Genomic DNA, 114,143 nt, shown 5'->3' on the forward strand with positions numbered 1-114,143 from the left:
CCACAACGCACCCGCACCCGAAAACGGTCAACCGCCGGAGGCTTACGCAGCCTTGGCCTTGGTCGCATACATGTCCACGTACTCCTGCCCCGACAACCGCATGACCTCAGTCATCACAGAGTCGGTAACAGCCCGCAGCACATACCGATCCCGGTCCATCCCCTCGTACCGGGAGAACTCCATCGCCTCACCGAACCGAACGGTGACCCGCCCCGGGCGGGGAATCCCCGCACCCCCCGGCTGCAACTTGTCCGTACCGATCATCGCGAACGGAACAACCGGCGCACCCGTCATCATCGTGAGCCGGGCGATGCCGGTACGGCCGCGGTACAGCCGCCCGTCGGGCGACCGCGTGCCCTCGGGGTAGATCCCGAAGACCTTGCCCTCCTCCAGCACGCGCCGCCCGGTCATGAGCGCGGCGACGCCGCCGTTGGCACCGTCCCGGTCCACCGGGATCATGCCGACGCCGGTGAAGAACCAGGCCATGAGGCGGCCCTTGAACCCCTTGCCGGTGACGTACTCGTCCTTGCCGATGAAGAGCACCTGGCGGTCGCAGACCAGCGGAAGGATCATCGAGTCGATGAACGTGAGGTGGTTGCCGGCCAGGATCACCGGGCCGTCACCGGGGATGTGCTCCGCGCCCTCCACACGTGTGCGGAACATCAGGCGCATGATCGGTCCGAGCACTGCCTTGATGAGCACGAAGCGGGACAACGGGCCCTCCGGTGTCAAGGGGTCGATATAAAACTGTGCAGGTGAGGACGATACTCGCGGTGCCCCGCGTATTGCACATCGGGTTCACCGAGGTCTTACGCAGTGTTGACGCACGTTTACCTGCGGTGTCGCTCCGGAGCCGCCCCGTAACCGGGCCGCCATGTTGTGACACATCTCGCGTTCCTTGCTGATGGCGTGTCAAACCTGTCCGTCCGTACGACATCCACCGTCACCGCCGTGTTCGGGCCGAGGTCTCCCTTTCGTCATGTACGCGCACCTACGATCGGCGCGCACCGACGGGGCGACGCCAGGAGGTTTCATGGACACGCAGGGAACGCAGGGGCCGAACGAGCGAGCCAACGGCACGGGACGACGGGCGCTCCTCGGCGCGGCCGTGCTCGGTGCGGGAGTGGCCGCACTGGGACCGGCGGGCACGGCGAGAGCCGCCGAGGCCTCGACGGCCCGTCACGGCGGTGGTCTGAAGGACCTGCCCAAGCCGACCATCGTCGGGCACCGGGGAACCAGCGGCTACCGTCCGGAGCACACCTTCGGCTCGTACAACCTGGCTCTCGACCTGGGCGCCGACATCGTCGAGGCCGGCGACCTCGTCCCCACCAAAGACGGTCACCTGGTCTGCCGGCACGAGCCGGAGATCGGCGGTACGACGAACGTCGCCGACCACCCCGAGTTCGCGAGCCGCAAGACCACCAAGCTCCTCGACGGCGTCTCCACGACCGGCTGGTTCACCGAGGACTTCACGCTCGCCGAGCTGAAGACCCTGCGCGCCATCGAGCGCATTCCGGCCAACCGCCCGCACAACACGCTTTACAACGGCCGCTGGGAGATCCCGACCTTCGAAGAGGTCCTCAAGTGGCAGGACGAGCAGACCCGTAAGCGCGGCAAGCAGGTCTGGATCTACCCCGAGATGAAGCACCCCACCTACTTCCGCAAGCGCGGATTCGAGATGGAGAAGCTGCTCTCGAGCGCCCTGCGCAAGCACGGCAAGGACAAGCGGAACTCGCCGGTCCTCATCCAGTCCTTCGAGCCGACCAGCATCCAGAAGATCAGCAAGCTCGTCCGCAACAACCTCGTCGTGCTGCTGTCCGGCACGGGCACCCGCCCCTTCGACTTCGTCGACCTGGGCGACCCGCGCACGGTCGACGACCTGGTCACCCCGAAGGGCCTCGCCGAGATCGCGACGTACGCGCAGGGTCTGGGCCCGACGCTCGACCTGATCATCACGAAGAACGCCGACGGGAGCCTGAACAAGGAGACCACCCTGGTCGCCGACGCGCACAAGGTGGGCCTGATCCTGCACCCCTACACCATGCGCAACGAGAACCCCTTCCTGCCGCTGGAGTACCGCAAGGGCACCGCCGTGGACGCCTACGGCGACGCGTTCGGCGCCTTCAAGCGCTACTTCGCCACCGGCATCGACGGTGTCTTCACCGACAACGCCGACACCGGTCTGCTGGCCCGCGCGGACTTCGTCAACGGCTGAGTCCCGCGCCCCGTTGGAGTGACAGACGGCCGCCCCGGCAACCTTCCGCCGGGGCGGCCACGTCGTGCCGCATATGACACACCAACTCGTCGCCACCCTGCGCCCACTGCTCGCGGCCGAGGCCTCCGCCGAGGCATATGCCTCCGGAACCGAGCCGGCCGACCTCGAACAGGCCGTCTGGCTCCGCCTCCTGGAACGCCTCGACGCCTCCGGCCCACCGGTCGACCCCCAGCGCTGGCTCCGCCGTGCGGTCCGCTCGGAGGCCCAGCGCACCCGCCGCACGGCCCGCCTCGAACAGTCGTACGGCGATGATCCCGTCGAGGACAGCGAGCGCGGCCCCGAGCAGTCCGCGATCACGGCGGCGCGGCATCGCGCGCTGCACGACGCGGTGCGCCGATTGCCCGGTCGCTGCCCGCGTCTGATGGAGGCGCTGCTGTCGCCCAAGGACCTCACCTACCGCGAGATCGCGGGGGAGTTGGGTATCTCACAGGGCAGTCTCGGCCCGGAACGTTCCAGATGTCTGGGATGTCTTCGCCGATTGCTGACGCCGGAGGTTGCGGCCCGCGAAGCGCGGGGATAGGAGTGAGAACCACATGGCGATCAGGTGAGCGGGAGGCGTGCGCACATGGGCATGAGTGTGACCATCTCGGTGGCGACCGAGCAGGACGCGGAGCAGATCTTCAGGCTGCAGTACCTGTGCTTCCAGAGCGAGGCGGCGCTGTACGGCAACTACCGCATCGACCCGCTCGTCCAGAGCCTCGACTCGGTCCGGGCCGAGCTCGGCTCCGACTGCGTCTTCGTGGCGCGGCTGGGCGAGGAGGTGGTCGGCTCGGTCCGCGGCACGGTGACGGAGGACGGCGCCGCCGCCATCGGCAAGCTCTGTGTCCACCCGCGCCTCCAGGGTCACGGCATCGGTGCCCGCCTCCTGCGCGCGGCCGAGTCGGCCCTCGCGGAGGAACGCGGCGCCAAGAAGTTCCGCCTCCACACCGGCCACCGCAGCGAGGGCAACCTCCGCCTGTACCGCCGCGTCGGCTACGAGACCGTAGGCACCTCCCAGGGCGACGACGGCGTACCGATGATCGTCCTGGAGAAGCCGGTCGAGGCGTACGTCGCTACGGCGTGACCGTGTCGGTGGTGTCGGCCGCGCGGTTCTTCCGGAGCCAGTAGAGCGCCGACAGCGGCAGCAGCACGGGGATGAAGATGTACCCCGCGCCGTAGTACGACCAGACCGTCGCGTCCGGGAAGGCCGAGCTGTCGATCACGGTCAGCGTGCCGACGATCAGGACACCCGCGAGTTCGGCGGCGCAGCACGCCTGTGCCGCCCTGCGGGCCCGTTCGCCGCCGCGGATCAGGGAGTACGTGATGAAGCCGTACACCACACCCGCGACGGCCGACAGCGAGTAGGCGAGCGGGGCCCGGTCGAACTCGGTGGCGATCTGGTAGACGGAGCGCGAGACCGCGCCGACGACCATCACGCCGTAGAACCAGACGAGCAGCATGCCGGGCCCGCTGATCAGCCGCTTCGGCTTCTCTTCCGCGGTGTTCTCTTCCACGGTGGTCATCTCAGCTTCCCCAGATGTCGTAGAGCCGGACTTCGAGCACGGCGAGGACCACGGCGCCGGCCGCGACCGTCGCCGTGCCCCAGCGGGTGCGCTCCGCCAGGGACATGAAGCCCGCCGCGGGCACCGCCGCGAACGCGCCCAGCAGATACGCCACGAAGATCGCCGTGCCCTGCTCCGCCTTCTCGCCGCGCGCCAACTGCACGATGCCGACCACCAGTTGGACCGTGGCCAGCAGGGTGACCACGGCCATGCCGATGAAGTGCCAGTCCTTCGTCGACTGGTCGCGGTAGGCCGCCCACCCGGTCCAGGCGGCGAGCAGCAGCGCGGCGACACCGATCGCCAGCGTCAGGGCATCAAGCATGCGGTGACCCTATTACGGGCCAAAAGACCCGGTGACCGTAGGGTCGGGAACATGAAGATCCATGCTGAGGCCCTCCTGTTCGACAACGACGGCACGCTTGTCTCCTCCCTCGAATCCGTGCGCAGGTGCTGGACGCGATGGGCGGCGGAGTTCGGGATCACCGCCGAGGACTTCGCCCGGGTCGAACTGCACGGGCGGACCGCCGTGGCGATAGCAGCCGACCTGCTGCCCGCCGACGTCGTCCCGGCGGCGGTCGCGCGGATCGAGGCGCTGGAGGTCGAGGACGTGCCCAACGGGGGTGCCGTGCTGCTGCCCGGCACGCGCGACTTCCTCGACTCGCTGCCCGCCGACAGCTGGGCCGTCGTCACCTCCGCCACCCGGCGCCTCGCCGAGGCGCGGCTCGCGCACGCCGGCATCCTCCCCAAGACCCTGGTGGTCGCCGAGGACGTCACGCGCGGCAAGCCCGACCCCGAGCCCTACCTCCTCGCCGCCCGCCAACTGGGCGTCGACCCGGCCCGCTGTGTCGTCTTCGAGGACGCCCCGGCGGGACTCCAGGCCGGCCGCGCGGCCGGAATGATCACCGTGGCATTGGCCACAACGCACGAGGCCCACGAGCTGGACGCCGACCTTGTTGTGAGTGACCTGTCAGCCTTGTCCGCGCTGGTCAGCGACGGGGGAGTGGAGATCTCCGTACGCGGTTGACGGGCGTCCGCCGCTGTCCGGCATACGGACAGCGGCCCTTTGTCAGGACCGTACGTCTGCTTTACTGATTCCATGACCACGACGAGCAGCCGCACCCTTGCGACCGAGGCGACCCTGACGCCCGGTGCTCGCTGTATGTGTCGAATGTGCGCCTTCTAGAGGGCCCCCGCACCACCCCCGGGCTTATGCGCCCCAGCCTCGCGCCCCGAAGCGAGCCGCCGTGGCACGTCCATGCGCCGAACGCCGTGTGACTCCGCCGCCCCACGCACATTTCCCCCCTCGTACCAGGGCACATCCACGCCCCTGTACTCGACAGTCATGGAACCCCAGTGATCACCACATCGGGCCTGACCAAGGTCTACCGCTCGCGCGGCCGTGAGGTCACCGCCCTCGACGGCGTCGACCTCCACGTCCGCGAAGGCGAGGTGTACGGCGTCATCGGCCAGTCCGGCGCCGGCAAGTCCTCGCTCATCCGCTGCGTCAACCTGCTGGAGAGGCCCACCGCCGGCACGGTCACCGTCGACGGACAGGACCTCACCGCACTCGCCGGGCGCGGACCGCGTGCCGGACGCGAACTCCGGCAGGCGCGCAGCCGTATCGGCATGGTCTTCCAGCACTTCAACCTGCTCTCCTCGCGGACCGTGCAGGACAACGTCGAGCTGCCGCTCGAAATCCTCGGCAAGTCGGGGAAGGAACGATCCGCCAAGGCCCTCGAACTCCTCGACCTCGTCGGGCTCGGCGACAAGGCCAAGGCCTACCCGGCCCAGCTCTCCGGCGGTCAGAAGCAGCGCGTCGGCATCGCCCGCGCCCTGGCCGGCGACCCCAAGGTCCTGCTCTCCGACGAGGCCACCAGCGCCCTCGACCCGGAGACCACCCGCTCGATCCTCCAGCTGCTGCGTGACCTGAACCGGCAACTGGGCCTGACCGTCCTGCTCATCACGCACGAGATGGACGTCGTGAAGTCGGTCTGCGACTCCGCCGCGCTCATGCAGCACGGGCGCATCGTCGAGTCCGGGACCGTCAGCGAACTGCTCGCCACCCCCGGCTCCGAGCTGGCCTCCGCACTCTTCCCGGTCAGCGGCGAGGCGGGCGGCGAGGACCGGACCGTCGTCGACGTCACCTTCCACGGCGAGGCCGCCACCCAGCCCGTCGTCTCGCAGCTCTCGCGCACCTACAACATCGACATCTCGATCCTCGGCGCCGCCATCGACACCGTCGGCGGACTCCAGGTCGGCCGCATGCGCATCGAACTGCCCGGCCGCTACGAGGACAACGTCGTGCCGATCGGCTTCCTGCGCGAACAGGGCCTGCAGATCGACGTGTTGGGCCAGGAGCCCGTACTGCTGAAGGAGGGTGCCAAGTGAGCTGGTCCGAGATGCAGCCCCTGCTGTCCCAGGCGTGTTGGGACACGCTCTACATGGTCGGCTGGTCCACGGTCATCGCCGTCGTCGGCGGACTCCCGCTCGGCATCCTGCTGGTCCTGACCGACCGCGGCGGACTCCTCCAGAACGTCGCCGCCAACAAGGTCATCGGGCAGATCGTGAACGTCGCCCGCTCGCTGCCGTTCATCATCCTCATGGTCGCGCTGATGAACTTCACCCGGACCATCACCGGGACGACGATCGGCCGCGAGGCCGCCATCGTGCCGCTCGCCATCGGAGCGATCCCCTTCTTCGCACGCCTGGTTGAGACGGCTGTCCGCGAAGTGGACGGCGGGCTCGTCGAGGCAGTGCAGTCGATGGGCGGCAACACCTGGACCATCGTGCGCAAGGTCCTCGTACCGGAGTCCCTGCCCTCGCTGATCTCCAGCACCACCACCACGATCGTCGCCCTCATCGGCTATTCGGCGATGGCGGGCACGGTCGGCGCGGGCGGCCTCGGCGACATCGCCATCCGCTACGGCTACCAGCGCTTCGAGACCCAGCTGATGTGGATCACCGTGGCGATCCTCGCGGTCGTCATCTCCCTCATCCAGTTCGCCGGCGACTACGCGGCCCGCTCGGTGCACCGGCGCGGCGGACGATCGGGTCCCGCGCCGAGGCTCCGGCTGCTGAAAGCCGCGTAGGCCCACACCCCACCCAGGCTCCCCGCCCCACCCAACGCGGGGTCGTAGTACGCGACACCCTTCAGGAAAGGCACTTTTCGTGCGTAACACCGCAAAGCTCACCACCGCCGTCCTCGCCGCCGGAGCGCTCACCTTCGCGCTCTCCGCGTGCGGCTCGGACAAGGGCTCCTCCTCGGCCTCCGACTACAGCGGACCGCTGGTCGTCGCCGCGAGCCCCACCCCGCACGCCGAGATCCTCGACTACGTCAAGGACCACCTGGCGAAGAAGGCCGGACTCGACCTGGAGGTCAAGGAGTTCACCGACTACGTCACGCCGAACACGGCGACCGAGGACGGCTCGGTGGGCGCCAACTACTTCCAGAACCAGCCGTACCTCGACGACTTCAACAAGAAGAACGGCACCCACATCGTGCCCGTCGTCACGGTCCACCTGGAGCCGCTCGGCCTCTACTCCCACAAGGTGAAGAGCGCCGACGCCCTGAAGAGCGGCGCGACGATCGCCGTCCCGAACGACAGCGTCAACGAGGCCCGCGCCCTCAAGCTGCTCGCGGCGAACAAGCTGATCACCCTCAAGGCAGGCGTGGGCAACGAGGCGACCCCCGCGGACATCACCGAGAACCCCAAGAAGCTCAAGTTCAAGGAGCTGGAGGCGGCCCAGACTCCGCGCTCCCTGGACGACGTCGACGCGGCCGTCATCAACGGCAACTACGCCATCTCCTCGGGCCTGAAGCCCGCCAAGGACGCCATCGTCCTGGAGTCCGCGACGAACAACCCCTACGGCAACTTCCTCGCGGTGAAGAAGGGCAATGAGAAGGACCCGCGCGTCAAGAAGCTCGCGAAGCTGCTGACCTCGCCCGAGGTGAAGAAGTTCATCGAGGACAAGTACGCCGGCTCCGTCATCCCGTCCTTCTGAGCCGACTCGGGGGAACCACCATGCGCAAGAGCATCGCCCTCACGGCGGCCGGACTCGCCGTGACCCTCTTCGGCCTCACGGCCTGCGGCTCGGGCTCGGACTCGGGCAAGAGCGGCGGCAAGGACGACGGCACCCTCGTCGTCGGTGCCACCGCCGTGCCTGCGGGCGAGGTCCTGACGTACATCAAGGACAACCTGGCCGCGAAGGCCGGACTCGACCTGGAGATCAAGGAGTTCACGGACTACGTCCTGCCGAACACCGCGCTCCAGGAGGGCTCGCTGGACGCGAACCTCTACCAGAACCAGCCCTTCCTGGACGAGTTCAACAAGTCCAAGGGCACCGACCTGGTCTCGGTCGTCAAGGCGTACCTGCCGCCGATGGGCGTGTACTCCAAGAAGATCGAGGACATCGCCAAGCTCGCCGACGGAGCCACCGTCGCCGTGCCCAACGAGACCACCAACGAGGGGCGCGCCCTCAAACTCCTCGCCGCCAAGGGGCTGATCACGCTCAAGGCGGGCGCGGGCACCGACGCGTCCCCGGCGGACGTCACGGCCAACCCGAAGCACCTGAAGTTCAAGGAGCTCGACCCGGCCCAACTCCCGCGCTCGCTCGACGACGTGGACGTGGCCGTCATCAACAACAACTACGCCCAGGACGCGGGCCTCAGCCCCGCCGAGGACGCGATCCTCCTGGAGTCGGCGAAGGACAACCCCTACGCCAACCTCCTGGCCGTCAAACGCGGCAACGAGGACGACCCCCGCGTCGAGAAGCTCGCGAAGCTGCTCGTCTCCGCCGACGTGAAGAAGTTCATAGCGGAGAAGTACAAGGGCTCCGTCCTGCCGGTCACTTCCGGCTGACGGGGGCGTATACGGCGTATCACCACGCACGGGGTCCACTCGCTCACCGCGGGTGGACCCCGTGGTGCGGTTCACTGCTTACATGCTGCATGCTGGGCAGTTCAGGTTGCCCTGAACATTTTCCAAAGGTTACGGAGTGGCGCATGACGAGCACCTTCCCCAACATCTCCATCAGCACGGAGCGGTTGGTGCTGCGGCCCCTCGACGAGGACGATGTGCAGGCCCTGGCCGAGATGATGAACGACGACCAGGTCGCGGCCTGGACCGATGTCCCCCAGCCGTTCACCGTCGCCGGCGCCCGCGAGTGGATCACCAACTACGCGCCCGCCGAACGGACTTCGGGCCGCGGCCTCGACCTCGCCGTCACCGAGTTCCTCACCCAACGTCTCGTCGGCATCGTCCAGTTGACCAAGACCGACTGGCATGTCCGGTCCACCGAACTGTCGTACATCATCGCCCCCTGGGCCCGCGGCGAGGGCTACGCCTCCGAAGCCGCCCTCGCCACCGCCCAATGGCTGTTCGGGGACCAGAAGTTGGAGCGCATCGAACTGCGCACCGCCGCCGACAACACCGCCTCCCAGCAGGTCGCCCAGAAGATCGGCTGCATCAGCGAGGGCGTCCTGAGGGGCGCCTGCATAGCGCACGTCCACGCCGACGACGGCACCTGGATCGACGTCCGCACCGACTTCATCGTGTGGAGCCTCCTCCCGGAGGACCTGGAGGGCACGGCGGAGCAGCTCGCCGACGTCGACGGTTTCACGTCACTCGCCGACTGGAACTGAATCCGGCGGGTACGACCACGGAAGCACCGCCCGGCCGCACCAGGTACCCTCACGGTGCCCGCGTACGGGCCGCTTCCCCCGACGACCTGCGATGTACCCCTGGAGACTGACGACGATGGCCGACCGCGTCACGGTGATCGGCTGGGACGGCTCTCCGCTGACAGCTGCGGCACGCTCCGCCCTGAGCGCCGCCACCCTGGTGGCCGGCGCGCCCCACCACCTGGAGCTGCCCGAGGTGCCGGCGCGCGCCGAACGCATCCGCCTCGGCAGCGTGGCCCTGGCCGCCCGCCGTATCGCAGGCGTTCGCGGCACCGCGGTGGTGTTCGCCGACGGGGACCCGGGCTTCTTCGGAGTCGTACGGACCCTGCGCGCACCCGAGTTCGGCCTGGAGGTGGAGGTCGTCCCCGCCGTCTCCTCGGTGGCCGCCGCCTTCGCCCGCGCCGGGATGCCCTGGGACGACGCACAGGTGGTCGTCGCACACCGGCGCACCCTGCGACGCGCGGTGAACGTGTGCCGGGCCCACACGAAGGTCGCCGTCCTCACCTCACCGGGCGCGGGACCCGCCGAACTCGGCCTGCTGCTGGAGGGCGTCCACCGCACCTTCGTCATCTGCGAGGAACTGGGCACCGAGCACGAGCAGGTCACCGTCCTCACCTCCGACAAGGCCGCCGACCGCACCTGGCGCGACCCCAACGTCGTCATCGTCATGGGCGGCCCCGTCGGCCCGACGGTCACGGCGGGACCGGGCGAGGGCTGGATCGCCGGCCGTGACCCGGCCGCCGTCGCCCGCGGCTGGACCCTCCCCGCCGAGGCCTACGGCGGTGATCTCGGCGAGGGCGAGACGGATCTGCTCCGGGCCGCCCAACTCGCCCGCCTCGGCCCGCGCGTGGGAGACCTCGTGTGGGACATCGGCTGCGGCAGCGGCGCCTTCGCCATCGAGGCGGCCCGCGCCGGAGCCGCCGTCATCGCCGTCGACCGCGACGCCCAGGCCTGCGCCCGCACCGACTCCGCGGCCCGCAGCTTCGGCGTGCACCTCCAGATCGTGAAGGGCGACGCCCCGCACATCCTGGAGAACCTCCCCGAACCTGACGTAGTACGGGTCGGCGGCGGGGGAGTGGCCGTCGTCTCCGCGGTCGCCGACCGGCGCCCGCAGCGCATCGTGGCGCACGCGTCCACCCGCGACGAGGCCGAACTCGTCGGCCGCGACCTCACGGAGCACGGCTACCACGTCGAGTGCGCCCTCATCCAGTCCGTCGAACTCGACACCAGGGCCTGGACGGAGACCGAACGGAGCGTCGCGTTCCTGCTCAGCGGCCTCCTTCCGGAGCGCGTTTCCTGACCCCTCGAACCGTCCCCGTGATCCTGTTGTCGTACTGCGCGCGGTAGGCTGGCGGACCGTTGTACCGCACAGGGTGGACCGGCGCTTCGTTCGCCAATGTCCGGAAAACCCGCCCGTTTTGGGGTGTGTGTGGTACAGCGGAACCGGAGGACGCGCAACGTGGCGCAGTCCACAGCGGGCCGTCGCGGATCAAGCTGCCGTGACGGCGCAACGGCCGCGACAATGCCATTCAATGGCTTTGTCGTCTAAATGGCTTTGTCGCTTTTTGGCGTCGAGTCGTTCGTGCCGCTGGACAGGCACGCTCGTTCTCCACTGCGGGGCGGTCGGTGCGCCGTTCCCGGTGAGCGGGTCGTAGAAGCACTAACCGATGGGCGAGGGGTACGCATGACCGACACCGGCCAGGTCCCGGCCGAGGGGTTGCCGGAGAACGCAGGCATGGTGGAACAGCCGAGCGTTCCCGCACACGGCGCGTACACCTACCTCTCCGAGACCACCGCAGAGGACGAGGACCTGCTCCTCCTCCCGGGCGCCCAGGGCGCCTGGGGCAACGAGGTCCCGCCCCCCGCCCCCGAGCCGGTCGTCGAGACCGTCCAGGAGCCGGCTCCGGCCCCGCTCGAGCCCGCTCCACTCGAGTCGGCCGCGTACGAGCCGGGTCTGCACGAGCCGGGTCTGCACGAGTCGGCTCTGCACGGGCAGGTTTCGCAGGAGTCGGCTCCGAACGGGCAGGCTCCGATCGGGCAGCTTTCGCACGAGTCGGTTCTGCACGAGCAGGGTGCGCACGCGTCGGGCCTGCACGAGCAGGGTGCGCAGGAGTCGGTTCTGTACGGGCAGGGCTCGTACGAGTCGGGTCCGCACGAGACGGCTCCGCATGGGCAGGGTGCGCATGACTCGGCTCCGCACGAGCCCGGTCCGCACGAGACGGCGGGTCGGGACAGCGGCTCCGTCGACCTCGGTGCCGTCCGGCTCGCCGAACCGCCGCCCGCGCCGGTCACCCCGCGCCGCCCGCTGCACCTCGGCCCGCCGCTCCCCGACACCTCCGCGAGCCCGGTCCGCTCCCTCGCCGACCGCGGCCCCGCCGGTGCGCCGGTACGGCAGTCAGGGCCGCCGACGACCAGCCCCGAGTACCTCGACGCACCCCAACTCCGCGACCTGCCCCCGCAGGGCGCGGCCCCCTGGGGCGCCCACTCCTCGGTCGCCGCAGGGGTGCGAACCGCCGAAACGGTTGCTCCGGCACAGGCACCGGCGGCCGAACCGGCCCCGGAGCCCGCCGACGCGGCCCAGGCGGCGGTGGCGAGGCTCGCCACGGAAGCGGTGAACGGGGGAGTCGCCACGGCTGTGGACACCGCGCTCACCCCGGCTTCAGAGCCGGGCCCGGGCTTGGCGCAGGCCCCCGACGCGGGGGAGGCCTGGCAGGGCCACGGCCAGCTGTACGCGGTGGAGACGGCGACGGCGACGTCCGCTGCGGAGTCCTCGGCTTCCTCTGCTTCTTCGGTTCACGCGAGCACGGAGAGCTCTGAACCGGTTGGTGTGCCTGAGGTGGGTCAACTGCCGGAAGGCGCTGAGGGGTTGGGTGCCGAGCAGTTCCAGGACGGCGCTTCGGCCTCCGTTGCCGGGGTGGACCCCGATGCCATCCTCGTGCAGGACAGCAACCCCGTTTCCGAAGCCGCGCAGACCCCTGAGGGCGCGTTCGTCGTCTCCCCGACCCCGGAAGCCGTAGCCGCCGCGGAGCCGGGCCACGCGCAGGAAGACCAGGCTCTCGACGAGGCCGGCGAGGTCCAGGTGCAGGACGCCGGGACAACTCCCCCTGTTCCTACGGCAGTCGAGACCCCGCTCACCCCCGAGCCCCTCGCCCCCGCCTCGGACACCGAGCAACCCGCACCCGCGGCCGACGACTCGGCTCCTCTCGCCGAGGCACACCCCGACCCTGCGGTCACGCCCTTCGAGGAGGCCGTCCCCACTCCGGTCGTCGAAGAGTCACCCGTCGTCCTCGACGCGACCCCGGGCGACCCGGCTGTCCAGCCCACCGCCGCACCCGAAGCCGTACCGGACCAGCAGTTCGTGGCGGAAGCGGAGCCGGCGCTCGCGCCGCAGCCGACCACCGCCGAGACCCACGAAGCGGAGGCCGTCGACCTCCACGCCCCGCTCTCCGCCGAGCAGCCCCCCGTCGCGGAGCCCCTCGCTCAACCCGTCACCCCGGAAGCCGAGTTCGTGGAGTCCGCCGAGGAGCCGCAGGCCGCCCCGGCGGGCCCGAACCCCGACGACTCTCTCGGCCGCTTCGTGCCGGTGGAGGGCTCCGTGCCCACCACCCCGCACCTCGCACCGACCCCGCCGCACCCTCTCACCCTCCCCACGGAGGACCCGTCGGGCGGCGCGGAAGCCTTCGCCGCCGTCCCCGGCCCCCGAGAGGCCGACGGTGACGGTGAGCCCGAACTCGTACAGCACGCGGACGACCTGGACACCCGGGCCGCCGACCAGGAAGAAGAGAGCACGGCCGCAGTGGAAGAGGTACGAGAGTCCACCGGCCCTGCCGCACCCGCCTATGACGACGCCGAGCGCGAGGCCGTGCTGAAGGTGATGCGCGAGCGCCGTGACATCCGCAACGGCTTCCGCAGCGACCCGATCCCGCACGACGTGCTGCTGCGTGTGCTGGAGGCGGCGCACACGGCGCCGTCCGTCGGGCACTCCCAGCCGTGGGACTTCGTGGTCATCCGCTCCGCCGACACCCGCCGCAACATGCACGAACTGGCCCAGAGTCAGCGCGAGGCGTACGCGAAGTCGCTGCCCAAGGGCCGGGCGAAGCAGTTCAAGGAACTGAAGATCGAGGCGATCCTCGACACCCCGGTGAACATCGTCGTCACCGCCGACCCGACCCGCGGCGGCCGGCACACCCTCGGCCGCCACACGCAGCCGCAGATGGCGCCGTACTCCGCCGCCCTCGCGGTGGAGAACCTGTGGCTCGCGGCCCGTGCCGAGGGCCTCGGGGTCGGCTGGGTCAGCTTCTTCGACGAGCGCGAGATGGTCCGCGCGCTCGGTCTGCCGGAACACCTGGAGGTCATCGCGTACCTCTGCGTCGGCTACGTCGACGAGTTCCCGGAGGAGCCCGAGCTGATGCAGGCGGGCTGGTCCAAGCGCCGCCCGCTGTCGTGGGTCGTGCACGAGGAGACGTACGGCCGCCGTGCCCTGCCCGGCGAGGACCCGCACGACCTGCTCGCCGAGACCGTCGCCGGGATCCGCCCGCTGGACGCGAAGGCGCTCGGCGAGGCGTGGGAGCGGCAGAAGCGGATGACGAAGCCGCCGGGTTCGCTCGGCATGCTGGAGATCATCTCCGCGCAGCTGTCCGGTCTCTCCCGGCAGTGCCCGCCGCCGATCCCGGAGCCCGCGGCCGTCGCGATCTTCGCCGGCGACCACGGAGTGCACGCGCAGGGCGTCACCCCCTGGCCGCAGGAGGTGACGGCCCAGATGGTCGCCAACTTCCTTGGCGGCGGCGCCGTTTGCAACGCCTTCGCGAGCCAGGTGGGCGCCGAGGTGTGCGTGGTGGATGTGGGGGTGGCGTCCGAACTGCCCGCCACACCCGGCCTGTTGCCCCGCAAGGTCCGTGCCGGTACGTCCGACATGACGACCGGTCCGGCGATGTCCCGCGAGGAGGCCAAGCAGGCCATCGAGGTGGGCATCGAGACGGCCCGCGACCTGGTGGCGGCAGGCAACAGGGCTTTGCTCACGGGGGAGATGGGCATCGCGAACACCACCGCGTCCGCCGCCCTGATCTCGGTCTTCACGGACACCGACCCCGCCGATGTCACCGGCCGGGGCACCGGCATCAACGACGAGACCCTGGCCCGCAAGACGGAGGTCGTGCGCCGCGCGATCGAACTCCACCAACCGGACCCGGCCGACCCCATCGGCGTCCTCGCCGCGATCGGCGGCTTCGAGCACGCGGCCATGGTCGGCCTGCTGCTCGGCGGCGCGTCCCTGCGTACGCCGGTGATCCTGGACGGCGTCAGCGCCGGCGCCGCGGCTCTCGTGGCCCGTGCCATCGCCCCCGAGGTCCTCGCGGCCTGCATCGCGGGTCACCGCAGCGCCGAACCGGGTCACGTCGCCGCCCTCAACAAGCTCGGCCTCCGCCCCCTGGTCGACCTGGACCTCCGCCTCGGTGAGGGCACGGGCGCGCTGCTGGCCCTCCCCCTGGTGCAGAGCACGGCGCGGGCGATGCACGAGGTGGCGACGTTCGATTCGGCGGGGGTAACTGAGAAGTAGGCGTGGGAGGGGGTCCGGCACTACGGTTCCGGCCCCTTCTCAGCCGCTGCGGTCCGCGTAGCCTTCCCGCGCGCAGCGGTGTCGGGCCCGTATTCAGCCCGCCGCGGTGGTGGGCAGGCGTTCCGACCGGCGATGGGGGTCTCCCGCACGAGCGAAGCCGAGAGTGGGGGAGAGCGGGCACAGCCGCCCCACCGGCCTGCGCCCGACAGGAAAGCCCAGCCACTGGACCGCAGCGCCGCCCGACCCACCCGCACCGTAAAATTCCCACCTCAGGGCCACCGCACGCCGCAAAAGGGAGCCGCACCCTCATGGCCGAAAACCCCGCCTACCCCGTAGGCCTCCGCCTCACCGGCCGCAGGGTCGTCGTCCTGGGCGGCGGCCAGGTCGCCCAGCGCCGCCTGCCGGCGCTGATCGCGGCGGGCGCGGACATCACCCTCGTATCCCCCGAGGCGACCCCCTCCGTCGAAGCCATGGCGGACGCGGGCGAGATCACCTGGGAGCGACGCCCGTACGCGCAAGGCGATCTCGCGGACGCCTGGTACGCGCTCATCGCCACCACCGACCCCGAGGCCAACACGGCCGCCTCCGCCGAGGCGGAAGCCCACCGCGTCTGGTGCGTCCGCGCGGACGACGCCGACCAGGCCACCGCCTGGACCCCGGCGACCGGCCACAGCGAGGGCGTCACCGTCGCCGTCCTCACCACGGACGCGCGCGGCCGGGACCCCCGCCACACCGCCGCGATCCGCGACGCGGTAGTGGCAGGCCTTCGCGACGGCACCCTCGTGGCGCCCCACCACCGCACCCGAACCCCCGGCGTCGCCCTCGTCGGCGGCGGCCCCGGCGACCCGGACCTCATCACGGTCCGCGGCCGCCGCCTCCTCGCCGAGGCCGACGTCGTCATCGCCGACCGCCTAGGCCCCCGCGACCTCCTCGCCGAACTCCCCCCGCACGTCGAGGTGATCGACGCGGCGAAGATCCCGTACGGCCGTTACATGGCCCAGGAGGCCATCAACAACGCCCTGATCGAACACGCCAAGCAGGGCAAGTCGGTCGTACGACTCAAGGGTGGCGACCCGTACGTCTACGGCCGCGGCATGGAGGAGGTCCAGGCGCTCGCGGAGGCCGGTATCCCGTGCACGGTCGTGCCCGGCATCTCCAGCTCGATCTCGGTACCGGGCGCGGCCGGTATCCCGGTCACCCATCGCGGAGTCGCACACGAGTTCACGGTGGTCAGCGGCCATGTCGCCCCTGACGACGAACGCTCCCTGGTCGACTGGCCGTCCCTCGCGAAGCTCACCGGCACGCTGGTGGTCCTGATGGGCGTGGACAAGATCGGGAAGATCGCCGAGACCCTGATCGCGCACGGGAAACCGGCCGACACCCCGGTCGCCCTGGTCCAGGAGGGCACCACGGCCGCCCAGCGCCGCGTGGACGCGACCCTCGCGACGGTCGGCGAGACCGTCCGCGCACAGGACGTGAAGCCGCCGGCGGTGATCGTCATCGGCGCGGTCGCCACCGTAGGCCCGAAGGCCCTCGCGTAACCCCGGGTAACACAACCCGTTCCCAGCCGTTGGCACGACACCCAGGACAAGGCAGTATCACCCTGTGGCCGATCTCATCACCGTTGAGGATCCCGACGACCCGCGCCTGCGTGATTACACGGGCCTGACCGACGTAGAGCTGCGCCGCAAGCGCGAACCGGCCGAGGGCCTGTTCATCGCCGAGGGCGAGAAGGTCATCAGACGGGCCAAGGACGCGGGCTACGAGATGCGCTCGATGCTGCTGTCCGCGAAGTGGGTCGACGTCATGCGGGACGTCATCGACGAACTCCCGGCCCCCGTCTACGCGGTGAGCCCGGAGCTGGCCGAACGTGTCACGGGCTACCACGTACACAGGGGCGCCCTCGCCTCCATGCAACGCAAACCGCTCCCCACGGCCCACGAACTCCTCCAGACCACCCGCAGGGTGGTGGTGATGGAGTCGGTCAACGACCACACCAACATCGGCGCGATCTTCCGCTCGGCGGCGGCACTGGGCATGGACGCGGTCCTGCTCTCCCCAGACTGCGCGGACCCCCTCTACCGCCGCAGCGTGAAGGTCTCGATGGGCGCGGTCTTCTCGGTCCCCTACGCCCGGCTCGACAGCTGGCCCAAGGGCCTGGAGTCGGTCCGCGAGGCGGGCTTCACGCTCCTCGCGCTCACCCCCGACGAGAAGGCGAAGAGCCTCGACGAGGCGGCCCCGCACCGCATGAACAGAGTGGCCCTGATGCTGGGGGCAGAGGGCGACGGCCTCTCGACCCAGGCCCTGGTGGCGGCCGACGAATGGGTCCGCATCCCCATGGCCCACGGCGTCGACTCCCTCAACGTGGGCGCCGCCGCTGCCGTAGCCTTCTACGCGGTGGCCACCGGCCGCCCCGAACTCTAGGGAGCACGGCTTGGCGCAGCGCGAGGCGATCGTCGCAGTCCTCCGGCGCGCGGACCGCGTCCTGGTCATCCGCCGCGGCCCCGACTCCGCCCGCTCCGGCTACTGGGCCCCGCTCAGCGGCAAACTCGAACCGGGCGAGACCCAGGAACAAGCCCTGGTCAGAGAGGTCCACGAGGAGGTCGGCCTCACGGTCTCCCCCCTGGCCAAGGTCTGGCAGTCCGACACCGACGACGGCGTCTTCCGCCTCCACTGGTGGACCGCCACCGAAACAGGCAACGGCACGATCGTCCCCGACCCCGGCGAGGTCTCCGAGGTCCGCTGGGTCACCCCGGCCGAGTTCCTGACGATGACCCCACTCTTCGACGCGGACCGAGAGTTCTTCGAGCGGGTGCTGCCGGGGTTGTAAGCACGGCTGGATTTTCAGCCCGTCCGGCGTTTGAGGACGAGGCCGTTCAGGCCGAAGCGGGGGTCTGGGGGCGGCAGCCTCCAGGGACGGGACGGGCAGGGGCGGCGGGGGCGAAACAACCCCACGACCCGCACCACTCACTACCCGGCGAAACCACCCACAGCCCCGAACCGCCCGTCCGCCCCCACGACCCGCTGCACACCGTCCCCCGTACGCCCAAGCCCATGCGCCGGCCCCGAACACCCCTGAGCCACCGCGATCCCGAGCGCGACCAGCAGGGTCACCACGACGAACACGAACAACCGCTGCCGCAACAGCCGCGGATTGGCGGGCCGCCGCCCCGTACCCGTGGTCCGCGGCCCCGGCCGCCCGCCGCCATTACGCGGAGCGGGACGGCTACCACTGCCGTTACCGGAGGAGCGTGTGGTGTTACGCCCAGCCGGAGTCTGCCGCGCCTGACTCGGCCGGGAAGGAACGCCCCCACCCCCACGCGACGCACTGCCCCCACCCCGCGAAGGCGGAGCCGCACCGCGCGGCGCCGGAGTACCCTGCGGCCCCTGCGGCCGCCGCCCCCCTTGCGTCCGCTGCTGCTCCGGATAGCTCTCGGTGAGCCGCCCGGTGGGCCGATCGGCCTCGCTGCCACGCGGCGCGGGCGGCCGTACATCCGACAACCCCTGCGCCTCACGGGCGGCGATCTCCTTGAGCCGCAAGGACAGTTGGAGAGTGCTGGGCCGCTCCTCGGGGTCCTTCGCCAGACACGCCCGCACCAGCGGAGCAAGCGCGTCCGGTACGCCGTGCAGCTGCGCCTCCTCGTGCACCACGCGGTACAGCATCACCTCCGAACTACCGTGCCCGAAGGGCGAGTCGGAGGTGGAGGCATACGCGAGCGTGGCCCCGAGCGAGAACACATCCGTGGCCGGCGTGACCGCGGCCCCCCGCACCTGCTCGGGCGCGAGGAACCCCGGCGACCCCACCGCCGTACCGACGTGGGTGAGCGTCGACGCCCCGGTCGCCCAGGCGATCCCGAAGTCGATGATCCGCGGGCCCTTGGGGGAAAGCAGAATGTTGGACGGCTTGAGGTCCCGGTGGACGACCCCGGCCTCATGCACGGCGACGAGCCCCTCGGACAGGGCGGCCCCGATCGCGGCGACCTCGGCCGCACCGAGCGCCCCCTCGTCGGCGACCTTGTCGTGCAGGGAGGGCCCGGGAACGTACTGCGTCGCGAACCACGGCCGATCGGCCTCAAGATCCGCCGCGACGAGCCGGGCCGTGCACCCACCCCGGATCCGCCGCGCGGCCGACACCTCGCGCGCGAAACGCGAACGGAACTCCTGGTCCTCCGCCAGATCCGGCCGGATGACCTTCAGCGCGACCCGCTGGCCCTTGCGGTCGGAACCCAGATAGACGACGCCCATTCCGCCCGCGCCGAGCCGTCTGTGAAGCCTGAACGAGCCGACGACGCGCGGGTCCTCGCGCCTCAGGCGCATCATCGCCATGTTCATCCCCGCTGCCCGGTCCGTGTGACGAGCGACAGCTTACGTTTCCACAGCCGCCCGCGCGCAAAGGCCGCGCCCTCTCGGACCGACGGATTGTCAGTGCCGGGTGGGAAACTTTGAAGGGTGGTCAGAGGCCGTGCGAACAGCAGGACTTCATATCGCCCCCGACCCCAACCAACCATCACAGAAGGGGGATTGAGCGCGTGAAGGGTGATCGCGTCGAGATAGTGGTGGACGCCGGCGACACCACACGTACATACGAGGTGGTGGCGAGCAGGGCAGGCCGCAGGGTGGAGACGGCGGTACGACGAGGTGTCGTGGAAGTGAGCGAAGTCACCCGCAACGGCTCCGTCGTGCGCACCGCCCGTTTCATGGCGACCCGGGTCCTCGCCCTGGTCGAGCAGCCGGTCCCGCGTGAGGACAGCTCAGAGAAAGCGGGGCACACCGGACGCCCCCTCCGGGAAGACCCCGAGACCTAGGTCCCCGTCTCCACCCAGGGGAGTAGTTCGCAGGTCATTGCTCATCCTCCGGGAGGCCCGGCAATCGGTACGAGGGCATGACGACCCGCACCCGCCGCACGCCTAGATTTGAGGTCAAGCGGCGGGTGCAGCACTCGTCCCCCGAGGTCAGACACCCGCCGCTGCCAACGACAACTGAGTTCGGTCAACGGAGCACGGTCAGGAGAGGGACCATGGCCCATACGGCACCGCGGGCATTGATCCGCGAAGAGGGACGCAAGGCGTACAACGCGGCGTTCCGCACCCGCCGCACGGGCCGTCGCCACCCGCTGGTGGCGACCTTGATGGCACTTCCCCTGGCGGTCCTGCTCCTCGTCGTCTTCGACGGCTGGGAGACCGTGGCCACACAGGCGTCGTCCGTGGGAGTGATGCTGGGGCGCTGAGCGGCGACCCCAGGCCCGGAAGAGCGGTCCGGGCGGGGACATCAACCCATGAAACCCCGTGGGGACGGGGGTGCGGCGGACGGCAAAAAAAGCCGGCGCAGCTGGGGAGCTGCGCCGGCTTTGCTTTTTTTGTCTCGTCCGCTTCCATGCGGCCATCATTTACCAGCTGTACCGCTTTCGGTGTTTTGCGGCTCTGGCTCGCTCGGGCGGAGTCAGCTCGGGGTCGTCTGCCAGGCTGTCCAGGATGTAGGGGGCTCTGGGGTCCCGCAGCTTCATCAAGCCTTTACCAGCGTCCACGCGTGCGTGGTCCCAGTGTCCCGAGGTGGTCGCGATGTCTACCAGGGCGTCGCAGCAGCTGGAGACATCGTGGCGAGCGAGGAAGTCCGCTGCCACCACCCGGTGCTCGGCGAGCAGGTCTGGGTCGGACGACATGGCCAGATCCGTCAGTAGGCTCATGGCCCGGTCGTCCCCGAGCAGGCTCAGCGTGGCTGCCGCTTCTACCCGCACCATGCCACATACGTCTGCTCCGTAGTACGTCACGGCCATCTGCATGCGGTCGGGATGGTCGAAGACATAGGTGGCCATGATGTGTGCCACCTTGGCGCGGCGCCGGGTGCCCTTGGGGCTAGTGTCCACGGAGCCCGTGGCCATGTTCGCCAGCAAATCCCGGCCGCGTGAATCCCCCAGGATGGCGAGACGGCGGGCTGCCTCCACCCTGAGATCCCCTCTCAGCGTGAACCCTCCGGCCAGCTCGGCCAGGATGTTCGGGCCGTCCTCGTCGCCGAGCTCCGTCAGGCTCACTGCCGCGGATACTCGTTGCTCGTCGAACGGCTTGGAGCCGAGCGCCAAGGTGTGCAGTTTCCTGACGGCTGTGTCGACCACGGGGCTCGGCAGGGCCGTACCGAGCGCCTTCTGACCGACGATGAATGTCCAGCCGGCGAGCCCTCCGCGCTTTGCGAGCCGCTCTAACTGCCCGTCGACGTCCCTGCATCGAGCGCGCCACGCATCCAGAAGGAAGCCCAGGAAGGAGGTTTCTTCCGGGGGATGGTGCCATTTCCTGCGCGCCCATGGCATCGATCGCTGGGACCAGGCGTCGACGAACAGCTCGCGTACGACGAGGTCGCTCGCCTCGTCGTCATCCGCGATGTGCCGTGCGGCCAGATGCTCCATCAGCGTCTGGTGGAGGAAGACGAACTTGCCCGCATGCACGGTCAGCAGCCCGCTGCGGCGCAATGCCTCGCCCAAGAAGTCGTTCCAGGCGGCCGGCGGTACTCGGACCGGACGGTCGGCGCCAGGATGCGCGTCGACGATGGTCAGCACGTCGGCCGCGTTTCCCCGGTGCTGTTCGGCCGCCACGTGCGCAATGATGCCGACGAGGCAGTCGATGGCGCGGTGAGCACGTTCGAGTGCGTCGGGACCGTAGCGTCCCAGAGCGGCCTCGGTCTGCGTGGTGATGCCACCCCGCCCGCCCGAGTGCTGACGTTCATGCAGAAGATCGACGAAATGTTGGTACACAGCACCCCGGTTGAGCGGCAGCGGTCCTTCCGGAGCCTTCGCGCGCAACTGACACAGCATGGTGGCCATCAAGGGAGTGCAGGCCGGTTCGAGCAGCCCGGAGTCCGACACGGTGGCCACGAAAGAGCGCGCGAGCGTGGCGGGATCGGGTAACTCCAGGCAGCTGAACCATTGTTCGGCGAAGGCGGTGAGTTCTTCGGGCTCGAAGGGACGCAGCTCGTATTGAGGCACGGTTTTGTGGAGCGTGTCGAAGATGTCGCCCGGCAGCGGTCTGGTCGCCAATACGAACCGGTATGGCGAGGCCTCGGCGTCGCGCGCGATCGCCTCCAGCGTTTGTAGCACCCGTCTTCGCCCTGTGGGATCGGTAACCTCGTCCAGCCCGTCGACCAGGAGTCGCCACCGGGAGCCATGGCTGGGCGGGGCACGGAAAAAGTCTGGAGGGATGCGTTCCATCAAGCCGAAGCCGACGAGTTCCGAGGTCACGGATTCCACGATCGCCTCAGGCAAGGGGCGCGCTGTGGCGAGTTCGGCGGCTGGGAGAAGGATCGGCACCAAGGTATCCACGTCGCCGTGCATCCGGTGCTCCAGCGCGGCCGTCATACCGACGCGCAGCAGGCTGGTCTTGCCGCCGCCTGGCCCTCCAAGCACGAGACAGTTGCCGTCCCTGCTCAGGAGTTCCTCGCCGGACACCGACGACTCGGCACGCAGCGATGACGGTTGCGGCCCGCTCTCACGGACGTGCGCGCACTGGCGCAGGTAAACAGAGGCCAAAGGAGGCGTTTCCCCCGTCAGGACGCCTGCGTAAGGATGTTCACGGACGGCACGTCGCGCCGCCAGCAGATACAGCTCCAGCAGATCCGGCGAACGGGTCGCCAGCGTCCGCAGCGACTCAAGACGTTTCTCTTCCTTCGCTGTGGCTTGCAGAGCCTTCGCGATGTGCTTGAGCGACTTCGTGCCGGGTGCTGGATGGTCCGGGTCCAGCGCTTTGCTGATCGTCGCCTTCACCAGGCTAGTGCCCTGGAGTTCGAGTTGTCTGACGAGATCGGCCTGGCTCCAACCGCGACGCTCAAGGAGGTCGTTCAACAGGCGCTTCAATTCTTCGCGCGCCTGATAAGGGTCCCGAGACTCGCCAGCCGTCATCCGTACCGCCCCCGACGTGCAGTTTCTTTTGTTCATTTGAACCCGGTGAACTCCTTGTCGGCCTTTCCTGGTGCTCGACCGGCCGGTCGCCCGTAGTCGACCGACGACAAGGAGTACCCAGACTATGCTTCGCAAGTTCACGCGTCGCCCTCGCCGTTCCCGTGAGAGCCTCGGCAACGCTGCGGTGAGCGGCGTCCTATCGGGGATCGTGCGCGCCCTCCTGGACTGGCTGCGCGACCTGATTTAGAGCTCAGCGGCTCAGGGGTCCTGCTGTGGTCGGCAGGGCCCCTCGGGCGCCCGTCTTGAAGTTGGCCCGACCGCTCGATCCGGCTGGGCGAGGGGCACCGGCCTGGGAGACGTCACGGTCACTGGCTTCGAGACACGCGTAGGCTCGCGCCGTCTCGCACACCGAACCGAGGGACCACGTGCCTGCACTCATACCAGATCCGTCACTGCGGCTCAGCACCGAGATCAGTACGGCCACCCACCAGCTGCTGCCCGACCTGACAGCCCGAGCCATCACCGCAGCGCACACCCAAACTCCCGCCTGCCCCTGCACTCCCGGCAGAGCCACCCTCACGGACCGCCCCGACGGCACAGTCGTCCGCCACGCAGCCACCGTCGCCAAGGCGCACGCCCCGCACACGAACCCCACCGACCTCACCGCCCGCCTCACCGCAGCCACACACCTCCCCGGCATCCTCCTGCCCCCACTGGACCCCACCCCCGTCACCCTGCACGACCGCCAGGTGACCTTCTGGCCCTACGGCACCCCCGTAGACCCGGATGATCCGGACGCGGCCCCCTGGGAAGCCGCCGCCACCCTCCTCGCCCGCCTCCACCGGACCCCCGCCCCGACCCCGCTCCCACCCATGCGCGGCCCCCTCAAGGCGGTCCGGGCGATCACCCGCCTCAGGGAGACCGTCGGCGGCCACCCCGCCGCCGTCCCGGTCCTGCACGCCTGGACCCTGCTCCCGGCGTGGGCCCGCGCGGAGGCACCCCAGCCGGACACGACCACCCTCTGCCACGGCGACCTCCACCTCGGCCAGCTCGTCCGGCACCCGGCCCCCGACGGTCCTTGGCTGCTGATCGACGTCGACGACCTGGGTGTAGGAACCCCCGGATGGGACCTCGCGCGCCCCGCCGCCTGGTACGCCTGCGGCCTGCTCCCGCCCGACGAGTGGACTCGCTTCCTGGCCGCGTACCGCGCGGCGGGCGGCCCGGCCGTCCCCGCGGACGGCGACCCCTGGCCCGCCCTGGACGTCCCGGCCCGCGCCCTGACCGTGCAGACCGCGGCCCTGGCGATCGTCAAGGCGGTCGCGGCGGGCCGTCCACTGGACGAGGTGGAGGGAGCGGTTGTGGACGCCTGTGACCGAATGGGTTCCGTCCCGCCCGAGTTGACGCCCGGATTCGCGAAGTAGGGTGCAACCGACCGGGGTCGGACGGAGTCTGTCCTGGGGAAACACGAAGACGTACCAACGGCCGAGGAGTTGAGCCGAGCATGCAGTGTCCGAAGTGCCATGCGCCGATGCACCCGTACAACCGCAACGGTGTCCAGATCGAACAGTGCAGCAACTGCCGGGGGATCTTCCTCGACTACGGCGAGCTGGAGGCGCTGACCCGCGTGGAGTCGCAGTGGCAGCAGCCCGCCCCGCCGCCCCCGGGCCCGCAGGCCTACCCCGCCCCGCCCGCGCCCGCCTGGGGCGCCCCGCACGGCGGCGGTCACGGCGGTGGCCACTACGGCGGTCACGGCAGCCACCACCGCCACAAGAGCTTCGGTCACATGCTGTTCTCCAGCTGACCGGCACACGGAAGAACCCCCGGCCGTACGAGACGGCCGGGGGTTCCGGAGTGTGGACGATACTGGGATTGAACCAGTGACCTCTTCCGTGTCAGGGAAGCGCTCTCCCGCTGAGCTAATCGTCCTCGGGACCACGATCCGGGGATCATGGGCGGTGCGTGCGCGATACTGGGATTGAACCAGTGACCTCTTCCGTGTCAGGGAAGCGCTCTCCCGCTGAGCTAATCGCGCGGGGATCCTTGCGGACCAAGTCCTTACGGACCAGTGGACGATACTGGGATTGAACCAGTGACCTCTTCCGTGTCAGGGAAGCGCTCTCCCGCTGAGCTAATCGTCCTTGGAGGTGGAGACGGGATTTGAACCCGTGTAGACGGCTTTGCAGGCCGTTGCCTCGCCTCTCGGCCACTCCACCAGGAGCGTAGGGGTTCGGGAAGATCCCCCACTTCCTGCGAGCGGACGACCAGGTTCGAACTGGCGACCTCAACCTTGGCAAGGTTGCGCTCTACCAACTGAGCTACGTCCGCTTGTCGTTTCCGCTCGGCTTGCGCGTCGCGGCGACGAGTTGAACTCTAGCGGATTCCCCGGCCAGCACAAAAACGCGTTTGTGCAGCGTGCTGGCCTGCGACTACGGGAACACATGGCCAGGGCACCCGCGGTGACACGGCCGGGCAACCTGTGAGACACCCGCCATAGACTCGACGGCGTGCACGACCTCGCTCCTCTCGCCCGCTTCGGCGGCCGCGTCGCCACCGGCCTCCTCGATGTCACCAGCGATCCCGAAGCCCTGGACTCCACCGGCTTCTGGGCGGTCGCGGCCGACTTCGAGGGCCGTCTGACCTGCGCGCGCTTCAGCGACGTACGACCCGAACCGGTCCCGGCACCCGTCCCCGGCGCCTGGCGCGGCCCCGTGACCGACGCCTGGACCAGCTCGCTCGACCGGGCCGCCTACACCGCCGGCGTCCGCCGCATCCGGGAGCACATCGCGGCCGGCGAGGTCTACCAGGCCAACCTGTGCCGCGTCCTGTCGGCGCCGGTCGCCCCCGACGCCGACGTGGACGCCCTCACCGCGCTGCTCGCGCGCGGCAACCCGGCGCCGTACGCAGGAACGATCCGGCTGCCCGGGCACGGTGTCGAGATATCCACCGCGTCACCCGAACTGTTCCTGCGCCGCACCGGGCGGGTCGTCGAGTCCGGCCCGATCAAGGGAACCGGGCGGACGGAGGCGGACCTGTTGCAGAAGGACTACGCCGAGAACGTGATGATCGTGGACCTGGTCCGCAACGACCTCGGGCGCGTCTGCGGCACGGGGACCGTGACCGTGCCGGATCTGTGTGTCGTCGAGAAGCACCCCGGTCTCGTCCATCTCGTGTCGACGGTCCGGGGCGAGCTGCCCACGGACGCGGCCTGGCGGGAGCTGCTGGCCGCCGCCTTCCCGCCCGGGAGTGTCACCGGCGCCCCCAAGTCGAGTGCCCTGCGCATCATCGACGCCCTGGAGACCGTGCCCCGGGGCCCGTACTGCGGGGGGATCGGCTGGGTCGACGCCGACCGGGGCACCGGCGAACTGGCCGTCGGCATCCGCACCTTCTGGATCGACCGCGCCGACGGCGTGCTCCGCTTCGGCACCGGCGCCGGCATCACCTGGGGGTCGGACCCCGAGGGGGAGTGGCGGGAGACCGAGCTGAAGGCGTCACGACTGCTCGCGGTAGCGTCGGGCGCGTACGACGTGAGCGGAGGGGCTCTTTCATGAAGATCTGGCTCGACGGCGGGCTCCAGGACATCGAGTCCGCCCGTGTCTCCGTCTTCGACCACGGACTGACCGTGGGCGACGGCATTTTCGAGACGGTGAAGGCGACGGACGGGAAGACGTTCGCGCTGACCCGCCATCTCGACCGGCTGACCCGCTCCGCTCGCGGTCTCGGCCTGCCCGACCCCGACCTGGACGAGGTCCGCCGCGGCTGCGCGGCCGTCCTCGCCGCCAACCCGATGCCGTTCGGCAGGCTCCGCATCACCTACACCGGCGGCCACGGCCCCCTCGGCTCGGACCGTGGCGAACACGGGCCGACCCTTGTCGTCGCACTCGGCGAGGCCAGTCGTCGCCCGGACTCCACGGCCGTCGTCACAGTCCCCTGGACCCGCAACGAGCGCGGCGCCCTCGCGGGACTCAAGACCACGTCCTACGCCGAGAACGTCGTCGCCCTCGCACGCGCTCACCAACACGGCGCCTCCGAGGCCCTGTTCGCCAACACGGTCGGCCAACTCTGCGAGGGGACAGGGTCGAACGTCTTCGTCGTCCTGGACGGCGAGCTCCACACCCCGCCGGTCACCTCCGGCTGCCTCGCCGGCATCACCCGCGCCCTGACCGTCGAATGGACCGGCGCCAAGGAGACCGACCTGCCGCTGGACGTCCTGGAGCACGCCGACGAGGTCTTCCTGACGTCCTCGCTGCGGGACGTACAGGCCGTCCATCTGCTCGACGACCGCCAACTCCCGGGCGCGGCAGGGCCGGTGACCGCCAAGGCGATGCGCGTCTTCGACGAGCGGTCGGCCGACGATCTTGATCCGTAAACGCCCGATTTAATGGGCTGACCTGGTGCTCCGGGTCGGGTAGAACACAACTGATGACCACGACCCTGCGGCCGACCGAGCCGCTTCAGCACGAGGCCGACGGGACGCGTTCACGCCGCTACCAGGTGTGTGTGAACAGCCGTCCCGTCGGCGCGATTCGCCTCGGCACGAGTCCGTTCTTCGGTGACTCGGTGGCCCAGATCCTGGACCTGAGCATCGAGGAACCGGACCGTCGACGCGGCCGGGGCACAGTGGCCGCGCTCGCCGCCGAGGAGGTCGTAAGGGGCTGGGGCTGCGACCGGATGGAGGCCTCCGTGCCCGCGGAGGCGGAGGCGGCGCTCAAGGTGGCGACCGCCCTCGGATACGTCGTCCGCAACCGCCACATGGAGAAGCCGCTCGGCGACACCGCGCCCGAACTGCCCGCCGGGAGCCGGGGACGGCCCATGACCGAGGCGGAGTTCGGCCCGTGGAAGGACCGTGGGACGCAGGACTTCGCGAAGAGCTGGATCGAGCGCGGGGTGCCCGAGGAGGAGGCCCGGGCCAGGGCGGAGCAGACCAACACCGAACTGCTGCCCGACGGACTCGCCACCACGGACATGACCTTCAGCGTCCTGGAGCACGAAGGGACCGCGGTGGGCACGCTCTGGACGGGCCTCCTCGACGGCAAGACCTTCGTGTACAAGGTCGAGTCCGACGCCCGCCACCGGGGCAAGGGCCACGGCCGCACCCTGATGCTCCTGGCCGAGGCACAGGGCATCGAGGCCGGTCTGCCGGTCATCCGCTTGAACGTCTTCCAGGGCAACACCCCGGCCGAGCGGCTCTACGAGTCACTCGGCTACGAGACGGTCGTCTACCACCTGTACAAGAGCCTGCTCTGAGACCTTGCCGGTTGCTCACTCGGCCCCGGCGAGCAGCCGGTCGGCGATCTCCTCGATGCGGGCGCGCAGCCCCTCCTGGCTCTTGCTGCCGTCGAGGCGATCGCCGTCGATGACATACGTCGGGGTGCCGGTCACGCCGATGGCCTTGCCCTCGGCCTGGTCGGCGTCGACGATCAGGATGTGCCGGCCGTCGATCAGGGCCGTGTCGAACTCCTCGGCGTCCAGGCCGAGTTCGGCGGCCACCTCGACCAGGAAGGGTTCGCCCCTACGGTCCAGCTCCTCGACCCGGCCGAGCACGGCCTCGACGTAGTCCCAGCCCCGCCCCTGCTCCACGGCCTCCTCGACGGCCTGCGCGGCGGCGAAGGAGTGCTTGTGCTTCTCCATGGGGAAGTGCCGTAGCCGCAGTTCCAGCCGGTCGCCGTAGCGGGCCCGTAGGGCGCGCAGATCCTCCAGCGCGGTGCGGCAGTCCGTGCACTGGAGCTCGCACCAGACGTCGAGGACGGGGGTGCGCGCGGAGGAGAGGTCACTCATGGGACCAGTCTCCCAGCCCCGGATCCACCGCCCCAACCGGGACCACGGGTTCCAAGGGGCGCGGGCGTACGACGCCGACCGGGACCTGGGGAGGATGCGACCCGGAGATGTCCCTGATGTCCTGCCGGGGCATGGCATCCCGGGGACCGGACGGTGCAGGATGGAAGGGACGAAGTGCGACCTGCCGGGCCGGCGTGTCCGAGCGGACCGCCGACCTCGTCCGACCGAGAGTGCCCGAGAGTGCCCGACGGAACTGCCTGGAGGACCGGATGATTGCCGAGACCGTCTGTTCCGCCGCCTCCGCGGCAGGCCTGGGCATCGCGGCGGTCACCGCGTACCGCAAGCGATTTCTCTCCGCCGCCCGGATCGCCGCCTATTCGCTGGTGCCCGTCGGCCTGGTGATGACCGGGGTCGTCGGCTGGGTGGCCGACACCGCGTTCAGTCCCATGGCCTGGGCGGGCTTCGTCGTACTCGGCGGTGCCTGGCTGCTCTTCACCGGCACCCGCGCCGTGGAGCGCCGCCGTGGCGGCACCCGCAAGGAGCGCAGGGCGGCCCGGGCCTCGGCGCAGTCCGACGCCGTGGCGCCGACGGCCTCCGCGCCCTCCCTCGGCCCGGCCGTACGCCCGGCGACCCGGCCCGCCGCCGCGCCCCGCGCCAAGAGCGGGGACGACTTCAGCGACATCGAGGCCATCCTGAAGAAGCACGGCATATGACGGCCGCACAGCGACTGAAACGACACAGAGCGAGCCGGGTCCGCCGGTAAGTGTTCAGGACGCGACGCGACCCGAAACGGACATCACGGAATTCGGCGAACTCCCTCTCCTATCGGGCGTGTTGATCGCGTGAGGGGTCCTCGCTGCGTCATCATCGCGGCGAGATGCTGGACACGACACAGAGCGACGCCGCGCCGCCGAAGGACGAGCCGCGCGGCTGCCTTTTCGCCCTTTCCCAGCCACCGCTGATGATCTTCCTTGCGGTGATCGGGTGTCTGCTGCTCATGGCCTCGCTGCACGACCTGCTGATGCTGTGAGCCGTACTCGTGGTCCCCGACGTCACCCGCCGGGGGCCACGACCTCATCGAGAGACGCCACCCTCAGCCCGCGGCTTCCTTGCGCCGGGCCCGGTACGCGGCGACATGCAGCCGGTTTCCGCAGGTCCGGCTGTCGCAGTATCTGCGCGAGCGGTTCCGGGAGAGGTCGACGAAGGCGCGCCTGCAGTCGGGGGCCTCGCAGCGGCGCAGCCGTTCCTGCTCGCCGGCCACCACGAAGAACGCGAGCGCCATCCCGCAGTCGGCGGCGAGATGGTCGGCGACCGAGGCGCCGGGCGCGAAATAGTGCACGTGCCAGTCGTAGCCGTCGTGGTCCGTGAGGCGGGGCGTGGTGCCCGCGGCGGCGACCAGGTCGTTGATCAGTCCGGCGGCGGTCCGGGGGTCCGGCGCGGAGAAGACCGCCGTGAACCGGCCGCGGATCTTGCGCACGGCGGAGAGGTCGAACTCGGAGAGCACGCCGACATCGCTGATCTCGTGGTTTCGTACGAAATCCGCGAGCAGCGCGACGTCCGACAGTCCGTCCGGCGCCGCGGCGTCCTCCGGTGCGGTGTTCACCAGATCCACCACGGTGTCGAGGGCACACCGGGTGTCGTGGGTGATCAGCACGTTTAGCTCCCTGGCCTGGGGGTCGGGCGGGCGCCCGCCGATGCTGGCCGATGGTAGTGGCTTCCCGGAGGACGGCCCCTGCCTCTATGAACGCCTTCGTGTCCCGCACGGTTCCCCGGACTACGGAGAGTCGCCGGGAACGGGCACCGCACGCACCGGCGCCGCCCCCGCGACGAATCGCGGCGACGGCGCCGGTGTGTGCCCTATGCGGTTGTCCACGCCCGAGCCGTCTCCCCGAGTTCGGACGGCGCGGGTGGTTCGGGTCGGGGCCTTGCGCTAGCTCTCCGCCAGGATGTGCGACAGCTCCTGATCCAGGTCGAAGTGCCGGTGCTCCGTGCCGGGTGGCACGGCGGCGTCCGTCCGCTTCAGGAAGGACTCCAGGGCCCGTGCGGGAGCCTCCAGCAGGGCTTCGCCCTCGGGAGAGCTCAGTGCGATGCAGACGACGCCCTGGCCGTGACTACGGGATGGCCAGACACGGACGTCGCCGGTACCGGTGGGCCGGTGGAGGCCCTCCGCGAGAAGGTCGCGGGCGAACACCCACTCGACGGTCTCCTCGGCTCCGGTGTGGAAGGTGGCGTGCACGGCGTAGGGGTCGGCCGTGTCGTACCTCAGGCCTGCGGGGACAGGCAGGGATGACTCGCTCGACACAACGAGGCGCAGGTGCAGCTCGCAGCTGACCGTGGTGTTCATAAGCGCCAGGGCCTTTCGCTCAGTGTGCGCTCGGGGATTCGCACGTCGGCGAAATCGACATGCCACCTACGGTGCCGTTGTAAACCCCTCTGAGTGTTTTGCGTGCCTTTACGTAACTCTTCCGGCCGAGAGCCCGATCGCTCGGTGCGGCCATTCCGGTGACTGGTTTCCCTCGGGTAGGGTTTGTCCGTATGAATACGGGGAGTGACGGGCCGGGTGAGGTTGTCGTGGCGTCGGAAGGCACGGCGGACGAGACGCCGGACGGGACCAGTGCGGACGGGGCGCGGGACGAGCGGGGGCTCGGTTCCAAGGCGCCGGAATTCATCAAGGCACGCCGTGCGCTGCACGTGAGCTGGCAGGTCGGCGTGTTCGTCGTCGGCCTCGCGGTCGTGGCCGCCGGCATCGTCATGCTGCCACTGCCAGGACCCGGCTGGGTGGTGATCTTCGGCGGGATGGCGATCTGGGCGACCGAGTTCGTCTGGGCCCAGCTGGTGCTCCGCTGGACGAAGCGCAAGGTCACCGAGGCGGCACAGCGCGCGCTCGACCCCGCCGTGCGCCGCCGCAACATCGTCCTGACCTCGGTCGGCCTGGTGATCGTGGTCGCCCTTGTGGGCGTCTACATCTGGAAGTTCGGCGTCGTGATGCCCTGGAAGATCAAGGACCAGTAATCCGCAGGCGGGCGTCCGGGTGCCTTTCCGTGCTGGTCCGAGGCACCCGCTGACATGGGGTAATGTTCTCCGTGCGTCCGGGCGATTAGCTCAGTGGGAGAGCGCTTCGTTCACACCGAAGAGGTCACTGGTTCGAACCCAGTATCGCCCACCCGAACCGACGGCCCGTCTGCTGATCACGCAGGCGGGCCGTCGTCGTTCCCCCGTCGGTGACGAGAGGTCAACTCCCGGCCGCCAGGCCTTTTTCGGCCGGTCGTCGGCGAGTGCGGCAGACGGCTTTCTGTTCGGCCGGCCGACCGCGGGCGCCTCACCTGCGGTGTCCGCCCCGCCGCTCCCGCCGCGCGCCCGGCGGTGCCGTCGTAGCGCTCAGCCGGTCCACAAGAAATTCCTGTCCGAATCATTGACGCACCCCGAGGGCCTCCGTAACTTGTGCCAGCAAGCGCTTACTTGAAACGATTCATGCAGGTGGCAACGACGCTACGGGGAGGGCCCGTCATGGGAACCGGCACGAATGTGGAGAGGCGTACGGTCTTGAAGGCCGCCGGAGTCTCGGCGGTCACGCTGGGGCTGGCCGCGACGGCCTGCGGCGGCAACGGCGGCACGTCCGCGGACGGAACGGTGACGATCCGTTACTCGTGGTGGGGTGCCGAGGAGCGGGCGAAAAAGATCAATCAGTCCATCGCGCTCTTCGAGAAGAAGTATCCGAAGATCAAGGTGAAGACGGACTTTCAGACGTATCAGTCGTTCTGGGAGAAGTTCCAGACGCAGGCCGCGGGCGGAAATCCTCCGGACGTATTCCAGAACGCCGTCGGATTTCTTCGGAAGTACGACAGGAGAGGCATTCTTCTCGACCTCAACTCACAGGTAAAAGCAGGCAATCTGAGCCTGGATCACTTCCGTGCGGGCGTCACCAAGGTCGGCGAGGTCGACGGAAAGCAGCTCGGTGTTCCGGTCGGCTCCAACACCATGGCGCTGGTCATCGACAAGAAGGTGTTCGAGAGGGCGGGTGTCGACCCGGCCACGGGCTGGACCTGGGACGACTACTTCAAGGCCCTCAAGACGATCCACGACAAGACGAAAGTCCCGGGTGACACGGGCTACTTCGCCATCATGTACCTGTACGACCTCTACCTCCGGCAGAACGGCAAGGCGTTCTTCACGAAGGACGGACTAGGTTTCGACAAGTCCGATCTGACGGAGTGGTGGACGGACGGGTACGGCCGGGTGAAGGCCGGAATCGTCACCGACCCGAAGATCGTCGCCCAGGACCAGCCCAAGTCGTCGCTCTCGGCCGGGCACGGTGCCTCGGAGTTCACCTGGGACAACTTCACCGTCCGCTACTCGGCGGAGGGCAGCAGCACCTACGGCCTCGCCCCGATCCCCACCATGGACGGCAAGCACACCGGCCAGTACCTCGCCTCCCTGATGCTGAGCGCCTCCGCCCACACCTCGCACCCCAAGGAAGCCGCGCAGTTCATCGACTTCATGGTCCACGACCCGGCGGTCGGCACGATCATGGGCTACGACCGCGGCATCCTGGCGAGCACCGAGCAGTACGCGGCGTTCAAGCCCACCGACACGGTGAGCAAGGAGATCGCGCAGTACGAGGACACCACCGCCAAGTCCGGCGTCCTCGGCACGATCACCCCGCACCCCTCCGGCGCCGACACCGTCGAGGCCGCCTTCCTGCGCATCGGCGGTGACCTCGGCCAGGGCAAGACCAAGGTCACGGACGCGGTGAAACAGTTCTTCACCGAGTCCCAGGCCGCCTTCCAAGCCTGATGGGAACCGCCGTGACGCTCGTCAAGGACTCCGTGCCCACCACCCGGAAGGCACGCTCCGCCGCCCCCGTCACCAAGGGGCGGCGGGGCCGCCGGGAGAACCTCGCCGGCTATCTCTTCATGTCTCCCTGGATCGCGGGCTTCCTGCTGCTGACCGCGGGCCCCATGGTCGCCTCGCTCTACTTCGCGTTCACCGACTACAACCTCTTCAACAGCCCGAAGTGGGTCGGCTTCGACAACTTCACCGCGATGTTCGACGACCCGCGGTGGCGCAAGTCGGTCGAGGTGACGGCGAAGTACGTCGTCATCGGCACCCCGCTGAAGCTGCTGCTCGCGCTCGGCGTCGCCCTGCTGCTGGCCCAGAGCCGCCGCGGCCAGGCCTTCTACCGGGCCGCGTTCTACGCCCCCTCGCTGATCGGCGCCAGCGTCTCGATCGGCTTCGTCTGGCGGTCGCTCTTCTCCGACGGCGCCGTGGTGGACCGTACGCAGTCCTTCCTCGGCTTCCATGTCGGCGGCTGGGTCGGCAACGCCGACTGGGTCCTCTACTGCCTGGTCGCGCTGACCGTCTGGCAGTTCGGAGCGCCCATGGTCATCTTCCTGGCCGGGCTCAAACAGGTGCCCCGCGAGCTGTACGAGGCCGCCGAGATGGACGGCGCCGGACCCTTCCGCCGCTTCTGGAGCATCACGCTGCCGATGATCTCCCCGGTGCTGTTCTTCAACGTGCTGCTGGAGACCATCCACTCGTTCCAGATCTTCGGCTCGGCCTACGTCGTCTCCAACACGTACTGCGGTCCCGCCGACGCCACCCTCGTCTACACCTGTTACCTCTACCAAAAGGGCTTCAAGGACGCCCAGATGGGCTTCGCCGCCGCGATGGCCTGGATGCTGCTGCTCGCCGTGGCACTGGTGACGGCCGTCCTCTTCTGGTCACAGAAGAAGTGGGTGCACTACGAGGAGGACGCCCGATGAGCGCCACCACCACGAAGCCCCCGGCTCTCGGCCGCAAGCACACCGGTTCCCTAGTCTGGCATCTCGGCGCGCTGCTGATCCTCGCGGTGATCCTCTATCCGGTGATCTGGGTCATCGGGGCTTCGTTCAAGCCCAGCAAGGACATCATCAACAGCCTCCAGCTGTTCCCGGGCCACCCCATCCTGTCCAACTTCAAGGGCCTCGCCGACGGCATAGCCGACATCAAGATCTGGACCTTCTTCGAGAACTCCCTTTTCTACGCCCTCGGTTCGGTCGTCGGCATCCTCGTCTCCTGCTCCCTGACGGCGTACGCCTTCGCCCGCATCCGCTTCGCCGGCCGCAATCTGCTCTTCTCCCTGATGATCGGCACGCTCCTGCTGCCCTACCACGTGCTGCTGATCCCGCAGTACGTGATGTTCCAGAAGCTCCAACTGGTCAACACCTACGTCCCGTTGCTCATCGGCAAATACCTGGCGACCGAGGCCTTCTTCGTCTTCCTGATGGTGCAGTTCATGCGGAACCTGCCGAAGGAGCTGGACGAGGCCGCCCGCCTCGACGGCTGCGGGCATCTGCGGATCTACTGGTCGATCGTGCTGCCGCTGTGCCGGCCCGCGCTCATCACCAGCGCGATCTTCACCTTCATCAACGCCTGGAACGACTTCATGGGCCCGCTGATCTACCTCAACGAACCGGGCAAGTACACCGTCTCGCTGGGCCTGATGATGTTCCGCGACTCGGACGGAGTGGCGGCCAACTACGGCGGCATGATCGCCATGTCGCTCGTCGCGCTGCTGCCGGTGCTGCTGTTCTTCCTCGCCTTCCAGCGGTACCTGATCGACGGTATGGCGACCTCCGGACTGAAGGGCTGAGGCGGTGGCCGGAGCACGTGTGAAGGCACGGAAGGAATCGGTCTTCGCCGAGCGGTTCGGGGTGTTCGCCGAATGTCTGCTCACCGGGGTGTGGATCGCCGTCGCGTCGGCGGGAGTTGTCACCTATCCCGCCGCCTTCGCCGCCGGGGCACGGCACTTGAGGCGCCGTACCGGTCATGTGGGCGGCGGCTGGCGGGAGTTCGTCGCGGACTTCCGTGCGGCGGTGCACGGCGGGTGGGTCGTCGGGCTCGCCGGGTGGGGCGCGGGGGCCGCGGTGTGGGTGGACGTCCACGCAGTGCGCGCCGGACTGCCGGGTGGGCCGCTCGTCGGTGCCGTCGGGGTGTTCGCGCTGCTCGGGCTCGTCGTCGCCGGGATGCGCGCCGCGGCGGTCTGGGCGCCGGGGGACACTTGGCGGGCCCTGCTCGCCGAGTCCGGCCGCCGGACCGTGCTCGACCCCGCAGGCTCCTTCCTGCTCGTCGGCGGACTGGTCCTCGTCGGCTGCTCCGCCCTGCTCATCGCACCGCTGGCGGTCCCCGTGCTGGGGGCCGTCGCCGCGGCGGCCGTCGCGGTGGAGGAGCGGTACCGGCACCGCTGACGGGCGGTTCTACGGCAGCGAGTCGCTGCCGTATCTCTATCTGTCATGCCCCTGACCAGACGGACGTGAAAAACGCTACCCGCACGGAAAGGACAGGCCATGTCTCCCATTCCCCGCAGGTCCCTCCTCAAGGCCGCCGCTGCCGCCGGAGCCGCCGCGCAGTTCAGCTGGGCGCTAGGGGCGAAGGACGCCCAGGCCGCGCCCAGAGCCGCCGCTGCCGACGACGATCCGGTGACCCTCGACTGGCTGGAGGACGGCGGTCTCGGCGCCGCGCCCGGTTCGACCGTCGGTGTGCCGTGGCCGATGGGCGCATACCAGGAGGACCAGACCTTCGCGCTGACGGACGCCGGGGGCACGGCCGTCCCCGTGCAGTCCTGGCCGCTCGCCTACTGGCCCGACGGATCCCTCAAGTGGACGGCCCACGCGGTGAGTTCGGGCTCAGGCAAGCTCACGCTCACCGCCGGGGACACGGCCGCCCCCGACAAGAAGGTCACCGTCGACAAGAGCGGCGGCACCATCGACGTGTCGACCGGGGTCATCACCGCGAAGCTCGGAAAGAACGGCTCCACCCTCATCAAGTCGGTCACCCGGGGCGGCACGGAGATCGCCAAGAACGGCCGGCTCGTCCTCATCCGTCAGCCCGAGATCGAGGACGAGGACCAGGGCGCGGTGAAGACCGAGCGCTTCGACGGGGTGATCGGCGAGGTCACCGTCGAACAAAGCGGCCCGGTAAGGGCGGTGGTCTGCATCGACGGCAAACACCGCAAGGGCGGCCGGAGTTGGCTGCCGTTCTCGATCCGTCTCTACTTCTACGCGGGCGCCGACTCCTTCCGTATGGTGCACACGATCACCTTCGACGGGACCGTGGAGCCCGGCAAGGCGAGCGGCGACTTCATCCGTGGCCTCGGTGTCCGCTTCACCGTGCCGATGCGGGACCAGGCCTACGACCGCCACATCCGCATCGGCGGCGAGGGAACAGGCCTGCTGCGCGAGGCAGTTCAGGGCATCACCGGGCTGCGCCGCGACCCGGGCGCGACCGTTCAGGCCGCCCAGTACGCGGGCCAGAAGCTCGCCGATCCCTCCACCTGGGACCAACGGGTCACGACCCGCCTCCAGTACATCCCCAAGTGGGGCGACTACACCCTCTCCCAGCTCTCCGCCGACGGCTTCACCCTGCGCAAGCGCACCACGAAGGGCTACGGCTGGATCCCGGCCGGCGGTGGCGGGCACGCGTCCGGCTTCGGGTACGTCGGCGGGGCGAGCGGCGGATTCTCCTTCGGGCTGCGGGACTTCTGGGAGAAGTTCCCCGCGCAGCTCGACATCCGCGACGCCCACACCGACGAGGCCGAGGTCACCCTCTGGCTCTGGTCGCCCGAGGCCCAGCCCATGGATCTGCGCTTCTATCACGACGGCATGGGCCAGGACACGTACGCCGAACAGCTCCAGGGCCTCGAAATCACCTACGAGGACTACGAACCCGAGTTCGGCACCCCGTACGGCATCGCCCGCACCTCCGAACTCCTCTTCTGGGCCAACGAGTCGACGCCGACCCCGGAGACCCTCGCCCAACAGGTCGAAGCGGTAAGGGTGTTGCCGCAACTCGCCGCCCCGCCCGCGCAGTTGATCAAGTCCAAGGTGTTCGGCCCCGGCCTCTACTCCGAGCCCGACCGCTCCACCGCCGCCAAGGCGAAGATCGAGGACCACCTCGACTTCCTCTTCACCTACTACAAGGACCAGGTGGCGCAACGCCGTTGGTACGGCTTCTGGGACTACGGCGACTTCATGCACTCGTACGACACCGTGCGCCACCAGTGGCGGTACGACGTCGGCGGCTACGCCTGGGACAACTCCGAGCTGTCGCCGGACATCTGGCTCTGGTTCGCGTACCTCCGCTCGGGCCGCTCGGACATCTTCCGCTTCGCCGAGGCGCTCACCCGGCACACCGGCGAGGTCGACGTCTACCACCTCGGCCAGTGGGCCGGGTTGGGCACCCGGCACGGTGTCCAGCACTACGCCGACAGCGCCAAGCAGCAGCGCATCGCCAACACCACCTACCGGCGCTACTACTACTTCCTCACCGCGGACGAACGCGTCGGCGACCTCATGGCGGCCAACGTCGACTCCGACGAGACGTTCCTCGTCCTCGACCCGATCCGCAAGATCCGCACCGCGCCGTACACGCCCGACCGGCACGCCCTGTCGATCGGATTCGGCACGGACTGGAGCGGGTTGGTGTCGGCGTGGCTGACCGAGTGGGAGCGCAAGGGACCCAAGTGGGAGAAGGCGAAAGCGCGCGTCCTGTCCACGATGGAGACAATCGCCGCGCAGCCCAACGGATTTGTGCAGGGGAGCGGGCTGTACGACCTGGACACCGGCAAGTTCGCCGTCGCCTCCGCGCCCGTGGTCTCCGTCTCGCACCTCTCGGCGGTCTTCGGCCTCAACGAGCTCTGCGCGGAGCTGATTTATCTCGTCGACATGCCCAGGTTCAAGGAGGTGTACATGGATTACTGCCGCTACTTCAACGCCTCCAAGACGGAACAGGCGGCACGCTACGGCTCCAACTTCGGCACCCTGCTGCTCTTCCAGGGCCACTCACGCCTCGACGCCTACGCCGCCGTACAACTCGACGACGCGACGCTCGCCAAGCGGGCCTGGACGAAGTTCTACAGCTCGGACGGCTACATGGAGACCTCGCCGTGGAAGACGGAGGCGCTGAACGGTCCGGTCACCCTCGTCCCGGGCAGCGAGGCCGCGTGGGTGTCCTCGAACGACACCGCGCTGTACGGCCTCGCCGCCATCGAGAACCTGGCGCTTCTCAGCGACAAGATGCCCTAGCCGAGGGCTAGTTCATCCTCCCCAGCACCTCCCGCACCCGTCGGGCGTCCCGGATCCGCTGCTCGTAGGTCGCGCCGAGTGCGAGCAGCAGGAGTCCGGCGAGGGCGGGAGGTGCCCAGCGGGGGAGGGCGCCGACGACCTGGGCGAGGTACGGGGCGAGTTCGTGCAGCGCGTCCAGTGCGAGGGTGGTGCCGCCGAGGACGAGGGGTGCCTGCAGGCGGTGCCGGGCGCCGAGCAGGGTGACCGCCAGGGCCGCCAGGCCCAGGAGCAGGGGGCGCGTCCAGTGCGGGTCCGTCCAGGCCGCCAGGAGGCTCGGCGCGAGCGTGACGGTGAGCCCGGGGCCGTAGGCCGTCCAGGACGTGGCGCTCGGGTCGCGGCGCCTGCGCAGCGCGCCGACGAACAGCGCGGGGACGGTCACCGGCAATGTGTACGCCTCGGGGTCGGTGACGTTCCACGCGCCCAGCCGCACCCAACTGGCGAGGACGAAGAGAGCGGCGGCCGCATAGCCGAGACTCCTGCGCTCGGGCCGTATCGCCGTACCCGCCACGATCACCCCGCACAGGGCCAATACCAGTGCCAGCACGGGCAGTTCGGCCGTCGCGAGGTCGATCGCGATCAGAGCCGACGCAGCCCCGGTGATCTCGATGGCCTTCGTGGTGGCCGGGTCGGTGACGCGTGCCGCGAGCAGTGCGGCGGTCGCCGGTACGAGCAGCACCAGCAGCGCGACGTGCTGTGGCTGCCAGTCGAGGGAGGCGCCCACCGCGCAGGCCAGGGCCGTCGCATAGCCGAGGGAGGCGGCGGCGGACGCCGGCGCGAGGCGCCCGCGCCAGGCGGCTGCCGCGAACACGGCGGTCAGTGACGCGAGGACGGAGAGGGTGGCCGGCTCTGCGGGCAGGGCGAGGCAGGCGAGGCTGAGAGAGGTGATCAGGGCGAGCGTGGTGGCCGCGCGGTGCCTGAGTACGAGCAGGGCCAGGACCGTGCCTCCGTGCACCAACAGGCCGACGTTGTACGGCAGTTGCAGCGCGGTCGGGAGGGTGAGCGCCGCTGCCCAGGTCAGGGTGAGGGCGGCGGTCAGGGCCTGGGGGCGCCACGCGGCGGCGCGGACCGTGAGGGCCAGCACTGCGGCAACCGCGAGCAGGATCAGGGGAGTTGTGGTCGCGTGCGCCGGCCAGAAGGTGTCCGTCGCCGCCGCTTCACGAGCGTCGCCGGGCGCGCCGGACCACGCGCGGGACAGCCACGCGGCCGGGCCGAGCAGGGTGACGCCGACGGCGGGCAACGTCCACAGCACCGCGCTCGCCTGCGTGATGCCGGAGGCCCAGCCGAGGCCGTGGCGCACGGGCTGGGGGAGTCCGCTCCGTACCAGTGCCAACAGGGCGATTCCGCACGCCAGATACCCGGGAACCGTCCAGTCGGCGGGCGTCGCCGCGCGCAGCATTCCGCCGAGCGCGGCGACCACGAACAGGCCACCCGCCGCGGCCGTACTCGTCCTCAGACCACGGCCCGGAGCGAGCCACGCGGCGCCGAACGCGCCCGCCGCCGCGAGAGCGAAGAGCGCCGCCGCACGGGCGGCGGCGCCCGGACCGGTCGCATCCAGGGAGATGAGGCCGGTCGCCAGCACGCCCCAGCCACCCATGCCGAACGCGCCGCCAGCGGCGACGAGACGAACGGCCTTCGGAGTGGCCCGGAGCGCGACAACCATGTCGATCGCGGCGGTCAGCAGCACCGCCGCCGTGATCGTACGAAGGCCCCCGCCGGCCGCGATCGCCCAGAGGATCAAGGGGAGTTGGGCGACCGCGAGCGCGGCGGGGAGGGGGAGGAGAAGGGTCGGTGAGGCGGGTGCGGTGGGCGGGGCGGTGCGGGTGACGGCCGGGCGGGGGAGCGCCGCCGTCCCGAGGCCGTACGCCGTCCACACCACCGCGAGCACCGCCGACGCGGCAGCCGCGAACGAGACGCCGTCCCCGCCCGGGAACGCGACCTCGTGCAGCGCGTAGGTGTCCAGCACCGTCAGGACGAGACCGATGCCCGCGATCGACTCGGCCGTGGAACGCAGGCCCCGCCGCAGCAGCGCCACCGGCGCGCCGAGCGCCGCCAGGGTCACCGCGCCGAGCACCAGCGCCCGGCCCGTGATCCCCATGCTCCCCCAGCTGACCAGCGTGAACGCCGTCGCGGCGAGGGCGAGCAGGATGCCGCCGAGCACGAGCAGCAGGTTCTGCACACCGGGTGCGGTGGCCTCGCGGCGGGGCTGCGCGGCCGGCGGCGGCGGCGGTACGGGCGCGGACCAGGCGGGCTGAAGCATGGTCAGCAGCCAGGCCCTGCGGTGCAGCAACTGCGCACGGCGGGCGTCCAGTTGGTGCAGCTCGGCATCGAGGATCTGCAACTCCACGGCCGGGGGCGGAATGGGCGTCATGACTCGGAGTGTGGCGCTCGTCACGTCGTACGACATGAGTACGCGTACTCAAACACCGCCGGTTGCCGGGAGACGGGCCGTCGAATGGGCAGACTCCCGCCATGGACTGGACCCATTACCGCTTCCGCGCCCGGTGGGAGCTGCCCGCGCCGCCCGCCGTCGTCTACCCGGTCCTGGAGCGGGCCGAGGAGTATCCGCGCTGGTGGCCGCAGGTGCGTGAGGTGAACCAGCTCGACGACACCACCGGCGTCATCCGCATCCGCGCGAGCCTGCCGTACGCGCTGACCTTCACCGCGCGCGAAGTGCGGCGCGATCCGGCCGCCGGGGTGCTGGAGATCGCGATGACCGGCGATCTGGAGGGCTGGGCGCGCTGGACGCTCACGGCCGACGGCTCCGGCACGCTCGCCCGCTACGACCAGGAGGTCGACCTGAACCGGCCGCTGCTCAGGTGGTTCGCCGTACCCGGGCGGCCGGTGTTCCGCCTCAACCACGCCCTGATGATGCGGGCCGGACGGCGCGGGCTGCTCGCACACCTGGAAGCGGTTTGAAGGAAACCGGCGCGGGCCTGTATTGTTCAGTCCGTTCCCGGGCGATTAGCTCAGTGGGAGAGCGCTTCGTTCACACCGAAGAGGTCACTGGTTCGAACCCAGTATCGCCCACCGGGGAAAGCCGGTCCGCATCAGCGGGCCGGTTTTTTCATGTCCCGGGCACGCCCCTGTGTCCGTTCCTGCGGCGGCGCCACCTACGGTCGTTGGCCGCGATCGTCTTCGTCCTCGTGGTCACCGGCGGTGTCCTGAACGGCCATCGCATCGCGGCCGGACTTCCCGTCCTGCTGGCCGCTGTCGTCGTCTCCGCGGCCAACGCGGCCTCCAGCTCGGGGAGTTCTGGCTCCGGCGGCGGCTCCTGGTGAGGTGTGGGGGCGTGCCCCCACACCGTCAGGCCGCTTCGGCCAGGCCCGGTCGGAGCGGCCAGTCCGTGCTCACCACCTCCGGTGTGCCGCTGCGCGTGAACCACGCCTGGAGTCCGCGGGCCTGCGCCGCGTGCCACGTCGACTGCAGGGTGTGCAGTTCGGCGGGGGTCAGGCGCTCCAGCCGGGTCGCGAAGCGGCGGCCCAGGGCCCGTACGACTTCCAGGGAGGCCAGCGCGTCCGCGCCCGCGTCGTGCGCGCCGTCCAGCGTGACGCCGTAGTGCGCGCACAGGTCGGTGAGGGTGCGGCGGCCCTTGCGGTAGCGGTCCAGGTGTTTGTCCAGGACCCGGGGATCCAGCACCCGCAGCGCCGCCGACTCGAACCAGCGGTCCAGCGAGGACGCGCGGTGGCGGCGCAGTTCGCGGTCCAGCAGGGTCAGGTCGAAGGGCGCGTTCATCACCACCAACGGGCGTCCCATAGCGGCCTGTTCGGCCAGCTCGTCGGCTATCTCGTGCATCACCGGCGCGGGCCAGCGGCCGTTGCGCTGAAGATGCTCGTCCGTCAGTCCATGGATCGCCGTCGCCCCGGCGGGCACCGGCACCCCCGGGTTCACCAGCCACCGGGAGACCCGGGGACGGGTGCCGGGGGCGTCCTGGACGACGACGGCGGCCGACACTATGCGGTCGGTCTCCACATCCACGCCCGTGGTCTCCGTGTCGAACGCGGCCAACGGGCCCTCGTACCAGCACGTCATACGTACACAACTCCTCGTTCACCCACGGCAGCTGACGTACCGTCTTCTGCCTGTTTGGTGATACCCGTGCTGTTTGCGCCGTACGCCGGAAGGACACAACAGGAGTACGGGTCTTTGCAGTTCAGCGGCCCGGTACGGGGAAACACTTGGCGTGGAAGGCGAATTGGTCATGGTGATAGCGCAGCCCGAGCGGGGCGGGCTGCTGCCCGAACGGACGGCACCCCATCGCGGATCGCTCGCCACCACCGCCTGCATGGAAACGTTGCAGGTGGGCTATCTGCACGCCGTCGCAGCGGCGGCCGGCTGCTCGCTGTCCCAGCCCTTTCCGGACAACGGCATCGACTGGCACGTCAGTCACGGCTCGCCCGGGCACACGGTGGACGACGAGGTCACCATCAAGGTGCAGCTCAAGTGCACGTACCAGGTCCCGCCGAACCCGCCCGGCCGCTCCTTCTCCTTCACGCTCGACAACGACCACCTGCGCAAGCTCGCCCGCACCCCGGTCTCGGTGCACAAGATCCTGGTCGTGATGCTCGTCCCGCGTTCCCAGGACGACTGGCTGCGCGCCAGCCACGACCGGCTCGACCTGCGGCACTGCTGCTACTGGGTCAACCTCGCCGGTCACGCGATCACCGGCCGGACCCGGACCACCGTGCGGATACCGACCGCACGCATCTTCGACGACCGGGCGCTGTGCGAGATCATGACGCGGGTCGGGACGGGAGGCAGGCCATGAGGGACCGCCCGGTCGAGGAACACCTGAGGCAGGTACGGCCGCACCCCGACGACCACGCCGTCACCGGCTGGGAGCGTCCCCCCGAGCCCGACCGGGTCGACCCCGCCGTCCTCGGCGCCCTGCTGCGCCGGCACGGCTGGCAGCGGCGCGGCGGCGCCCCCGGACGCTACGGCCGCTGGACCCCACCCGGGCCCGGCGGCTCGGGCACCAGCCTGCTGGTCCCCGAGAGCCGGGCCTTCCCCGACAGCGACGACCTCCTCGGCGAGGCGCTCGTCGCCCTCGCCCGCAGCAACACCCCCTCCGCCCGCGAGGTGCTCGTCGGCCTCGCCGTACCGAGCGACGAGATCCGCTGGTGGCGGGACATCCCCACCGGCCCGGCCGGCACCGCGCCCTGGACCATCGAGGAACAACTCCGCGCCGCCGCCCGCCAGATGCTGCTCGCCGCCGCCCTCGCCACCCGCGCGCGGGCCGGCTACTACGGCGCCCGCCACCGCCGCCCCGCCGCCGCGTCCCTGGACCACGTCCTCGTCGGATCCGCCCCCGGCGGCCGGCAGCTCACCGCGTTCGTCCCCGTCGACACCGGCCGCACCCTCGCGGTACGCCTGCACCAGGCCCTGTACGCCACCCGCGAGGCCATCGACTACGAGCGGGCCACCGGCGGCATGGACGCCTTCGACGGAGCCGTCGAGGCGGGCGTCAGCCGCGAGTTGACCGAGGCCGTCGTCGCGCTCGTGCGCGGCACCGAGGGCGCCCGGATCGCCGTCGAGTGGGCGCCCGCCGCAGGTGTCCCCGAGGGCTGTGCCGCCCCCGCCGAGGCCGTCGAGTTCTCGCCCGGCGACCTGCCCGTGCTGCGCGCGGCCGGGGCCCGCTATCTGCGCGAGGAACCCTCCATGCCCGTGCGCATCACCGGCTCGGTGGTGCGGATGCGCCGCTCGGGGCCGCGCGGCGAGGGCACCGTACGGATGCAGGTGATCGCCGGCGCCGAGGTCGGGCACGTCCGCATGACGCTGGACGAGGAGTCGTACCGGATAGCCGGTCACGCCCATCTCGTCGGGCTCCCGGTCCGGGTGCACGGGCGGCTGGAGAGCCGGGGCGGCTTCCGCAGGCTGACCGGCGCTTCCGGGGTCGTACCCGTGCAGGTGGACGAGGCGGAGCGGGACCGGCTGATGAAGTCCCTTCAGGAGAACCTCGACTTCTTCGAGGAGGCGTGCAGCGGGGAGGACTGAGGGAGGGGAGCCCAGGGGCAACCGTTTCGCGGTGGGGCCCTTAGGGTCGGTACGATCCCCTATTGCGCGCGCTCACGGTATGGCGCCGCATCCACCCCGCAGTCAGGAGAGACCGGTGTCAGACGTCCGCGTGATCATCCAACGCGATTCCGAGCGGGAAGAGCGCACGGTGACGACGGGCACGACGGCCGCCGAGCTCTTCGCCGGCGAGCGCTCGATCATCGCCGCGCGCGTGGCCGGAGAGCTCAAGGACCTGGCCTACGTCGTCTCCGAGGGGGACGAGGTCGAGGGTGTCGAGATCTCCTCCGCCGACGGCCTCAACATCCTGCGCCACTCCACCGCGCACGTCATGGCCCAGGCCGTGCAGGAGCTGTTCCCCGAGGCCAAGCTCGGCATCGGCCCGCCGGTCAAGGACGGCTTCTACTACGACTTCGACGTCGAGAGGCCGTTCACGCCCGAGGATCTCAAGGCCATCGAGAAGAAGATGCAGGAGATCCAGAAGCGCGGCCAGCGTTTCTCGCGCCGCGTGGTGACCGACGAGGACGCCCGCGCGGAGCTGGCGAACGAGCCGTACAAGCTCGAACTCATCGGCATCAAGGGTTCCGCGTCCACCGACGACGGCGCGGACGTCGAGGTCGGCGGCGGCGAGCTGACGATCTACGACAACCTCGACGCCAAGACCGGCGACCTGTGCTGGAAGGACCTCTGCCGGGGCCCCCACCTGCCCACCACGCGCAACATCCCGGCGTTCAAGCTGATGCGCAACGCCGCCGCGTACTGGCGTGGCAGCGAGAAGAACCCGATGCTCCAGCGCATCTACGGCACCGCGTGGCCCTCCAAGGAGGAGCTGAAGGCGCACCTCGACTTCCTGATCGAGGCCGAGAAGCGCGACCACCGCAAGCTGGGCAACGAGCTGGACCTCTTCTCCATCCCGGACCAGATCGGCTCCGGCCTCGCCGTCTTCCACCCCAAGGGCGGTGTCGTCCGCCGGGTCATGGAGGACTACTCGCGGCGCCGCCACGAGGAGGAGGGCTACGAGTTCGTCTACACCCCGCACGCGACGAAGGGGAAGCTCTTCGAGACGTCCGGGCACCTGGACTGGTACGCCGACGGCATGTACCCGCCCATGCAGCTCGACGAGGGCGTGGACTACTACCTCAAGCCCATGAACTGCCCGATGCACAACCTGATTTTCGACGCGCGCGGCCGCTCGTACCGTGAACTGCCGCTGCGGCTCTTCGAGTTCGGGACCGTGTACCGGTACGAGAAGTCGGGCGTCGTGCACGGCCTCACCCGCGCGCGGGGCTTCACGCAGGACGATGCGCACATCTACTGCACGCGCGAGCAGATGGCCGACGAGCTCGACAAGACGCTCACGTTCGTCCTGAACCTGCTGCGGGACTACGGTCTGACCGACTTCTACCTGGAGCTGTCCACCAAGGACCCGGAGAAGTTCGTCGGCTCGGACGAGGTCTGGGAAGAGGCCACGGAGACGCTGCGCCAGGTCGCCGAGAAGCAGGGGCTGCCGCTCGTGCCTGACCCGGGTGGCGCCGCCTTCTACGGGCCGAAGATCTCCGTCCAGACGAAGGACGCGATCGGCCGGACCTGGCAGATGTCGACGGTCCAGCTCGACTTCAACCTGCCGGAGCGGTTCGACCTGGAGTACACGGGTCCCGACGGCTCCAAGCAGCGGCCGGTCATGATCCACCGGGCGCTGTTCGGGTCCATCGAGCGGTTCTTCGCGGTGCTGCTCGAGCACTACGCGGGGGCGTTCCCGGCGTGGCTGGCGCCCGTGCAGGCGGTGGGCATCCCGATCGGGGACTCGCACGTCGAGTACCTGGAGAAGTTCGCCGCAGCGGCCAAGAAGAAGGGCCTGCGCGTCGAGGTCGACTCCTCCTCGGACCGGATGCAGAAGAAGATCCGCAACGCGCAGAAGCAGAAGGTGCCGTTCATGGTCATCGTCGGCGACGAGGACATGAACGCCGGCACGGTCTCCTTCCGCTACCGCGACGGCTCGCAGGAGAACGGCATCGCGTTCGACGCGGCCATCGCGAAGATCGAGCAGATCGTGGCCGACCGGGTGCAGGTCTGAGTCCCTCGGTTCGGTTGTGGGAGGCCCTCGGGGGAGTTCAGATCCCCGGGGGCCTCTCGTCGTCCTCCCTCGCGAAGACCTGGAGCAGCCAGGAGGCGAAGGTTCCGGTGACGGCGCCGAGCAGGGCCAGGCCGATGGCCATCATGCCGACCGCGATCAGCCGGCCGAGCGGGGTGATCGGCACGACGTCGCCGTAGCCGACGGTCGCGAAGGTGGCGCAGGTCCACCAGACGGCGTCGCCGAAGGTCTTGATCGTCGCGCCCGGTGCCGTGTGCTCGGTCTGGTACACGGACAGGGCGCCGGCGAATCCCAGCAGGGTGGTGGACAGCCCGGCGTAGACCATCACGCGCGCGTGCAGCGCGAGCCGGGGCTCGCCGTGCCGTCGCTGTACGGCCTCGTACGCCTTGACGACCCGCAGCGGGCGCAGCAGGGGCAGGATCAGGACCAGGGTGTCCAGCCAGTGCGTGCGGACGAAGCGCAGCCGCTGGCCGCTGAGGCGCCAGCGGACCGCGTAGTCGACGGCGAAGAGCGCCCACGCGGCGAACAGCACGGCGAGGCAGAGGTCCTGCCAGTCGCCGGACAGGCCGTGGGCCAGGATGCGGACCGCGTACGCGGCGAGGAAGACCATCGACGCCACGGCGAGCGGAACCTCCGTGCTGCGCTCCCAGCGGGCCTTGCGGGTGTCGTCGTCCATCGGACCAGCTTGGCGGCGGGCCCCCTTCGCGCAACCCCGGCGACACGCCGCGAACGGGCGAAGCCATATGCTGACTTGCATGACGAGTGAGCCGGAGCAGCAGATCGGAGTGGGGACGCCGGACGCGTTCCAGCGCCTGTGGACCCCGCACCGGATGGCCTACATCCAGGGCGAGAACAAGCCGACCGGCCCCGGTGCCGACGACGGTTGCCCCTTCTGCTCGATTCCGGCGAAATCGGACGAGGACGGGTTGATCGTCAGGCGCGGTGAGCTCGTGTACGGGGTGCTCAATCTGTACCCGTACAACGGCGGCCATCTGATGGTCGTGCCCTACCGCCATGTCGCCGACTACACCGACCTGACCGACGCGGAGACCGTGGAGCTTGCGGCGCTCACCAAGCAGGCGATGACGGCCCTGCGTACCGCGTCCGGTGCCCACGGCTTCAACATCGGCATGAACCAGGGCAGCGTGGCGGGCGCGGGCATCGCCGCCCATCTGCACCAGCACATCGTCCCGCGCTGGGGCGGCGACACCAACTTCATGCCGGTGGTCGGCCACACGAAGGTGCTGCCCCAACTCCTCGCGGACACAAGGAAGATGCTGGCGGACGCGTGGCCCACGGCGTGAGCCACGCGACGGGGGCCGGCTACGCGTCGTAGAGGTCGGCCTTCCGCGGGGACGCGTCCTGCACGTTCGTGCTGAGGAACGACGAGCGGTTGCCGAACTTCTCCGTGTCCACGCCGTTCTCGTCGAGGACGCGGATCGCCGCCGCGTGCACCACGCGCAGGACCGGTGTCGCGGCGCGCAGCGCGTCGTCCGCCATGAAGCGGTGGCGCCAGGGCTGGTCGGCCCAGGCGTGCCGCAGGCCGAACGGCTCGGGCAGGGATATGGAACCGCCGAGCCAGTTGAGCAGCGGCGGGTACCAGGTGATCGGGGCGCGGACCGCGAGCCGTACGACCTCGTCGGCGGGGACCAGCGGGAGCTTGACCTTGCGGGTCTCCCACGGCTTGAGGGTCTTCTGGACATCCTTCGTCGGGGCCTCGGGCTTGCCGGTGAACAGTGAGTTCACGGGACCCAGGGCGTGCCCGGTGATCTCGATGCGCAGTGTCTTGTGCAGCACGGTCACTGTGATCATCATCGTGATGATCAACTGCCCTTCCCAGAGCGTCCACTGCACGCCCAGGTAGTGTCGCTCGCCGCTGCCGAACTGCTGCTTGTTGCAGATGTCCTGTATCGCGTGCGACTTGACCTGGTACGCCTCCACGTCCGTGCCGTCGGGCCGGGACACCGCCTTGGCGCCCTCGCCGACCGGCGTGACGATCCAGTGCCGTACCGACGCCTTCGGGAAGCCGCCGGTGTTGATCGTGTTGCGCTCCAGCATGCGCAGGTCGTCGTGGATGTTGCGGATGACGTCCCAGCTGCGGAAGGGGTGGATCTCCCGGTCGGCGTCGCGTGCGATCAGGTCTTCGGCGAGCTGCCAGCTGCCCCAGCGGGTGCCCATGCCGAGGATGCCCTTGGGGCCGGCATAGAAGATCGAGTTGGACTGCTGCTCGGCGCTGAGCTTGGCCAGGGACTGGCGGAGCTGCTCGGCCTGGGTCTCGCCGGGGCTGGTCGGCACCGCCTCGGGGACCTTGGCGCCGACGCTGCTGCCGGACAGCAGGCTGTCCCAGCGCCCGCGCAGATCCTTCGCGGTGTTCTCGCAGACCTGCTTGGCCCACAGCCAGCCGACCACGGGGAGGACGACGCACGCGCGCGCGTACCAGGACCAGAAGCCCTCGAACGGCGCCTTGACCAGGAAGATCACGGCGACGGCGCCCACCGCGACGAGCAGGGTCGTGGCGATCGCGCCGGCCCGCTTGTTCGTCTGGGTGCGCTTGTCGATCAGGCTGCGCAGCTGGAAGACCAGCAGCCAGACGACGAGCCCGGGCAGGAACAGCAGGCCGCACAGCACCATGATCATGGACAGCCGGTTGTCCCGCGCGCGGCGGATGTTGTTGGCCGCCAGGGCGTGCTCCACGACGGCCTGCGGCTCGGTGCCGAACGACTGGATGAGCGGTTTGCGGCCGGGGCCGAGCATGCGGGCCACCACGGCTCCGGCGAACGCCTCACCGAGGTTGGGGCGGAAGATCGTCGCCCACTTGCGGCCCTCGTTGACGGTCGTCTGGTGCCATTCGTTGTCGGCCTTCTTGATGTCCGCGACCGGGTTGTCCCGGTAGGCCGCCGAGGCCAGCGCGAAGGTCGCCGTCTGGCCCTCGTCGCCCGTACGCGGCACCTGTGGTCCGAAGATGTCCGCATAACCGCTGTCAACGGTCATTCCCGCCCCCGATCGCCGCTGCTCCCGCTTCTGCGGCTTTCCCGACTTCCGTGCTCCGCACACCTGTTGATCAGGTCATCAGCGTATCGGCCATCACTGACATCCGTAGGCGGACGACCGAAGCCGCCCGCCTGCCCGGAACAGATCGTTCCATTTGAGCCACTTGTGGGTCGTCGCAAGCCACAAGTGAGCCACCCGGTATCAACTCCTATGCGTCGCCCGCCTGTTCGCGGATCCGTTCGGCGATCTGCGGAGGCATCGGTTCGTGGCGGACGTAGGCGCGGTTGAACCGGGCCGTGCCGTGGGAGAGGGAGCGGAGGTCGACGGCGTAGCGGCCGATCTCTATCTCGGGGACCTCGGCCCGGATCAGTGTGCGTCCGCCGGTCGTCTGCTCGGTGCCGAGCACCCGGCCGCGCCGCCCGGACAGGTCGCTCATCACCGCGCCCACGTAGTCGTCGCCGACCAGGACGGTCACCTCGGCCACCGGTTCCAGGAGATGGATCTTCGCGTCGGCCGCCGCCTCCCGCAGGGCCAGCGCGCCGGCCGTCTGGAACGCGGCGTCCGAGGAGTCCACCGAGTGCGCCTTGCCGTCCAGGAGCGTGATCCGTACGTCGAGCAGCGGATGCCCGGCCGCAACTCCCTTGGCGGCCTGGGCCCTTACGCCCTTCTCCACCGACGGGATGAACTGCCGGGGCACCGCGCCGCCGATGACCTTGTCCACGAACTCGATGCCCGTGCCGCCCGGCAGCGGTTCGACCTCGATCTCGCAGATCGCGAACTGCCCGTGCCCGCCGGACTGTTTGACGTGCCGGCCACGCCCCTGCGCCTTGGCGGCGAACGTCTCCCGCAGGGAGACCTTGTGCGGGACGACGTCGACCTGGACGCCGTAGCGGCTGCGCAGCCGTTCCAGGGCGACGTCCGCGTGGGCCTCGCCGAGGCACCACAGGACGACCTGGTGGGTGTCCTGGTTCTGTTCCAGGCGCATGGTGGGGTCCTCGGCGACGAGCCTGCTCAGGCCCTGCGAGAGCTTGTCCTCGTCCGCCTTGCTGTGCGCCTGGATGGCGAGCGGCAGCAGCGGGTCGGGCATCTCCCAGGGCTCCATCAGGAGCGGGTCGTCCTTGGCCGAGAGGGTGTCCCCGGTCTCCGCGCGGCCCAGCTTCGCCACACACGCGAGGTCGCCCGCGATGCAGTGCGTGAGCGCCCGCTGCTGCTTGCCGAAGGGCGCGGACAGGGCGCCGACGCGTTCGTCGACGTCGTGGTCCTCGTGCCCTCGGTCGGCGAGCCCGTGCCCGGAGACATGGATCGTCTCGTCGGGGCGCAGGGTGCCCGAGAAGACGCGCACCAGGGAGACCCGGCCGACGTACGGGTCGGAGGCGGTCTTCACGACCTCGGCGACCAGCGGCCCGTTCGGGTCGCACGCCTTCAGCTCCCGCGCCCTGCCGTCGACCGTGGTGACCCCGGGCGCCTCGCGCTCCAGCGGGGTCGGGAAACCGCGCGTGATCAGCTCAAGCAGCTCGACCGTGCCGAGACCCTGACGGGCGCCCTCGGCGGCGGGGGCGGCGGCCAGGACGGGGAAGAACACCCCGCGCGCGACGGCCCGCTCCAGGTCCGCGATCAGCGTCTTGACGTCGATGTCCTCGCCGCCGAGATAGCGGTCCATGAGGGTTTCGTCCTCGCTCTCCGAGATGATCCCCTCGATGAGCCGGTTGCGGGCCTCCTCGATCCCGGGCACCTGGTCGGGCCCGGGCTCGGACTCCTTGCGCTCTCCGGACGCGTAGTCGAACAGCTTCTGCGACAGCAGCCCGACCAGCCCGGTCACGGGCGCGTGCCCGTCGGGCCCCGGCGCGCCGTGCAGCGGCAGATACAGCGGGAGTACGGCGTCGGGGTCGTCCGCGCCGAACGCCTCCGCGCAGTACCGGGTCATCGACTCGAAGTCCGCGCGGGCGGACTCCAGGTGCGTGATGACGATGGCGCGCGGCATGCCGACCGCCGCGCACTCCTCCCACACCATCCGGGTCGAGCCGTCCACGCCGTCGGAGGCCGAGACGACGAAGAGGGCCGCGTCCGCCGCACGCAGACCGGCCCTCAACTCGCCGACGAAATCGGCGTATCCGGGGGTGTCGAGAAGATTGACCTTGTACCCGTCCCAGTCGACGGGCACCAGGGAGAGCTGCACCGAGCGCTGCTGGCGGTGCTCGATCTCGTCGTAGTCGGAGACGGTGCCGCCGTCCTCCACGCGGCCCGCCCGGTTCACCGCCCCCGCGGTCAGCGCGAGGGCCTCCACCAGAGTCGTCTTGCCCGATCCGGAGTGGCCGACCAGCACCACATTCCGTACGGACGCGGGGTGGTCGGCCGCCGTAGCCCTGCCGGCGGCTCCGGGGTGTGCGTTCGCCTTGTCGCCCATGGCCTTGCCTCCCGTGCACGGTGAGGTCACTGTGGGCGCGGACACACGGTGCCGCGTGCGGTGGCGGCTCCGATGACGCCCGCGGTGGTTCGAGCTTTCCACTCCCGTCACGGTGCGTCCATACGGCGGACGCGATCCGGACGTGACACCGATGGCATCCTCTCGTGACACGGGGGTGCGGGTGCCCGGCCGTCGCTCACGCGTGCGCGTGGCTACGATGGGCCAGCCGGTGGCCAGCAGGGGCCGCGCGGCGACACCGACCCTCGGGAAGGCCATGCTGAACAAGTACGCGCGTGCATTCTTCACGCGTGTCCTCACGCCGTTCGCCGCGTTTCTGATCCGCCGGGGCGTCAGCCCCGACACGGTCACCCTCCTCGGCACCGCCGGGGTGGTCGCGGGCGCGCTGGTCTTCTACCCCATGGGCGAGTTCTTCTGGGGCACGGTCGTGATCACGCTGTTCGTGTTCTCCGACCTCGTCGACGGCAACATGGCCCGCCAGCTGGGCCGCTCCAGCCGCTGGGGCGCCTTCCTCGACTCCACGCTCGACCGGGTGGCCGACAGCGCGGTCTTCGGCGGTCTGGCCCTCTGGTACGCGGGCGGCGGCGACAACATCGCCCTGTGCGCCGTCTCGATCTTCTGCCTGGCCAGCGGCCAGGTGGTGTCGTACACCAAGGCGCGCGGCGAGGCGATCGGGCTGCCCGTCGCCGTCAACGGTCTGGTCGAGCGGGCCGAGCGACTGGTGATCTCACTCGTCGCGTGCGGTCTCTCCGGCCTCCACAAGTTCGGCGTCCCGGGCATCCAGTGGCTGCTGCCGATCGCGCTGTGGATCGTCGCCGTGGGCAGCATCGTCACGCTGATCCAGCGGGTCGTCACGGTCCGCAGGGAGGCCGCCGAGGCCGACGCGGCGGCGGCTCAGGAAGCCGAGCAGCACAGCACCGGGGCGACCCCGTGAGCAGTGCCCAGGAGCGGCTGACCGACGCGCTCTACGGCCTCGGCTGGAGCACCGTCAAGAAGCTCCCCGAGCCGGTCGCCGTCCGGCTCGGCCGCACCATCGCCGACCTCGCCTGGAAGCGGCGCGGCAAGGGCGTACGACGGCTGGAGAGCAACTACGCGCGCGTGGTGCCCGACGCGAGCCCCGAGCGGCTCGCCGAGCTCTCGCGCGCGGGCATGCGGTCGTACCTGCGCTACTGGATGGAGTCCTTCCGGCTCCCCGCCTGGAGCCCCGAGCGCGTCAAGACGGGCTTCGACCCCAAGGACGTGCACCACCTGACCGACGGCATCGCCTCCGGCCGGGGCGTCGTCCTCGCGCTGCCGCACCTCGCCAACTGGGACCTCGCCGGCGCCTGGGTCACCACCAAGCTGGAGACGCCGTTCACCACGGTCGCCGAACGCCTCAAGCCGGAGACGCTCTACGACCGCTTCGTCGCCTACCGCGAGGGCCTCGGCATGGAGGTCCTGCCGCACAGCGGCGGCACCGCCTTCGGCACCCTGGCCCGGCGGCTGCGCGACGGGGGCCTGGTCTGTCTGGTCGCCGAGCGCGATCTGTCCGCCTCCGGGGTCGAGGTCGAGTTCTTCGGCGAGGCCACCCGGATGCCCGCAGGACCCGCCCTTCTCGCCCAGCAGACGGGCGCGCTGCTCCTCCCGGTGACGCTCTGGTACGACGACTCGCCGGTCATGCAGGGACGCGTCCATCCGCCCGTCGAGGTACCCGAGTCAGGTGACCGGGCCGAGAAGACGTCTGTCATGACACAGGCGCTGGCAGACGCCTTCGCCACCGGCATCGCCGACCACCCGGAGGACTGGCACATGCTGCAGCGCTTGTGGCTCGCGGATCTCGACCCCACGAAGGGGCCCTCGTGAGGATCGGCATCGTCTGCCCCTACGCCTGGGACGTGCCGGGCGGCGTCCAGTTCCACATCCGAGACCTCGCCGAGTACTTCATCCGGCTCGGCCACGAGGTGTCCGTCCTCGCTCCGGCCGACGACGACACCCCGCTCCCGCCGTACGTCGTCTCGGCCGGTCGTGCGGTCCCGGTGCCGTACAACGGCTCGGTGGCCCGGCTGAACTTCGGCTTCCTGTCCGCGGCCCGGGTCCGACGCTGGCTGCACGACGGCGAGTTCGACGTCATCCACATCCACGAGCCGACCTCGCCCTCGCTCGGTCTGCTGGCCTGCTGGGCGGCCTCGGGCCCGATCGTCGCCACCTTCCACACCTCCAACCCGCGCTCCCGGGCGATGATCGCCGCGTACGCGATCCTCCAGGCCGCGCTGGAGAAGATCAGCGCGCGGATCGCCGTGAGCGAGTACGCCCGCCGCACGCTCGTCGAACACCTCGGCGGGGACGCGGTCGTCATCCCGAACGGCGTCGACGTCGACTTCTTCGCCCGCGCCGAACCCAAGCCGGAGTGGCAGGGGGAGACGATCGGCTTCATAGGGCGCATCGACGAACCCCGCAAGGGCCTCCCGGTGCTGATGAAGGCCCTGCCGAGGATCCTCGCCGAGCGGCCGAACGCGCGGCTGCTGGTCGCCGGGCGCGGCGACGAGGAGGAGGCCGTCGAGACGCTCCCCGAGGAACTGCGCTCCCGCGTCGAGTTCCTCGGCATGATCAGCGACGACGACAAGGCCCGCTTCCTGCGCAGCATCGACCTCTACGTCGCCCCCAACACCGGCGGCGAGAGCTTCGGCATCATCCTCGTCGAGGCCATGTCGGCGGGCGCCCCGGTCCTCGCCTCCGACCTGCCCGCCTTCGCGCAGGTCCTCGACCAGGGCGCGGCCGGCGAGCTGTTCACCAACGAGGACGCGGACACCCTCGCCGAGGCGGCCGTACGGCTCCTGGGCGACCCCGAGCGGCTTGCGCAGCTGAGCCGGCAGGGGAGCGCCCATGTCCGGCGCTTCGACTGGTCCACCGTCGGGGCCGACATCCTGTCCGTGTACGAGACGGTGACCGCGGGCGCGGCGGCCGTCGCCACCGATGAACGCAGCGGTCTGCGGGCGCGGTTCGGGCTGGCCCGGGACTGAGGTGCGGGACGGCGACCGCGCGGGGGCGTGCTGCTCTCCCGCGCGCGGGGAGGTCGGTTCGGGTTTCCAACTCGGGGTGCCTGTCGGCCGATCCGGCGACGACACCCGCGCGATCGCCCTGCCAGGCGGTGAGTTCCGCATGGGCGACGCCTTCGACGAGGGCTACCCGGAGGACGCGGAGGGACCCGTCCGTACGGTGACCGTCGAGCCGTTCCGCGTCGACGCGACCGCCGTCTCCAACGCGCGCTTCGCCCGCTTCGTGGACGACACCGGGTACGTCACCGAGGCGGAGCGGTACGGCAGTTCGTTCGTGTTCCACCTGCTGCTGCACCCCCGCGCGCGGGACGCCGTGTTCGGCCAGGTCGAGGCGGCTCCCTGGTGGCTCGGAGTGGAAGGCGCGTCCTGGAGAGCACCGGAGGGCCCCGGTTCCGATGTCGTCGACCGCGCGGACCACCCCGTAGTGCACGTGTCCCACCACGACGCCCTCGCCTACTGCGCCTGGGCGGGCGCCCGGCTGCCCACCGAGGCCGAGTGGGAGTACGCGGCACGGGGTGGCCTCGACGGTCGGCGCTATCCCTGGGGCGACGATTTCGACCCCGAGCTGCTGAACACCTGGCAGGGCGACTTCCCCAGGACCAGCACCCGCACCGGCGGCACCACGGGCACGGTCCCCGTGGACGCGTACGAGCCCAATGCCTTCGGCCTGTTCAACATGTCCGGCAACGTGTGGGAGTGGTGCGCCGACAGCTTCGTACCCGGCGGCGAGGAACGCGTGATCCGCGGCGGCTCGTACCTCTGCCACGCCTCCTACTGCCACCGCTACCGGGTCGCCGCCCGCTCCAAGAACACCCCCGACTCCTCGACGGGGCACGGGGGTTTCCGGTGCGCGCGGGACCTGTCGGGAGCGTGACCACGGGCGGGTAGCCTTGCCGCCCGTGAGCGCAACTCTGATCTGGATCCTCGTCGCCCTGGTGGCGATCGGCCTGTACCTGAGCTGGACCGCGGGCCGGCTCGACCGGCTGCACGCCCGGATCGACGCGGCCCGCGCGGCGCTCGACGCCCAACTGCTGCGCCGTGCCTCGGTGACACAGGAGTTGGCCACCTCGGGCGTTCTCGACCCGGCCGCCTCGATCGTCCTCTACGAGGCCGCGCACGCCGCCCGGCAGGCCGAGGAGGAGCAACGGGAGGTCGCCGAGAGCGAGTTGAGCCAGGCCCTGCGCGCCGTCTTCGCCGAGCCTCCGCAGGTCGAGGGCGTCCGCGAGGCTCCCGGCGGAGAGGCGGCGGCCCGCGAACTCGCCGAGTCGGTACGCCGCGTCCCGATGGCCCGCCGCTTCCACAACGACACCGTGGGCGCCGCCCGCCGCCTCCGCGAACACCGCAAGGTCCGCTGGTTCCACCTGGCCGGACACGCCCCCTTCCCCATGGCCTTCGAAATGGACGACGAGCCACCGGCGGCACTGGTCGACCGGGCCGCGTAGAGATCACCCCGGGGCACACCGGTTCGAAAACGATCCACCGGCTACCCATTGGCCCTTGCTGTGGCCTGCATCTCTCGCGTTTCCTCGGTACTGCAGCAGCCCTCTTTCACCGAGTGAGGTCACCCCGTGTCCAGCACCCCCAGCTCCGCCCAGACTCCCGAGACCGGCACCGCGCGCGTGAAGCGCGGGATGGCCGAGCAGCTCAAGGGCGGTGTGATCATGGACGTGGTCAACGCCGAGCAGGCGAAGATAGCCGAGGACGCAGGCGCCGTCGCCGTCATGGCCCTGGAGCGGGTCCCCGCCGACATCCGCAAGGACGGCGGAGTGGCCCGGATGTCCGCCCCGAACATGATCGAGGAGATCATCGAGGCGGTCTCCATCCCGGTCATGGCCAAGTCCCGCATCGGCCACTTCGTCGAGGCCCAGGTCCTGCAGTCCCTCGGCGTCGACTACATCGACGAGTCCGAGGTCCTCACCCCGGCCGACGAGGTCAACCACAGCGACAAGTTCGCCTTCACCACCCCCTTCGTCTGCGGTGCCACCAACCTGGGCGAGGCTCTGCGCCGCATCGCCGAGGGCGCCGCGATGATCCGCTCCAAGGGCGAGGCCGGCACCGGCAACGTCGTCGAGGCGGTCCGTCACCTGCGCCAGATCAAGAACGAGATCGCCCGTCTGCGCGGCTTCGACAACAACGAGCTGTACGCCGCCGCCAAGGACCTGCGCGCCCCGTACGAGCTGGTCCGCGAGGTCGCCGAGCTGGGCAAGCTCCCGGTCGTGCTGTTCTCCGCCGGTGGCGTCGCCACCCCCGCCGACGCCGCGCTGATGCGCCAGCTCGGCGCCGAGGGTGTCTTCGTCGGCTCCGGCATCTTCAAGTCCGGCGACCCGGCCAAGCGCGCCGCCGCCATCGTCAAGGCCACCACGTTCTACGACGACCCGAAGATCATCGCGGACGCGTCCCGCAACCTCGGTGAGGCCATGGTCGGCATCAACTGCGACACCCTCCCCGAGGCCGAGCGTTACGCGAACCGGGGCTGGTGATGACCACTCCCGTAGTCGGAGTGCTCGCGCTCCAGGGCGACGTACGGGAACACCTGATCGCCCTGGCCGCGGCCGACGCCGTGGCCAGGCAGGTCAGGCGCCCCGAGGAACTCGCCGAGGTGGACGCCCTCGTCATCCCCGGGGGTGAGTCCACCACCATCTCCAAGCTGGCCGTCCTCTTCGGACTGATGGACCCCCTGCGCGCACGCGTGCGTGCCGGTATGCCCGTCTACGGCACCTGCGCCGGCCTGATCATGCTCGCCGACAAGATCCTCGACCCGCGCTCGGGCCAGGAGACGATCGGCGGCATCGACATGATCGTGCGCCGCAACGCCTTCGGGCGGCAGAACGAGTCCTTCGAAGCAGCTGTCGACGTCCGGGGCATTGAGGGCGATCCTGTGGAGGGCGTCTTCATCCGCGCCCCCTGGGTGGAGTCAGTCGGCGCCGAGACGGAGGTCCTCGCCGAACACGAGGGCCACATCGTCGCGGTCCGCCAGGGCAACGCGCTCGCCACGTCGTTCCACCCGGAACTGACCGGCGACCACCGCGTGCACTCGCTGTTCGTCGACATGGTGCGCGCGAACCTGGCTCCGGGGTCCTAGTAGGATCTCTGGGGTTCGTAAAGAGTTGGGTTACGCGAAGGAGACAGGCAGATGTCCGGCCACTCTAAATGGGCTACGACGAAGCACAAGAAGGCCGTGATCGACGCCAAGCGCGGCAAGCTCTTCGCGAAGATGATCAAGAACATCGAGGTCGCGGCCCGTACCGGTGGTGCCGATGTGTCCGGCAACCCGACGCTCTTCGACGCCATCCAGAAGGCCAAGAAGAGCTCGGTCCCGAACAAGAACATCGACTCCGCCGTCAAGCGCGGCGCCGGTCTCGAAGCCGGTGGCGCCGACTACGAGACGATCATGTACGAGGGTTACGGCCCCAATGGTGTCGCGGTGCTCATCGAGTGCCTCACCGACAACCGCAACCGCGCCGCCTCGGACGTTCGCGTCGCCATGACCCGCAACGGCGGGAACATGGCCGACCCCGGCTCCGTCTCGTACCTCTTCAACCGCAAGGGCGTCGTCGTCGTCCCCAAGGGGGAGCTGACCGAGGACGACGTCCTGGGTGCCGTGCTCGACGCGGGCGCCGAGGAGGTCAACGACCTCGGTGAGTCCTTCGAGGTCATCTCCGAGGCCACCGACCTGGTCGCGGTCCGCACCGCGCTCCAGGACGCCGGGATCGACTACGACTCCGCCGACGCCAACTTCGTCCCGACCATGCAGGTCGAGCTGGACGAAGAGGGCGCCCGCAAGATCTTCAAGCTGATCGACGCCCTGGAGGACAGCGACGACGTGCAGAACGTCTTCGCCAACTTCGACGTCAGCGACGAGGTCATGGAGAAGGTCGACGCCTGAGCCGCCGACAAGCCGAACGGGCCGACGGGACACACCCCGTCGGCCCGTCGCTTTGTCAGTGACACCCGATAGCCTGCACAAACAGGCGATCGAACGAGGGGGGTTGGTGTGCGGGTACTCGGGGTGGACCCCGGTCTCACGCGCTGCGGTGTCGGTGTCGTCGAAGGCGTCGCCGGCCGGCCGCTCACCATGGTCGGCGTCGGTGTCGTACGGACCCCGGCGGACGCCGAGTTGGGGCAGCGTCTGGTCGCCATCGAGCAGGGCATCGAGGCGTGGCTGGACGAGCACCGGCCCGAATTCGTCGCCGTGGAGCGGGTGTTCAGCCAGCACAACGTCCGTACGGTGATGGGCACCGCCCAGGCCAGCGCCGTAGCCATGCTGTGCGCCGCCCGCCGCGGCATCCCGGTCGCCCTGCACACCCCCAGCGAGGTCAAGGCCGCCGTCACCGGCAGCGGACGCGCCGACAAGGCCCAGGTCGGCGCCATGGTGACCCGGCTGCTCCGGCTCGACGCGCCCCCCAAGCCCGCCGACGCGGCCGACGCCCTCGCCCTCGCCATCTGCCACATCTGGCGGGCCCCCGCGCAGAACCGCCTCCAGCAGGCGGTCGCCCAGAACCGACTTCAGCAGGCCGTCGCCCTGCACGCAGCCAAGTCCCCGAACGCATCGAAAGGCCGTACCGCATGATCGCCTTCGTCAGTGGCACGGTCGCCGCACTCGCTCCCGACGCCGCGGTGGTGGAGGTCGGCGGTGTCGGCATGGCGATCCAGTGCACGCCGAACACGCTGTCCACGCTCCGCCTGGGCAAGCCGGCCAAGCTCGCCACCTCCCTCGTCGTCCGCGAGGACTCGCTCACTCTGTACGGCTTCGTGGACGACGACGAGCGCCAGATCTTCGAGCTGCTGCAGACCGCGACCGGCGTCGGACCCCGGCTCGCGCAGGCGATGCTGGCCGTGCACACCCCGGACGCCCTGCGCCGCGCGGTCGCCGCCGGTGACGAGAAGGCGCTGATGGCGGTGCCCGGCATCGGCAAGAAGGGCGCGCAGAAGCTGCTCCTCGAGTTCAAGGACCGGCTCGGCGCACCCGTGGGCAACGCCCCGGCGATCGGCGCCCCGGTCACCAGCGGCTGGCGCGACCAGCTGCACGCGGCCCTCATCGGCCTCGGGTACGCCACCCGCGAGGCCGACGAGGCCGTGGCCGCCGTAGCACCGCAGGCCGAGGCCGCCGAAGGGGCGCCGCAGGTGGGGCAGTTGCTCAAGGCCGCCCTGCAGACCCTGAACCGCGCCCGCTAGGAGACGTCAGTGAACTGGGACGACACGACCGACGAGACCGCCGCCGAGCGGCTGGTGGGCTCGGTCGCCGACCGCGAGGACCAGGCCGTCGAGGCCGCCCTGCGCCCCAAGGACCTGGGCGAGTTCATCGGCCAGGAGAAGGTCCGCGAACAGCTCGACCTGGTGCTGCGGGCCGCACGCGCGCGTGGCGCCACCGCCGACCACGTGCTGCTCTCCGGTGCTCCCGGCCTCGGCAAGACCACCCTGTCGATGATCATCGCGGCCGAGATGGGCGCCCCCATCCGCATCACCAGCGGCCCCGCGATCCAGCACGCCGGCGACCTCGCCGCGATCCTCTCCTCCCTCCAGGAGGGCGAGGTCCTCTTCCTCGACGAGATCCACCGCATGTCGAGGCCCGCCGAAGAGATGCTCTACATGGCGATGGAGGACTTCCGCGTCGACGTCATCGTCGGCAAGGGCCCCGGCGCCACCGCGATCCCGCTCGAACTCCCGCCGTTCACCCTGGTCGGCGCCACCACGCGCGCGGGACTGCTGCCGCCCCCGCTGCGCGACCGCTTCGGCTTCACCGCGCACATGGAGTTCTACGAACCCGCCGAGCTGGAGCGCGTCATCCACCGCTCGGCGAACCTCCTCGACGTGGAGATCGATCCGGACGGCGCCGCCGAGATCGCCGGCCGGTCCCGCGGCACCCCCCGTATCGCCAACCGGCTGCTGCGCCGCGTCCGGGACTACGCGCAGGTCAAGGCCGACGGCTTCATCACCCGGGACATCGCAGGGGCGGCCCTCAAGGTGTACGAGGTCGACGGCCGCGGCCTCGACCGGCTCGACCGCGGTGTCCTGGAGGCCCTGCTCAAGCTGTTCGGCGGCGGACCGGTCGGCCTCTCCACGCTCGCGGTCGCGGTGGGGGAGGAGCGCGAGACCGTCGAAGAGGTCGCCGAACCCTTCCTCGTCCGCGAAGGCCTGCTGGCCCGCACCCCCCGGGGACGCGTCGCCACCCCCGCCGCGTGGGCCCATCTCGGCCTCACCCCGCCCCGCTCGTCAACCGGGGGAAACGGACAAGGGGACCTGTTCGGGGCGTGACGGCGGGGGCACTGGCCGGGTCAGGAACCCCGGTGCCATGCTGTGCGTTGTTCCATCAGCGTGGACTCGCTTAGACTCCGCCGATGCCGCCTTTGTGGGCGGCGCCGACCACCCCCATCCACCAGGCCGCTCACCGCCGCGGTCGTGCGAAGGAAATTCCGTCCCGTGAATATCGTGACCCTCCTCCCGTTCATCGTGCTCATCGGGGCCATGTTCCTGATGACCCGCTCTGCCAAGCGCAAGCAGCAGGCGGCCGCGTCGATGCGTAATGACATGCAGCCCGGCACCGGCGTCCGCACGATCGGGGGCGTGTACGCGACGGTCAAGGAGGTCAACGAGGAGACGGTTCTCCTCGACGCCGGCCCCGGCGTCGAGCTCCTCTTCGCGAAGAACGCGATCGGCGCCGTCCTCACCGACGACGAGTACAACCGCATCGTCCACGGCATCGAGCACGACCTGAAGGACGACTCCGACGTCGTCCCGGACGACGCTTCCTCCCTCACCGAGACCGACGAGCCCGCCGCCGACTCTTCCGACGACAAGCCCATCGACCTCGGCAAGAAGGACGCGGCCGAAGAGCCCGCCGACGCCACCGAGGAGCCGGCCGAGGCCGCCGAGGCCAAGACGGACGAAGAGCCGAAGAAGACCGACGGCGACTCCGACGCGAAGTAGTCACGTCCCGGGAGCGCGGCGCGATCCGCTCGCGCCCCGCGCACCCCGGGTACGTGCGTCGCTCGCACGGGATCCCGACACCATGTCATGGCCGCAGGCGCGCTGACCCGGCGCGGAGCGGCCCGAGAGGGAGTACGAGAAGGTGGCAGCACCTAAGAGGGGCCGTAGCGCGAGCGCCCAGAGCAAGCCAGGGCGCTCGCTGGCCCTCATCCTGATCGCCATCGTGGCGCTCACGGGTGGCATGTTCGCATCCGGGCACACCACTCCGCGTCTCGGCATCGACCTGGCCGGCGGTACGAGCATCACTCTCCGGGCCGTCCCGGAGAAGGGCCAGGAATCCGCGATCAACAAGGCCAACATGGACACCGCGGTCGACATCATGAACCGCCGTGTCAATGGTCTTGGTGTCTCGGAGGCCGAGGTCCAGACGCAGGGCACCAGGAACATCATCGTCAACATCCCCAAGGGCACGAACTCGGAGGAAGCGCGCCAGCAGGTCGGTACCACCGCCAAGCTGTACTTCCGCCCGGTCCTGGCCACGGAGGCGTCGGTCGGCGCCGCGGCGAGCCCGTCCCCGAGCGCCTCGGGCAGTGCTTCCAGCAGCCCGTCGAGCTCGGCCAGCCCCAAGACGACGGCTTCCTCGTCCAAGACCGGCTCGGCGACCCCGACGGCCACCGCCACCTCGCAGGGACGTGCCGCGAGCGACGCCCTGAAGGCCGACTCCACCCCGTCCGCGAGCGCCAGCGCCTCGGCCTCGGCCAGCGCCAGCCCGTCGGCGTCCAGCAGCAGCGCCGCCAGCGCGGCGGCCACCAAGCTGGAGGCCCAGTACACCGCGCTCGACTGCTCCAAGAAGTCGACTCAGAACACCGCGGGCAAGGGCGCCAAGGCCACCGACGCGACCGTGGCCTGCGGCCAGGTCAACGGCGTCTGGTACAAGTACCTGCTCGGTCCCGCCGCCGTCGACGGCACGGACGTCAAGAAGGCCTCGGCCGTCTACAACACGACGACCGCCGCCGGCTGGCAGGTCACCATGGACTTCACCGGCAAGGGCGGCGACAAGTTCGCCAAGGTCACCGGTGAGCTGGCGAAGAACACCGCCCCGCAGAACGAGTTCGGCATCGTCCTCGACGGCCAGGTCGTCTCCAGCCCCTCCGTCAGCTCGTCGATCACCGGCGGCAGCGCGGAGATCTCCGGCAGCTTCACCCAGGAAGAGGCCCAGAGCCTCGCCAACATGCTGTCGTACGGCGCCCTGCCGCTGACCTTCAAGGAGGACAGCGTCACCACCGTGACCGCGGCCCTCGGCGGTGAGCAGCTGCACGCCGGTCTGGTCGCGGGCGCGATCGGCCTCGCGCTGGTCGTCATCTACCTGCTGATCTTCTATCGCGGCCTGTCGGTCATCGCGATCCCCTCGCTGCTGGTCTCCGCGATCCTCACGTACGTGATCATGACGCTGCTCGGCCCGGGCATCGGCTTCGCGCTGAACCTGCCGGCCGTGTGCGGTGCGATCGTCGCGATCGGTATCACCGCGGACTCGTTCATCGTGTTCTTCGAACGCATCCGGGACGAGATCCGCGAGGGCCGCTCGCTGCGTCCCTCCGTGGAGCGGGCCTGGCCCCGCGCCCGGCGCACCATCCTGGTCTCCGACTTCGTGTCGTTCCTCGCCGCCGCGGTGCTGTTCATCGTCACCGTCGGCAAGGTCCAGGGCTTCGCGTTCACGCTCGGTCTGACCACCGTGCTCGACGTGGTCGTCGTCTTCCTCTTCACCAAGCCGCTGATGACGATCCTCGCCCGCCGGAAGTTCTTCTCGACCGGCCACAAGTACTCCGGCCTCGACCCGAAGGCCCTCGGCGCCAAGGCGCCCCTGCGCCGCACCCGCCGTCCCTCCGCCCCCGTCGACCCGAAGGAGGCGTGAGATGTCGAAGCTCGGCAACCTCGGCGCCCGACTGCACCGTGGCGAGGTCGGGTACGACTTCGTCGGCAATCGCAAGATCTGGTACGGCATCTCGATCCTGATCACCATCACGGCCATCCTCGGCCTGACGGTGCGCGGCCTGAACATGGGCATCGAGTTCCAGGGCGGCGCCGCCTTCACCACGCCGAAGAAGATGAGCGCTTCGGTGAGCCAGGCGGAGAGGTACGCCGAGGACGCCTCCGGCCACGACGCGGTCGTCCAGAAGCTCGGTGACGGCAGCCTGCGCATCCAGATCGCCGGTATCGACACCGACAAGTCCGACGCCATCAAGACGAAGCTGGCGAAGGACCTGAACGTCAGCTCCGAGAGCATCGCCGCGGACCTGGTCGGCCCCAGCTGGGGTGACCAGGTCGCCAACAAGGCCTGGGAGGGCCTGGCGATCTTCATGGTGCTGGTCGTGATCTATCTGGCGATCGCCTTCGAGTGGCGCATGGCCCTGGCGGCGCTCGTCGCCCTGATCCACGACATCACGATCACCATCGGCATCTACGCCCTCGTCGGCTTCGAGGTCACGCCCGGCACGGTGATCGGTCTGCTGACCATTCTCGGTTACTCGCTCTACGACACGGTCGTCGTCTTCGACAGCCTCAAGGAGCAGACCAAGGACATCACCAAGCAGACCCGCTGGACCTACAGCGACGTCGCCAACCGGTCGATCAACGGCACCCTGGTGCGTTCCATCAACACCACGGTCGTCGCGCTGCTGCCGGTCGGGGCCCTGCTGTTCATCGGCGGTGGCTTCCTCGGCGCGGGTGTCCTCAACGACATCTCGCTGTCGCTGTTCGTCGGCCTCGCGGCCGGTGCCTACTCCTCGATCTTCATCGCCACGCCGCTCGTCGCCGACCTCAAGGAGGCCGAGCCGCAGATGAAGGCGCTCAAGAAGCGCGTCCTCGCCAAGCGCGCCCAGGCCGCCGCACAGGGCGAGCCGGCGGAGTCCCAGGTCACCGACCGCTCGGACGACGACTACGACGACGAGCCCGAGGACGCGGCAGCCGTCGTGGGCCCGCGCACCCAGCCGGCGTCCCGCAACCGCGGCCGTGGCCGCCCCTCGGGGAAGCGCCGATGACCGACGTCCAGGAGCTGCTGCTCAGCCGTATCCGCGATGTGGCCGACTACCCGGAGCCGGGCGTGATGTTCAAGGACATCACCCCGCTCCTGGCGGACCCGGCCGCGTTCACGGCCCTCACGGACGCGCTCGCCGAGGTCGTCGAGCGCACCGGCGCCACCAAGGTCGTCGGCTTGGAGGCCCGCGGCTTCATCCTCGGCGCCCCGGTGGCCGTCCGCGCGGGCGTCGGCTTCATCCCCGTACGCAAGGCGGGCAAGCTCCCCGGAGCCACCCTCAGCCAGGCGTACGAGCTGGAGTACGGCTCCGCAGAGATCGAGGTCCACGCGGAGGACCTGTCGGCCGACGACCGCATCCTGATCGTCGACGACGTCCTGGCCACGGGCGGCACGGCCGAGGCCGCGATCCAGCTGATCCGCCGGGCGGGCGCCGAGGTCGCCGGCCTCGCGGTCCTGATGGAACTGGGCTTCCTCGCGGGCCGCGCCCGCCTGGAGCCGGCACTGGGCGGGGCACCGCTGGAAGCACTGCTCGTAGTCTGACGTGATCGCGTGACACAACGGCCGTCCCCGGACCAGGGGGACGGCCGTTGCGATGCAACGGGCCCCGGTGCCACTCCCTCAGGGGCGCGGGGAACTGTGCGACCAGCCACGACGAACCTGCAGTCGGCAACGCACCGGGACCACCCCCACGCCATCCGCAGAGCACCCCCGAGCCACCCTGAATCCACTCCTGGAATGCCGGCGGCAGCCCCCCGCGTTTCACCGGTAGACGGCCCTCACATCGGCCTGAAGGCGATCCCCGAGCCCGGGATCGCTACCATGGGCACTCCGGAGCCTGACCGGGGGACCCGGATCGCGCACGAGGAGTCCTCTTGGCAGACGAGGCCCAGCCCCTGACCGCCGCCAAGCCCGAGCCCACCCCGGGCCCCGCGGCGGAGCCCGCGCCCGGCGCGACGACCGCGCAGAGCGAACCGCGCGGGACGGCGGAGCACGCCCAGACGGCGCCCGCCGACAAGGCGGCCGAGCCCTCGCGCCCCAAGCCCGACCAGCCCGAGCGCCCGGCCCCGGCCGTCGCGCCCCGGCCCGCCGCCGGTCAGCCCGCCCGCACCGGCGGCGGCTCCTCCAACCGTGTCCGCGCCCGTCTGGCCCGCCTCGGTGTGCAGCGCTCCAACCCGTACAACCCGGTCCTGGAGCCCCTGCTGCGGATAGTGCGCAGCAACGACCCGAAGATCGAGACCGCCACCCTCCGCCAGGTCGAGAGTGCCTACCAGGTCGCCGAGCGCTGGCACCGCGGCCAGAAGCGCAAGAGCGGCGACCCGTACATCACGCACCCGCTCGCCGTCACCACGATCCTCGCCGAACTCGGCATGGACCCGGCGACGCTGATGGCCGGCCTGCTGCACGACACCGTCGAGGACACCGAGTACGGCCTCGACCAGCTCCGCCGCGACTTCGGCGACTCCGTGGCCCTGCTCGTCGACGGCGTGACCAAGCTGGACAAGGTCAAGTTCGGCGAGGCGGCGCAGGCCGAGACCGTGCGCAAGATGGTCGTCGCGATGGCCAAGGACCCGCGCGTCCTGGTCATCAAGCTCGCCGACCGCCTGCACAACATGCGCACGATGCGCTATCTCAAGCGCGAGAAGCAGGAGAAGAAGGCGCGCGAGACCCTGGAGATCTACGCGCCGCTCGCCCACCGCCTGGGCATGAACACCATCAAGTGGGAACTGGAGGACCTCGCCTTCGCGATCCTCTACCCCAAGATGTACGACGAGATCGTCCGGCTGGTGGCCGAGCGGGCACCGAAGCGTGACGAGTACCTGGCCATAGTGACCGACGAGGTCCAGACCGACCTGCGCGCCGCCCGCATCAAGGCGACCGTCACCGGCCGCCCGAAGCACTACTACAGCGTCTACCAGAAGATGATCGTCCGCGGCCGCGACTTCGCGGAGATCTACGACCTGGTCGGCATCCGCGTCCTCGTGGACACCGTCCGCGACTGCTACGCGGCCCTCGGCACCGTGCACGCGCGATGGAATCCGGTCCCCGGCCGGTTCAAGGACTACATCGCGATGCCCAAGTTCAACATGTACCAGTCGCTGCACACGACCGTGATCGGCCCCAACGGCAAGCCGGTTGAGCTCCAGATCCGCACCTTCGACATGCACCGCCGTGCCGAGTACGGCATCGCCGCGCACTGGAAGTACAAGCAGGAGGCCGTCGCCGGCACCTCCAAGGTCCGCTCTGACCAGCCGAGGACCACCGGCAAGGACGACCACCTCAACGACATGGCGTGGCTGCGCCAGTTGCTCGACTGGCAGAAGGAGACCGAGGACCCGGGCGAGTTCCTGGAGTCGCTGCGCTTCGACCTGTCCCGCAACGAGGTCTTCGTCTTCACGCCCAAGGGCGACGTGATAGCGCTGCCGGCGGGCGCCACCCCGGTGGACTTCTCGTACGCGGTGCACACCGAGGTCGGCCACCGGACCATAGGAGCACGGGTCAACGGCCGCCTCGTACCGCTCGAATCCACCCTGGACAACGGCGACCTGGTGGAGGTCTTCACCTCCAAGGCACCCGGCGCGGGCCCCTCCCGCGACTGGCTCGGCTTCGTCAAGTCGCCGCGCGCCCGCAACAAGATCAGAGCCTGGTTCTCCAAGGAGCGCCGCGACGAGGCGATCGAGCAGGGCAAGGACGCCATCGCCCGCGCGATGCGCAAACAGAACCTGCCGATCCAGCGCATCCTGACCGGCGACTCCCTGGTCACCCTCGCGCACGAGATGCGCTACCCGGACATCTCCTCGCTGTACGCGGCGATCGGCGAGGGCCATGTCGCCGCGCAGAACGTCGTACAGAAGCTGGTGCAGGCGCTCGGCGGCGAGGAGGCGGCCACCGAGGAGATCGACGAGAGCGTGCCGCCGACGACCGGCCGGGGCCGCAAGCGCCGGTCGAACGCCGACCCGGGTGTCGTCGTCAAGGGCGTCGACGACGTGTGGGTCAAACTGGCCCGCTGCTGTACGCCCGTCCCCGGCGACCCCATCATCGGTTTCGTCACCCGGGGTAGCGGCGTATCGGTTCACCGCAGCGACTGCGTCAACGTGGAGTCACTGTCCCGCGAACCGGAGCGCATCCTCGAAGTCGAGTGGGCGCCCACCCAGTCCTCGGTCTTCCTGGTCGCCATCCAGGTGGAGGCCCTGGACCGCTCCCGGCTCCTCTCGGACGTCACCCGCGTCCTGTCCGACCAGCACGTCAACATCCTCTCCGCGGCCGTCCAGACCTCCCGCGACCGCGTCGCCACCTCCCGCTTCACCTTCGAGATGGGCGACCCCAAGCACCTGGGCCACGTCCTGAAGGCCGTCAGGGGCGTCGAGGGCGTCTACGACGTCTACCGCGTGACGTCGGCGCGCAACAAGTCGTAGAACGGGCGCAGAAGGGGCTCCCGTACGCGATGTACGGGAGCCCCTTCTCCATGTCTGCGACTGCTGTCAGCCGCCGAACTCCTGGAGGCCCTTCAGCGCCTGGTCCAGCAGGGCCTGGCGGCCCTCCAGCTCGCGCTCCAGCTTGTCGGCGCGGGAGTTGTTGCCCTGGGCGCGTGCCTGCTCGATCTGGCCCCTGAGCTTGTCCACCGCGGCCTGGAGCTGACCGGTCAGACCCTCGGCACGCGCGCGTGCCTCCGGGTTCGTCCGCCGCCACTCGGTCTCCTCGGACTCCTGGAGGGCCCGCTCGACCGCGTGCATCCGGCCCTCGACCTTCGGGCGGGAGTCACGCGGTACGTGGCCGATGGCCTCCCAGCGCTCGTTGATCGAGCGGAAGGCCGCGCGGGCCGCCTTGAGGTCGCCGATCGGCAGCAGCTTCTCGGCCTCCTCGGCGAGCTCCTCCTTGAGCTTCAGGTTCTCCGTCTGCTCCGCGTCCCGCTCGGCGAAGACCGAGCTGCGGGCGGCGAAGAAGACGTCCTGGGCGCCGCGGAAGCGGTTCCACAGATCGTCCTCGTGCTCGCGCTGGGCGCGGCCCGCCGCCTTCCAGTCGGACATCAGCTCGCGGTACCGCGCGGCCGTGGGACCCCAGTCCGTCGAGGCCGACAGACCCTCGGCCTCGGCGACCAGCTTCTCCTTGGTCTTGCGGGCCTCCTCGCGCTGCGCGTCCAGCGACGCGAAGTGCGCCTTGCGGCGCTTGGAGAAGGCCGACCGGGCGTGCGAGAAGCGGTGCCACAGTTCGTCGTCCGACTTGCGGTCCAGCCGCGGCAGACCCTTCCAGGTGTCCACCAGGGCGCGCAGCCGCTCACCGGCGGCCCGCCACTGGTCGGACTGCGCAAGCTCCTCCGCCTCGACGACCAGCGCCTCCTTGGCGTGCCTGGCCTCGTCGGACTGCTTGGCGCGCTGCTGCTTGCGCTCCTCGCGGCGCGCCTCGACGGTCTCCACGAGCTTGTCGAGCCGGACCCGCAGCGCGGCGAGGTCGCCGACCGCGTGGTGGGCGTCGACCTGCTCGCGCAGATGGTCGACGGCGGCCTGCGCGTCCTTCGCCGACAGGTCGGTGGTCTTCACGCGCTTTTCGAGGAGGCCGATCTCGACAACCAGGCCCTCGTACTTGCGTTCGAAGTAGGCCAGCGCCTCGTCAGGGGAGCCGGCCTGCCAGGAACCGACGACCTGCTCGCCGTCGGCCGTACGCACGTACACGGTCCCCGTCTCGTCGACGCGTCCCCACGGGTCGCTGCTCACAGCGCCTCCTCCACATGATGCCTGCACAGGGCCTCTGTGCCCCCGGGCATCGTCCACAGTTTCGTCACGGCCAACATAGGCGACCGGCGGGTTGCCTGTCCGCATCCCGCGCGACCGAAGTTTCCCTGTTGACGGTCAGGATTTGGTGACGGTCGCCTTGTTGATCACGACGGTCGCGTTCGGTGCGCCGTCGCCCTGCCCCGTGCTCTCACCGGCCGCCGCGATCTTGTTCAGAACCTTCATCCCGGAGGCCGAGATGGTACCGAACGGGGTGTAGCTCGCCGGGAGCGGACTGGCCTTGTAGACCAGGAAGAACTGGCTGCCGCCGGTGTGCTTCTGACCGGTGTTGGCCATCGCCACCGTGCCCGCCGGGTACGACCCGCCCTTGAGGCTGGTGTCCTTCAGGTTCTCGTCCGGGATCGTGTAGCCGGGACCGCCGCTGCCGGCGCCCGTCGGGTCGCCGCACTGCAGCACGTAGATGCCGCTGGTGGTGAGCCGGTGGCACTTCGTGTGGTCGAAGAAGCCCTTGCTCGCAAGGAAGTTGAACGAGTTCACCGTGTGCGGCGCGGCCGACGTCTTCAGCGCGATGTCGATGTCGCCGCAGGTCGTCGCCAGCTTCATCGTGTACTTCGCCGACTTGTCGATCGTGACCGCCGGCTCTTTCTTCCAGGTCTCCGTCTTGATCTTGCCCGCGGCCGGCTTCGCGCACGGGTCCGGCGCCTTGCTCGCCGTCGCCGAGGCGCTGGGCGTCACGTCCGCGCTCGCGTTGGACTTGTCGTCGTCGTTCTTCAGAACGCCGGTCGTGTAGAGGGCGACACTGCCGATCACGATCACGCCGAGCACCGACGCGATCACCGAGTTGCGTGCCCGCGCCTTGCGCCGAGCGGCCGTGCGCCGCTGCTGCTGCCGCAAGAACTTCTCCCGCGCGAGCTGCCGCTTCCGCTGTTCCTGGGTGACCACCGGATTCTCTCCTCATGCGTCTCATACGTCGACTGGGACGCGTGCGTCTTGTGAGCCGACCGCCTGCGTGTGCCCCGTACCGTATATGGGTTCGCTGAGGATTCGGCAGCGCCGGTAGGCTCTGACCACTGACGCAGGGATCCTTATCCCCACCCGTATCGACACAACGAAGGACGATCGTGCTCATTGCCGGGTTCCCCGCCGGGGCCTGGGGGACGAACTGTTATCTCGTCGCCCCCGCCGCCGGTGAGGAGTGCGTGATCATCGACCCGGGCCACCAGGCCGCCGAGGGAGTCGAGGAAGCGCTCAGGAAGCATCGGCTCAAGCCCGTCGCGGTCGTCCTCACCCATGGCCACATCGACCATGTGGCCTCGGTCGTCCCGGTGTGCGGCGCGCACGACGTGCCGGCCTGGATCCACCCCGAGGACCGCTTCATGATGAGCGACCCCGAGAAGGCGCTCGGCCGCTCGATCGGGATGCCGCTGATGGGCGAGCTGACCGTGGGGGAGCCCGACGAGGTCAAGGAGCTGACCGACGGAGCGCGGCTGGAGCTGGCGGGACTGGAGTTCTCGGTCGCGCATGCGCCGGGCCATACGAAGGGGTCGGTGACGTTCCAGATGCCGGAGACGGCCGAGATCCCCTCGGTCTTCTTCTCCGGGGATCTGCTCTTCGCCGGCTCCATCGGACGCACCGACCTGCCCGGCGGCTCCCACGCCGAGATCCTCGACTCGCTGGCCCGTGTGTGCCTGCCGCTCGACGACTCGACCGTGGTGCTGTCCGGCCACGGCCCCCAGACGACCATCGGCCAGGAGCGCGCCACGAACCCGTATCTGCGGGAGGTGGCCTCCGGCCAGGGAGCCCATGTGAAGGCTCCCCGACGAGGAATGTGACGAGACTTTCGTGAGCACCTTTCAGGCCCCCAAGGGCACGTACGACCTGATTCCGCCGGAGTCGGCCAAGTACCTCGCCGTGCGCGAGGCGATCGCCACACCGCTGCGCAACTCCGGCTACGGCTACATCGAGACGCCTGGCTTCGAGAACGTCGAGCTGTTCGCGCGCGGTGTCGGTGAGTCCACCGACATCGTGACCAAGGAGATGTACGCCTTCGAGACCAAGGGCGGCTCCAAGCTCGCCCTGCGCCCCGAGGGCACGGCCTCCGTCCTGCGCGCGGCACTTGAGGCCAACCTGCACAAGCTGGGCAACCTCCCCGTCAAGCTCTGGTACTCGGGCTCCTACTACCGCTACGAGCGCCCCCAGAAGGGCCGTTACCGCCACTTCTCCCAGGTCGGTGCCGAGGCGATCGGTGCCGAAGACCCGGCGCTGGACGCCGAGTTGATCATCCTGGCGGACCAGGCGTACCGCTCCCTGGGTCTGCGCGACTTCCGCATCCTTCTCAACAGCCTGGGCGACAAGGAGTGCCGTCCGGTCTACCGGGCCGCGCTCCAGGACTTCCTGCGCGGCCTCGACCTCGACGAGGAGACGCTGCGCCGCGCGGACATCAACCCGCTGCGGGTCCTCGACGACAAACGCCCCGATGTCCAGAAGCAGTTGACGGACGCGCCGCTGCTGCGCGACTACCTGTGCGACGCGTGCAAGGCGTACCACGAGGAGGTCCGCGAACTGATCACGGCGGCGGGCGTGGGTTTTGAGGACGACCCGAAGCTGGTCCGCGGCCTGGACTACTACACCCGTACGACCTTCGAGTTCGTCCACGACGGTCTGGGCTCCCAGTCCGCGGTGGGCGGCGGCGGTCGCTACGACGGCCTCTCCGAGATGATCGGCGGACCCGCACTGCCCTCCGTGGGCTGGGCGTTGGGCGTCGACCGTACGGTCCTGGCCCTGGAGGCGGAGGGCGTCGAACTCGAACTCCCTGCGTCCACCAGCGTGTTCGCGGTTCCGCTCGGCGAGGAGGCGCGGCGCGTCCTCTTCGCCAAGGTGACGGAGTTGCGCAAGCTGGGCATCGCGGCCGACTTCTCCTACGGCTCCAAGGGCCTCAAGGGCGCGATGAAGAACGCCAACCGCAGCGGCGCCCGCTACACGATCGTCGCCGGCGAGCGGGATCTCGCCGAGGGTGTCGTGCAGTTGAAGGACATGGAGTCCGGCCAGCAGTCGGCGGTCGCGGTGAACGAGATCGTGGCGGAACTGGAGTCGAAGCTCGGCTGAGGCCGGGAGTTCTTCGCCCCCGCCGCCCCTACCCGTCCCGTCCCTGGGGGCTGCCGCCCCCAGCCCCCGCTTCGGCCTGAACGGCCTCGTCCTCAAACGCCGGACGGGCTGAAAATTCAGCCCCTCCGGCGTTTGAGGAGCGGGGTCTGGGGCGGAGCCCCGGGACGGGACGGGTAGGGGCGGCGGGGGCGAAGAACCGCTAGTCCAGCAACCCGAACCGCATCGCACTCGTCACCGCCGCCGTCCGGTCGTCGACCCCCAACTTGCCGAACACGCGCAGGAGATGGGTCTTCACTGTCGACTCCCCGATGTGCAACCGCCGCCCGATCTCCGCGTTGGTGCACCCCTCCGCCACCAACCGCAACACCGCAGTCTCCCGCTCCGACAACCGCGGCCGCTCCGGCTTCGTCCGCAACTGGTCCACCAACCGGGCGGCCACGGAGGGCGCCAACACGGTCTCGCCCCGCGCAGCGGCCCGTACCGCGTCGGCAAGCTCACCCCGAGGCAGATCCTTCAGCAGATAGCCCGCCGCCCCCGCCTCCACCGCACGCAGAATGTCCCGGTCCGTCTCGTACGTCGTGAGGACGATCACCCGACACGGCAGCCCGGCCTCGCTCATCCGCACGATGGAGTCGACACCCCCGCCGCCCGGCATCCGCAGGTCCATCAGCACGATGTCGGGCCGGAGTTCGGCCGCCAACGCCTCGGCCTGCGGCCCGCTGGACGCGTCGGCGATCACGTCGAGATCCGGTTCGGCACTGAGCATGGCCCGCAGCCCCTCCCGTACGACGGGATGGTCGTCGGCCAGCACGATCCGGATCATCGGGGACTCCTCAATGGCGTTGCGGGCGATACCGGCAGCTCTACGGTCACCGTCGTTCCCCCGCCGCGCGCGCTGCGCACCCGCGCCGTCCCGCCCACCTCCGCGGCCCGGGTGCGGAGCCCCGCCAGGCCGTAGCCGCCGGACACCGCGGCCGGGTCGAAACCGCACCCGTCGTCCCGCACCGAGACGGTCAGCGTCGCGTCGGCGTACGCCAGCGTGAGGCTCAGCCGCGCCGAACTCCCCGCGTGCTTGCGGGCGTTGGCAAGGGCCTCCTGACAGGAGCGCAGGGCGACCACCTCGGGTCCGGCGGGCAGGGCGCGCACGGAGCCGGTCACCTCCAGTACCGCGTCATGGCGCGCGGCGAGCCGGCGCAGGGCGTCCGGCAGTGAGGCGTCGGCGAGGTCGGCCGGGGTGCCGCCGGCGACCAGGGCGCGGGCCTCGGCGAGGTTCTGCCGGGCGGTCTCGTCCATCAGCGCGAGGTGGCGGCGGGCTTGGGGGAGGTCCTCGTCCAGCTCGGCCTCCACCGCCTGGACCAGCATCAGCAGACTGGTGAAGCCCTGGGCGAGGGTGTCGTGGATCTCCCGGGCCATGCGCTCGCGTTCGGCCAGCGCGCCGTGCGCCGAGGACAGCCGGGAGACCTCGTGACGGCTCGCGTCCAGTTCGGCGATCAACTCGGCGCGCTCCTGGCTCTGTTCGATGACCCGGATGATCCAGGTGCCGAGGGCGATCGAGAAGACCAGGGTGACCACGGCGAACACCGAGTTGAAGAACACGTCGTGGGCGCCGGGCCACCACAGCAGCGCCCAGCCGATCACCGGCGCGATGTTGATCACGGTCACCGCGATCAGCGCCCAGCGCAGCCGCAGCATCATGAAGCAGGGCGGGACGAGGGCGAAGGCCATCAGCCGGGTCTCGCCGACCAGCACCGCCGAGGGCAGGAACAGCGCCATCTGCGCCACGAGATAGGTGACGGCCCGCCGTTCGTCGGGCGGATCGCCCTGGAGGACCGGGCGCCCGAGCCGGACGTACAGCGGGACCAGCGGGACGAGCAGCCCGGCCGCCACCACGCGCACCGGCCACCCCGGCCTGTCCGTGCCGAGCACGAACACCAGGGTGGCCAGCCAGATCAGGGCGAAGTACGTGTCCCAGATCCGGAACGACCGGTCCCAGGTGTACGACCCCTTCACCGGGGCGGGGACGGTCATCCGTCGCGCCGGTTCTTCCACCGGAAGGTCAGCAGGCACAGCAGCAATCCTCCGACGCACCACGCCCCGAGCACCAGCGCGATCTTCCCGAACTCCCAGCTCCCGGCCTGCTCCAGCACCTGCGCCGAGGAGGGCAGGAACACCCCGCGCAGCCCCTGGCACATCCACTTCAGCGGGAACAGGGCCCCGATGTTGAGCATCCAGTCCGGGATCGTGTCGATCGAGATGTACACCCCGGAGATGAACTGCAGGACCAGGAAGGGCAGTACGACCACGGAGGTCGCGCTCTTGCCTGACTTGGGCACCGAGCTGACCGCGATGCCGAGCAGTGCGCACGCCGTGAGACCGAGCACGAAGATCCACCCGAAGTCCAGCCACTTGCCGGCGGAGGAGGGCAGATCGACGCCGTAGAAACCGGTCCCGACGAGCAGCAGGATCGCCGTCTCCAGCAGGCCCGTGACCAGAACCAGCCAGATCTTGCCGAGGAAGTACGCGGCCGGTGGCATCGGCGTGCCGCGCAGCCGGCGCAGCACCTTCTCGTCGCGTTCGATCGCGATCGAGATGCCGAGGGACTGGAAACTCGTCGACATGATGCCGGCGGCCATCATGGCCGGGACGTAGAGCTGGGAGGCGGTGACGCCCGCGCCCCGGACGTCGTCCTTGAAGATCGACGCGAAGAGGAAGAGGAAGACGACCGGGAAGGCGAAGGTGAAGACCACCTGGTCGCGCTGGCGGAAGAACTGTTTGAGCTCCAGCACCCCGCGCCGCAGCCCGAGCCCCCAGGCGCCGGGCAGCCGTTCCTCGGAGGTCCGGGGCCGGGCCCGCACTGCCGTCGTGGTCATCGCACGTCCTCCTGTCCGGTCAGCCGGAGGTAGACGTCCTCCAGGGTGGGGCGGGTCACCAGCAGGCCGGGGATCTCGCCGTCGAAGCGGTGCATGAGCTCGGCCACGACCTTGGTGGGAGTGTCGGTGTGCTCCGCGCGCGGGGTGCCGTCCTGCTCGGTCCACTCGACGGTGGCTCCGGTGCCGTGGCGCTCGCGCAGGGCGGCCGGTTCGCCCTCGGCGACCACCCGGCCCTTGGCGACGATGGCGAGGCGGTCGGCGAGGTTCTCCGCCTCCTCCAGGTAGTGGGTGGTGAGGAGGATGGTGGTGCCCTCGCCGGCGAGCTTGCGGATCAGGTCCCAGAACTGGCGCCGGGCGGCCGGGTCGAAACCGGTCGTCGGCTCGTCCAGGAGCAGGAGTTCCGGATCGCCGATCACTCCGAGGGCCACGTCGAGCCGCCTGCGCTGTCCGCCCGAGAGCGCCTTGATGCGGCTGTCCGCCTTGGCCTCCAGACCCACCAGGCCGATGACCTCCTCGGGGTCGCGCGGACGCGGGTAGTAGCGGGCGAAGTGCCGTACGGTCTCGCCGACCGTCAACTCCGCGGGTGCCGATTCGTCCTGCCAGACGATGCCGACCCGTGAACGCCACGCGCGCGTGCCCGTCGCCGGGTCCGACCCGAGTACCAGGACCTCGCCCGCGTCCCGGCCCCGGTTGCCCTGGAGGATCTCCACCGTGGTGCTCTTGCCCGCGCCATTGGGCCCGAGCAGCCCGAACACCTCTCCCGTGCGGATTTCGAGATCGATTCCGTCTACGGCGGTCACGTCCCCGTACTGCTTGCGCAGCCCCCGCACATCCACTGCGAGGTCGTTCGCCTGTGTTGTCATGCCATGAGCATCGTCCGGAATCGAGCGTTCAGGGACGACCGTACGTACTTCCTTATGTCCACCGAACGGTGGACAGGGCCATGCGTGCGGCACAATGGCCCTGCCCGAAGATGGTCCAACTCTCAAGTGACGGATCGGCGTGATGAGCAAGACGACAGTGAAGGACGTCTCCACCGACTCCGAGCCGGAGCACACGGCAGAGGAGCCGCGCGCGGTCGGCAGCAGCCGGGCCTTCGCCGTGCTGCTGGTGATCACCGGTGCGGCCGGACTGCTCGCCGCGTGGGTCATCACGATCGACAAGTTCAAGATCCTCGAGGGCAAGCTCGCGGGCAAGACGTTCACCCCGAGCTGCAGCATCAACCCGATCGTGTCCTGCGGCAGCGTCATGGAGAGCAAGCAGGCCGCCGCCTTCGGCTTCCCGAACCCGATGCTCGGCCTGGTCGCCTACGGCATCGTCATCTGCGTCGGCATCAGCCTGCTGACCCGGGTGAAGTTCCCGCGCTGGTACTGGCTGACCTTCAACTTCGGCACGCTCTTCGGAGTGGGCTTCTGCACGTGGCTGCAGTTCCAGTCGCTGTACCGGATCAACGCGCTGTGCCTGTGGTGCTCGCTGGCCTGGGTCGCCACGATCACGATGTTCTGGTACGTCACCTCGTTCAACATGCGCAACGACTTCCTGAAGGTCCCGCGCCCGGTGAAGAACTTCCTGGGCGAGTTCACCTGGGTCCTCCCGGTCACCCACGTCGGCATCATCGCCATGCTGATCCTGACCCGCTGGGGCACCCAGCTCTGGGCGTAATCCCGGCCCGACCGGATTGTCAGTGGCGTGACATAGGGTTTTGGACGTGGAGCCCGACCTTTTCACCGCCGCAGCCGAAGAACGCCAGGAGAAGGACCCGTCCGGCAGTCCCCTGGCGGTACGGATGCGCCCGCGCACCCTCGACGAGGTCGTGGGCCAGCAGCACCTCCTGAAGCCGGGCTCACCCCTGCGCCGACTGGTCGGTGAGGGCGCGGGCGGCCCGGCCGGACCGTCCTCGGTGATCCTCTGGGGGCCGCCCGGCACCGGGAAGACGACCCTCGCCTACGTCGTCTCCAAGGCGACTAACAAGCGGTTCGTGGAGCTGTCCGCGATCACCGCGGGGGTCAAGGAGGTCCGGGCGGTCATCGACGGCGCCCGGCGCGCGACCGGCGGCTTCGGCAAGGAGACCGTCCTCTTCCTCGACGAGATCCACCGCTTCAGCAAGGCCCAGCAGGATTCCCTCCTCCCGGCCGTCGAGAACCGCTGGGTGACCCTGATCGCGGCGACCACGGAGAACCCGTACTTCTCGGTGATCTCCCCGCTCCTGTCCCGCTCCCTGCTCCTCACCCTCGAACCCCTCACGGACGAAGACCTGCGCGCCCTGCTGCGCCGCGCCCTGTCCGACGAACGCGGTCTCAAGGACGCGGTCACCCTCCCCGAGGACAGCGAGAACCACCTGCTGCGCATCGCCGGCGGCGACGCCCGCCGCGCGCTGACCGCCCTGGAGGCCGCCGCCGGAGCCGCCCTCGACAAGGGCGAGCCGGACATCACCCTCCAGACCCTGGAGGAGACGGTCGACCGGGCCGCCGTGAAGTACGACCGGGACGGCGACCAGCACTACGACGTGGCCAGCGCCCTCATCAAGTCCATCCGCGGCTCGGACGTCGACGCGGCCCTGCACTACCTCGCCCGCATGATCGAGGCCGGCGAGGACCCCCGCTTCATCGCCCGCCGCCTGATGATCTCCGCCAGCGAGGACATCGGCCTCGCCGATCCCAACGCGCTGCCCATCGCGGTCGCCGCCGCCCAGGCCGTGGCGATGATCGGCTTCCCGGAGGCCGCGCTCACCCTCAGCCACGCCACCATTGCGCTCGCCCTGGCCCCCAAGTCCAACGCGGCGACCACGGCGATCGGCGCCGCCATGGAGGACGTACGCAAGGGGCACGCGGGCCCGGTGCCGATGCATCTGCGGGACGGGCACTACAAGGGCGCGGCCAAGCTCGGCCACGCCCAGGGGTACGTCTACCCGCACGACCTGCCCGAGGGGATCGCCGAGCAGCAGTACGCCCCGGAGGAGCTGAAGGACCGCACGTACTACGAACCGACCCGGCACGGGGCGGAGGCGCGGTACGCGGACGCCGTGGAATGGACCAGAAAACACCTTGGTCGAAAGCGGTCCTGAGCACCCTGTAGAATCCCCCGAAGTGCTGTGTTCCGTGCTGTCAGAACGGGACGGTCAGCCGGAGCCAGTCAGAGGACCCGGTTTTCGGACCGGCTCCAGGAGCGTCGCGCACCGTTCGAATGGTGTCGCGGGCAGCCCACCACCATCCGTCGCAGGACGGAATCGGTCGGTGGGCCACTCGCGTGCTGCACGTAGTGCCCAGATCAGGGGAGCGGCTGCCCACCAGGTCCCGCAAGGGATCCGGCGGGTCTCCCCGGCTGCGGATGCGACCTCTCTCACCACCCTGACAAGCCGATAACCAGGAAAGAGACATCGTGGCGAACCAGTCCCGCCCCAAGGTCAAGAAGTCGCGTGCCCTCGGCATCGCGCTGACCCCGAAGGCCGTCAAGTACTTCGAGGCCCGTCCCTACCCGCCGGGTGAGCACGGTCGTGGCCGCAAGCAGAACTCGGACTACAAGGTCCGTCTGCTGGAGAAGCAGCGTCTGCGCGCGCAGTACGACGTGTCCGAGCGCCAGCTCGTCCGCGCCTACGAGCGTGCCTCCAAGGTCCAGGGCAAGACCGGTGAGGCTCTGATCATCGAGCTGGAGCGTCGTCTCGACGCCCTGGTCCTGCGTTCGGGCATCGCCCGCACGATCTACCAGGCCCGCCAGATGGTCGTTCACGGCCACATCGAGGTCAACGGCCAGAAGGTCGACAAGCCGTCCTTCCGCGTCAAGCCGGACGACGTCGTCATGGTCCGCGAGCGCAGCCGCAGCAAGACCCTGTTCGAGGTCTCCCGCGCCGGTGGCTTCGCCCCCGACGGCGAGACCCCGCGCTACCTCCAGGTGAACCTCGGCGCCCTGGCGTTCCGCCTGGACCGCGAGCCGAACCGCAAGGAGATCCCGGTGATCTGCGACGAGCAGCTCGTCGTCGAGTACTACGCCCGCTGATCACCTCACGGACGTAGCACCACCTGCACCACGTCAGCCCGCCGTCTCCCCGCCCTTCCGGGTGGGCGAGGCGGCGGGCTTTCGCATGTCCACGCCCATCGGAGCAGGCCGTACGGGCCCCCGCGGCACCGGTACGGCGTCGAGGGCCTGCCGCGGCCCCAGCGCCCGCGCCACGGCGGCCTCCCGGCCGAGCCGCGCGCCCTCGCGTACGCGCTCCTCGTACGGCCCGTCGCCCAGTCGCTCCCGGGCCATCGCCTCGCACAGTTCGTGCGGGGCGTTGTAGTACGCCGAACCGAACAGCGGCAGCCCCACCGACGGCCACATCCCGCCCGCCGCGCCCTGCAGCAGCGCGGCCTCGGCGGCGTCGCCCTCCGCCGCCGTGACGAGGGCCAGCAGTTCGACCGCCAGCACCGAGCCCAGGAGATCGCGGAAACCGTGCGCGCTGCCCAGACAGTCCGCCAACAGGTCGCGGGCGAGCGGTAGTCGGCCCTCGCTCCAGGCGACGTAGGCCAGAACGTACAGCGCGTAGGAACGGGTCCACCGCTCGCCGTGGTCCTCGCACACCCGCCGTACGTCCTCGCACAGCTTCACCGCGTCCGCCAGATCGCCCTGGAAGGCCCGGGCCATCGCCAGCTCGACCTGGCCCATCAGGACGTTGCTGTTCAGCTCGCCGATCTGCTGATAGCGGTCGAGCGCCGAGCGCAGCAGGGTCTCCGCGCGCGGCATGTCGTCCGTGACCAACGCCAGGCAGCCGGTGCGGTGTTCGGCATACGCCACCGCGGTGGGGTTCGCGGCCTGGTCCGCCTCCTCGCGGCACTCCTGGAGCGCGGCCAGCGCGGGCACGGTGTCGCCCTGGAGGATCGCCACATAGCCGAGCACCCACAGGGCCTTCAGCCGCGACTGGTCGTTGTCGGAGTCGAGCTGTACGGCCTGCTCCAGCCAGTGCCGGCCCTCCGAGAGCCGCCCGCAGCCCGCCCAGTAGAACCACAGGGAGCCCGCGAGGTACTGGCCCAGATGCGTCTCGTCCGGCTCGGTCAGGCAGTACTCCAGGGCGCCGCGCAGATTCGGCAGCTCCGCCTCCACGCGCGCGGCGACCTCGCCCTGACGCGGCGAGAACCAGTCCAGCTCGCACCAAGTGGCAAGCCCCAGATACCAGTCACGGTGCCTGCGCCGCAGCCGGGCCGCGTCCCCGGTCGCCTCCAGCCAGTCGGCGCCGTAGGCCCGGATCGTGTCGAGCATCCGGTAGCGCACACCCGTCGCCGTCAACTCACGGACGACCACGGACTGCGCGAGGAGTTCGGAGAGCACGTCGAGGACGCCGTCCGAGGGGAGTCCCTCGCCGCCGCAGACGTACTCGGCGGCCTCGAGGTCGAAGCGCCCGGCGAACACGGAGAGCCGCGCCCACAGCAACCGCTCCTCGGGGGTGCACAGTTCATGGCTCCAGCCGATCGCCGTCCGCAGCGTCTGATGCCGGGGCAACGCGTCCCGGCGCCCGCCGGCCAGCAGCCGGAACCGGTCGTCGAACCGCGCCAGCAACTCCCCGGGCGACAGGGCCCGCAGCCGCCCCGCCGCCAGCTCCACGGCGAGCGGAATCCCGTCCAGCCGCCGGCACAACTCCCGTACGTCCGCGTCCTCTTCGCCGAGGACGACCCCCTGCTGCGCGGCCCGCTCGGCCAACAGCTCCGTCGCCTCGCCCTCACCCAGCGGCGCCAGCGCCACCACCCGCTCACCCGCCAGCTCCAGCGGCCGCCGCCCCACCGCCAGCACCCGCAGCCCCGGTACCCGCCCCACCAACTCGGCCACCAGCGGGGCACACACCTCCACCAGATGCTCGAACCCGTCCAGCACCAACAGGAGTTGACGCCCCGCCAGATGGGCGAGCAGCGCCTCACGCGGCAGCCGCGTGGTGTGATCCGTAAGCCCCAGTGCCTCCACGACCGCGAAGTCCACGAGTTCCGGATCGCGCACCGGGGCCAGCTCCACCCGCCACACGCCGTCCGGGGGAGCGGCCCGGGCCGCCGCACGGGCCGCGAGCCGGGACTTGCCGACCCCGCCGGGCCCGGTCACCGTGACCAGGCGGGAGGCGTCGAGCGCCCGTGCCAGTTCGGTGAGTTCGGCCGAGCGGCCCACGAACCGGTCGGGTTCGAGGGGCAGATTGCCGTCCGCGGTGGCGTCGCCGCCATGGGAAGCTCGCATGGAACACGGAGCGTACTGAACCGTGTTCAGTCCGTACAATCGCTTCACCCAACTCCACTGCGCGCGGGGCGGGAATGCGGTACGGAGCGCCACCCCCGGCGCGATAGGCTCGGGACCAGTTATCTACAGGTGTTTGTGAGAGAGGGTGTCAGGTGTCCGGTGGAGAGGTGGCCGGGATCCTGGTGGCCGTCTTCTGGGCGATCCTGGTCTCCTTCCTCGCCGTCGCACTGGTGAGGCTGGCCCAGACGCTCAAGGCGACCACCAAGCTCGTCGCGGACGTCACCGACCAGGCCGTCCCGCTCCTTGCGGACGCCTCCGCGGCGGTGCGCTCGGCGCAGACCCAGATCGACCGGGTCGACGCGATCGCCTCCGACGTCCAGGAAGTCACGTCGAACGCCTCCGCCCTGTCCACCACCGTCGCCTCCACCTTCGGCGGTCCCCTCGTCAAGGTCGCGGCCTTCGGCTACGGCGTCCGCCGGGCCCTGGGCGGGCGACGCGAGGACGTGCCCGCGCCGTCGGGGGCGTCCCGTCGTACGGTGATCGTGGGCCGTACCGTCCCGGCCGGACGGCGGGGCAAACGCACCCGGAAGAAGGACTGACCGAGCGATGTTCCGCCGTACGTTCTGGTTCGGCACGGGCGTGGCCGCCGGTGTCTGGGCGACCACCAAGGTCAATCGCAAGCTGAAGCAGCTGACCCCCGAGCACCTGGCCGTCTCCGCGGCCAACAAGGCGCTCGAAGCCGGGCACCGGCTCAAGGACAGCGCGGTGGGCTTCGCGCTCGACGTCCGCGCGGGCATGGCCCAGCGGGAGGCCGAACTCGGCGACGCGCTGGGGATCAACGCCCCGGTCGACCCCGAACTCCCGGCGCCCAGGCAGCACATCGCCATCGAGAACCGCACGAACCCAAGGTCCGTCGAAAGCAACGACAGGACGACGTACTCGTACAACCGGAATGAGGACCACTGATGGAGTCGGCTGAAATCCGCCGCCGCTGGCTGAGCTTCTACGAGGAGCGCGGCCACACCGTTGTCCCCTCGGCGTCGCTCATCGCGGACGACCCGACTCTGCTCCTGGTCCCCGCCGGCATGGTCCCCTTCAAGCCGTACTTCCTCGGCGAGGTCAAGCCGCCGTGGCCGCGCGCCACCAGCGTGCAGAAGTGCGTGCGCACGCCGGACATCGAAGAGGTCGGCAAGACCACCCGGCACGGCACGTTCTTCCAGATGTGCGGCAACTTCTCCTTCGGCGACTACTTCAAGGAAGGCGCCATCACCTACGCCTGGGAGCTGCTGACCTCGCCCCAGGACAAGGGCGGTTACGGCCTCGACCCCGAGCGGCTGTGGATCACGGTCTACCTCGACGACGACGAGGCCGAGACCATCTGGCGTGACAAGATCGGCGTCCCGGCCGAACGCATCCAGCGCCTGGGCAAGAAGGACAACTACTGGTCGATGGGCGTCCCCGGACCCTGCGGCCCGTGCTCCGAGATCAACTACGACCGCGGCCCCGAGTTCGGCGTCGAGGGTGGCCCGGCCGTCAACGACGAGCGGTACGTGGAGATCTGGAACCTGGTCTTCATGCAGTACGAGCGCGGCGAGGGCATCGGCAAGGAGGACTTCGAGATCCTCGGCGAGCTGCCCAGCAAGAACATCGACACGGGCCTCGGTCTGGAACGCCTCGCGATGATCCTGCAGGGCGTGCAGAACATGTACGAGATCGACACCTCGATGGCCGTCATCAAGAAGGCCACCGAGCTGACCGGCGTCGAGTACGGCGACTCGCACGAGTCCGACGTCTCCCTGCGCGTGGTCACCGACCACATGCGTACGTCGGTGATGCTCATCGGCGACGGCGTGACCCCCGGCAACGAGGGCCGCGGCTATGTCCTGCGCCGGATCATGCGCCGCGCCATCCGCAACATGCGACTGCTCGGCGCCACCGGCCTGGTCGTCAAGGACCTCATCGACACGGTCATCGCGATGATGGGCCAGCAGTACCCGGAGCTCGTCACCGACCGCCAGCGCATCGAGACCGTGGCCCTCGCCGAGGAGGCCGCCTTCGTGAAGACGCTGAAGGCCGGCACCAACATCCTCGACACCGCCATCTCCGACACGAAGGAGAGCGGCGGCAAGGTCCTCGCCGGCGACAAGGCGTTCCTGCTCCACGACACCTGGGGCTTCCCGATCGACCTCACCCTCGAAATGGCCGCCGAACAGGGCCTTTCCGTGGACGAGGACGGCTTCCGGCGCCTGATGAAGCAGCAGCGCGACCAGGCCAAGGCCGACGCCCAGGCCAAGAAGACCGGCCACGCCGGCGTCGGCGCCTACCGTGCGATCGCCGACCAGGCCGGCGAGACCGACTTCATCGGCTACTCGGACACCGTGGGCGAGTCCACCGTCGTCGGCATCCTCGTCGACGGCGTCTCCTCCCCGGCCGCCACCGAGGGCGACGAGGTCGAGATCGTCCTCGACCGCACCCCCTTCTACGCCGAGGGCGGCGGCCAGATCGGCGACACCGGCCGCATCAAGGTCGAGTCCGGCGCGGTGATCGAGATCCGCGACTGCCAGAAGCCGGTCCCCGGGGTCTACGTCCACAAGGGCGTCGTCCAGTTCGGCGAGGTCACCGTCGGCGCCAAGGCCGAGGCCTCGATCGACGTCCGCCGCCGTACCGCCATCGCCCGCGCCCACTCGGCCACCCACCTCACCCACCAGGCGCTGCGCGACGCCCTCGGTCCGACGGCCGCGCAGGCCGGTTCCGAGAACCAGCCGGGCCGCTTCCGCTTCGACTTCGGTTCGCCGTCCGCGGTTCCCACCGCCGTGATGACCGACGTCGAGCAGAAGATCAACGAGGTGCTCGCCCGCGACCTGGACGTGCACGCCGAGATCCTCAGCCTCGACGAGGCCAAGAAGCAGGGCGCCATCGCCGAGTTCGGCGAGAAGTACGGCGAGCGGGTCCGCGTCGTCACCATCGGCGACTTCTCCAAGGAGCTGTGCGGCGGCACCCACGTCCACAACACCTCCCAGCTGGGCCTGGTGAAGCTGCTCGGCGAGTCGTCGATCGGCTCCGGAGTCCGCCGTATCGAAGCGCTCGTCGGTGTGGACGCGTACAACTTCCTCGCCCGGGAGCACACGGTCGTCGCCCAGCTCCAGGAGCTGATGAAGGGACGCCCGGAGGAGCTTCCGGAGAAGGTCTCCGCCATGCTCGGCAAGCTGAAGGACGCCGAGAAGGAGATCGAGAAGTTCCGCGCCGAGAAGGTGCTCCAGGCCGCCGCCGGTCTCGTCGAGTCCGCCAAGGACGTGCACGGCATCGCCGTAGTCACCGGCCAGGTCCCGGACGGCACCACCCCGGACGACCTGCGCAAGCTGGTCCTCGACGTGCGCGGCCGCATCCAGGGCGGACGGGCCGCCGTCGTAGCCCTGTTCACGGTCAACAACGGCAAGCCGCTGACCGTCATCGCCACCAACGAGGCCGCCCGCGAGCGCGGTCTCAAGGCCGGTGACCTGGTCCGCGCCGCCGCCAAGACCCTCGGCGGCGGCGGTGGCGGCAAGCCGGACGTCGCCCAGGGCGGCGGTCAGAACCCGGCCGCCGTCGGCGAGGCCGTCGACGCCGTCGAACGCCTCGTCGCCGACACGGCGAAGTAAGAAGCGGCCGAAAATATGAGAAGAGGACGTCGGCTCGCGCTCGACGTCGGGGACGCCCGCATCGGGGTCGCCTCGTGCGACCCCGACGGGATCCTCGCCACTCCCGTCGAGACGGTCCCCGGCCGCGACATCCCGGCGGCCCACCGCCGGCTGAGGCAGCTCGTCGAGGAGTACGAACCGGTCGAAGTCGTCGTCGGCCTCCCCCGCTCCCTCAAGGGCGGCGAGGGACCGGCCGCCATGAAGGTCCGGGCCTTCGCCCAGGAGCTGGCCAGGGGCATCGCCCCGGTACCGGTCAGACTGTTGGACGAACGGATGACCACAGTGACGGCCAGTCAGGGACTGCGCGCCTCGGGCGTCACGTCCAAGAAGGGCCGCTCGGTCATCGACCAGGCAGCCGCTGTGATCATCCTCCAGCAGGCGTTGGAATCCGAACGGGTGTCAGGTAAACCACCCGGCGAGGGCGTCGAAGTGGTCATCTGATCGCGATACGGTAACGTTCCGCGCGATGCGATGGTGTTCGAACAGCCATGGCACAGCAAGAGGCGGGACGGGAGCCGGAGCCCCAAGCGCCGCGACCGCCGCCTCGCGGCTCTAGGGGATCGATGACTGAGTATGGCCGGGGCCCAGGCTCCGAACCGTGGCATCCGGAGGACCCGTTGTTCGGGGACATCGGATGGGAAGGCCAGCAGGCCCACGTGGGCCAGCAGTCTTCGTACGACGGCCAGCAGCAGCACTATCCGGAACAGCCGCAGCAGCCGCAGCAGTACGGCGACTGGGGTCACGGCCAGCAGGCCGACTACGGTCAGGCGCAGCAGCAGTACCAGGTCTACGACGAACAGGGCCACCCGCAGTACCCGGATCAGCACCAGCAGTACGGCGACCAGCAGCAGTACAACGACCAGCAGCAGTACGCCGATCAGAGTCATCAGCAGTACGCCGGTCAGCAGCAGCAGTACCAGCAGGGTGGCTGGGACGGTATGGGCACGCATGCCCAGGTCCCCTACGCGGCCGACCCGGGCGACCCGTACGGACAACAGGCCGCCGCCTACGGCGAACAGCAGCCCGATCTCTACGGCACGCCCGACGCGTTCCCGCCGCCGGAGCCGCCCGGCAAGCGCCGCACGGAACCCGAACCGGAGCAGGTCGACTGGGACCCGGGACCCGATGAAGGCGAACACGCGTTCTTCGCGGGTGGCGGCGACGACGAGGACGAGGCCGACGACGAGCCGGAGGACGGCCGCCGACGCGGCAAGGGCGGCAAGGGCAAGGGCAAAGGCGGCAAGGAGAAGAAGCGCCGCAACGGCTGCGCCTGCCTGGTCGTCGTCCTGGTGTTCGGCGGCGGCCTGGCCGGCGTCGGCTATTTCGGCTGGCACTTCTACCAGAACCGTTTCGGCTCGGCGCCCGACTACGCGGGCGACGGCACCGGTTCGGTCAGCGTCACCATCCCCAAGGGCGCCTTCGGCTCGGACATCGGACAGAAGCTGAAAGAGGCGGGCGTCGTCAAGAGCGTCGACGCGTTCGTCGCCGCCCAGTCGCAGAATCCCGACGGGAAGAAGATCCAGGCGGGCGTCTTTCTCCTGAAGAAAGAGATGTCCGCCGCGGCCGCCGTCAAGCTGATGCTCGACCCCAAGAGCCAGGACAATCTGATCGTCGCCCCCGGCTGGCGAAACGCTCAGGTCTACGCGGCGATCGACAAGAAACTCCAGATTTCCAGCGGTACCACCAAGGCCATCGCCAAGAAGGAATTCAAGAGCTTCGGACTGCCCGACTGGGCGAACGACAACTCGAACATCAAGGACCCGCTGGAGGGCTTCCTCTACCCGGGAACCTATGGCGCCGCCAAGGGCATGAAACCCGAAACGGTCCTCAAACAGATGGTCGCGCAGGCCAACGACAATTACGACGCGATCGACCTCTCGGCGAAGGCCAAGGCGCTCAAGCTGGACAGTCCGCTGCAGGTCATCACGGTCGCGAGCCTCGTCCAGGCCGAGGGCAAGACGCACGAGGACTTCCGGAAGATGGCCGAAGTCGTCTACAACCGGCTCAAGGCCACGAACACCGAGACCAACCGTTACCTGCAATTCGACTCGACCTTCAATTACCTGAAGGGTCAGAGCAACATCCGTATCAGCGAGTCCGAGATCAACAGCAACAAGGACCCGTACAACACCTACACCCAAAAGGGCCTGCCGCCCGGACCGATCGACAACCCCGGTGCCGAGGCTCTGGCGGCGGCGCTGAATCCGACCCACGACGGCTGGATCTACTTCGTGGCGACCGACGGTCAGAACAAGACCGAATTCGCCAAGACGTACGCCGAATTCCAGTCACTCAAGGACAAGTTCAATGCCACCACGGGCAACTGACGCCCGCCGGGCCGCCGTGCTCGGTTCACCCATCGCCCACTCCCTCTCCCCGGTGCTGCATCGCGCGGCATACGGGGAGCTGGGCCTCGACGGCTGGTCCTACGACCGCTTCGACGTCGACGAGGCCGGTCTGCCGGGGTTCTTCGAGGACCTCGGGCCGGAGTGGGCGGGGCTGTCCCTGACGATGCCGCTGAAGCGGGCCGTCATACCGCTGCTCGACGAGATCAGCGAGACAGCGGCGTCTGTGGACGCGGTCAACACGGTCGTGTTCACCGAGGACGGCCGCAGTGTCGGCGACAACACCGACATCCCCGGCATGGTCGCCGCCCTCCGCGAACACGGCATCGAACAGGTCGACTCGGCCGCGATCCTCGGCGCCGGCGCCACGGCGTCCTCCGCCCTCGCCGCCCTCGCCCGGATCTGCACCGGCGAGGTCGTCGCCTACGTCCGCAGCGAGGCCCGCGCCGCCGAGATGCGTCAATGGGGCGAGCGGCTCGACGTGGAGCTCCGTACGGCGGACTGGGCCGACGCGGCGGAAGGCCTGCGCGCCCCCCTGGTCTTCGCGACCACCCCGGCCGGCACCACGGACGCCCTCTCCTCCCTCGTACCGGAGCGCCCCGCCACCCTCTTCGACGTCCTCTACGACCCCTGGCCCACCGACCTCGCGGCCCGCTGGTCCGGCTACGGCGGCGCGGTCGTCAGCGGCCTCGACCTCCTGGTCCACCAGGCCGTACTCCAGGTGGAACAGATGACCGGCCACCGGCCGGCCCCCGTCGACGCGATGCGCAGAGCGGGCGAGAAGGCCCTGGCCAACCGCTGAGGCGGGCGCGTTCGCACGGGGGAGACGAAGCGGCCCGACCTGCCGGCCGCAGAGCACCAGGCGCCGGCCGACTGCGGAGCCCGGCGGAGCAGCCATGGGGGCGCGGATCCACTGCGGCCTCGCGGGTCGGCGAGCGCGGCGGCTGGTCGTCCGCGCGGGTGGGGTCGTAAGGGGAGCTGAAGTGGTCCGCCCTGTTGGTCGGAGGTGCGTCGTCCGCCGAGCCCGGCGGAGTGCCCATGGGGGCGCTCTGGTGCGCCTGGCCTCGCGGGTCGCGAGAAGGTGTCTGCGGACTGCCGACGCGGGCTCCGTAGCGGCTGCCGGTATCTGACCTCGGCCGTTCGGCGTCCGCTCTCTGGACCGTCGGCCAGGTCCGTGTGCCGAACGTGGGAGGATCGGGGACGGCGGGCCAGGGCCGCGCACCCGGTCACGCCGACGCCGTACGCGAGGACACGCGTACGCAGGGCAGTACCAGGGCGCGAGCATGAGGAGCACCGTTGAGCAGGTTGCGCTGGCTGACCGCGGGGGAGTCCCACGGTCCCGCACTCGTGGCGACGCTGGAGGGCCTTCCCGCCGGCGTCCCGATCACCACGGAGATGGTGGCGGACCACCTGGCCCGACGCCGGCTCGGCTATGGACGCGGCGCCCGCATGAAGTTCGAGCGCGACGAGGTCACCTTCCTCGGCGGCGTCCGCCACGGCCTCACGCTCGGCTCCCCGGTCGCCATCATGGTCGGCAACACCGAGTGGCCCAAGTGGGAGCAGGTCATGGCGGCCGACCCCATCGACCCGGAGATCCTCGCCGGGCTGGCCCGCAACGCCCCGCTGACCCGCCCGCGCCCCGGCCACGCCGATCTCGCGGGCATGCAGAAGTACGGCTTCGACGAGGCCCGTCCGATCCTGGAGCGCGCCTCCGCACGGGAGACCGCGGCGCGGGTCGCGCTGGGCGCCGTGGCCCGGTCGTACATCAAGGAGACGGCCGGCATCGAGATCGTCTCGCACGTCGTCGAGCTGGCTTCGGCGAAGGCTCCGCAGGGTGTGCTGCCCACGCCGGCCGATGTCGAGAAGCTGGACGCCGACCCCGTGCGCTGCCTGGACGCGGACGCGTCGAAGGCGATGGTCGCGGAGATCGACCAGGCCCACAAGGACGGCGACACCCTGGGTGGGGTCGTCGAGATCCTGGCCTACGGCGTCCCCGTCGGCCTGGGCTCGCACGTCCACTGGGACCGCAAGCTGGACGCCCGCCTGGCCGGTGCCCTCATGGGCATCCAGGCCATCAAGGGCGTCGAGATCGGCGACGGCTTCGAGCTGGCGCGGGTGCCGGGCTCCAAGGCGCACGACGAGATCGTCAACACGGATGAGGGCATCCGGCGCGTCTCCGGCCGCTCCGGCGGCACCGAGGGCGGGCTGTCCACGGGCGAGCTGCTGCGGGTGCGCGCCGCGATGAAGCCGATCGCGACCGTGCCGCGCGCCCTGCAGACCGTCGATGTCGTCACCGGTGAGGCCACGCAGGCCCACCACCAGCGCTCCGACGTCTCCGCGGTCCCGGCTGCCGGGATCGTCGCCGAGGCGATGGTCGCGCTCGTCCTCGCGGACGCGGTCGCGGAGAAGTTCGGCGGCGACAGCGTGCCCGAGACCCGCCGCAACGTCCGTTCGTACCTCGAGAACCTGGCCATCCGGTGACCGCGACCCCGCTGGTCGTCCTGGTCGGTCCCATGGGCGTCGGCAAGTCCACCGTCGGACAGCAGCTCGCCGATCGGCTCGGTGTCGGCTACCGGGACACCGACGACGACATCGTGGCCGCCGAGGGCCGCTCTATCGCGGAGATCTTCGTCGACGAGGGCGAGCCGGTCTTCCGTGCGATCGAGAAGCGCGCGGTGGCCGGGGCCCTGGGCGAGCACGACGGCGTCCTGGCGCTCGGCGGCGGTTCGATCCTCGACGAGGACACGCGTGCGCTGCTCGCCGCGCACCGGGTCGTCTACCTCTCGATGGACGTGGACGAAGCCGTCAAGCGCACCGGCCTGAACGCGGCGCGCCCGCTGCTGGCCATCAACCCGCGCAAGCAGTGGCGCGAACTGATGGAAGCCAGGCGCCACTTGTACGCCGAGGTCGCGCAGGCCGTCGTACCCACCGACGGCCGCACTCCCGAAGAGGTCACCCAAGCCGTCCTGGACGCACTGGAGTTGAAGGAAGCATGAGCGAGTCAGTGACGCGGATCCAGGTCGGCGGCACGGCGGGCAGCGACCCGTACGAGGTCCTGGTGGGCCGTCAACTCCTGGGCGAGCTGGGCGGGTTGGTCGGAGAGAAGGCCAAGCGGGTCGCCGTCATCCACCCCGAGGCGCTGGCCGAGACCGGTGACGCGCTCCGTGCCGATCTGGCGGGGCAGGGCTTCGAGGCCGTCGCCATCCAGGTGCCGAACGCGGAGGAGGCCAAGACCGCGGAGGTCGCCGCCTACTGCTGGAAGGCGCTGGGACAGTCCGGGTTCACCCGCTCCGACGTCATCGTCGGCGTCGGTGGCGGCTCCACCACCGACCTGGCCGGGTTCGTCGCCGCGACCTGGCTGCGCGGGGTCCGCTGGATCGCCGTACCGACGACCGTGCTTGCGATGGTGGACGCGGCGGTCGGCGGCAAGACCGGCATCAACACCGCCGAGGGCAAGAACCTGGTGGGCTCCTTCCACCCGCCGGCCGGCGTGCTCTGCGACCTCGCCGCGCTGGACTCCCTCCCGGTCAACGACTACGTCTCCGGGCTCGCCGAGATCATCAAGGCCGGCTTCATCGCCGACCCCGTGATCCTCGACCTCATCGAGTCCGATCCGGAGGCCGCGCGCACCCCGGCGGGCCCGCACACCGCCGAGCTGATCGAGCGCTCCATCAAGGTCAAGGCCGAGGTCGTCTCGGCCGACCTCAAGGAGTCGGGCCTGCGCGAGATCCTCAACTACGGCCACACCCTCGCGCACGCCATCGAGAAGAACGAGCGCTACAAGTGGCGGCACGGCGCCGCGGTGGCCGTAGGCATGCACTTCGCGGCCGAACTGGGCCGTCTCGCGGGCCGGTTGGACGACGCGACGGCCGACCGTCACCGCACGGTCCTCGAATCGGTGGGTCTCCCGCTCAGCTACCGCTACGACCAGTGGCCCAAGCTCCTGGAGACCATGAAGGTCGACAAGAAGTCCCGCGGCGACCTGCTCCGCTTCATCGTCCTCGACGGCCTCGCCAAGCCGACGGTCCTGGAGGGCCCCGACCCGGCCGTTCTCCTCGCCGCGTACGGCGAAGTGGGCGACTAAGTCCCGCCGAGCCCCATCCACCCGATTTGCCTTGCGGGGATGGGCACTTCGGCCCCTCCCCGGCCGTTCACCAAATGGCGGCCGGGGAAGGTACCGTTCGGTAGGGAGCGGGGGTTTCGGGCCCGCTGCCAGCGCCAATTGCCTGCTGCGAGCGAGCTGGAGGGGCGTGCCGGTGCCGAGACCGTGATCGCGCGGAGGCCCGAAGGGGCGAGCACGATCGCGGCCTCGGCACCGGCTTCAGCGCCCTGGAGGTGAGCGAGCCAGAAAAGACGAGATGGAGTGGCACCGGATGCAGCACGCAGTGGGGTCTCCGCTGCCGCCGCCCCACCAGCCGGGGCAGGGACCGGCCGCCGGTTGGATGCCGACGGGACAGCACCCGGGCCCGCAGCATCCGGGTTCGGTGCCCCCACCGCCGGCGGCCCCGCCGATGCCGTACACGATCCCGCGCCATGTGCCGGACACCACCGGCCATGTCCAACTGCCGCCCGGCGGCCCCGTGGCCATGCCGAGTGCGCCCCCCGCGCAGGCCGCTCCCGACCCGACCTCCACCACCCTCGCGGTGCTGCTCATCGGTCCCGCCGGCGCCGGCAAGACGAGCGTCGCCAAGTACTGGGCCGACCACCGCCGGGTCCCCACCGCCCACATCAGCCTCGACGACGTCCGCGAATGGGTCCGCTCCGGTTTCGCCGACCCCCAGTCCGGCTGGAACGACCACTCCGAGGCGCAGTACCGCCTGGCCCGCCGTACCTGCGGCTTCGCCGCCCGCAACTTCCTCGCCAACGGCATCTCCTGCATCCTCGACGACGCCGTCTTCCCCGACCGCCCGGTCGTCGGCCTCGGCGGCTGGAAGCGTCATGTCGGCCCCGGCCTCCTCCCCGTCGTCCTCCTCCCGGGCCTCGAAATAGTCCTCGAGCGCAACGCGAAGCGCTCCGGCAACCGCCGCCTCACCGACGAGGAGGTCGCCCGCATCCACGGCCGCATGGCGGGCTGGTACGGCTCCGGCCTCCCGATCATCGACAACTCCCAGATGGATGTACAGCAGACGGCCCAGGTACTCAACGACGTGCTCGCGCGCTCCATAGCGAGCCCGCCGAGCTGGTAACGAACGTGACTTGCGGCTTTTAGGGGCGCGGGGCTGTATCAATATGCGGCTCCGCCGCGTGGGCGCGACCAGCCCCCACCGGCCCGCAGCCGAAACTCAGGGCCCGTCCCCCGAACGGCACCCTCCCAACCAGCACAATCCAGCCACCGCTCCTACGCTCATCTCATGTCAGAGGTCTACGCAGCCCGCAGAGCCAGGCTGAGGGAACGAGCCCAAGCCGGCGGCAGTCAATCCGCCCTGGTGACCAGCCCGGCCAACGTGCGCTACTTGGCCGGCCCCGCCCCGCAGGACACCGTCCTGCTGCTGGGCAAGCGCGAGGACATGCTGGTCTGCGCGAGCCCATTGGACGAGCGTCCAGCAGAGGGCCGCCCCGACGAAACCCTCCGCATCCACACCCTCCCGAGCCCCGGCGGCGACCCCGCCGTAGCCGCCGCGGACCTCGCGTCGGCGACCGGCGCCGAATCCATGGCCGTGGAAGAACACCACCTCACCGTGACCCGCCACCGAGCCCTCCGCTCGGTCGCCCCCACGCTCCGCCTCACCGACATCGGCGGCGCGGCGGAACAGCTGCGGGTCATCAAGGACGAGGAGGAGATCTCCTGTCTGAGAATCGCCGCCGAGATCGCCGACCAGGCGCTCGGCGAGCTGCTGGAGTCGATCCTCGTCGGCCGTACCGAACGCCATCTCGCCCTCGAGCTGGAGCGACGGCTCGTCGACCACGGCGCCGACGGCCCCGCCTTCGCCACGTCCGTCGCGACCGGCCCGCACTCCGGCCGACGCGGTCACCGGCCGACCGACCGCCGGGTGGAGGAAGGAGATTTCCTCTCCGTCTGCCTCGGCGCCACCTACCGCGGCTACCGCTGTGAGATCGGCCGTACGTTCGTCATCGGCACCTCGCCCGCCGACTGGCAGATCGAGCTGTACGACCTCGTCTTCGCCGCCCAGCGCGCCGCACGGGAGTCCCTGAGCCCGGGCGCCGCCTACCGCGATGTGGACCGCGCGGCACGTCAGGTGCTGGACTCCGCGGGGTACTCGGAGGGCCTCGCACCCCTCACCGGCCACGGTGTCGGACTCGAAATCGACGAGGACCCGCAGCTGGCCCCCGCGGCCATGGGTAAACTGGACGCTTGCGTGCCGGTCACCGTCGAACCGGGGGTCCACCTCCCGGGCCGGGGCGGTGTCCGGATCGATGACACGCTCGTCGTACGCCCTGAGGCGGACGGCGGACCCGAGCTACTCACCATCACGACCAAGGAACTGCTCGCGCTGTAGCTTTTTCGAGCTGTGCGCGTGCCCCGGGGTCGTCCACGTCAGTCCAGGAGATTCCGCAACCGTGGCTTCCACGAACGACCTCAAGAACGGCCTGGTGCTCAAGCTCGAAGGCGGCCAGCTCTGGTCCGTCGTCGAGTTCCAGCACGTCAAGCCCGGCAAGGGCCCTGCCTTCGTGCGCACCAAGCTCAAGAACGTGCTCTCCGGCAAGGTCGTCGACAAGACGTTCAACGCCGGCGTCAAGGTCGAGACGGCCACTGTCGACAAGCGCGACATGCAGTTCTCGTACATGGACGGCGAGTACTTCGTCTTCATGGACATGGAGACCTACGACCAGCTCATGGTCGACCGCAAGGCCGTCGGCGACGCCGCCAACTTCCTGATCGAGGGCTTCACGGCCACGGTCGCGCAGCACGAGGGCGAGGTGCTCTTCGTCGAGCTGCCCGCCGCCGTCGAGCTGACGATCCAGGAGACCGAGCCCGGCGTCCAGGGCGACCGCTCCACCGGTGGCACCAAGCCGGCCACCCTGGAGACCGGCTACCAGATCCAGGTCCCGCTCTTCATCACCACCGGTGAGAAGATCAAGGTCGACACCCGTTCGAGCGACTACCTCGGCCGGGTGAACAGCTAACCGTGGCTGCCCGCAATACGGCCCGCAAGCGCGCCTTCCAGATCCTCTTCGAGGGCGACCAGCGCGGAGTCGGCGTCCAGACCGTTCTCGCGGACTGGATCCGTCTCTCCCGGGACGACACCCGGCAGCCGCCGGTCAGCGAGTACACGATGGAGCTGGTCGAGGGGTACGCGCAGCACGCGCGCCGCATCGACGAGCTGATCGCGCAGTACTCGGTCGGCTGGACGCTGGACCGCATGCCCGTGGTGGACCGCAACATCCTGCGCCTCGGCGCCTACGAGCTGATCTGGGCCGACGAGACCCCGGACGCCGTCGTCCTCGACGAGATGGTGCAGCTGGCCAAGGAGTTCTCGACGGACGAGTCGCCCTCGTTCGTGAACGGCCTGCTGGGCCGCTTCAAGGACCTGAAGCCCTCGCTGCGCCGGGACGAGGCGTAAGAGGTACGGCATCGCCAGGGGGCCCGCAGCGTGACTGCTGCGGGCCCCCTGGCGTATCGGTGTGTCCGCGACCCCTGAGGCCCGCAGAAAGCCGCCGGGGCGACCGGAACGGTGAAGTTCCGGCCACCCCGGCGGCACGTTTCTGCTGAGACGGGGAGCGGCTCAGTTCTCCTCGTGGGAAACCGCGCGACGCGCGTCCGCGTCCAGCACGCCCCAGCTGATCAGCTGCTCGGTGAGGACCGACGGCGACTGGTCGTAGATGACGGCGAGTGTGCGCAGGTCGTCCTGGCGGATCGAGAGCACCTTGCCGTTGTAGTCACCGCGCTGGGACTGGATCGTGGCGGCGTACCGCTGCAGCGGGCCGGCCTTCTCGGCGGGCACGTGGGCCAGCCGCTCCAGGTCCAGCACCAGCTTCGGCGGCGGCTCGGCGGCCCCGCCCGGCGTGGTGCCCGGCAGCAGCTCCTGCACCGGAACCCCGTAGAAGTCCGCCAGCTCGGCGAGGCGCTGCACGGTGACGGCACGGTCTCCGCGCTCGTACGACCCGACCACGACCGCCTTCCAGCGTCCCTGGGACTTCTCCTCGACACCGTGGAGGGAAAGGCCCTGCTGGGTGCGGATGGCCCGGAGCTTGGCCCCGAGCTGTTTGGCGTATTCGCTGGACATATAGCTCCCCGGACACTGTGTCTACGCGGCAACAGTGTTTCCGTGCCGCGCGGCTGGTAACTCACTGTGAGGTTACGCAGCGTTACACTTCCGCGTCAAGCCGAATGGTCCGCACCGGGTCTTCCGTGCCGGCGGTGGCCGATTACTCCATAGGGGTGATCAGGGGTGTCGTCCCGGCCTGCTAACGTGGATGGCGCAAATCCGACGTCCTTTAAGGTCCGTCCCGTGAGGCGGAGAAGGAGGTCCGTTTCTTATGGACACCCAGCAGTACGAGTCCGATGCGCGGCCGGTCCTCGAGGCCCCCGACATCGCGCGGGTTCTGACCCGCATCGCCCACGAGATCGTCGAGCGCGCCAAGGGCGCCGACGACGTGGTGCTCCTCGGCATTCCGACGCGGGGCGTCTTCCTCGCCCAGCGGCTCGCCGTCAAGCTCGAGGAGATCACCGACCGCAAGATCCCGGTCGGCTCCCTCGACATCACGATGTACCGCGACGACCTGCGCATGCACCCGCCGCGCGCGCTGGCCCGCACCGACATCCCCGGTGACGGCATCGACGGCCGTCTCGTCGTCCTCGTCGACGACGTGCTCTTCTCCGGCCGCACCATCCGCGCCGCCCTGGACGCCCTGAACGACATCGGGCGCCCCCGCGCGGTGCAGCTCGCGGTCCTGGTCGACAGAGGCCACCGCGAACTGCCCATCCGCGCCGACTACGTCGGCAAGAACCTCCCCACGTCGCTGCGGGAGACGGTCAAGGTCCAGCTCGCCGAGGAGGACGGTCGCGACACCGTGCTGCTCGGCGCCAAGCAGACCCCGTAGCGGGCCTAGGCCGTGTCCGCAAAGTCCCGCCTGCCCCGCGACGCCCGGCACGCACTCTCGCCGCACCGGGCGAAAGCCCAAGTACGTCCAGTACGAGGGCTTCCGCCCGGCACGCCGAGAGCACGCACCGGACGCCGCGGGGCCCGCCCTCCGGGCGGACGACGGGACTTTGCGGACACGACCTAGGGCGTACGCCGGTTCGGCGTGCCCCGTCCGCCCGGAATCTCCCTCTTTCGTGAACTGCCTTACGGAGCCTGACAGATGCAGCGTCATCTCATCTCGGCCGCCGACCTCTCCCGCGACGACGCCGTCCTGATTCTCGACACCGCCGAGGAGATGGCCCGGGTCGCCGACCGGCCGATCAAGAAACTGCCGACCCTGCGCGGCCGTACCGTCGTCAACCTCTTCTTCGAGGACTCCACGCGCACGCGCATCTCCTTCGAAGCCGCCGAGAAGCGCCTCTCCGCCGACGTCATCAACTTCACCGCCAAGGGGTCGAGCGTCTCCAAGGGCGAGTCCCTGAAGGACACCGCGCAGACCCTGGAGGCCATGGGCGTCGACGCGGTCGTCATCCGGCACGGCGCCTCCGGAGCGCCCTACCGGCTCGCCACCTCCGGGTGGATCGACGCGGCCGTCATCAACGCCGGCGACGGCACCCACCAGCACCCCACACAGGCGCTGCTGGACGCGTTCACCATGCGCCGCCGGCTCGTCGGCCGGGACGCCGGGCTCGGGCAGGACCTGGCCGGCAAGCGGATCACCCTCGTCGGCGACATCCTGCACAGCCGCGTCGCCCGCTCGAACGTCGACCTGCTGCACACCCTCGGCGCCGAGGTCACCCTCGTCGCCCCGCCCACCCTGGTACCGGTCGGCGTCGAGTCCTGGCCCTGCGAGGTCTCCTACGACCTCGACAGCACGCTCTCCAAGTCCGACGCGGTGATGCTGCTGCGCGTGCAGCGCGAGCGCATGAACGCGGCGTTCTTCCCGACCGAGCGCGAGTACTCGCGGCGCTACGGCCTCGACGGCGACCGCATGGCGAAGATGCCCGAGCACGCGATCGTGATGCACCCGGGGCCGATGGTCCGGGGCATGGAGATCACCGCAGAGGTCGCCGACTCGGACCGCTGCACCGTCGTCGAGCAGGTCGCAAACGGAGTCTCCATCCGGATGGCCGTGCTCTATCTGCTTCTGGGCGGCAACGAACCCGCCGTCAGCCACGCCCGCATCGAGGAGAAGTAAGTCACATGAGCAAGATCCTGATCCGTGGTGCGAAGATCCTCGGCGGCGAGCCGCAGGACGTGCTGATCGACGGCGACACGATCTCCGAGGTGGGCGTCGGCCTGAGCGCGGAGGGCGCCGATGTCGTGGAGGCCGAGGGGAAGATCCTCCTCCCCGGTCTCGTCGACCTGCACACCCACCTCCGCGAGCCCGGCCGTGAGGACTCCGAGACCGTCCTGACCGGCACGCGGGCCGCCGCCAGCGGCGGTTACACGGCCGTGTTCGCCATGGCCAACACCTTCCCCGTCGCCGACACCGCCGGTGTCGTCGAGCAGGTCTACCGGCTCGGCCAGGAGCACGGGTACTGCGATGTGCAGCCCATCGGCGCCGTCACCGTCGGCCTGGAGGGCAAGAAGCTCGCCGAACTGGGCGCGATGCACGAGTCGGCCGCCGGGGTCACCGTCTTCTCCGACGACGGCAAGTGCGTCGACGACGCGGTGATCATGCGCCGCGCCCTGGAGTACGTGAAGGCCTTCGGCGGGGTCGTCGCCCAGCACGCCCAGGAGCCCCGCCTCACCGAGGGCGCCCAGATGAACGAGGGCGTCGTCTCCGCCGAACTCGGGCTCGGTGGCTGGCCCGCGGTGGCCGAAGAATCGATCATCGCCCGGGATGTCCTGCTCGCCGAGCACGTCGGCTCCCGCGTCCACATCTGCCACCTCTCGACCGCAGGGTCCGTCGAGATCGTCCGCTGGGCCAAGTCCCGGGGCATCGACGTGACCGCCGAGGTCACCCCGCACCACCTCCTCCTCACGGATGAGCTGGTGCGCTCCTACAACCCGGTCTACAAGGTCAACCCGCCGCTGCGCACCGAGCGGGACGTGCTCGCCCTGCGCGAGGCGCTCGCCGACGGCACGATCGACATCGTCGCCACCGACCACGCCCCGCACCCGCACGAGGACAAGGACTGCGAGTGGGCCGCCGCCGCCATGGGGATGGTCGGCCTGGAGACCGCGTTGTCAGTGGTGCAGGAGACCATGGTGGACACCGGGCTCCTCACCTGGGCCGGGGTCGCCGAGCGCATGTCCGCCAAGCCCGCCGCGATCGGGCGGGCGGCAGGCCACGGTCGTCCCGTCTCGGCTGGTGAGCCCGCCAACCTCACGCTCGTCGACACGGAATACCGTGGGTCGGTGGACCCCGCGGGCTTCGCTTCGCGCAGTCGCAACACCCCGTACGAGGGGCGTGAGCTGCCGGGTCGTGTGACGCACACCTGGCTCCGGGGCAAGGCCACGCTCGTCGACGGGAAGCTCACGTGACACCACTGCAACTGACCCACCTCGCGGCCGGGGAGAAGTCCGCCCCGGTGACCGACTGGGCCGCGCGTATCGGCTGGCTCGTCGGGCTCGCCCTGTTCATCGCGCTCGTCTACTGGCTGATGCGCGAGGGCTGGAAGTGGCGCGGCACGCTCCAGGGCGACCTGCCCGAGCTGCCCGACGCGCCGTCCGACCCCGGTCCGGCGAGACTGACGATGAGCGGCCGCTACCACGGCTCCACCACCGCCGGGCAGTGGCTCGACCGCATCGTGGCGCACAGCCTGGGCACCCGCAGCCGGGTCGAGCTCACGCTCACGGACGCGGGACTGGACGTCGTACGACCAGGAGCCACCGACTTCTTCATCCCGGCCGACGCTCTGCGCGAGGCCCTGCTCGGCAAGGGCATCGCCGGGAAGGTGCTCAGCGAGGGCGGTCTCCTGGTCGTGACGTGGGCGCACGGAGACCGGCTGATCGACTCCGGGTTCCGGTCCGACACCGCGGCCGAGCACGCCGAGTGGGTCGAGACCTTGAACAGCATGATCAACAAGACGGAAGGCGCACGATGACCACCTCCACCAGGGGAGCCGACAAGGTTCCCGCCGTACTCGTCCTGGAGGACGGCCGGATCTTCCGGGGCCGTGCCTACGGGTCCGTGGGGGTGACCTTCGGCGAGGCCGTGTTCTCCACCGGCATGACCGGCTACCAGGAGACCCTGACCGACCCGTCGTACCACCGCCAGGTCGTCGTGATGACGGCGCCGCACGTCGGCAACACCGGTGTCAACGACGAGGACCCGGAGTCGTCCCGCATCTGGGTCGCCGGTTACGTGGTCCGCGACCCCGCGCGCGTGCCGTCCAACTGGCGCTCCCGCCGCTCCCTCGACGAGGAGCTGCGCAACCAGGGCGTCGTCGGGATCTCCGGCATCGACACACGCGCGTTGACCCGCCATCTGCGCGAGCGCGGCGCGATGCGCGTCGGCATCTTCTCCGGCAACGCGCTGCCCGACGACGGGACCATGCTCGCCGAGGTGCGCCAGGCCCCCGAGATGACGGGCGCCGACCTGTCGGCGGAGGTCGCCACCAAGGAGACGTACGTCGTCCCCGCGATCGGCGAGAAGAAGTACACCGTCGCCGCCGTCGACCTGGGCATCAAGGGCATGACCCCGCACCGTATGGCCGAGCGCGGCATCGAGGTGCACGTACTACCCGCGACCGCGACCGTCGAGGACGTCTACGCCGTCCAGCCCGACGGCGTGTTCTTCTCCAACGGCCCGGGCGACCCGGCCACCGCCGATCACCCGGTCGCCGTCATGCAGGCCGTCCTGGAGCGCGGCACCCCGCTCTTCGGGATCTGCTTCGGCAACCAGATCCTGGGCCGCGCGCTCGGCTTCGGCACGTACAAGCTGAAGTACGGCCACCGGGGCATCAACCAGCCCGTCCAGGACCGTACGACGGGCAAGGTCGAGGTCACCGCGCACAACCACGGCTTCGCCGTCGACGCGCCGCTCGACAAGGTCTCCGAGACCCCGTACGGCCGCGCCGAGGTCTCCCACGTCTGCCTGAACGACCAGGTCGTCGAGGGGCTCCAGCTCCTGGACCGGCCGGCCTTCAGCGTCCAGTACCACCCCGAAGCGGCAGCGGGCCCGCACGACGCCGCCTACCTGTTCGACCGCTTCACGTCTTTGATGGACACAGTTCTCATGGAGGGCCAGCGTGCCTAAGCGCTCCGATATCCAGTCCGTCCTGGTCATCGGCTCCGGCCCGATCGTCATCGGCCAGGCCGCCGAGTTCGACTACTCCGGCACCCAGGCCTGCCGCATCCTGCGCGCCGAGGGCCTCCGCGTCATCCTGGTCAACTCCAACCCGGCGACGATCATGACCGACCCGGAGATCGCCGACGCCACCTACGTCGAGCCGATCACCCCGGACTTCGTCGAGAAGATCATCGCCAAGGAGCGGCCGGACGCCCTGCTGCCCACCCTGGGCGGTCAGACGGCGCTCAACACCGCGATCTCGCTGCACGAGGCGGGCACGCTGGAGAAGTACGGCGTCGAGCTGATCGGCGCCAATGTCGAGGCCATCAACAAGGGCGAGGACCGCGACCTCTTCAAGGGCGTCGTCGAGGCCGTCCGCCAGAAGATCGGCTACGGCGAGTCCGCCCGCTCGGTGATCTGCCACTCCATGGACGACGTCATCCAGGGCGTCGAGACGCTCGGCGGCTACCCGGTCGTCGTCCGCCCCTCCTTCACCATGGGCGGCGCGGGCTCCGGCTTCGCGCACGACGAGGAGGAGCTGCGCCGCATCGCCGGCCAGGGACTGACCCTGTCTCCCACCACCGAGGTCCTCCTGGAGGAGTCCATCCTCGGCTGGAAGGAGTACGAGCTGGAGCTGATGCGCGACAAGAACGACAACGTCGTGGTCGTCTGCTCCATCGAGAACTTCGACCCCATGGGCGTGCACACCGGCGACTCGATCACCGTCGCCCCGGCCATGACCCTGACCGACCGCGAGTACCAGGTGCTGCGCGACGTGGGCATCGCGATCATCCGCGAGGTCGGCGTCGACACCGGTGGCTGCAACATCCAGTTCGCGATCGACCCGGTCGACGGCCGCGTCATCGTCATCGAGATGAACCCGCGCGTGTCCCGCTCCTCGGCCCTCGCCTCCAAGGCGACCGGCTTCCCGATCGCCAAGATCGCCGCCAAGCTGGCCGTCGGCTACACCCTCGACGAGATCCCGAACGACATCACGCGCGAGACCCCGGCCTCCTTCGAGCCGACCCTCGACTACGTGGTCGTGAAGGCCCCGCGTTTCGCCTTCGAGAAGTTCCCGCAGGCCGACTCCACGCTGACCACGACGATGAAGTCGGTCGGCGAGGCCATGGCCATCGGCCGCAACTTCACCGAGGCCTTCCAGAAGGCGCTGCGCTCCCTGGAGAAGAAGGGCAGCCAGTTCACCTTCGTCGGCGAGCCCGGCGACAAGACCCAGCTCCTCGAAGAGGCCGTACGGCCCACCGACGGCCGGATCAACACCGTCATGCAGGCCATCCGCGCGGGCGCCACCCAGGAGGAGGTCTTCGAGTACACGAAGATCGACCCCTGGTTCGTCGACCAGCTCTTCCTCATCAAGGAGATCGCCGACGAGCTGGCCGCCGCCGACAAGCTGGACCCGGAACTGCTCGCCGAGGCCAAGCGCCACGGCTTCTCCGACCAGCAGATCGGCGAGATCCGCGGCCTGCGCGAGGACGTCGTCCGCGAGGTCCGGCACGCGCTCGGCATCCGCCCGGTCTACAAGACGGTCGACACCTGCGCCGCCGAGTTCGCCGCGAAGACGCCGTACTTCTACTCGTCCTACGACGAGGAGAACGAGGTCGCCCCGCGCGAGAAGCCCGCGGTCATCATCCTGGGGTCGGGCCCCAACCGCATCGGCCAGGGCATCGAGTTCGACTACTCCTGCGTCCACGCCTCCTTCGCGCTCAGCGACGCGGGCTACGAGACCGTGATGGTCAACTGCAACCCCGAGACCGTCTCCACGGACTACGACACCTCCGACCGCCTGTACTTCGAGCCGCTCACGCTCGAGGACGTGCTGGAGATCGTCCACGCGGAGTCCCTGGCCGGGCCGATCGCCGGTGTGATCGTGCAGCTCGGCGGCCAGACCCCGCTGGGCCTGGCGCAGGCCCTCAAGGACAACGGCGTCCCGGTCGTCGGAACGCCCCCCGAGGCGATCCACGCCGCCGAGGACCGCGGCGCCTTCGGCCAGGTCCTCGCTGAGGCGGGCCTCCCGGCCCCCAAGCACGGCACGGCGACCACCTTCGTGGGCGCCAAGGCCATCGCCGACGAGATCGGCTACCCGGTCCTCGTCCGCCCGTCGTACGTCCTCGGCGGGCGCGGCATGGAGATCGTCTACGACGAGACCCGCCTGGAGTCGTACATCGCCGAGTCCACCGAGATCAGCCCCTCCCGGCCGGTCCTGGTCGACCGCTTCCTCGACGACGCCATCGAGATCGACGTGGACGCGCTCTACGACGGCCATGAGCTCTACCTCGGCGGGGTCATGGAGCACATCGAGGAGGCCGGCATCCACTCCGGCGACTCGGCGTGCGCCCTGCCGCCGATCACTCTGGGCGGCTTCGACATCAAGCGCCTGCGGGCCTCAACCGAAGCCATCGCCAAGGGCGTCGGCGTGCGCGGACTGATCAACATCCAGTTCGCGATGGCCGGCGACATCCTCTACGTCCTGGAGGCCAACCCGCGCGCGTCCCGTACGGTTCCCTTCACCTCGAAGGCGACCGCGGTGCCGCTCGCGAAGGCCGCCGCGCGCATCTCCCTGGGCGCGACCGTCGCCGAACTGCGCGCCGAGGGACTGCTCCCGGCCCACGGCGACGGCGGCGAACTCCCGCTGGACGCGCCGATCTCCGTCAAGGAGGCCGTCATGCCGTGGTCGCGCTTCCGCGACATCCACGGGCGGGGCGTCGACACCGTCCTCGGCCCGGAGATGCGCTCCACCGGCGAGGTCATGGGCATCGACTCCGTCTTCGGCACGGCGTACGCCAAGTCCCAGGCGGGCGCCTACGGCCCGCTGCCCACCAAGGGCCGCGCGTTCATCTCGGTCGCCAACCGCGACAAGCGCTCGATGATCTTCCCGGCACGCGAACTGGTCGCCCACGGCTTCGAGTTGCTCGCCACCTCCGGTACGGCAGAGGTCCTCAAGCGCAACGGCCTGAACGCGACGGTCGTCCGCAAGCAGTCCGAGGGCATCGGCCCGAACGGCGAGAAGACCATCGTCCAGCTCATCCACGACGGCGAGGTCGACCTCATCGTCAACACCCCGTACGGCACCGGCGGCCGCCTCGACGGCTACGAGATCCGTACGGCGGCCGTGGCCCGGTCGGTCCCGTGCCTCACGACGGTCCAGGCGCTCGCCGCCGCCGTCCAGGGCATCGACGCACTCAACCACGGTGATGTGGGCGTGCGTTCACTCCAGGAACACGCGCAGCACCTGACCGCGGCCCGCGACTAGCAGCCTTGAGGGGGACACCGGAAGGTGTCCCCCTCTTCGTGAGGACACTCAGATGTACAAGCTTTTCTTCCGTCTGGTTTTCAAACGGATGGACCCGGAGCAGGCCCACCACCTCGCCTTCCGCTGGATCCGGCTCGCCGTCCGCATCCCCGTACTGCGCACCTTCGTCGCCGCCGCCCTCGCGCCCCGGTTCGAGGAGCTGCGGACCGAGGCCTTCGGGCTGCGCATGCACGGGCCGTTCGGGCTCGCGGCCGGCTTCGACAAGAACGCGGTCGCCATCGACGGCATGTCGATGCTCGGCTTCGACCACGTCGAGATCGGCACGGTCACGGGGGAGCCGCAGCCCGGCAACCCCAAGAAGCGGCTGTTCCGCCTCGTGCCGGACCGCGCGCTGATCAACCGCATGGGCTTCAACAACGAGGGCTCCGCAGCCGTGGCGGCCCGCTTGGAGGCCCGTGAGGCGGTCTTCCGGACCGTCGTCGGCGTCAACATCGGCAAGACCAAGGTCGTACCCGAGGAGGAGGCCGTCGGCGACTACGTGAAGTCGACCGAGCGGCTCGCCCGGCACGCCGACTATCTCGTCGTCAACGTGTCGTCGCCCAACACGCCCGGGCTGCGCAACCTCCAGGCGACCGAGGCGCTGCGCCCGCTGCTGACTGCCGTCCGCGAAGCGGCCGACCGCGCGGTGACCGACCGCCGTGTCCCGCTCCTGGTCAAGATCGCCCCGGACCTCGCGGACGAGGACGTGGACGCGGTCGCCGACCTTGCGGTCGAACTCGGCCTGGACGGCATCATCGCCACGAACACGACCATCGCGCGCGAGGGGCTCGGTTTGAAATCCGAACCCTCCCTCGTCAAGGAGACCGGCGGACTGTCCGGGGCGCCCCTGAAGGCTCGCTCCCTGGAGGTACTGCGCCGCCTCTACGCGCGCGTGGGCGACCGCATCACCCTGGTGGGCGTCGGCGGCATCGAGAACGCCGAGGACGCCTGGCAGCGCATCCTCGCCGGTGCCACGCTCGTGCAGGGCTACAGCGCCTTCATCTACGAGGGTCCCTTCTGGGGCCGCGCCCTCCACAAGGGCCTCGCCGCGCGCCTGCGCACGAGCCCGTACGCCACCCTCGCCGACGCGGTCGGCGCCGACGTAAGGAAGCAGCCGGTATGAGCCCCCTGGAACCCTTCGGTGCCCGCCTCCGCACGGCCATGGACGAGCGCGGCCCGCTCTGCGTCGGCATCGACCCGCACGCCTCGCTGCTCACCGAGTGGGGCCTGAACGACGACGTGGCTGGGCTGGAGCGGTTCAGCCGCACGGTCGTCGAGGCGCTCGCCGACCGGGTCGCCGTCCTCAAGCCGCAGAGCGCCTTCTTCGAACGCTTCGGCTCGCGCGGGATCGCCGTCCTGGAGAAGTCAGTGGAGGAGGCCCGGGCGGCCGGCGCGCTGGTCGTGATGGACGCCAAGCGCGGCGACATCGGCTCGACCATGGCCGCCTACGCCGAGTCCTTCCTGCGGAAGGACTCCCCGCTGTTCTCCGACGCGCTGACCGTCTCGCCGTATCTCGGCTACGGCTCGCTCGCCCCGGCGGTCGAACTGGCGCGGGAGAGCGGTGCCGGGCTCTTCGTGCTCGCGCTGACCTCCAACCCTGAGGGCGGCGAGGTGCAGCACGCGGTCCGCGCGGACGGCCGGAACGTCGGAGCGACCATGCTCGCCCACCTGGCCGCCGAGAACGCGGGAGAGGAGCCGCTGGGTTCCTTCGGGGCCGTCGTCGGCGCCACCCTGGGCGACCTGTCGTCGTACGACCTCGCGGTCAACGGTCCGATTCTCGCGCCCGGTATCGGGGCCCAGGGGGCGACTCCGGCCGATCTTCCCGGGGTTTTCGGGTCGGTGCTGCGCAATGTCGTTCCGAACGTGAGCCGGGGTGTTCTACGTCACGGTCCCGACGTGGGAGCGCTGCGGACGGCCTCGGACCGCTTCGCGGAGGAGATCCGCGTCGCCTTTGCGACCGTCTGAGGTGTTCGAACGGGTCGATCGAGTCCTCCGATGAGTGGCTCGACGACCGGCTCGGGAGTGACTTGAGTCTGAATACATCCTCAAATCCGGGGCGTTATGTCGGAAATGTCCGGCCTGGCGCAGGCTGACCAGGACTTTTCCTCTGTTCTCGCTGACTCTGGCGTCCCTGGCCGCTAGTCTCCGAGCAGAGTCAACGGGCAAGCGTGTTGCTCGTAGCTCCCCAGGTGTGGGGCGACTAGGTTCCTCACCGGTCCGTATCCGACAGTTCGACATCCGAGGTGACGTAGGCGTGGCTCTTCCGCCCCTTACCCCTGAACAGCGCGCAGCCGCGCTCGAAAAGGCCGCCGCGGCTCGCCGGGAGCGGGCCGAGGTCAAGAATCGACTCAAGCACTCCGGCGCCTCCCTGCATGACGTCATCAAGCAGGGCCAGGAGAACGACGTCATCGGCAAGATGAAGGTCTCCGCGCTGCTTGAGTCCCTGCCCGGCGTGGGCAAGGTCCGCGCCAAGCAGATCATGGAGCGACTCGGCATCTCCGAGAGCCGCCGAGTACGTGGCCTCGGCTCCAACCAGATCGCCTCCCTGGAGCGTGAGTTCGGCAGCACCGGCTCTTGAGTCCCGGGCACCCCGGGATTGCTGGAATAATCGCTGCATGAGTGAACGTCCGCGGCTGACCGTGCTCTCCGGCCCCTCAGGGGTCGGCAAGAGCACGGTCGTCGCCCATATGCGCAAGGAACACCCCGAGGTCTGGCTCTCGGTGTCGGCGACGACCCGCAAGCCCCGCCCCGGCGAGAAGCACGGGGTCCACTACTTCTTCGTCAGCGACGAGGAGATGGACAAGCTGATCGCCAACGGCGAGCTGCTGGAGTGGGCCGAGTTCGCCGGCAACCGCTACGGCACCCCGCGGACGGCCGTGCTGGAGCACCTGGAGTCCGGTGTGCCGGTGCTGCTGGAGATCGACCTCCAGGGCGCCCGGCAGGTCCGCGAGTCCATGTCCGAGGCCCACTCGGTGTTCCTGGCTCCCCCCTCCTGGGAGGAGCTGGTGCGCAGGCTCACCGGGCGGGGCACCGAGCCGCCCGAGGTGATCGAGCGCCGCCTGGACGCGGCGAAGGTCGAACTGGCGGCGGAGCCCGAGTTCGACGCGACCCTGGTCAACACCTCCGTCGAGGACGTAGCGCGCGAGCTGCTAGCCTTGATGGAAGTTGTGTGATCGTTTTTCCGATCTCATCCCATCTTTCGGAAGGCAGAGCGTGTCCTCTTCCATCACCGCTCCCGAGGGCATCATCAACCCTCCGATCGACGAGCTCCTCGAGGCCACCGACTCGAAGTACAGCCTCGTGATCTACGCCGCCAAGCGCGCCCGTCAGATCAACGCGTACTACTCCCAGCTCGGCGAGGGCCTGCTGGAGTACGTCGGTCCGCTCGTCGACACGCACGTCCACGAGAAGCCGCTCTCCATCGCCCTGCGCGAGATCAACGCGGGTCTGCTGACCTCCGAGGCCGTCGAGGGCCCCGCGACCTGAGCAACAGAGCTTTGTCCACAGGCCCGGCAGCGACTGTCGGGCCTGTGGTGTGTCATGGGTACGTACGTTTCCGAACCCGGGGAGAGACGTGGACAAGCCGAAGGTCGTTCTGGGAGTCAGTGGTGGCATCGCCGCGTACAAGGCGTGCGAGCTGCTGCGCAGACTGACGGAGTCCGGGCATGACGTCCGCGTCGTCCCCACCGCCTCCGCCCTGCACTTCGTCGGCGCCGCCACCTGGTCCGCGCTCTCCGGGCACCCCGTCTCGACCGAGGTGTGGGACGACGTCCACGAGGTCCCGCACGTGCGCATCGGCCAAGGCGCCGACCTGGTGGTCGTAGCCCCCGCCACGGCGGACATGCTCGCGAAGGCGGCCCACGGCCTCGCCGACGACCTCCTCACCAACACCCTCCTCACCGCCCGCTGTCCCGTCGTCTTCGCGCCCGCGATGCACACGGAGATGTGGGAACACCCGGCCACGCAGGAGAACGTGGCGACACTGCGCCGCCGCGGTGCCGTGGTGATCGAACCGGCCGTCGGCAGACTCACGGGCGTCGACACCGGCAAGGGTCGGCTGCCCGACCCCGTCGAGATCTTCGAGGTCTGCCGCCGGGTGCTCGCGCGGGGCGTCACCGAACCCGACCTGAAGGGCCGGCACGTCGTTGTCAGCGCCGGCGGTACCCGCGAGCCCCTCGACCCGGTCCGCTTCCTCGGCAACCGCTCCTCCGGCAAGCAGGGCTACGCCCTCGCGCGCACCGCCGCCGCCCGGGGCGCCCGGGTCACCCTGCTCGCGGCGAACACGGGACTGCCCGACCCGGCGGGCGTCGACGTCGTTCAGGTCGAGACCGCCGTACAGCTGCGGGAGGCGGTGCTGAAGGCCGCCGCGGACGCGGACGCGGTCGTCATGGCCGCGGCGGTCGCGGACTTCCGCCCGGCCGAGTACGCGACGGGGAAGATCAAGAAGAAGGACGACAAGGACCCCGAGCCCGTCGTCCTGGTGCGGAATCCGGACATCCTCGCGGAGGTCTCCGCCGACCGGGCCCGCCCCGGACAGGTGGTCGTCGGGTTCGCCGCCGAGACGGACGACGTCCTCGCCAACGGCCGTACGAAACTGGTGCGCAAGGGCTGCGATTTGCTGGTGGTGAACGAGGTGGGGGAGCGCAAGACCTTCGGTTCCGAGGAGAACGAGGCGGTCGTGCTGGGTGCCGACGGCAGCGAGACCACGGTGCCCTACGGCCCGAAGGAAGCCCTGGCCGAGACCGTGTGGGACCTGGTCGCACAGCGGCTTGCCTGATTTGTTTCAGCCGTCCGACAGTTCGCTGAAACCTGACATTCGCGCGTGGCGGCTCTGGCCAACGGCACCACGCATTCGGCAAAATGCGCGTGCCGCAGGTCACAGCACTTCCCGAGAGACGAGACGGGGGGACCGTCTGTCGACCGCGACCGATAAACTGTTCTCGGACGACGTCGGGCGCAGCTCCCGTCCCGTCCGCCAATGATCAGCCAGCAGCCGCTGCAACCTCAGGGAGCGTTGTGTCCCGTCGTCTTTTCACCTCGGAGTCCGTGACCGAAGGTCACCCCGACAAGATCGCTGACCAGATCAGCGACACCATTCTCGATGCGCTTCTGCGGGAGGACCCGACCTCCCGGGTCGCCGTCGAGACGCTGATCACCACCGGCCTGGTGCACGTGGCCGGCGAGGTCACCACCAAGACCTACGCGCCCATCGCGCAGCTCGTCCGCGACAAGATCCTGGAGATCGGCTACGACTCCTCGAAGAAGGGCTTCGACGGCGCCTCCTGCGGCGTCTCGGTGTCCATCGGCGCGCAGTCCCCGGACATCGCGCAGGGTGTCGACACGGCGTACGAGAACCGTGTCGAGGGCGACGACGACGAGCTCGACAAGCAGGGCGCGGGCGACCAGGGCCTGATGTTCGGCTACGCGACGGACGAGACGCCGACGCTCATGCCGCTCCCGATCTTCCTGGCGCACCGCCTCGCCAAGCGCCTCTCCGAGGTCCGCAAGAACGGGACCATCCCGTACCTGCGCCCCGACGGCAAGACCCAGGTCACCATCGAGTACGACGGCGACAAGGCCGTCCGCCTCGACACGGTCGTCGTCTCCTCGCAGCACGCGTCCGACATCGACCTGGAGTCGCTGCTCGCCCCCGACATCCGCGAGTTCGTGGTCGAGGCCGAGCTGAAGGCGCTCCTGGACGAGGGCATCAAGCTCGACACCGACGGCTACCGCCTGCTCGTGAACCCCACCGGCCGCTTCGAGATCGGCGGCCCGATGGGCGACGCCGGCCTCACCGGCCGCAAGATCATCATCGACACGTACGGCGGCATGGCCCGCCACGGCGGCGGCGCGTTCTCCGGCAAGGACCCGTCCAAGGTCGACCGCTCCGCCGCGTACGCCATGCGCTGGGTCGCGAAGAACGTCGTCGCCGCGGGCCTCGCCTCGCGCTGCGAGGTCCAGGTCGCCTACGCGATCGGCAAGGCCGAGCCCGTAGGCCTCTTCGTCGAGACCTTCGGCACCGCCAAGGTCGACACCGACCGCATCGAGAAGGCGATCGACGAGGTCTTCGACCTCCGCCCGGCCGCCATCATCCGCGACCTCGACCTGCTCCGCCCGATCTACGCCCAGACCGCCGCGTACGGCCACTTCGGCCGCGAGATCCCCGACTTCACGTGGGAGCGCACGGACCGCGTGGACGCGCTGCGGAAGGCTGCGGGGCTGTAGCCCTCCCCGCGTAGTGTCAGGGCCCGGTTCCCCTCGGGGGCCGGGCCCTGCTCATGCTCTCTCGCGCTACTCGCTGTCCCTCTCCCCTTCCTCCTCCCCCTCTCCATCAGCTTCCCGCTCCCCGTCCTCGCCCGAGGACTCCTCCGGCGGAGCGAAACGTGTACGGATCTCCTCCGCGGTGTCCGGGTTCTTGTCCTTGATGGCCATCGCGACCTGATCGGCGACCATCACGCACGCGTCGTCGCCTGCCTTGAAGCCCATCTGCCTCATGAATTCGGTGAACAGGTCCGCCGGCTGTTTGGGAGCGTCGGCCGTCGTCTCGGCAGCCGCACCGGGCACGAGGTGCCGGAACGGCTCGGCCACCTGTTCGTTGTTGGCCGCCGACGTGAGCTGTGCCAGCAGGCCGATATCGCTGACGGTCTTCTCGACCTTCTCGCCGTTCCTGGCCAGCCACCAGACGACGGCGCGCCCCGTGTCCTGGAGAACGTCATGGCCGAGGTAGTCGCGCTTGCTCTTCTCCTGCCTGCGCTCGTGCTCCCACAAGTCCTCGTCCTTGCGGATGGCGGCCAGCCGGTCCAGGCGGCGCTGGTCGTCCTCCGAGAGCCTGAGGACGATATCTAGGGCCATCGCCCGGACCCGGCCACCGGGATCGGGCAGCATCTCCGCCAGCGCGCCGCTCAGTTCGTGCTGGATCAGGGAGCTCCGGAACGGCTCGTGGGCCAGGGTCACCTCCCTGGCCCGCTTCACGACCGCTTGCAGGGCGAGGCCCCCGTGATGCGTGCCGTTCTCCGGCGCGTAGGGCTTCTCGGGGCACCAGCGAATCGTTGCCGAGAAGAGGAAGTCGTAGTCCTTGAGCGCGCTGGGCAGCGTGATGTCCCGCACCGACAGCTCACGGCGTTCGACTTCGGGTGCAGGTGGCGCGGTCACCGTCTCGGACAGCGGCCTACCGCGGTTCGTACGCAGCGTCGTGAACGCGGCACCCGTCCAGGCGGCCGCCAACAGGAGCACGGCGAGGGGCCACGCCCAGGCAGGCCAAGCTGTGTACAGACCGAGGATCAGCACGAGCATGGCGCTGATCAGCGCCATGAAGACGGAAACGGTCTTCTGGGCGGAACTCATGACTGGGTTCCCTTCTTGGAACCGGCCTGGTGTGGCGGACGCTTTCGCTGTACTTCCGCGATACGGGACAGCAGCCGCTCGGCCTTCGCGGCGGACAGGGACTTGCGCACCGTCAGATAGATCTGGCGGAGGGCGGGGTAGTTCTCGGCGGAGGCGTCGACCAGGACGTCGAGGGCCTGGTGGACGAGGTCCGGGTCCTCGGCCGAGTCCACGGCGGCGACCCACTGTGTGAGATGAGGGAGCCAACTCTCGCTGCTGAACCACCGCAACACATTGGTCCAGCACTTCGAGAGCCAGAGCCGGGTCGAGGTCAGCTGGAGCAGGACGTGTTCGGGCCGGCTCGGCATCATGAGCAGGCCGAGGAAGAGTGACGCGTCGGCCGCTTGCCGCCGGGCCTCGTCTGTCTGTGGCGCCAGGACAGCCAGCCGGTAAAGGAGATAGAGCCGCAGGCGTGTGTCCATCGCCACCAGTGCCAACAGCACGCGCCGGGCCGAGTTCCTGCTGTCGGCCTTACTCCACGGCTCCCTGCGGGCCAGGTGGTGCAGCCTGACGACGGCCTGCTCAGGGTGTGTGAATGCCATGGTGTTCAGACATACATCGATCAATACCTGGCGCATGGACGGTTCGAGGCGATGGGTTGCCCAGGTATAGATCGCACTGCGGAAATGCCGGCTCGTCGGCTCGTGCTCGTTGCGGACACCCCAGCTGAGCCAGTCGACTGCGGCGCGCGTATGCGTGGGGTCCGTGGGTTGCTTTGCCCAGTCCCAGGCCAGGTAGGTCAGTCTGTCCGCGTCTTCCGTCAGCGCGCACAGTTCCGCCAACCGGACGACGAGCGCTTTTTGGTGCTCCTCGGGGAACTGGGGCAGGCCCAGCGTTTCCTCCGCCCAGTCGCGCAGTGGCCTGCGGAGGTCGGGCATGTTCCGCCAGAAATAGTGGCGTACGGCGTGGTCGTAACGCAGCTTGTCGAAGTGGACGCAGGACGCGTCGTTTCGGGAGGCGCCCACCTCGTGCAGTCGCTCCATGAGGCTTTTGTGTTCCAGCAGCGGACGGTCGTCACGCGCAATGCGTAGATTCCTCTGGAGAATCGCCGTGGCCCGGTGAATCGCGTCGGCGGGTGCGCCATGGAGCATGGCGACGGTCAGCAGCAAGGCACGTTGGGAGCCGGCACGGAGTGCCGGGACGAAGTCGTTCACCTCCTCGGCCCGGATCTTCTCGGCGGCGATGGCCCGACGGCACCAGTCCGGGAAGGAGTCCGCGGGCTCGGCGGTCTCACGCGCTTCCAGGATGATGTCCGCCAGCCTGGCCAATTCCCGCATGGGTGGCTGGTTGGCGAGGTAGGCGGTCAGTTCCCTCGGCGCCCGCCTGCAGTCCCTGGTGTCGATACCGCGTACGCGCAGGTGCCGCGCTATCACTTCGAGGTCGTCCGGGCGGTTGACGGACTTGCGGTACGCCGCGAAGTCAGGGCTCAACCCGTCGGCGTAGGGCTGTGGCAGGACGACAGCGAGGAATGACCGCTTGTCGAGGAGAACCTTGTGGAATCCGGGGAGCTGGTCGTGGTAGCGCGTCCACACGTCCTCCTCGGCCTCCGCCAGGTCCAGCAGCATCCGGTCTCCTTCACCGACAAGTTCCGGGGTGAGGGGTTCGGGTGACTGGCCGTCCGGATCAGGGGCGATCTCCTTGTAGGTGCCCGATCCGCGTGGCAGCTCTCTCAGCAGGACCTTGGCGGCTGTGGTTCTGCCGTTTCCTGGGGTGCCCCGCAGGAACACGATGTTGTGGCGTTCAAGAGTGTCGTAGGCGTCGTTGATGCCCGTCGGCCGGACGAACCGCTGCTGGAGGCGGCTCAGTTGCTCTTCGGCCACCTGGCGGGGCGGGGCGGTCGGCGAGGACAGGAAATCCGGTGGGGGGTCGGTCCCGAAGAATTGGAAAGTGGTCTGGTAGCGGTCGCCGCCAGGTGCGGTGGGAGGGACGGGCTCTGCGT

At 69.9% G+C, this 114,143-nt stretch carries 105 protein-coding genes and 7 tRNA genes (1 of these 112 running past the window's edge); 84 read left to right on the top strand and 28 right to left on the bottom strand.

Features of this window, described 5'->3' with window-relative positions:
- Positions 1 to 42 precede the first annotated feature (42 nt).
- Complete coding sequence (locus SSP08S_RS04105) at positions 43 to 714, bottom strand: lysophospholipid acyltransferase family protein (RefSeq protein WP_019066308.1); 672 nt, start codon at positions 712 to 714, stop codon at positions 43 to 45.
- Positions 715 to 1,033: 319 nt separating this feature from the next.
- Between SSP08S_RS04105 and SSP08S_RS04110 the strand changes: the two genes are divergently transcribed.
- The 3 genes from SSP08S_RS04110 (at position 1,034) to SSP08S_RS04120 (ending at position 3,338) form a co-directional block, all read left to right on the top strand.
- On the top strand, positions 1,034 to 2,215 hold the full coding sequence (locus SSP08S_RS04110) for a glycerophosphodiester phosphodiesterase (protein ID WP_019066309.1): 1,182 nt from the start codon (positions 1,034 to 1,036) through the stop codon (positions 2,213 to 2,215).
- A 73-nt stretch (positions 2,216 to 2,288) separates the two neighbouring features.
- A complete protein-coding gene (locus SSP08S_RS04115) occupies positions 2,289 to 2,795 on the top strand; it encodes a sigma-70 family RNA polymerase sigma factor (protein WP_019066310.1) in 507 nt (168 codons plus the stop codon).
- 45 nt (positions 2,796 to 2,840) lie between these two features.
- Positions 2,841 to 3,338 carry a GNAT family N-acetyltransferase gene (locus tag SSP08S_RS04120; protein ID WP_019066311.1) on the top strand — a complete coding sequence of 166 codons (498 nt, stop codon included), beginning with the start codon at positions 2,841 to 2,843 and terminating at the stop codon, positions 3,336 to 3,338.
- On the opposite strand, the gene SSP08S_RS04125 is transcribed toward SSP08S_RS04120, so the two are convergent.
- Together SSP08S_RS04125 and SSP08S_RS04130 are read right to left on the bottom strand one after the other, a co-directional pair.
- Complete coding sequence (locus tag SSP08S_RS04125) at positions 3,328 to 3,777, bottom strand: hypothetical protein (protein ID WP_019066312.1); 450 nt, start codon at positions 3,775 to 3,777, stop codon at positions 3,328 to 3,330. The two genes, SSP08S_RS04120 and SSP08S_RS04125, sit on opposite strands and share 11 nt — an antisense overlap.
- 1 nt (position 3,778) lies before the next feature.
- Positions 3,779 to 4,138: a hypothetical protein gene (locus tag SSP08S_RS04130; protein ID WP_019066313.1), complete on the bottom strand. Its 360-nt coding sequence runs from the start codon at positions 4,136 to 4,138 to the stop codon at positions 3,779 to 3,781.
- A gap of 51 nt (positions 4,139 to 4,189) precedes the next feature.
- Between SSP08S_RS04130 and SSP08S_RS04135 the strand changes: the two genes are divergently transcribed.
- From SSP08S_RS04135 to SSP08S_RS04185, 11 genes are all read left to right on the top strand, one after another.
- Positions 4,190 to 4,840 (top strand): HAD family hydrolase, encoded by a 651-nt coding sequence (locus tag SSP08S_RS04135; protein ID WP_019066314.1) that lies wholly within the window; start codon positions 4,190 to 4,192, stop codon positions 4,838 to 4,840.
- A gap of 329 nt (positions 4,841 to 5,169) precedes the next feature.
- Positions 5,170 to 6,204: a methionine ABC transporter ATP-binding protein gene (locus tag SSP08S_RS04140; protein ID WP_019066315.1), complete on the top strand. Its 1,035-nt coding sequence runs from the start codon at positions 5,170 to 5,172 to the stop codon at positions 6,202 to 6,204.
- Complete coding sequence (locus SSP08S_RS04145; RefSeq protein ID WP_019066316.1) at positions 6,201 to 6,905, top strand: methionine ABC transporter permease; 705 nt, start codon at positions 6,201 to 6,203, stop codon at positions 6,903 to 6,905. The genes SSP08S_RS04140 and SSP08S_RS04145 overlap by 4 nt, the downstream gene beginning before the upstream one ends.
- Positions 6,906 to 6,984: 79 nt before the next feature.
- Positions 6,985 to 7,818 (top strand): MetQ/NlpA family ABC transporter substrate-binding protein, encoded by an 834-nt coding sequence (locus tag SSP08S_RS04150; RefSeq protein ID WP_019066317.1) that lies wholly within the window; start codon positions 6,985 to 6,987, stop codon positions 7,816 to 7,818.
- A gap of 20 nt (positions 7,819 to 7,838) precedes the next feature.
- Positions 7,839 to 8,675: a MetQ/NlpA family ABC transporter substrate-binding protein gene (locus SSP08S_RS04155; protein ID WP_019066318.1), complete on the top strand. Its 837-nt coding sequence runs from the start codon at positions 7,839 to 7,841 to the stop codon at positions 8,673 to 8,675.
- A gap of 143 nt (positions 8,676 to 8,818) precedes the next feature.
- Positions 8,819 to 9,457 carry a GNAT family N-acetyltransferase gene (locus tag SSP08S_RS04160; protein WP_019066319.1) on the top strand — a complete coding sequence of 213 codons (639 nt, stop codon included), beginning with the start codon at positions 8,819 to 8,821 and terminating at the stop codon, positions 9,455 to 9,457.
- A 115-nt stretch (positions 9,458 to 9,572) separates the two neighbouring features.
- Positions 9,573 to 10,796, top strand: coding sequence for a precorrin-6y C5,15-methyltransferase (decarboxylating) subunit CbiE (cbiE, locus tag SSP08S_RS04165; RefSeq protein WP_019066320.1), 1,224 nt, complete (start codon positions 9,573 to 9,575; stop codon positions 10,794 to 10,796).
- 384 nt (positions 10,797 to 11,180) lie between these two features.
- Complete coding sequence (gene cobT, locus SSP08S_RS04170; RefSeq protein ID WP_019066321.1) at positions 11,181 to 15,050, top strand: nicotinate-nucleotide--dimethylbenzimidazole phosphoribosyltransferase; 3,870 nt, start codon at positions 11,181 to 11,183, stop codon at positions 15,048 to 15,050.
- A 308-nt stretch (positions 15,051 to 15,358) separates the two neighbouring features.
- Positions 15,359 to 16,591 carry a uroporphyrinogen-III C-methyltransferase gene (gene cobA, locus SSP08S_RS04175; RefSeq protein WP_019066322.1) on the top strand — a complete coding sequence of 411 codons (1,233 nt, stop codon included), beginning with the start codon at positions 15,359 to 15,361 and terminating at the stop codon, positions 16,589 to 16,591.
- 64 nt (positions 16,592 to 16,655) lie between these two features.
- Entirely contained in the window at positions 16,656 to 17,474 is an 819-nt protein-coding gene (locus SSP08S_RS04180) for a TrmH family RNA methyltransferase (protein WP_019066323.1), read from the top strand.
- 10 nt (positions 17,475 to 17,484) lie between these two features.
- On the top strand, positions 17,485 to 17,880 hold the full coding sequence (locus SSP08S_RS04185; RefSeq protein ID WP_019066324.1) for an NUDIX domain-containing protein: 396 nt from the start codon (positions 17,485 to 17,487) through the stop codon (positions 17,878 to 17,880).
- A 140-nt stretch (positions 17,881 to 18,020) separates the two neighbouring features.
- On the opposite strand, the gene SSP08S_RS04190 is transcribed toward SSP08S_RS04185, so the two are convergent.
- Positions 18,021 to 19,382, bottom strand: a complete 1,362-nt coding sequence (locus SSP08S_RS04190) for a serine/threonine-protein kinase (protein WP_019066325.1) — start codon at positions 19,380 to 19,382, stop codon at positions 18,021 to 18,023.
- Between the two features lie 197 nt (positions 19,383 to 19,579).
- Between SSP08S_RS04190 and SSP08S_RS04195 the strand changes: the two genes are divergently transcribed.
- Both SSP08S_RS04195 and SSP08S_RS04200 read left to right on the top strand, forming a co-directional pair.
- The gene (locus SSP08S_RS04195; protein ID WP_019066326.1) at positions 19,580 to 19,855 is read left to right on the top strand and encodes a DUF8836 family protein; all 276 of its coding nucleotides are present in this window, start codon (positions 19,580 to 19,582) and stop codon (positions 19,853 to 19,855) included.
- 212 nt (positions 19,856 to 20,067) lie between these two features.
- Positions 20,068 to 20,277, top strand: coding sequence for a hypothetical protein (locus tag SSP08S_RS04200; protein ID WP_026178166.1), 210 nt, complete (start codon positions 20,068 to 20,070; stop codon positions 20,275 to 20,277).
- A gap of 159 nt (positions 20,278 to 20,436) precedes the next feature.
- Here SSP08S_RS04200 and SSP08S_RS54785 read toward each other — a convergent pair whose 3' ends face one another.
- Positions 20,437 to 22,968 (bottom strand): NACHT domain-containing protein, encoded by a 2,532-nt coding sequence (locus tag SSP08S_RS54785; protein ID WP_158697128.1) that lies wholly within the window; start codon positions 22,966 to 22,968, stop codon positions 20,437 to 20,439.
- 389 nt (positions 22,969 to 23,357) lie between these two features.
- Between SSP08S_RS54785 and SSP08S_RS04215 the strand changes: the two genes are divergently transcribed.
- Together SSP08S_RS04215 and SSP08S_RS04220 are read left to right on the top strand one after the other, a co-directional pair.
- A complete protein-coding gene (locus SSP08S_RS04215) occupies positions 23,358 to 24,353 on the top strand; it encodes a phosphotransferase family protein (RefSeq protein WP_019066330.1) in 996 nt (331 codons plus the stop codon).
- Between the two features lie 80 nt (positions 24,354 to 24,433).
- A complete protein-coding gene (locus SSP08S_RS04220) occupies positions 24,434 to 24,733 on the top strand; it encodes a TFIIB-type zinc ribbon-containing protein (protein WP_078532333.1) in 300 nt (99 codons plus the stop codon).
- A 53-nt stretch (positions 24,734 to 24,786) separates the two neighbouring features.
- Here the strand turns inward: SSP08S_RS04220 and SSP08S_RS04225 are convergent.
- The 5 genes from SSP08S_RS04225 to SSP08S_RS04245 all read right to left on the bottom strand — a co-directional run bounded on the left by SSP08S_RS04225 (position 24,787) and on the right by SSP08S_RS04245 (position 25,257).
- Positions 24,787 to 24,858: transfer RNA gene (locus SSP08S_RS04225), tRNA-Val, on the bottom strand.
- Between the two features lie 34 nt (positions 24,859 to 24,892).
- Positions 24,893 to 24,964: transfer RNA gene (locus SSP08S_RS04230), tRNA-Val, on the bottom strand.
- Between the two features lie 34 nt (positions 24,965 to 24,998).
- Positions 24,999 to 25,070: transfer RNA gene (locus tag SSP08S_RS04235), tRNA-Val, on the bottom strand.
- A gap of 1 nt (position 25,071) precedes the next feature.
- A tRNA-Cys gene (locus SSP08S_RS04240) sits at positions 25,072 to 25,145 on the bottom strand.
- 39 nt (positions 25,146 to 25,184) lie between these two features.
- Positions 25,185 to 25,257: transfer RNA gene (locus SSP08S_RS04245), tRNA-Gly, on the bottom strand.
- Between the two features lie 179 nt (positions 25,258 to 25,436).
- Here SSP08S_RS04245 and SSP08S_RS04250 point away from each other — a divergent pair.
- Genes SSP08S_RS04250 through SSP08S_RS04260 form a run of 3 tightly spaced genes read left to right on the top strand, consistent with a single transcriptional unit; the run spans position 25,437 to position 28,176 of the window.
- Positions 25,437 to 26,480: a chorismate-binding protein gene (locus tag SSP08S_RS04250; protein ID WP_019066332.1), complete on the top strand. Its 1,044-nt coding sequence runs from the start codon at positions 25,437 to 25,439 to the stop codon at positions 26,478 to 26,480.
- A complete protein-coding gene (locus SSP08S_RS04255; protein WP_019066333.1) occupies positions 26,477 to 27,298 on the top strand; it encodes an aminotransferase class IV in 822 nt (273 codons plus the stop codon). Before SSP08S_RS04250 ends, SSP08S_RS04255 begins: the two co-directional genes overlap by 4 nt.
- Positions 27,299 to 27,351: 53 nt before the next feature.
- Positions 27,352 to 28,176, top strand: coding sequence for a GNAT family N-acetyltransferase (locus SSP08S_RS04260; RefSeq protein ID WP_019066334.1), 825 nt, complete (start codon positions 27,352 to 27,354; stop codon positions 28,174 to 28,176).
- A gap of 15 nt (positions 28,177 to 28,191) precedes the next feature.
- On the opposite strand, the gene SSP08S_RS04265 is transcribed toward SSP08S_RS04260, so the two are convergent.
- The gene (locus tag SSP08S_RS04265; protein ID WP_019066335.1) at positions 28,192 to 28,707 is read right to left on the bottom strand and encodes a DsbA family protein; all 516 of its coding nucleotides are present in this window, start codon (positions 28,705 to 28,707) and stop codon (positions 28,192 to 28,194) included.
- Between the two features lie 269 nt (positions 28,708 to 28,976).
- Between SSP08S_RS04265 and SSP08S_RS04270 the strand changes: the two genes are divergently transcribed.
- Positions 28,977 to 29,420 carry a hypothetical protein gene (locus SSP08S_RS04270; RefSeq protein WP_026178168.1) on the top strand — a complete coding sequence of 148 codons (444 nt, stop codon included), beginning with the start codon at positions 28,977 to 28,979 and terminating at the stop codon, positions 29,418 to 29,420.
- A 164-nt stretch (positions 29,421 to 29,584) separates the two neighbouring features.
- Complete coding sequence (locus SSP08S_RS62465) at positions 29,585 to 29,737, top strand: hypothetical protein (RefSeq protein ID WP_019059824.1); 153 nt, start codon at positions 29,585 to 29,587, stop codon at positions 29,735 to 29,737.
- 63 nt (positions 29,738 to 29,800) lie between these two features.
- On the opposite strand, the gene SSP08S_RS04280 is transcribed toward SSP08S_RS62465, so the two are convergent.
- Together SSP08S_RS04280 and SSP08S_RS04285 are read right to left on the bottom strand one after the other, a co-directional pair.
- On the bottom strand, positions 29,801 to 30,361 hold the full coding sequence (locus SSP08S_RS04280) for a CGNR zinc finger domain-containing protein (protein ID WP_019066337.1): 561 nt from the start codon (positions 30,359 to 30,361) through the stop codon (positions 29,801 to 29,803).
- Positions 30,362 to 30,637: 276 nt separating this feature from the next.
- Positions 30,638 to 31,051, bottom strand: coding sequence for an SsgA family sporulation/cell division regulator (locus SSP08S_RS04285; RefSeq protein WP_004002642.1), 414 nt, complete (start codon positions 31,049 to 31,051; stop codon positions 30,638 to 30,640).
- A 191-nt stretch (positions 31,052 to 31,242) separates the two neighbouring features.
- Here SSP08S_RS04285 and SSP08S_RS04290 point away from each other — a divergent pair, with 191 nt between their 5' ends.
- From SSP08S_RS04290 to SSP08S_RS04320, 7 genes are all read left to right on the top strand, one after another.
- Complete coding sequence (locus tag SSP08S_RS04290; protein WP_026178169.1) at positions 31,243 to 31,719, top strand: TIGR02611 family protein; 477 nt, start codon at positions 31,243 to 31,245, stop codon at positions 31,717 to 31,719.
- Positions 31,720 to 31,798: 79 nt separating this feature from the next.
- Positions 31,799 to 31,870: transfer RNA gene (locus SSP08S_RS04295), tRNA-Val, on the top strand.
- A 344-nt stretch (positions 31,871 to 32,214) separates the two neighbouring features.
- Positions 32,215 to 33,501, top strand: a complete 1,287-nt coding sequence (locus SSP08S_RS04300; protein WP_019066339.1) for an ABC transporter substrate-binding protein — start codon at positions 32,215 to 32,217, stop codon at positions 33,499 to 33,501.
- Positions 33,501 to 34,469 carry a carbohydrate ABC transporter permease gene (locus tag SSP08S_RS04305; RefSeq protein WP_019066340.1) on the top strand — a complete coding sequence of 323 codons (969 nt, stop codon included), beginning with the start codon at positions 33,501 to 33,503 and terminating at the stop codon, positions 34,467 to 34,469. Before SSP08S_RS04300 ends, SSP08S_RS04305 begins: the two co-directional genes overlap by 1 nt.
- Positions 34,466 to 35,338: a carbohydrate ABC transporter permease gene (locus SSP08S_RS04310; protein ID WP_019066341.1), complete on the top strand. Its 873-nt coding sequence runs from the start codon at positions 34,466 to 34,468 to the stop codon at positions 35,336 to 35,338. Before SSP08S_RS04305 ends, SSP08S_RS04310 begins: the two co-directional genes overlap by 4 nt.
- 4 nt (positions 35,339 to 35,342) lie before the next feature.
- Positions 35,343 to 35,933 carry a hypothetical protein gene (locus SSP08S_RS04315; protein WP_026178171.1) on the top strand — a complete coding sequence of 197 codons (591 nt, stop codon included), beginning with the start codon at positions 35,343 to 35,345 and terminating at the stop codon, positions 35,931 to 35,933.
- Between the two features lie 99 nt (positions 35,934 to 36,032).
- Positions 36,033 to 38,768 carry an exo-rhamnogalacturonan lyase family protein gene (locus SSP08S_RS04320; RefSeq protein ID WP_019066343.1) on the top strand — a complete coding sequence of 912 codons (2,736 nt, stop codon included), beginning with the start codon at positions 36,033 to 36,035 and terminating at the stop codon, positions 38,766 to 38,768.
- A gap of 7 nt (positions 38,769 to 38,775) precedes the next feature.
- Here the strand turns inward: SSP08S_RS04320 and SSP08S_RS04325 are convergent, their stop codons facing one another.
- Positions 38,776 to 41,211 carry an SCO7613 C-terminal domain-containing membrane protein gene (locus SSP08S_RS04325; protein ID WP_019066344.1) on the bottom strand — a complete coding sequence of 812 codons (2,436 nt, stop codon included), beginning with the start codon at positions 41,209 to 41,211 and terminating at the stop codon, positions 38,776 to 38,778.
- 65 nt (positions 41,212 to 41,276) lie between these two features.
- Between SSP08S_RS04325 and SSP08S_RS04330 the strand changes: the two genes are divergently transcribed.
- From SSP08S_RS04330 to SSP08S_RS61585, 3 genes are all read left to right on the top strand, one after another.
- On the top strand, positions 41,277 to 41,723 hold the full coding sequence (locus SSP08S_RS04330) for an SRPBCC family protein (protein ID WP_019066345.1): 447 nt from the start codon (positions 41,277 to 41,279) through the stop codon (positions 41,721 to 41,723).
- Positions 41,724 to 41,762: 39 nt separating this feature from the next.
- Positions 41,763 to 41,834: transfer RNA gene (locus SSP08S_RS04335), tRNA-Val, on the top strand.
- A 92-nt stretch (positions 41,835 to 41,926) separates the two neighbouring features.
- Positions 41,927 to 42,085, top strand: a complete 159-nt coding sequence (locus SSP08S_RS61585) for a hypothetical protein (RefSeq protein WP_019066346.1) — start codon at positions 41,927 to 41,929, stop codon at positions 42,083 to 42,085.
- A 25-nt stretch (positions 42,086 to 42,110) separates the two neighbouring features.
- Here the strand turns inward: SSP08S_RS61585 and SSP08S_RS04345 are convergent, their stop codons facing one another.
- Positions 42,111 to 42,836 carry a 3'-5' exonuclease gene (locus SSP08S_RS04345; RefSeq protein WP_019066347.1) on the bottom strand — a complete coding sequence of 242 codons (726 nt, stop codon included), beginning with the start codon at positions 42,834 to 42,836 and terminating at the stop codon, positions 42,111 to 42,113.
- 169 nt (positions 42,837 to 43,005) lie between these two features.
- Between SSP08S_RS04345 and SSP08S_RS04350 the strand changes: the two genes are divergently transcribed.
- From SSP08S_RS04350 to thrS, 3 genes are all read left to right on the top strand, one after another.
- The gene (locus SSP08S_RS04350; protein ID WP_019066348.1) at positions 43,006 to 43,572 is read left to right on the top strand and encodes a DUF4365 domain-containing protein; all 567 of its coding nucleotides are present in this window, start codon (positions 43,006 to 43,008) and stop codon (positions 43,570 to 43,572) included.
- Complete coding sequence (locus tag SSP08S_RS04355; protein ID WP_019066349.1) at positions 43,569 to 44,798, top strand: hypothetical protein; 1,230 nt, start codon at positions 43,569 to 43,571, stop codon at positions 44,796 to 44,798. Before SSP08S_RS04350 ends, SSP08S_RS04355 begins: the two co-directional genes overlap by 4 nt.
- Before the next feature lie 115 nt (positions 44,799 to 44,913).
- Complete coding sequence (thrS, locus tag SSP08S_RS04360; RefSeq protein ID WP_019066350.1) at positions 44,914 to 46,890, top strand: threonine--tRNA ligase; 1,977 nt, start codon at positions 44,914 to 44,916, stop codon at positions 46,888 to 46,890.
- Between the two features lie 37 nt (positions 46,891 to 46,927).
- On the opposite strand, the gene SSP08S_RS04365 is transcribed toward thrS, so the two are convergent.
- Positions 46,928 to 47,584, bottom strand: coding sequence for a potassium channel family protein (locus SSP08S_RS04365; RefSeq protein ID WP_019066351.1), 657 nt, complete (start codon positions 47,582 to 47,584; stop codon positions 46,928 to 46,930).
- 67 nt (positions 47,585 to 47,651) lie between these two features.
- Between SSP08S_RS04365 and SSP08S_RS04370 the strand changes: the two genes are divergently transcribed.
- Positions 47,652 to 48,212 (top strand): HIT family protein, encoded by a 561-nt coding sequence (locus SSP08S_RS04370; RefSeq protein WP_019066352.1) that lies wholly within the window; start codon positions 47,652 to 47,654, stop codon positions 48,210 to 48,212.
- Positions 48,213 to 48,231: 19 nt separating this feature from the next.
- Here SSP08S_RS04370 and SSP08S_RS04375 read toward each other — a convergent pair whose 3' ends face one another.
- Together SSP08S_RS04375 and SSP08S_RS04380 are read right to left on the bottom strand one after the other, a co-directional pair.
- Positions 48,232 to 49,899, bottom strand: a complete 1,668-nt coding sequence (locus tag SSP08S_RS04375) for an AbeC-like domain-containing protein (RefSeq protein ID WP_019066353.1) — start codon at positions 49,897 to 49,899, stop codon at positions 48,232 to 48,234.
- 208 nt (positions 49,900 to 50,107) lie between these two features.
- Entirely contained in the window at positions 50,108 to 52,303 is a 2,196-nt protein-coding gene (locus SSP08S_RS04380; RefSeq protein WP_019066354.1) for an elongation factor G-like protein EF-G2, read from the bottom strand.
- Between the two features lie 217 nt (positions 52,304 to 52,520).
- On the opposite strand from SSP08S_RS04380, the gene pgsA reads away from it, so the two are divergent.
- The 16 genes from pgsA to SSP08S_RS04460 all read left to right on the top strand — a co-directional run bounded on the left by pgsA (position 52,521) and on the right by SSP08S_RS04460 (position 68,730).
- Entirely contained in the window at positions 52,521 to 53,255 is a 735-nt protein-coding gene (gene pgsA, locus SSP08S_RS04385; RefSeq protein WP_078532334.1) for a phosphatidylinositol phosphate synthase, read from the top strand.
- Positions 53,252 to 54,163, top strand: a complete 912-nt coding sequence (locus SSP08S_RS04390; RefSeq protein WP_019066356.1) for a phosphatidylinositol mannoside acyltransferase — start codon at positions 53,252 to 53,254, stop codon at positions 54,161 to 54,163. Before pgsA ends, SSP08S_RS04390 begins: the two co-directional genes overlap by 4 nt.
- Positions 54,160 to 55,320, top strand: coding sequence for a glycosyltransferase family 4 protein (locus SSP08S_RS04395; RefSeq protein WP_019066357.1), 1,161 nt, complete (start codon positions 54,160 to 54,162; stop codon positions 55,318 to 55,320). The genes SSP08S_RS04390 and SSP08S_RS04395 overlap by 4 nt, the downstream gene beginning before the upstream one ends.
- A gap of 76 nt (positions 55,321 to 55,396) precedes the next feature.
- On the top strand, positions 55,397 to 56,230 hold the full coding sequence (locus SSP08S_RS04400) for a formylglycine-generating enzyme family protein (protein WP_019066358.1): 834 nt from the start codon (positions 55,397 to 55,399) through the stop codon (positions 56,228 to 56,230).
- A 25-nt stretch (positions 56,231 to 56,255) separates the two neighbouring features.
- Positions 56,256 to 56,798 carry a membrane protein gene (locus tag SSP08S_RS04405; RefSeq protein WP_019066359.1) on the top strand — a complete coding sequence of 181 codons (543 nt, stop codon included), beginning with the start codon at positions 56,256 to 56,258 and terminating at the stop codon, positions 56,796 to 56,798.
- Between the two features lie 126 nt (positions 56,799 to 56,924).
- Positions 56,925 to 57,836 carry a pyridoxal 5'-phosphate synthase lyase subunit PdxS gene (gene pdxS, locus SSP08S_RS04410; RefSeq protein ID WP_019066360.1) on the top strand — a complete coding sequence of 304 codons (912 nt, stop codon included), beginning with the start codon at positions 56,925 to 56,927 and terminating at the stop codon, positions 57,834 to 57,836.
- A complete protein-coding gene (gene pdxT / locus SSP08S_RS04415; RefSeq protein WP_019066361.1) occupies positions 57,836 to 58,438 on the top strand; it encodes a pyridoxal 5'-phosphate synthase glutaminase subunit PdxT in 603 nt (200 codons plus the stop codon). The genes pdxS and pdxT overlap by 1 nt, the downstream gene beginning before the upstream one ends.
- Before the next feature lie 51 nt (positions 58,439 to 58,489).
- A complete protein-coding gene (locus SSP08S_RS04420; protein WP_019066362.1) occupies positions 58,490 to 59,242 on the top strand; it encodes a YebC/PmpR family DNA-binding transcriptional regulator in 753 nt (250 codons plus the stop codon).
- A gap of 108 nt (positions 59,243 to 59,350) precedes the next feature.
- The gene (gene ruvC / locus SSP08S_RS04425) at positions 59,351 to 59,926 is read left to right on the top strand and encodes a crossover junction endodeoxyribonuclease RuvC (RefSeq protein ID WP_019066363.1); all 576 of its coding nucleotides are present in this window, start codon (positions 59,351 to 59,353) and stop codon (positions 59,924 to 59,926) included.
- Positions 59,923 to 60,531, top strand: coding sequence for a Holliday junction branch migration protein RuvA (gene ruvA, locus SSP08S_RS04430; protein ID WP_019066364.1), 609 nt, complete (start codon positions 59,923 to 59,925; stop codon positions 60,529 to 60,531). Before ruvC ends, ruvA begins: the two co-directional genes overlap by 4 nt.
- A 9-nt stretch (positions 60,532 to 60,540) precedes the next feature.
- Complete coding sequence (gene ruvB, locus SSP08S_RS04435; protein WP_019066365.1) at positions 60,541 to 61,611, top strand: Holliday junction branch migration DNA helicase RuvB; 1,071 nt, start codon at positions 60,541 to 60,543, stop codon at positions 61,609 to 61,611.
- 165 nt (positions 61,612 to 61,776) lie between these two features.
- Positions 61,777 to 62,283 (top strand): preprotein translocase subunit YajC, encoded by a 507-nt coding sequence (yajC, locus tag SSP08S_RS04440; RefSeq protein WP_019066366.1) that lies wholly within the window; start codon positions 61,777 to 61,779, stop codon positions 62,281 to 62,283.
- Between the two features lie 142 nt (positions 62,284 to 62,425).
- Positions 62,426 to 64,195, top strand: a complete 1,770-nt coding sequence (gene secD / locus SSP08S_RS04445) for a protein translocase subunit SecD (RefSeq protein ID WP_078532336.1) — start codon at positions 62,426 to 62,428, stop codon at positions 64,193 to 64,195.
- A 1-nt stretch (position 64,196) separates the two neighbouring features.
- Positions 64,197 to 65,321 (top strand): protein translocase subunit SecF, encoded by a 1,125-nt coding sequence (gene secF / locus SSP08S_RS04450; RefSeq protein WP_019066368.1) that lies wholly within the window; start codon positions 64,197 to 64,199, stop codon positions 65,319 to 65,321.
- Entirely contained in the window at positions 65,318 to 65,857 is a 540-nt protein-coding gene (locus SSP08S_RS04455; RefSeq protein WP_019066369.1) for an adenine phosphoribosyltransferase, read from the top strand. Before secF ends, SSP08S_RS04455 begins: the two co-directional genes overlap by 4 nt.
- Positions 65,858 to 66,189: 332 nt before the next feature.
- Complete coding sequence (locus SSP08S_RS04460) at positions 66,190 to 68,730, top strand: RelA/SpoT family protein (RefSeq protein WP_019066370.1); 2,541 nt, start codon at positions 66,190 to 66,192, stop codon at positions 68,728 to 68,730.
- Between the two features lie 66 nt (positions 68,731 to 68,796).
- On the opposite strand, the gene SSP08S_RS04465 is transcribed toward SSP08S_RS04460, so the two are convergent.
- Together SSP08S_RS04465 and SSP08S_RS04470 are read right to left on the bottom strand one after the other, a co-directional pair.
- Positions 68,797 to 70,026, bottom strand: coding sequence for a DUF349 domain-containing protein (locus tag SSP08S_RS04465; RefSeq protein WP_019066371.1), 1,230 nt, complete (start codon positions 70,024 to 70,026; stop codon positions 68,797 to 68,799).
- 135 nt (positions 70,027 to 70,161) lie between these two features.
- Positions 70,162 to 70,986 carry a peptidylprolyl isomerase gene (locus SSP08S_RS04470; RefSeq protein ID WP_019066372.1) on the bottom strand — a complete coding sequence of 275 codons (825 nt, stop codon included), beginning with the start codon at positions 70,984 to 70,986 and terminating at the stop codon, positions 70,162 to 70,164.
- A 179-nt stretch (positions 70,987 to 71,165) separates the two neighbouring features.
- Between SSP08S_RS04470 and SSP08S_RS04475 the strand changes: the two genes are divergently transcribed.
- Positions 71,166 to 71,876 (top strand): MBL fold metallo-hydrolase, encoded by a 711-nt coding sequence (locus SSP08S_RS04475; RefSeq protein ID WP_019066373.1) that lies wholly within the window; start codon positions 71,166 to 71,168, stop codon positions 71,874 to 71,876.
- 10 nt (positions 71,877 to 71,886) lie between these two features.
- On the top strand, positions 71,887 to 73,149 hold the full coding sequence (gene hisS / locus SSP08S_RS04480) for a histidine--tRNA ligase (protein WP_019066374.1): 1,263 nt from the start codon (positions 71,887 to 71,889) through the stop codon (positions 73,147 to 73,149).
- A gap of 199 nt (positions 73,150 to 73,348) precedes the next feature.
- On the opposite strand, the gene SSP08S_RS04485 is transcribed toward hisS, so the two are convergent.
- From SSP08S_RS04485 to SSP08S_RS04500, 4 genes are read right to left on the bottom strand one after another with little or no spacing between them, the layout of a single operon-like run.
- Positions 73,349 to 73,972, bottom strand: coding sequence for a response regulator (locus SSP08S_RS04485; RefSeq protein WP_019066375.1), 624 nt, complete (start codon positions 73,970 to 73,972; stop codon positions 73,349 to 73,351).
- The gene (locus SSP08S_RS04490) at positions 73,969 to 75,177 is read right to left on the bottom strand and encodes a sensor histidine kinase (protein WP_019066376.1); all 1,209 of its coding nucleotides are present in this window, start codon (positions 75,175 to 75,177) and stop codon (positions 73,969 to 73,971) included. Before SSP08S_RS04490 ends, SSP08S_RS04485 begins: the two co-directional genes overlap by 4 nt.
- Positions 75,174 to 76,019: an ABC transporter permease gene (locus tag SSP08S_RS04495; protein WP_019066377.1), complete on the bottom strand. Its 846-nt coding sequence runs from the start codon at positions 76,017 to 76,019 to the stop codon at positions 75,174 to 75,176. Before SSP08S_RS04495 ends, SSP08S_RS04490 begins: the two co-directional genes overlap by 4 nt.
- A complete protein-coding gene (locus tag SSP08S_RS04500) occupies positions 76,016 to 76,882 on the bottom strand; it encodes an ABC transporter ATP-binding protein (protein ID WP_026178173.1) in 867 nt (288 codons plus the stop codon). Before SSP08S_RS04500 ends, SSP08S_RS04495 begins: the two co-directional genes overlap by 4 nt.
- A 142-nt stretch (positions 76,883 to 77,024) precedes the next feature.
- Between SSP08S_RS04500 and SSP08S_RS04505 the strand changes: the two genes are divergently transcribed.
- From SSP08S_RS04505 to rpsD, 3 genes are all read left to right on the top strand, one after another.
- Entirely contained in the window at positions 77,025 to 77,681 is a 657-nt protein-coding gene (locus tag SSP08S_RS04505; protein WP_019066379.1) for a vitamin K epoxide reductase family protein, read from the top strand.
- A gap of 46 nt (positions 77,682 to 77,727) precedes the next feature.
- Positions 77,728 to 79,083, top strand: a complete 1,356-nt coding sequence (locus tag SSP08S_RS04510) for a replication-associated recombination protein A (protein WP_019066380.1) — start codon at positions 77,728 to 77,730, stop codon at positions 79,081 to 79,083.
- Positions 79,084 to 79,397: 314 nt separating this feature from the next.
- Positions 79,398 to 80,012 (top strand): 30S ribosomal protein S4, encoded by a 615-nt coding sequence (rpsD, locus tag SSP08S_RS04515; protein WP_019066381.1) that lies wholly within the window; start codon positions 79,398 to 79,400, stop codon positions 80,010 to 80,012.
- 33 nt (positions 80,013 to 80,045) lie between these two features.
- Here the strand turns inward: rpsD and SSP08S_RS04520 are convergent, their stop codons facing one another.
- The gene (locus tag SSP08S_RS04520; protein WP_019066382.1) at positions 80,046 to 82,208 is read right to left on the bottom strand and encodes an ATP-binding protein; all 2,163 of its coding nucleotides are present in this window, start codon (positions 82,206 to 82,208) and stop codon (positions 80,046 to 80,048) included.
- Positions 82,209 to 82,360: 152 nt separating this feature from the next.
- Here SSP08S_RS04520 and SSP08S_RS04525 point away from each other — a divergent pair, with 152 nt between their 5' ends.
- The 13 genes from SSP08S_RS04525 to nusB all read left to right on the top strand — a co-directional run bounded on the left by SSP08S_RS04525 (position 82,361) and on the right by nusB (position 95,753).
- On the top strand, positions 82,361 to 82,807 hold the full coding sequence (locus tag SSP08S_RS04525; RefSeq protein WP_063739143.1) for a DUF948 domain-containing protein: 447 nt from the start codon (positions 82,361 to 82,363) through the stop codon (positions 82,805 to 82,807).
- Between the two features lie 7 nt (positions 82,808 to 82,814).
- Positions 82,815 to 83,174, top strand: a complete 360-nt coding sequence (locus SSP08S_RS04530; RefSeq protein ID WP_019066384.1) for a hypothetical protein — start codon at positions 82,815 to 82,817, stop codon at positions 83,172 to 83,174.
- The gene (gene alaS / locus SSP08S_RS04535) at positions 83,174 to 85,846 is read left to right on the top strand and encodes an alanine--tRNA ligase (protein WP_019066385.1); all 2,673 of its coding nucleotides are present in this window, start codon (positions 83,174 to 83,176) and stop codon (positions 85,844 to 85,846) included. The genes SSP08S_RS04530 and alaS overlap by 1 nt, the downstream gene beginning before the upstream one ends.
- 15 nt (positions 85,847 to 85,861) lie before the next feature.
- A complete protein-coding gene (ruvX, locus tag SSP08S_RS04540; protein WP_019066386.1) occupies positions 85,862 to 86,326 on the top strand; it encodes a Holliday junction resolvase RuvX in 465 nt (154 codons plus the stop codon).
- Positions 86,327 to 86,448: 122 nt separating this feature from the next.
- Entirely contained in the window at positions 86,449 to 88,212 is a 1,764-nt protein-coding gene (gene mltG / locus SSP08S_RS04545; RefSeq protein WP_078532338.1) for an endolytic transglycosylase MltG, read from the top strand.
- On the top strand, positions 88,193 to 89,032 hold the full coding sequence (locus tag SSP08S_RS04550) for a shikimate dehydrogenase (protein WP_026178174.1): 840 nt from the start codon (positions 88,193 to 88,195) through the stop codon (positions 89,030 to 89,032). Before mltG ends, SSP08S_RS04550 begins: the two co-directional genes overlap by 20 nt.
- Before the next feature lie 494 nt (positions 89,033 to 89,526).
- Complete coding sequence (gene aroC, locus SSP08S_RS04555) at positions 89,527 to 90,711, top strand: chorismate synthase (RefSeq protein WP_026178175.1); 1,185 nt, start codon at positions 89,527 to 89,529, stop codon at positions 90,709 to 90,711.
- Entirely contained in the window at positions 90,708 to 91,226 is a 519-nt protein-coding gene (locus SSP08S_RS04560; RefSeq protein WP_019066390.1) for a shikimate kinase, read from the top strand. The genes aroC and SSP08S_RS04560 overlap by 4 nt, the downstream gene beginning before the upstream one ends.
- Positions 91,223 to 92,314 carry a 3-dehydroquinate synthase gene (gene aroB / locus SSP08S_RS04565; RefSeq protein ID WP_019066391.1) on the top strand — a complete coding sequence of 364 codons (1,092 nt, stop codon included), beginning with the start codon at positions 91,223 to 91,225 and terminating at the stop codon, positions 92,312 to 92,314. Before SSP08S_RS04560 ends, aroB begins: the two co-directional genes overlap by 4 nt.
- Before the next feature lie 289 nt (positions 92,315 to 92,603).
- Positions 92,604 to 93,416 carry a Pro-rich N-terminal domain-containing protein gene (locus SSP08S_RS04570; protein WP_026178176.1) on the top strand — a complete coding sequence of 271 codons (813 nt, stop codon included), beginning with the start codon at positions 92,604 to 92,606 and terminating at the stop codon, positions 93,414 to 93,416.
- A 165-nt stretch (positions 93,417 to 93,581) separates the two neighbouring features.
- Positions 93,582 to 94,688: an aminopeptidase P family protein gene (locus SSP08S_RS04575; protein ID WP_026178177.1), complete on the top strand. Its 1,107-nt coding sequence runs from the start codon at positions 93,582 to 93,584 to the stop codon at positions 94,686 to 94,688.
- Positions 94,689 to 94,749: 61 nt separating this feature from the next.
- Positions 94,750 to 95,316: an elongation factor P gene (gene efp, locus SSP08S_RS04580; RefSeq protein WP_019066394.1), complete on the top strand. Its 567-nt coding sequence runs from the start codon at positions 94,750 to 94,752 to the stop codon at positions 95,314 to 95,316.
- A 2-nt stretch (positions 95,317 to 95,318) separates the two neighbouring features.
- Positions 95,319 to 95,753, top strand: a complete 435-nt coding sequence (gene nusB, locus SSP08S_RS04585) for a transcription antitermination factor NusB (RefSeq protein WP_019066395.1) — start codon at positions 95,319 to 95,321, stop codon at positions 95,751 to 95,753.
- 162 nt (positions 95,754 to 95,915) lie between these two features.
- Here nusB and bldD read toward each other — a convergent pair whose 3' ends face one another.
- On the bottom strand, positions 95,916 to 96,416 hold the full coding sequence (gene bldD, locus SSP08S_RS04590) for a transcriptional regulator BldD (protein WP_019059743.1): 501 nt from the start codon (positions 96,414 to 96,416) through the stop codon (positions 95,916 to 95,918).
- A 253-nt stretch (positions 96,417 to 96,669) separates the two neighbouring features.
- Here bldD and pyrR point away from each other — a divergent pair, with 253 nt between their 5' ends.
- From pyrR to metK, 13 genes are all read left to right on the top strand, one after another.
- A complete protein-coding gene (pyrR, locus tag SSP08S_RS04595; protein WP_019066396.1) occupies positions 96,670 to 97,233 on the top strand; it encodes a bifunctional pyr operon transcriptional regulator/uracil phosphoribosyltransferase PyrR in 564 nt (187 codons plus the stop codon).
- 261 nt (positions 97,234 to 97,494) lie between these two features.
- Positions 97,495 to 98,472 (top strand): aspartate carbamoyltransferase catalytic subunit, encoded by a 978-nt coding sequence (locus tag SSP08S_RS04600; RefSeq protein ID WP_019066397.1) that lies wholly within the window; start codon positions 97,495 to 97,497, stop codon positions 98,470 to 98,472.
- A 5-nt stretch (positions 98,473 to 98,477) separates the two neighbouring features.
- Positions 98,478 to 99,764, top strand: coding sequence for a dihydroorotase (locus tag SSP08S_RS04605; RefSeq protein WP_019066398.1), 1,287 nt, complete (start codon positions 98,478 to 98,480; stop codon positions 99,762 to 99,764).
- Positions 99,761 to 100,327, top strand: a complete 567-nt coding sequence (locus SSP08S_RS04610; protein ID WP_019066399.1) for a PH-like domain-containing protein — start codon at positions 99,761 to 99,763, stop codon at positions 100,325 to 100,327. Before SSP08S_RS04605 ends, SSP08S_RS04610 begins: the two co-directional genes overlap by 4 nt.
- Complete coding sequence (carA, locus tag SSP08S_RS04615; protein ID WP_019066400.1) at positions 100,324 to 101,481, top strand: glutamine-hydrolyzing carbamoyl-phosphate synthase small subunit; 1,158 nt, start codon at positions 100,324 to 100,326, stop codon at positions 101,479 to 101,481. The genes SSP08S_RS04610 and carA overlap by 4 nt, the downstream gene beginning before the upstream one ends.
- Positions 101,474 to 104,782, top strand: a complete 3,309-nt coding sequence (gene carB, locus SSP08S_RS04620; protein WP_019066401.1) for a carbamoyl-phosphate synthase large subunit — start codon at positions 101,474 to 101,476, stop codon at positions 104,780 to 104,782. Before carA ends, carB begins: the two co-directional genes overlap by 8 nt.
- Positions 104,783 to 104,834: 52 nt before the next feature.
- A complete protein-coding gene (locus tag SSP08S_RS04625) occupies positions 104,835 to 105,944 on the top strand; it encodes a quinone-dependent dihydroorotate dehydrogenase (protein ID WP_019066402.1) in 1,110 nt (369 codons plus the stop codon).
- Entirely contained in the window at positions 105,941 to 106,786 is an 846-nt protein-coding gene (pyrF, locus tag SSP08S_RS04630) for an orotidine-5'-phosphate decarboxylase (protein WP_019066403.1), read from the top strand. Before SSP08S_RS04625 ends, pyrF begins: the two co-directional genes overlap by 4 nt.
- 289 nt (positions 106,787 to 107,075) lie before the next feature.
- Positions 107,076 to 107,399: an integration host factor gene (locus SSP08S_RS04635; protein WP_019059734.1), complete on the top strand. Its 324-nt coding sequence runs from the start codon at positions 107,076 to 107,078 to the stop codon at positions 107,397 to 107,399.
- Between the two features lie 37 nt (positions 107,400 to 107,436).
- Positions 107,437 to 107,994 (top strand): guanylate kinase, encoded by a 558-nt coding sequence (gene gmk, locus SSP08S_RS04640; RefSeq protein ID WP_019066404.1) that lies wholly within the window; start codon positions 107,437 to 107,439, stop codon positions 107,992 to 107,994.
- 40 nt (positions 107,995 to 108,034) lie between these two features.
- Positions 108,035 to 108,307, top strand: a complete 273-nt coding sequence (gene rpoZ, locus SSP08S_RS04645) for a DNA-directed RNA polymerase subunit omega (RefSeq protein ID WP_019059732.1) — start codon at positions 108,035 to 108,037, stop codon at positions 108,305 to 108,307.
- An 88-nt stretch (positions 108,308 to 108,395) separates the two neighbouring features.
- On the top strand, positions 108,396 to 109,598 hold the full coding sequence (gene coaBC / locus SSP08S_RS04650; protein WP_019066405.1) for a bifunctional phosphopantothenoylcysteine decarboxylase/phosphopantothenate--cysteine ligase CoaBC: 1,203 nt from the start codon (positions 108,396 to 108,398) through the stop codon (positions 109,596 to 109,598).
- Between the two features lie 239 nt (positions 109,599 to 109,837).
- On the top strand, positions 109,838 to 111,046 hold the full coding sequence (gene metK, locus SSP08S_RS04655) for a methionine adenosyltransferase (RefSeq protein WP_019066406.1): 1,209 nt from the start codon (positions 109,838 to 109,840) through the stop codon (positions 111,044 to 111,046).
- 66 nt (positions 111,047 to 111,112) lie between these two features.
- Here metK and SSP08S_RS54790 read toward each other — a convergent pair whose 3' ends face one another.
- Together SSP08S_RS54790 and SSP08S_RS04665 are read right to left on the bottom strand one after the other, a co-directional pair.
- Positions 111,113 to 112,165, bottom strand: coding sequence for a hypothetical protein (locus SSP08S_RS54790; RefSeq protein ID WP_019066407.1), 1,053 nt, complete (start codon positions 112,163 to 112,165; stop codon positions 111,113 to 111,115).
- A protein-coding gene (locus SSP08S_RS04665; protein WP_158697129.1) for a hypothetical protein crosses the window boundary here: on the bottom strand, positions 112,162 to 114,143 show its 3' portion. Its footprint extends 28 nt past the window's final position; the window shows 1,982 of its 2,010 coding nt (coding positions 29-2,010); its start codon lies beyond the right edge, outside the window; it ends in the stop codon at positions 112,162 to 112,164. Before SSP08S_RS04665 ends, SSP08S_RS54790 begins: the two co-directional genes overlap by 4 nt.

It is taken from the genome of Streptomyces hokutonensis (genome assembly GCF_000376565.1).
GTDB lineage: Bacteria > Actinomycetota > Actinomycetes > Streptomycetales > Streptomycetaceae > Streptomyces > Streptomyces hokutonensis.

Bases quoted from the DNA above. Each gene is read 5' to 3' on its own strand.
- SSP08S_RS04330 (WP_019066345.1), top strand. From the start codon at position 41,277: ATGGACTGGACCCATTACCGCTTCCGCGCCCGGTGGGAGCTGCCCGCG.
- cbiE (WP_019066320.1), top strand. From the start codon at position 9,573: ATGGCCGACCGCGTCACGGTGATCGGCTGGGACGGCTCTCCGCTGACA.
- SSP08S_RS04490 (WP_019066376.1), bottom strand. From the start codon at position 75,177: ATGACCGTCCCCGCCCCGGTGAAGGGGTCGTACACCTGGGACCGGTCG.
- SSP08S_RS04285 (WP_004002642.1), bottom strand. From the start codon at position 31,051: ATGAACACCACGGTCAGCTGCGAGCTGCACCTGCGCCTCGTTGTGTCG.
- SSP08S_RS04345 (WP_019066347.1), bottom strand. From the start codon at position 42,836: ATGACGTGCTGGTACGAGGGCCCGTTGGCCGCGTTCGACACGGAGACC.
- SSP08S_RS04605 (WP_019066398.1), top strand. From the start codon at position 98,478: ATGAGCAAGATCCTGATCCGTGGTGCGAAGATCCTCGGCGGCGAGCCG.
- pyrF (WP_019066403.1), top strand. From the start codon at position 105,941: ATGAGCCCCCTGGAACCCTTCGGTGCCCGCCTCCGCACGGCCATGGAC.
- SSP08S_RS04455 (WP_019066369.1), top strand. From the start codon at position 65,318: ATGACCGACGTCCAGGAGCTGCTGCTCAGCCGTATCCGCGATGTGGCC.
- SSP08S_RS04420 (WP_019066362.1), top strand. From the start codon at position 58,490: ATGTCCGGCCACTCTAAATGGGCTACGACGAAGCACAAGAAGGCCGTG.
- bldD (WP_019059743.1), bottom strand. From the start codon at position 96,416: ATGTCCAGCGAATACGCCAAACAGCTCGGGGCCAAGCTCCGGGCCATC.
- SSP08S_RS04355 (WP_019066349.1), top strand. From the start codon at position 43,569: ATGAGGGACCGCCCGGTCGAGGAACACCTGAGGCAGGTACGGCCGCAC.
- SSP08S_RS04155 (WP_019066318.1), top strand. From the start codon at position 7,839: ATGCGCAAGAGCATCGCCCTCACGGCGGCCGGACTCGCCGTGACCCTC.
- SSP08S_RS04120 (WP_019066311.1), top strand. From the start codon at position 2,841: ATGGGCATGAGTGTGACCATCTCGGTGGCGACCGAGCAGGACGCGGAG.
- SSP08S_RS04265 (WP_019066335.1), bottom strand. From the start codon at position 28,707: ATGAGTGACCTCTCCTCCGCGCGCACCCCCGTCCTCGACGTCTGGTGC.
- SSP08S_RS04495 (WP_019066377.1), bottom strand. From the start codon at position 76,019: ATGACCACGACGGCAGTGCGGGCCCGGCCCCGGACCTCCGAGGAACGG.
- SSP08S_RS04600 (WP_019066397.1), top strand. From the start codon at position 97,495: ATGCAGCGTCATCTCATCTCGGCCGCCGACCTCTCCCGCGACGACGCC.
- SSP08S_RS04375 (WP_019066353.1), bottom strand. From the start codon at position 49,899: ATGACCGTTGACAGCGGTTATGCGGACATCTTCGGACCACAGGTGCCG.
- SSP08S_RS04320 (WP_019066343.1), top strand. From the start codon at position 36,033: ATGTCTCCCATTCCCCGCAGGTCCCTCCTCAAGGCCGCCGCTGCCGCC.
- SSP08S_RS04380 (WP_019066354.1), bottom strand. From the start codon at position 52,303: ATGGGCGACAAGGCGAACGCACACCCCGGAGCCGCCGGCAGGGCTACG.
- SSP08S_RS04260 (WP_019066334.1), top strand. From the start codon at position 27,352: ATGACCACGACCCTGCGGCCGACCGAGCCGCTTCAGCACGAGGCCGAC.
- cobA (WP_019066322.1), top strand. From the start codon at position 15,359: ATGGCCGAAAACCCCGCCTACCCCGTAGGCCTCCGCCTCACCGGCCGC.
- alaS (WP_019066385.1), top strand. From the start codon at position 83,174: ATGGAGTCGGCTGAAATCCGCCGCCGCTGGCTGAGCTTCTACGAGGAG.
- SSP08S_RS04130 (WP_019066313.1), bottom strand. From the start codon at position 4,138: ATGCTTGATGCCCTGACGCTGGCGATCGGTGTCGCCGCGCTGCTGCTC.
- SSP08S_RS04500 (WP_026178173.1), bottom strand. From the start codon at position 76,882: ATGACAACACAGGCGAACGACCTCGCAGTGGATGTGCGGGGGCTGCGC.
- SSP08S_RS04505 (WP_019066379.1), top strand. From the start codon at position 77,025: ATGAGCAAGACGACAGTGAAGGACGTCTCCACCGACTCCGAGCCGGAG.
- SSP08S_RS04325 (WP_019066344.1), bottom strand. From the start codon at position 41,211: ATGTCGTACGACGTGACGAGCGCCACACTCCGAGTCATGACGCCCATT.
- SSP08S_RS04625 (WP_019066402.1), top strand. From the start codon at position 104,835: ATGTACAAGCTTTTCTTCCGTCTGGTTTTCAAACGGATGGACCCGGAG.
- SSP08S_RS04200 (WP_026178166.1), top strand. From the start codon at position 20,068: ATGGCCCATACGGCACCGCGGGCATTGATCCGCGAAGAGGGACGCAAG.
- SSP08S_RS04305 (WP_019066340.1), top strand. From the start codon at position 33,501: ATGGGAACCGCCGTGACGCTCGTCAAGGACTCCGTGCCCACCACCCGG.
- pgsA (WP_078532334.1), top strand. From the start codon at position 52,521: ATGGGCCAGCCGGTGGCCAGCAGGGGCCGCGCGGCGACACCGACCCTC.
- SSP08S_RS04110 (WP_019066309.1), top strand. From the start codon at position 1,034: ATGGACACGCAGGGAACGCAGGGGCCGAACGAGCGAGCCAACGGCACG.
- SSP08S_RS04570 (WP_026178176.1), top strand. From the start codon at position 92,604: ATGCAGCACGCAGTGGGGTCTCCGCTGCCGCCGCCCCACCAGCCGGGG.
- pdxT (WP_019066361.1), top strand. From the start codon at position 57,836: ATGACCACTCCCGTAGTCGGAGTGCTCGCGCTCCAGGGCGACGTACGG.
- ruvX (WP_019066386.1), top strand. From the start codon at position 85,862: ATGAGAAGAGGACGTCGGCTCGCGCTCGACGTCGGGGACGCCCGCATC.
- SSP08S_RS04160 (WP_019066319.1), top strand. From the start codon at position 8,819: ATGACGAGCACCTTCCCCAACATCTCCATCAGCACGGAGCGGTTGGTG.
- SSP08S_RS04520 (WP_019066382.1), bottom strand. From the start codon at position 82,208: ATGCGAGCTTCCCATGGCGGCGACGCCACCGCGGACGGCAATCTGCCC.
- gmk (WP_019066404.1), top strand. From the start codon at position 107,437: ATGAGTGAACGTCCGCGGCTGACCGTGCTCTCCGGCCCCTCAGGGGTC.
- SSP08S_RS04290 (WP_026178169.1), top strand. From the start codon at position 31,243: ATGAATACGGGGAGTGACGGGCCGGGTGAGGTTGTCGTGGCGTCGGAA.
- SSP08S_RS54785 (WP_158697128.1), bottom strand. From the start codon at position 22,968: ATGAACAAAAGAAACTGCACGTCGGGGGCGGTACGGATGACGGCTGGC.
- SSP08S_RS04300 (WP_019066339.1), top strand. From the start codon at position 32,215: ATGGGAACCGGCACGAATGTGGAGAGGCGTACGGTCTTGAAGGCCGCC.
- aroB (WP_019066391.1), top strand. From the start codon at position 91,223: ATGAGCGAGTCAGTGACGCGGATCCAGGTCGGCGGCACGGCGGGCAGC.
- SSP08S_RS54790 (WP_019066407.1), bottom strand. From the start codon at position 112,165: ATGAGTTCCGCCCAGAAGACCGTTTCCGTCTTCATGGCGCTGATCAGC.
- ruvA (WP_019066364.1), top strand. From the start codon at position 59,923: ATGATCGCCTTCGTCAGTGGCACGGTCGCCGCACTCGCTCCCGACGCC.
- SSP08S_RS62465 (WP_019059824.1), top strand. From the start codon at position 29,585: ATGCTGGACACGACACAGAGCGACGCCGCGCCGCCGAAGGACGAGCCG.
- SSP08S_RS04125 (WP_019066312.1), bottom strand. From the start codon at position 3,777: ATGACCACCGTGGAAGAGAACACCGCGGAAGAGAAGCCGAAGCGGCTG.
- SSP08S_RS04485 (WP_019066375.1), bottom strand. From the start codon at position 73,972: ATGATCCGGATCGTGCTGGCCGACGACCATCCCGTCGTACGGGAGGGG.
- cobT (WP_019066321.1), top strand. From the start codon at position 11,181: ATGACCGACACCGGCCAGGTCCCGGCCGAGGGGTTGCCGGAGAACGCA.
- SSP08S_RS04575 (WP_026178177.1), top strand. From the start codon at position 93,582: ATGTCAGAGGTCTACGCAGCCCGCAGAGCCAGGCTGAGGGAACGAGCC.
- SSP08S_RS04220 (WP_078532333.1), top strand. From the start codon at position 24,434: ATGCAGTGTCCGAAGTGCCATGCGCCGATGCACCCGTACAACCGCAAC.
- SSP08S_RS04135 (WP_019066314.1), top strand. From the start codon at position 4,190: ATGAAGATCCATGCTGAGGCCCTCCTGTTCGACAACGACGGCACGCTT.
- SSP08S_RS04365 (WP_019066351.1), bottom strand. From the start codon at position 47,584: ATGGACGACGACACCCGCAAGGCCCGCTGGGAGCGCAGCACGGAGGTT.
- SSP08S_RS04350 (WP_019066348.1), top strand. From the start codon at position 43,006: ATGGTGATAGCGCAGCCCGAGCGGGGCGGGCTGCTGCCCGAACGGACG.
- carA (WP_019066400.1), top strand. From the start codon at position 100,324: ATGACCACCTCCACCAGGGGAGCCGACAAGGTTCCCGCCGTACTCGTC.
- SSP08S_RS04550 (WP_026178174.1), top strand. From the start codon at position 88,193: ATGCCACCACGGGCAACTGACGCCCGCCGGGCCGCCGTGCTCGGTTCA.
- SSP08S_RS04270 (WP_026178168.1), top strand. From the start codon at position 28,977: ATGATTGCCGAGACCGTCTGTTCCGCCGCCTCCGCGGCAGGCCTGGGC.
- SSP08S_RS04255 (WP_019066333.1), top strand. From the start codon at position 26,477: ATGAAGATCTGGCTCGACGGCGGGCTCCAGGACATCGAGTCCGCCCGT.
- SSP08S_RS04370 (WP_019066352.1), top strand. From the start codon at position 47,652: ATGCTGACTTGCATGACGAGTGAGCCGGAGCAGCAGATCGGAGTGGGG.
- SSP08S_RS04115 (WP_019066310.1), top strand. From the start codon at position 2,289: ATGACACACCAACTCGTCGCCACCCTGCGCCCACTGCTCGCGGCCGAG.
- mltG (WP_078532338.1), top strand. From the start codon at position 86,449: ATGACTGAGTATGGCCGGGGCCCAGGCTCCGAACCGTGGCATCCGGAG.
- SSP08S_RS04530 (WP_019066384.1), top strand. From the start codon at position 82,815: ATGTTCCGCCGTACGTTCTGGTTCGGCACGGGCGTGGCCGCCGGTGTC.
- secF (WP_019066368.1), top strand. From the start codon at position 64,197: ATGTCGAAGCTCGGCAACCTCGGCGCCCGACTGCACCGTGGCGAGGTC.
- pyrR (WP_019066396.1), top strand. From the start codon at position 96,670: ATGGACACCCAGCAGTACGAGTCCGATGCGCGGCCGGTCCTCGAGGCC.
- SSP08S_RS04190 (WP_019066325.1), bottom strand. From the start codon at position 19,382: ATGAACATGGCGATGATGCGCCTGAGGCGCGAGGACCCGCGCGTCGTC.
- SSP08S_RS04310 (WP_019066341.1), top strand. From the start codon at position 34,466: ATGAGCGCCACCACCACGAAGCCCCCGGCTCTCGGCCGCAAGCACACC.